At 71.2% G+C, this 110,771-nt stretch carries 106 protein-coding genes, 2 tRNA genes and 3 pseudogenes (1 of these 111 running past the window's edge); 50 read left to right on the top strand and 61 right to left on the bottom strand.

What is annotated here, in order from left to right:
- The first annotated feature begins 21 nt into the window (after positions 1-21).
- Entirely contained in the window at positions 22-261 is a 240-nt protein-coding gene (locus tag ACZ4E1_RS12345; RefSeq protein ID WP_188338254.1) for a DUF397 domain-containing protein, read from the top strand.
- A 14-nt stretch (positions 262-275) separates the two neighbouring features.
- On the opposite strand, the gene ACZ4E1_RS12340 is transcribed toward ACZ4E1_RS12345, so the two are convergent.
- Positions 276-773 carry an ATP-binding protein gene (locus ACZ4E1_RS12340; protein ID WP_467538398.1) on the bottom strand — a complete coding sequence of 166 codons (498 nt, stop codon included), beginning with the start codon at positions 771-773 and terminating at the stop codon, positions 276-278.
- 268 nt (positions 774-1,041) lie between these two features.
- Here ACZ4E1_RS12340 and ACZ4E1_RS12335 point away from each other — a divergent pair, with 268 nt between their 5' ends.
- Positions 1,042-1,938, top strand: a complete 897-nt coding sequence (locus ACZ4E1_RS12335; RefSeq protein WP_467538396.1) for a helix-turn-helix domain-containing protein — start codon at positions 1,042-1,044, stop codon at positions 1,936-1,938.
- 98 nt (positions 1,939-2,036) lie between these two features.
- On the top strand, positions 2,037-3,512 hold the full coding sequence (locus ACZ4E1_RS12330; protein WP_467538394.1) for an aldehyde dehydrogenase family protein: 1,476 nt from the start codon (positions 2,037-2,039) through the stop codon (positions 3,510-3,512).
- 94 nt (positions 3,513-3,606) lie between these two features.
- Here the strand turns inward: ACZ4E1_RS12330 and ACZ4E1_RS12325 are convergent, their stop codons facing one another.
- Positions 3,607-3,864 carry a type B 50S ribosomal protein L31 gene (locus tag ACZ4E1_RS12325; RefSeq protein ID WP_188338250.1) on the bottom strand — a complete coding sequence of 86 codons (258 nt, stop codon included), beginning with the start codon at positions 3,862-3,864 and terminating at the stop codon, positions 3,607-3,609.
- A 5-nt stretch (positions 3,865-3,869) separates the two neighbouring features.
- Positions 3,870-4,034 carry a 50S ribosomal protein L33 gene (gene rpmG, locus ACZ4E1_RS12320; protein ID WP_467538391.1) on the bottom strand — a complete coding sequence of 55 codons (165 nt, stop codon included), beginning with the start codon at positions 4,032-4,034 and terminating at the stop codon, positions 3,870-3,872.
- A gap of 147 nt (positions 4,035-4,181) precedes the next feature.
- Between rpmG and ACZ4E1_RS12315 the strand changes: the two genes are divergently transcribed.
- Positions 4,182-4,670 (top strand): hypothetical protein, encoded by a 489-nt coding sequence (locus ACZ4E1_RS12315; protein ID WP_467538389.1) that lies wholly within the window; start codon positions 4,182-4,184, stop codon positions 4,668-4,670.
- A gap of 231 nt (positions 4,671-4,901) precedes the next feature.
- Here ACZ4E1_RS12315 and ACZ4E1_RS12310 read toward each other — a convergent pair whose 3' ends face one another.
- Together ACZ4E1_RS12310 and ACZ4E1_RS12305 are read right to left on the bottom strand one after the other, a co-directional pair.
- Positions 4,902-7,022, bottom strand: coding sequence for an FUSC family protein (locus ACZ4E1_RS12310; protein ID WP_467538387.1), 2,121 nt, complete (start codon positions 7,020-7,022; stop codon positions 4,902-4,904).
- An 18-nt stretch (positions 7,023-7,040) separates the two neighbouring features.
- Positions 7,041-8,177 carry a DUF2786 domain-containing protein gene (locus ACZ4E1_RS12305; protein ID WP_467538385.1) on the bottom strand — a complete coding sequence of 379 codons (1,137 nt, stop codon included), beginning with the start codon at positions 8,175-8,177 and terminating at the stop codon, positions 7,041-7,043.
- A 147-nt stretch (positions 8,178-8,324) separates the two neighbouring features.
- Between ACZ4E1_RS12305 and ACZ4E1_RS12300 the strand changes: the two are divergent.
- Positions 8,325-8,441, top strand: a pseudogene (locus ACZ4E1_RS12300) (nitrilase-related carbon-nitrogen hydrolase); the annotation flags it as partial.
- 60 nt (positions 8,442-8,501) lie between these two features.
- On the top strand, positions 8,502-10,175 hold the full coding sequence (locus tag ACZ4E1_RS12295) for a bifunctional 3'-5' exonuclease/DNA polymerase (protein ID WP_467538383.1): 1,674 nt from the start codon (positions 8,502-8,504) through the stop codon (positions 10,173-10,175).
- Positions 10,176-10,182: 7 nt separating this feature from the next.
- Here the strand turns inward: ACZ4E1_RS12295 and ACZ4E1_RS12290 are convergent, their stop codons facing one another.
- Positions 10,183-10,968 (bottom strand): MBL fold metallo-hydrolase, encoded by a 786-nt coding sequence (locus ACZ4E1_RS12290; protein ID WP_467538381.1) that lies wholly within the window; start codon positions 10,966-10,968, stop codon positions 10,183-10,185.
- Between the two features lie 54 nt (positions 10,969-11,022).
- On the opposite strand from ACZ4E1_RS12290, the gene ACZ4E1_RS12285 reads away from it, so the two are divergent.
- Entirely contained in the window at positions 11,023-11,484 is a 462-nt protein-coding gene (locus ACZ4E1_RS12285) for a GNAT family N-acetyltransferase (protein WP_467538379.1), read from the top strand.
- Between the two features lie 14 nt (positions 11,485-11,498).
- On the opposite strand, the gene ACZ4E1_RS12280 is transcribed toward ACZ4E1_RS12285, so the two are convergent.
- A complete protein-coding gene (locus ACZ4E1_RS12280; RefSeq protein WP_467538377.1) occupies positions 11,499-12,443 on the bottom strand; it encodes a LysR substrate-binding domain-containing protein in 945 nt (314 codons plus the stop codon).
- Positions 12,444-12,534: 91 nt separating this feature from the next.
- Here ACZ4E1_RS12280 and ACZ4E1_RS12275 point away from each other — a divergent pair, with 91 nt between their 5' ends.
- A complete protein-coding gene (locus ACZ4E1_RS12275) occupies positions 12,535-13,608 on the top strand; it encodes a YeiH family protein (protein ID WP_467538374.1) in 1,074 nt (357 codons plus the stop codon).
- Between the two features lie 141 nt (positions 13,609-13,749).
- On the opposite strand, the gene ACZ4E1_RS12270 is transcribed toward ACZ4E1_RS12275, so the two are convergent.
- The 10 genes from ACZ4E1_RS12270 to ACZ4E1_RS12225 all read right to left on the bottom strand — a co-directional run bounded on the left by ACZ4E1_RS12270 (position 13,750) and on the right by ACZ4E1_RS12225 (position 23,678).
- Positions 13,750-14,187, bottom strand: coding sequence for a hypothetical protein (locus ACZ4E1_RS12270; RefSeq protein ID WP_467538372.1), 438 nt, complete (start codon positions 14,185-14,187; stop codon positions 13,750-13,752).
- An 11-nt stretch (positions 14,188-14,198) separates the two neighbouring features.
- Complete coding sequence (locus ACZ4E1_RS12265; protein ID WP_467538370.1) at positions 14,199-14,765, bottom strand: Pycsar system effector family protein; 567 nt, start codon at positions 14,763-14,765, stop codon at positions 14,199-14,201.
- Between the two features lie 62 nt (positions 14,766-14,827).
- Positions 14,828-15,211, bottom strand: a complete 384-nt coding sequence (locus ACZ4E1_RS12260; protein WP_467538367.1) for a hypothetical protein — start codon at positions 15,209-15,211, stop codon at positions 14,828-14,830.
- Positions 15,208-16,170, bottom strand: a complete 963-nt coding sequence (locus tag ACZ4E1_RS12255; protein ID WP_467538365.1) for a hypothetical protein — start codon at positions 16,168-16,170, stop codon at positions 15,208-15,210. Before ACZ4E1_RS12255 ends, ACZ4E1_RS12260 begins: the two co-directional genes overlap by 4 nt.
- A gap of 37 nt (positions 16,171-16,207) precedes the next feature.
- The gene (locus ACZ4E1_RS12250; protein WP_467538363.1) at positions 16,208-18,274 is read right to left on the bottom strand and encodes a hypothetical protein; all 2,067 of its coding nucleotides are present in this window, start codon (positions 18,272-18,274) and stop codon (positions 16,208-16,210) included.
- Positions 18,275-18,459: 185 nt separating this feature from the next.
- The gene (locus tag ACZ4E1_RS12245) at positions 18,460-19,266 is read right to left on the bottom strand and encodes a nucleotidyl cyclase domain-containing protein (RefSeq protein WP_467538361.1); all 807 of its coding nucleotides are present in this window, start codon (positions 19,264-19,266) and stop codon (positions 18,460-18,462) included.
- Positions 19,267-19,445: 179 nt separating this feature from the next.
- Positions 19,446-20,186: a Crp/Fnr family transcriptional regulator gene (locus ACZ4E1_RS12240; protein ID WP_467538359.1), complete on the bottom strand. Its 741-nt coding sequence runs from the start codon at positions 20,184-20,186 to the stop codon at positions 19,446-19,448.
- Positions 20,187-20,443: 257 nt separating this feature from the next.
- Positions 20,444-20,517, bottom strand: a tRNA-Thr gene (locus ACZ4E1_RS12235).
- Between the two features lie 97 nt (positions 20,518-20,614).
- Positions 20,615-22,192: an alpha/beta hydrolase gene (locus tag ACZ4E1_RS12230; protein ID WP_467538357.1), complete on the bottom strand. Its 1,578-nt coding sequence runs from the start codon at positions 22,190-22,192 to the stop codon at positions 20,615-20,617.
- Positions 22,193-22,472: 280 nt separating this feature from the next.
- On the bottom strand, positions 22,473-23,678 hold the full coding sequence (locus tag ACZ4E1_RS12225; RefSeq protein WP_467538354.1) for a DNA polymerase III subunit delta': 1,206 nt from the start codon (positions 23,676-23,678) through the stop codon (positions 22,473-22,475).
- Positions 23,679-23,782: 104 nt separating this feature from the next.
- On the opposite strand from ACZ4E1_RS12225, the gene ACZ4E1_RS12220 reads away from it, so the two are divergent.
- Positions 23,783-24,277, top strand: coding sequence for a GNAT family N-acetyltransferase (locus ACZ4E1_RS12220; RefSeq protein WP_467538352.1), 495 nt, complete (start codon positions 23,783-23,785; stop codon positions 24,275-24,277).
- 27 nt (positions 24,278-24,304) lie between these two features.
- On the opposite strand, the gene tmk is transcribed toward ACZ4E1_RS12220, so the two are convergent.
- Together tmk and topA are read right to left on the bottom strand one after the other, a co-directional pair.
- Positions 24,305-27,436 (bottom strand): dTMP kinase, encoded by a 3,132-nt coding sequence (gene tmk, locus ACZ4E1_RS12215; protein WP_467538350.1) that lies wholly within the window; start codon positions 27,434-27,436, stop codon positions 24,305-24,307.
- A 138-nt stretch (positions 27,437-27,574) separates the two neighbouring features.
- The gene (gene topA / locus ACZ4E1_RS12210) at positions 27,575-30,388 is read right to left on the bottom strand and encodes a type I DNA topoisomerase (protein ID WP_467538348.1); all 2,814 of its coding nucleotides are present in this window, start codon (positions 30,386-30,388) and stop codon (positions 27,575-27,577) included.
- Between the two features lie 434 nt (positions 30,389-30,822).
- On the opposite strand from topA, the gene ACZ4E1_RS12205 reads away from it, so the two are divergent.
- The 3 genes from ACZ4E1_RS12205 (at position 30,823) to ACZ4E1_RS12195 (ending at position 32,161) form a co-directional block, all read left to right on the top strand.
- Positions 30,823-31,275 (top strand): TM2 domain-containing protein, encoded by a 453-nt coding sequence (locus tag ACZ4E1_RS12205; RefSeq protein WP_467538345.1) that lies wholly within the window; start codon positions 30,823-30,825, stop codon positions 31,273-31,275.
- A gap of 3 nt (positions 31,276-31,278) precedes the next feature.
- On the top strand, positions 31,279-31,677 hold the full coding sequence (locus ACZ4E1_RS12200) for a DUF2752 domain-containing protein (protein ID WP_467538343.1): 399 nt from the start codon (positions 31,279-31,281) through the stop codon (positions 31,675-31,677).
- A gap of 199 nt (positions 31,678-31,876) precedes the next feature.
- Entirely contained in the window at positions 31,877-32,161 is a 285-nt protein-coding gene (locus tag ACZ4E1_RS12195; RefSeq protein WP_399124714.1) for a TM2 domain-containing protein, read from the top strand.
- A gap of 82 nt (positions 32,162-32,243) precedes the next feature.
- Here ACZ4E1_RS12195 and ACZ4E1_RS12190 read toward each other — a convergent pair whose 3' ends face one another.
- From ACZ4E1_RS12190 to bldG, 6 genes are all read right to left on the bottom strand, one after another.
- A complete protein-coding gene (locus ACZ4E1_RS12190; protein ID WP_467538340.1) occupies positions 32,244-32,441 on the bottom strand; it encodes a hypothetical protein in 198 nt (65 codons plus the stop codon).
- Between the two features lie 111 nt (positions 32,442-32,552).
- The gene (locus ACZ4E1_RS12185; RefSeq protein ID WP_467538337.1) at positions 32,553-34,085 is read right to left on the bottom strand and encodes a DUF7059 domain-containing protein; all 1,533 of its coding nucleotides are present in this window, start codon (positions 34,083-34,085) and stop codon (positions 32,553-32,555) included.
- A 145-nt stretch (positions 34,086-34,230) separates the two neighbouring features.
- Entirely contained in the window at positions 34,231-34,824 is a 594-nt protein-coding gene (locus ACZ4E1_RS12180) for a small secreted protein (protein ID WP_467538333.1), read from the bottom strand.
- A 227-nt stretch (positions 34,825-35,051) separates the two neighbouring features.
- A complete protein-coding gene (locus tag ACZ4E1_RS12175; protein ID WP_467538331.1) occupies positions 35,052-37,442 on the bottom strand; it encodes a sodium-translocating pyrophosphatase in 2,391 nt (796 codons plus the stop codon).
- 319 nt (positions 37,443-37,761) lie between these two features.
- Positions 37,762-38,190: an ATP-binding protein gene (locus tag ACZ4E1_RS12170; RefSeq protein WP_467538329.1), complete on the bottom strand. Its 429-nt coding sequence runs from the start codon at positions 38,188-38,190 to the stop codon at positions 37,762-37,764.
- Positions 38,191-38,270: 80 nt separating this feature from the next.
- Positions 38,271-38,612, bottom strand: coding sequence for an anti-sigma factor antagonist BldG (gene bldG / locus ACZ4E1_RS12165; protein ID WP_003975386.1), 342 nt, complete (start codon positions 38,610-38,612; stop codon positions 38,271-38,273).
- Positions 38,613-38,901: 289 nt separating this feature from the next.
- On the opposite strand from bldG, the gene ACZ4E1_RS12160 reads away from it, so the two are divergent.
- Positions 38,902-41,184 (top strand): DEAD/DEAH box helicase, encoded by a 2,283-nt coding sequence (locus ACZ4E1_RS12160; RefSeq protein WP_467538326.1) that lies wholly within the window; start codon positions 38,902-38,904, stop codon positions 41,182-41,184.
- A gap of 196 nt (positions 41,185-41,380) precedes the next feature.
- Here the strand turns inward: ACZ4E1_RS12160 and ACZ4E1_RS12155 are convergent, their stop codons facing one another.
- The 7 genes from ACZ4E1_RS12155 to ssd form a co-directional block, all read right to left on the bottom strand.
- Entirely contained in the window at positions 41,381-41,944 is a 564-nt protein-coding gene (locus ACZ4E1_RS12155; protein WP_467538324.1) for an Rv3654c family TadE-like protein, read from the bottom strand.
- Positions 41,941-42,291, bottom strand: a complete 351-nt coding sequence (locus ACZ4E1_RS12150) for a TadE family type IV pilus minor pilin (protein ID WP_467538322.1) — start codon at positions 42,289-42,291, stop codon at positions 41,941-41,943. Before ACZ4E1_RS12150 ends, ACZ4E1_RS12155 begins: the two co-directional genes overlap by 4 nt.
- Positions 42,278-42,415 (bottom strand): DUF4244 domain-containing protein, encoded by a 138-nt coding sequence (locus ACZ4E1_RS12145; protein ID WP_399124704.1) that lies wholly within the window; start codon positions 42,413-42,415, stop codon positions 42,278-42,280. Before ACZ4E1_RS12145 ends, ACZ4E1_RS12150 begins: the two co-directional genes overlap by 14 nt.
- 191 nt (positions 42,416-42,606) lie before the next feature.
- A complete protein-coding gene (locus ACZ4E1_RS12140; RefSeq protein ID WP_467538560.1) occupies positions 42,607-43,257 on the bottom strand; it encodes a type II secretion system F family protein in 651 nt (216 codons plus the stop codon).
- A 241-nt stretch (positions 43,258-43,498) separates the two neighbouring features.
- A complete protein-coding gene (locus ACZ4E1_RS12135; protein ID WP_467538320.1) occupies positions 43,499-44,350 on the bottom strand; it encodes a type II secretion system F family protein in 852 nt (283 codons plus the stop codon).
- Positions 44,347-45,516 (bottom strand): TadA family conjugal transfer-associated ATPase, encoded by a 1,170-nt coding sequence (locus ACZ4E1_RS12130; protein ID WP_467538317.1) that lies wholly within the window; start codon positions 45,514-45,516, stop codon positions 44,347-44,349. Before ACZ4E1_RS12130 ends, ACZ4E1_RS12135 begins: the two co-directional genes overlap by 4 nt.
- Positions 45,513-46,610, bottom strand: a complete 1,098-nt coding sequence (ssd, locus tag ACZ4E1_RS12125) for a septum site-determining protein Ssd (RefSeq protein ID WP_467538314.1) — start codon at positions 46,608-46,610, stop codon at positions 45,513-45,515. The genes ACZ4E1_RS12130 and ssd overlap by 4 nt, the downstream gene beginning before the upstream one ends.
- A gap of 565 nt (positions 46,611-47,175) precedes the next feature.
- Between ssd and ACZ4E1_RS12120 the strand changes: the two genes are divergently transcribed.
- Positions 47,176-48,027 carry an HAD family hydrolase gene (locus ACZ4E1_RS12120; protein WP_467538312.1) on the top strand — a complete coding sequence of 284 codons (852 nt, stop codon included), beginning with the start codon at positions 47,176-47,178 and terminating at the stop codon, positions 48,025-48,027.
- Between the two features lie 327 nt (positions 48,028-48,354).
- On the opposite strand, the gene ACZ4E1_RS12115 is transcribed toward ACZ4E1_RS12120, so the two are convergent.
- Positions 48,355-49,179, bottom strand: coding sequence for a Fic family protein (locus ACZ4E1_RS12115; RefSeq protein WP_467538310.1), 825 nt, complete (start codon positions 49,177-49,179; stop codon positions 48,355-48,357).
- A 101-nt stretch (positions 49,180-49,280) separates the two neighbouring features.
- On the opposite strand from ACZ4E1_RS12115, the gene ACZ4E1_RS12110 reads away from it, so the two are divergent.
- Positions 49,281-50,270, top strand: a complete 990-nt coding sequence (locus ACZ4E1_RS12110; protein ID WP_467538308.1) for an ATP-binding protein — start codon at positions 49,281-49,283, stop codon at positions 50,268-50,270.
- Positions 50,271-50,283: 13 nt separating this feature from the next.
- Here ACZ4E1_RS12110 and ACZ4E1_RS12105 read toward each other — a convergent pair whose 3' ends face one another.
- The gene (locus tag ACZ4E1_RS12105) at positions 50,284-51,582 is read right to left on the bottom strand and encodes a polysaccharide deacetylase family protein (protein WP_467538305.1); all 1,299 of its coding nucleotides are present in this window, start codon (positions 51,580-51,582) and stop codon (positions 50,284-50,286) included.
- Between the two features lie 425 nt (positions 51,583-52,007).
- Here ACZ4E1_RS12105 and ACZ4E1_RS12100 point away from each other — a divergent pair, with 425 nt between their 5' ends.
- The 6 genes from ACZ4E1_RS12100 (at position 52,008) to ACZ4E1_RS12075 (ending at position 60,144) form a co-directional block, all read left to right on the top strand.
- Entirely contained in the window at positions 52,008-54,446 is a 2,439-nt protein-coding gene (locus tag ACZ4E1_RS12100) for a bifunctional SulP family inorganic anion transporter/carbonic anhydrase (protein WP_467538303.1), read from the top strand.
- A gap of 210 nt (positions 54,447-54,656) precedes the next feature.
- A complete protein-coding gene (acs, locus tag ACZ4E1_RS12095) occupies positions 54,657-56,666 on the top strand; it encodes an acetate--CoA ligase (RefSeq protein ID WP_467538301.1) in 2,010 nt (669 codons plus the stop codon).
- Positions 56,667-56,867: 201 nt separating this feature from the next.
- Positions 56,868-58,292, top strand: a complete 1,425-nt coding sequence (gene nhaA / locus ACZ4E1_RS12090) for a Na+/H+ antiporter NhaA (RefSeq protein WP_467538299.1) — start codon at positions 56,868-56,870, stop codon at positions 58,290-58,292.
- A 60-nt stretch (positions 58,293-58,352) separates the two neighbouring features.
- The gene (locus tag ACZ4E1_RS12085; RefSeq protein ID WP_467538297.1) at positions 58,353-58,862 is read left to right on the top strand and encodes a phage holin family protein; all 510 of its coding nucleotides are present in this window, start codon (positions 58,353-58,355) and stop codon (positions 58,860-58,862) included.
- On the top strand, positions 58,859-59,812 hold the full coding sequence (locus tag ACZ4E1_RS12080; protein ID WP_399124690.1) for an alpha/beta fold hydrolase: 954 nt from the start codon (positions 58,859-58,861) through the stop codon (positions 59,810-59,812). The genes ACZ4E1_RS12085 and ACZ4E1_RS12080 overlap by 4 nt, the downstream gene beginning before the upstream one ends.
- Positions 59,813-59,958: 146 nt before the next feature.
- A complete protein-coding gene (locus tag ACZ4E1_RS12075; protein WP_223206079.1) occupies positions 59,959-60,144 on the top strand; it encodes a hypothetical protein in 186 nt (61 codons plus the stop codon).
- Positions 60,145-60,175: 31 nt separating this feature from the next.
- Here the strand turns inward: ACZ4E1_RS12075 and ACZ4E1_RS12070 are convergent, their stop codons facing one another.
- The 3 genes from ACZ4E1_RS12070 to nth all read right to left on the bottom strand — a co-directional run bounded on the left by ACZ4E1_RS12070 (position 60,176) and on the right by nth (position 63,118).
- A complete protein-coding gene (locus ACZ4E1_RS12070; protein ID WP_467538293.1) occupies positions 60,176-61,375 on the bottom strand; it encodes a MarP family serine protease in 1,200 nt (399 codons plus the stop codon).
- 13 nt (positions 61,376-61,388) lie between these two features.
- On the bottom strand, positions 61,389-62,138 hold the full coding sequence (locus ACZ4E1_RS12065) for an NUDIX hydrolase (protein WP_467538292.1): 750 nt from the start codon (positions 62,136-62,138) through the stop codon (positions 61,389-61,391).
- Between the two features lie 89 nt (positions 62,139-62,227).
- A complete protein-coding gene (nth, locus tag ACZ4E1_RS12060; RefSeq protein ID WP_467538291.1) occupies positions 62,228-63,118 on the bottom strand; it encodes an endonuclease III in 891 nt (296 codons plus the stop codon).
- A 326-nt stretch (positions 63,119-63,444) separates the two neighbouring features.
- On the opposite strand from nth, the gene ACZ4E1_RS12055 reads away from it, so the two are divergent.
- Both ACZ4E1_RS12055 and ACZ4E1_RS12050 read left to right on the top strand, forming a co-directional pair.
- Positions 63,445-64,119 (top strand): Crp/Fnr family transcriptional regulator, encoded by a 675-nt coding sequence (locus tag ACZ4E1_RS12055; RefSeq protein WP_016642758.1) that lies wholly within the window; start codon positions 63,445-63,447, stop codon positions 64,117-64,119.
- 122 nt (positions 64,120-64,241) lie between these two features.
- Complete coding sequence (locus tag ACZ4E1_RS12050) at positions 64,242-65,138, top strand: sigma-70 family RNA polymerase sigma factor (RefSeq protein WP_467538290.1); 897 nt, start codon at positions 64,242-64,244, stop codon at positions 65,136-65,138.
- Between the two features lie 627 nt (positions 65,139-65,765).
- Here the strand turns inward: ACZ4E1_RS12050 and ACZ4E1_RS12045 are convergent.
- The 4 genes from ACZ4E1_RS12045 to ACZ4E1_RS12030 all read right to left on the bottom strand — a co-directional run bounded on the left by ACZ4E1_RS12045 (position 65,766) and on the right by ACZ4E1_RS12030 (position 68,182).
- Positions 65,766-66,599, bottom strand: coding sequence for an MBL fold metallo-hydrolase (locus ACZ4E1_RS12045; protein ID WP_467538289.1), 834 nt, complete (start codon positions 66,597-66,599; stop codon positions 65,766-65,768).
- 2 nt (positions 66,600-66,601) lie between these two features.
- A complete protein-coding gene (locus ACZ4E1_RS12040) occupies positions 66,602-67,462 on the bottom strand; it encodes an NUDIX hydrolase (protein WP_467538287.1) in 861 nt (286 codons plus the stop codon).
- 91 nt (positions 67,463-67,553) lie between these two features.
- Entirely contained in the window at positions 67,554-68,021 is a 468-nt protein-coding gene (locus ACZ4E1_RS12035; RefSeq protein WP_384622072.1) for a RidA family protein, read from the bottom strand.
- Complete coding sequence (locus tag ACZ4E1_RS12030; protein WP_073494871.1) at positions 68,018-68,182, bottom strand: DUF4177 domain-containing protein; 165 nt, start codon at positions 68,180-68,182, stop codon at positions 68,018-68,020. Before ACZ4E1_RS12030 ends, ACZ4E1_RS12035 begins: the two co-directional genes overlap by 4 nt.
- 85 nt (positions 68,183-68,267) lie before the next feature.
- Between ACZ4E1_RS12030 and bagA the strand changes: the two genes are divergently transcribed.
- Together bagA and bagB are read left to right on the top strand one after the other, a co-directional pair.
- Positions 68,268-69,242 carry an ATPase BagA gene (bagA, locus tag ACZ4E1_RS12025; protein ID WP_467538284.1) on the top strand — a complete coding sequence of 325 codons (975 nt, stop codon included), beginning with the start codon at positions 68,268-68,270 and terminating at the stop codon, positions 69,240-69,242.
- Positions 69,239-70,537, top strand: a complete 1,299-nt coding sequence (bagB, locus tag ACZ4E1_RS12020; protein WP_467538283.1) for an ATPase BagB — start codon at positions 69,239-69,241, stop codon at positions 70,535-70,537. The genes bagA and bagB overlap by 4 nt, the downstream gene beginning before the upstream one ends.
- 68 nt (positions 70,538-70,605) lie before the next feature.
- Here bagB and ACZ4E1_RS12015 read toward each other — a convergent pair whose 3' ends face one another.
- A complete protein-coding gene (locus tag ACZ4E1_RS12015) occupies positions 70,606-70,974 on the bottom strand; it encodes a WhiB family transcriptional regulator (RefSeq protein WP_188338204.1) in 369 nt (122 codons plus the stop codon).
- 451 nt (positions 70,975-71,425) lie between these two features.
- On the opposite strand from ACZ4E1_RS12015, the gene ACZ4E1_RS12010 reads away from it, so the two are divergent.
- Positions 71,426-73,675, top strand: coding sequence for a transglycosylase domain-containing protein (locus tag ACZ4E1_RS12010; RefSeq protein ID WP_467538280.1), 2,250 nt, complete (start codon positions 71,426-71,428; stop codon positions 73,673-73,675).
- Between the two features lie 84 nt (positions 73,676-73,759).
- Here the strand turns inward: ACZ4E1_RS12010 and ACZ4E1_RS12005 are convergent, their stop codons facing one another.
- On the bottom strand, positions 73,760-74,224 hold the full coding sequence (locus ACZ4E1_RS12005; protein ID WP_467538278.1) for a GatB/YqeY domain-containing protein: 465 nt from the start codon (positions 74,222-74,224) through the stop codon (positions 73,760-73,762).
- Positions 74,225-74,319: 95 nt separating this feature from the next.
- On the opposite strand from ACZ4E1_RS12005, the gene ACZ4E1_RS12000 reads away from it, so the two are divergent.
- The 3 genes from ACZ4E1_RS12000 (at position 74,320) to ACZ4E1_RS11990 (ending at position 76,189) form a co-directional block, all read left to right on the top strand.
- Positions 74,320-75,261, top strand: coding sequence for a metallophosphoesterase (locus ACZ4E1_RS12000; RefSeq protein ID WP_467538275.1), 942 nt, complete (start codon positions 74,320-74,322; stop codon positions 75,259-75,261).
- Positions 75,262-75,305: 44 nt separating this feature from the next.
- On the top strand, positions 75,306-76,067 hold the full coding sequence (locus tag ACZ4E1_RS11995) for a Pr6Pr family membrane protein (RefSeq protein ID WP_467538274.1): 762 nt from the start codon (positions 75,306-75,308) through the stop codon (positions 76,065-76,067).
- A 48-nt stretch (positions 76,068-76,115) separates the two neighbouring features.
- Positions 76,116-76,189 (top strand) — tRNA-Pro (locus tag ACZ4E1_RS11990).
- Positions 76,190-76,548: 359 nt separating this feature from the next.
- Here ACZ4E1_RS11990 and ACZ4E1_RS11985 read toward each other — a convergent pair.
- The 5 genes from ACZ4E1_RS11985 to ACZ4E1_RS11965 form a co-directional block, all read right to left on the bottom strand.
- A complete protein-coding gene (locus tag ACZ4E1_RS11985) occupies positions 76,549-77,748 on the bottom strand; it encodes a PP2C family protein-serine/threonine phosphatase (protein WP_467538272.1) in 1,200 nt (399 codons plus the stop codon).
- Between the two features lie 235 nt (positions 77,749-77,983).
- Positions 77,984-78,256, bottom strand: a complete 273-nt coding sequence (locus ACZ4E1_RS11980) for a hypothetical protein (RefSeq protein ID WP_467538270.1) — start codon at positions 78,254-78,256, stop codon at positions 77,984-77,986.
- Positions 78,257-78,299: 43 nt separating this feature from the next.
- Positions 78,300-78,566: a hypothetical protein gene (locus ACZ4E1_RS11975; protein WP_467538558.1), complete on the bottom strand. Its 267-nt coding sequence runs from the start codon at positions 78,564-78,566 to the stop codon at positions 78,300-78,302.
- A gap of 103 nt (positions 78,567-78,669) precedes the next feature.
- The gene (locus tag ACZ4E1_RS11970) at positions 78,670-78,879 is read right to left on the bottom strand and encodes a hypothetical protein (RefSeq protein WP_467538268.1); all 210 of its coding nucleotides are present in this window, start codon (positions 78,877-78,879) and stop codon (positions 78,670-78,672) included.
- A 4-nt stretch (positions 78,880-78,883) separates the two neighbouring features.
- Positions 78,884-79,474 carry a DUF5994 family protein gene (locus ACZ4E1_RS11965; protein WP_467538266.1) on the bottom strand — a complete coding sequence of 197 codons (591 nt, stop codon included), beginning with the start codon at positions 79,472-79,474 and terminating at the stop codon, positions 78,884-78,886.
- Between the two features lie 308 nt (positions 79,475-79,782).
- Here ACZ4E1_RS11965 and ACZ4E1_RS11960 point away from each other — a divergent pair, with 308 nt between their 5' ends.
- From ACZ4E1_RS11960 to ACZ4E1_RS11930, 7 genes and pseudogenes are all read left to right on the top strand, one after another.
- The gene (locus ACZ4E1_RS11960; protein ID WP_467538263.1) at positions 79,783-80,268 is read left to right on the top strand and encodes a DUF5994 family protein; all 486 of its coding nucleotides are present in this window, start codon (positions 79,783-79,785) and stop codon (positions 80,266-80,268) included.
- A complete protein-coding gene (locus tag ACZ4E1_RS11955) occupies positions 80,265-80,621 on the top strand; it encodes a PRC-barrel domain-containing protein (protein WP_467538261.1) in 357 nt (118 codons plus the stop codon). The genes ACZ4E1_RS11960 and ACZ4E1_RS11955 overlap by 4 nt, the downstream gene beginning before the upstream one ends.
- 28 nt (positions 80,622-80,649) lie before the next feature.
- Positions 80,650-80,820 (top strand): hypothetical protein, encoded by a 171-nt coding sequence (locus ACZ4E1_RS11950; protein ID WP_467538259.1) that lies wholly within the window; start codon positions 80,650-80,652, stop codon positions 80,818-80,820.
- A 287-nt stretch (positions 80,821-81,107) separates the two neighbouring features.
- Positions 81,108-81,776, top strand: coding sequence for a hypothetical protein (locus tag ACZ4E1_RS11945; protein WP_467538257.1), 669 nt, complete (start codon positions 81,108-81,110; stop codon positions 81,774-81,776).
- Positions 81,773-82,156, top strand: a complete 384-nt coding sequence (locus ACZ4E1_RS11940; protein WP_467538255.1) for a hypothetical protein — start codon at positions 81,773-81,775, stop codon at positions 82,154-82,156. The genes ACZ4E1_RS11945 and ACZ4E1_RS11940 overlap by 4 nt, the downstream gene beginning before the upstream one ends.
- A gap of 317 nt (positions 82,157-82,473) precedes the next feature.
- Positions 82,474-83,595, top strand: a complete 1,122-nt coding sequence (locus ACZ4E1_RS11935) for a glycosyltransferase family 4 protein (RefSeq protein ID WP_467538254.1) — start codon at positions 82,474-82,476, stop codon at positions 83,593-83,595.
- A 98-nt stretch (positions 83,596-83,693) separates the two neighbouring features.
- A pseudogene (locus ACZ4E1_RS11930) lies at positions 83,694-84,731 on the top strand (serine hydrolase domain-containing protein).
- Between the two features lie 20 nt (positions 84,732-84,751).
- Here ACZ4E1_RS11930 and ACZ4E1_RS11925 read toward each other — a convergent pair.
- Together ACZ4E1_RS11925 and ACZ4E1_RS11920 are read right to left on the bottom strand one after the other, a co-directional pair.
- On the bottom strand, positions 84,752-85,945 hold the full coding sequence (locus tag ACZ4E1_RS11925; protein ID WP_467538253.1) for a hypothetical protein: 1,194 nt from the start codon (positions 85,943-85,945) through the stop codon (positions 84,752-84,754).
- A 73-nt stretch (positions 85,946-86,018) separates the two neighbouring features.
- A complete protein-coding gene (locus ACZ4E1_RS11920; protein ID WP_467538251.1) occupies positions 86,019-87,881 on the bottom strand; it encodes a toll/interleukin-1 receptor domain-containing protein in 1,863 nt (620 codons plus the stop codon).
- Between the two features lie 38 nt (positions 87,882-87,919).
- On the opposite strand from ACZ4E1_RS11920, the gene ACZ4E1_RS11915 reads away from it, so the two are divergent.
- On the top strand, positions 87,920-88,546 hold the full coding sequence (locus ACZ4E1_RS11915; protein WP_467538250.1) for a hypothetical protein: 627 nt from the start codon (positions 87,920-87,922) through the stop codon (positions 88,544-88,546).
- Between the two features lie 136 nt (positions 88,547-88,682).
- Here the strand turns inward: ACZ4E1_RS11915 and ACZ4E1_RS11910 are convergent, their stop codons facing one another.
- A complete protein-coding gene (locus ACZ4E1_RS11910) occupies positions 88,683-90,197 on the bottom strand; it encodes a hypothetical protein (protein WP_467538248.1) in 1,515 nt (504 codons plus the stop codon).
- Between the two features lie 353 nt (positions 90,198-90,550).
- Between ACZ4E1_RS11910 and ACZ4E1_RS11905 the strand changes: the two genes are divergently transcribed.
- Together ACZ4E1_RS11905 and ACZ4E1_RS11900 are read left to right on the top strand one after the other, a co-directional pair.
- Positions 90,551-92,659 (top strand): hypothetical protein, encoded by a 2,109-nt coding sequence (locus tag ACZ4E1_RS11905; RefSeq protein ID WP_467538246.1) that lies wholly within the window; start codon positions 90,551-90,553, stop codon positions 92,657-92,659.
- 41 nt (positions 92,660-92,700) lie between these two features.
- A complete protein-coding gene (locus tag ACZ4E1_RS11900) occupies positions 92,701-93,051 on the top strand; it encodes a hypothetical protein (RefSeq protein WP_467538244.1) in 351 nt (116 codons plus the stop codon).
- A gap of 332 nt (positions 93,052-93,383) precedes the next feature.
- On the opposite strand, the gene ACZ4E1_RS11895 is transcribed toward ACZ4E1_RS11900, so the two are convergent.
- On the bottom strand, positions 93,384-93,890 hold the full coding sequence (locus ACZ4E1_RS11895) for a DUF5994 family protein (RefSeq protein ID WP_467538242.1): 507 nt from the start codon (positions 93,888-93,890) through the stop codon (positions 93,384-93,386).
- 249 nt (positions 93,891-94,139) lie between these two features.
- Here ACZ4E1_RS11895 and ACZ4E1_RS11890 point away from each other — a divergent pair, with 249 nt between their 5' ends.
- The 5 genes and pseudogenes from ACZ4E1_RS11890 (at position 94,140) to ACZ4E1_RS11870 (ending at position 97,207) form a co-directional block, all read left to right on the top strand.
- Positions 94,140-94,415, top strand: coding sequence for a hypothetical protein (locus ACZ4E1_RS11890; protein WP_467538240.1), 276 nt, complete (start codon positions 94,140-94,142; stop codon positions 94,413-94,415).
- Between the two features lie 92 nt (positions 94,416-94,507).
- Positions 94,508-95,733 (top strand): annotated as a pseudogene (locus ACZ4E1_RS11885) (PP2C family protein-serine/threonine phosphatase).
- Between the two features lie 106 nt (positions 95,734-95,839).
- The gene (locus ACZ4E1_RS11880) at positions 95,840-96,382 is read left to right on the top strand and encodes a DUF5994 family protein (RefSeq protein WP_467538239.1); all 543 of its coding nucleotides are present in this window, start codon (positions 95,840-95,842) and stop codon (positions 96,380-96,382) included.
- 4 nt (positions 96,383-96,386) lie between these two features.
- The gene (locus tag ACZ4E1_RS11875) at positions 96,387-96,575 is read left to right on the top strand and encodes a hypothetical protein (protein ID WP_467538237.1); all 189 of its coding nucleotides are present in this window, start codon (positions 96,387-96,389) and stop codon (positions 96,573-96,575) included.
- A 113-nt stretch (positions 96,576-96,688) separates the two neighbouring features.
- On the top strand, positions 96,689-97,207 hold the full coding sequence (locus tag ACZ4E1_RS11870) for a DUF5994 family protein (protein ID WP_467538235.1): 519 nt from the start codon (positions 96,689-96,691) through the stop codon (positions 97,205-97,207).
- A gap of 1,053 nt (positions 97,208-98,260) precedes the next feature.
- Here the strand turns inward: ACZ4E1_RS11870 and ACZ4E1_RS11865 are convergent.
- Positions 98,261-98,719, bottom strand: a complete 459-nt coding sequence (locus tag ACZ4E1_RS11865) for a hypothetical protein (RefSeq protein ID WP_467538233.1) — start codon at positions 98,717-98,719, stop codon at positions 98,261-98,263.
- A 51-nt stretch (positions 98,720-98,770) separates the two neighbouring features.
- Between ACZ4E1_RS11865 and ACZ4E1_RS11860 the strand changes: the two genes are divergently transcribed.
- A complete protein-coding gene (locus ACZ4E1_RS11860; protein WP_467538232.1) occupies positions 98,771-98,974 on the top strand; it encodes a hypothetical protein in 204 nt (67 codons plus the stop codon).
- Positions 98,975-99,005: 31 nt separating this feature from the next.
- Here ACZ4E1_RS11860 and ACZ4E1_RS11855 read toward each other — a convergent pair whose 3' ends face one another.
- Complete coding sequence (locus ACZ4E1_RS11855; RefSeq protein ID WP_467538231.1) at positions 99,006-99,359, bottom strand: hypothetical protein; 354 nt, start codon at positions 99,357-99,359, stop codon at positions 99,006-99,008.
- Positions 99,360-100,079: 720 nt separating this feature from the next.
- On the opposite strand from ACZ4E1_RS11855, the gene ACZ4E1_RS11850 reads away from it, so the two are divergent.
- Positions 100,080-100,622 carry a GNAT family N-acetyltransferase gene (locus ACZ4E1_RS11850; RefSeq protein WP_467538230.1) on the top strand — a complete coding sequence of 181 codons (543 nt, stop codon included), beginning with the start codon at positions 100,080-100,082 and terminating at the stop codon, positions 100,620-100,622.
- A gap of 476 nt (positions 100,623-101,098) precedes the next feature.
- Here the strand turns inward: ACZ4E1_RS11850 and ACZ4E1_RS11845 are convergent, their stop codons facing one another.
- Positions 101,099-101,902: a hypothetical protein gene (locus tag ACZ4E1_RS11845; RefSeq protein WP_467538227.1), complete on the bottom strand. Its 804-nt coding sequence runs from the start codon at positions 101,900-101,902 to the stop codon at positions 101,099-101,101.
- A 77-nt stretch (positions 101,903-101,979) separates the two neighbouring features.
- The gene (locus ACZ4E1_RS11840; RefSeq protein ID WP_467538225.1) at positions 101,980-102,639 is read right to left on the bottom strand and encodes an RNA polymerase sigma factor; all 660 of its coding nucleotides are present in this window, start codon (positions 102,637-102,639) and stop codon (positions 101,980-101,982) included.
- Positions 102,640-102,795: 156 nt separating this feature from the next.
- Here ACZ4E1_RS11840 and ACZ4E1_RS11835 point away from each other — a divergent pair, with 156 nt between their 5' ends.
- A complete protein-coding gene (locus tag ACZ4E1_RS11835) occupies positions 102,796-103,239 on the top strand; it encodes a PaaI family thioesterase (protein WP_467538223.1) in 444 nt (147 codons plus the stop codon).
- On the opposite strand, the gene ACZ4E1_RS11830 is transcribed toward ACZ4E1_RS11835, so the two are convergent.
- Together ACZ4E1_RS11830 and ACZ4E1_RS11825 are read right to left on the bottom strand one after the other, a co-directional pair.
- Entirely contained in the window at positions 103,236-103,697 is a 462-nt protein-coding gene (locus tag ACZ4E1_RS11830) for an SRPBCC family protein (RefSeq protein WP_467538222.1), read from the bottom strand. The genes ACZ4E1_RS11835 and ACZ4E1_RS11830 overlap by 4 nt on opposite strands.
- 84 nt (positions 103,698-103,781) lie before the next feature.
- Positions 103,782-104,129, bottom strand: coding sequence for a VOC family protein (locus tag ACZ4E1_RS11825; protein WP_467538220.1), 348 nt, complete (start codon positions 104,127-104,129; stop codon positions 103,782-103,784).
- 60 nt (positions 104,130-104,189) lie between these two features.
- On the opposite strand from ACZ4E1_RS11825, the gene ACZ4E1_RS11820 reads away from it, so the two are divergent.
- Complete coding sequence (locus tag ACZ4E1_RS11820; protein ID WP_467538218.1) at positions 104,190-104,579, top strand: DUF6578 domain-containing protein; 390 nt, start codon at positions 104,190-104,192, stop codon at positions 104,577-104,579.
- A 27-nt stretch (positions 104,580-104,606) separates the two neighbouring features.
- Here ACZ4E1_RS11820 and ACZ4E1_RS11815 read toward each other — a convergent pair whose 3' ends face one another.
- Positions 104,607-105,932 carry a GH1 family beta-glucosidase gene (locus ACZ4E1_RS11815; RefSeq protein ID WP_467538555.1) on the bottom strand — a complete coding sequence of 442 codons (1,326 nt, stop codon included), beginning with the start codon at positions 105,930-105,932 and terminating at the stop codon, positions 104,607-104,609.
- Between the two features lie 73 nt (positions 105,933-106,005).
- On the opposite strand from ACZ4E1_RS11815, the gene ACZ4E1_RS11810 reads away from it, so the two are divergent.
- Complete coding sequence (locus tag ACZ4E1_RS11810; RefSeq protein WP_467538217.1) at positions 106,006-106,641, top strand: TetR/AcrR family transcriptional regulator; 636 nt, start codon at positions 106,006-106,008, stop codon at positions 106,639-106,641.
- Here ACZ4E1_RS11810 and ACZ4E1_RS11805 read toward each other — a convergent pair.
- Positions 106,629-108,650: a galactose-binding domain-containing protein gene (locus ACZ4E1_RS11805; RefSeq protein WP_467538215.1), complete on the bottom strand. Its 2,022-nt coding sequence runs from the start codon at positions 108,648-108,650 to the stop codon at positions 106,629-106,631. The two genes, ACZ4E1_RS11810 and ACZ4E1_RS11805, sit on opposite strands and share 13 nt — an antisense overlap.
- A 177-nt stretch (positions 108,651-108,827) precedes the next feature.
- Positions 108,828-109,202, bottom strand: coding sequence for an ArsR/SmtB family transcription factor (locus ACZ4E1_RS11800; RefSeq protein WP_467538214.1), 375 nt, complete (start codon positions 109,200-109,202; stop codon positions 108,828-108,830).
- A gap of 93 nt (positions 109,203-109,295) precedes the next feature.
- Between ACZ4E1_RS11800 and ACZ4E1_RS11795 the strand changes: the two genes are divergently transcribed.
- On the top strand, positions 109,296-110,771 hold the 5' portion of the coding sequence (locus tag ACZ4E1_RS11795; protein ID WP_467538212.1) for a heavy metal translocating P-type ATPase. 525 nt of this gene lie beyond the right edge of the window; 1,476 of the gene's 2,001 nt are visible here — the first part of the coding sequence; its start codon is at positions 109,296-109,298; its stop codon lies beyond the right edge, outside the window.

Below are 110,771 nucleotides of genomic sequence, written 5' to 3'. Positions count from 1 at the left end.
GAACCACCGGGGGAGCGAACCGTGCACCACGTGTACAACGGCATGGCGGCCACGGAGTTGCACGGAGTGGTCTGGCAGAAGAGCAGGCACAGCAACTCGCAGGGCTCCTGCGTGGAGTTCGCGAAACTGCCCGGCGGCAAGATCGCCGTACGCAACTCGAACTTCCCCGAGGGCCCCGCGCTCGTCTACACGCCCGCGGAGATAGAGGCCATGCTCCTGGGCGTGAAGGACGGGGAGTTCGACCATCTGACGGTCGCCTGAGCGGCGCCCGGCACTCACACCCGGAACAGGGCCCAGACGACTTTGCCGCTCAGCGCGCCGGCCATCGGGTGCCAGCCCCAGCTGTCACTGAAGGACTCGACGAGGAACAGGCCGCGCCCCGACTCGGCCGCGAAGTCATCGCACACGTCGGCCTCACGGGCCACCGGGCTGTCGTTGCTGGGGTCGCGCACCGCGCACACCACGCGTGAGGCCCAGCGCATCAGATGCAGCCGCACCGGCGGGTCCTGGTCGTAGGGCGTGTCGGCGGGCAGCGCGTGGCGCAGCGCGTTGGTGACGAGTTCGGAGACGACCAGGCAGATGTCGTCGAAGCGCTCGGGCACGTCCCAGTCGCCGAGCGTTCTGCGACTGAACTCCCTTGCGCTGCCCACCGCTTCGTAGCGGGCGGGCAGGGCGCAGGAGGCGGCGCTGGACACCGCCGAGGGATCGAGCGGGGGAAGACTCTGCCTCAACGCGTCGAAAGGCTCGAGCATGGTCGATCCGTTCGTCCCCATGCGAGGCACTCCCCATTTTCGCAGTACGTAGCGAGCGGTGGTGACGACCATGGTTCCGAATGCGCAGAACGGATGCAAGGGCAGATGCACGTGCACGCGCCGGACTTGACCATTCCCGTACCGCTTCTTGCTCATTTCTTCCCGCGACTTCTTCCAAGTTCTCACGCATCGCTTTCGCCTCTTCTCCCTTTCCGTAACCGTGCGAGTACGGGCCGGAGCGTTTTAGTGGCAGACTTCGGCCCCTGATGGATCAGGGAGGTTGGACGACGTGACCGCTGGGGAGTCCTGGGCGTCGCCCCAGGCGCTGGGGCCGGGAGGCGGCTCGGTGGTGCGGCGCATCCTGCTGGGCTCGCAACTGCGGCGCCTGCGGGAGTCGCACGGCATCACACGCGAGGCCGCCGGTTACTCGATCCGCGCCTCCGAGTCGAAGATCAGCCGCCTGGAGCTGGGCCGCGTGAGCTTCAAGGCACGCGACGTGGAGGACCTGCTGACCCTGTACGGGGTCACGGACGGCGCCGAGCGCGAGGCCCTCCTCTCCCTGGTCAAGGAGGCCAACTCCACGGGCTGGTGGCACAGTTACACCGATGTGCTGCCCGGCTGGTTCCAGACCTACGTGGGCCTGGAAGCCGCCGCCTCGCACATCCGCGGCTACGAGGCCCAGTTCGTGCACGGCCTGCTGCAGACCGAGGCGTACGCCCACGCGGTCGTCGAGCAGGGCATGCGCGGCGCCGCCCCCGAGGACGTCGACCGGCGCGTGGCGCTGCGCCTGGAGCGGCAGAAGCTGCTGGTCGCCGAGCAGGCCCCGGAGCTGCACGTGGTGCTCGACGAGGCCGCGCTGCGCCGGGTGCACGGCGGGCCCGAGGTGATGCGCGGACAACTGCGCCACCTGATCGAGCTGGCCGAGCGGCCCCGGATCACCCTCCAGGTCATGCCGTTCGACCGCGGCTGGCACGCGGGCGAGTCGGGCAGCTTCACCCTCCTCACGTTCCCCGAGTCGGACCTCTCCGACGTCGTCTTCCTCGAACAGCTCACCAGCGCCCTGTACTTGGACAAGCGCGAGGACGTCACCCAATACGAGAAGGCGATGACGCTCCTGGCCGAGCAGTGCCCGGATCCGGCGGAGAGCATCGGACTGCTCCAGCGACTACTGACCGAATTCGCCTGAATGCAAAGCGAGTTGGCTCATCTCTTGCCATAACTGACCGGTGCCGGACGTACGATGACGTCCCATCAGCCGTCCGGCGCTTCAGCAAGGGATTTGCCATGACGTCACAGTCCTCGCACACGTACTTCACCGATCTGGACCGGCAGTACATCGACGGCACGTGGCGCGAGGGTCGCGGGTCGTGGGACATCATCGACTTCAACCCGTACAACGGGGACAAGCTGGCGTCGATCACCGTCGCGTCCGTCGAGGAGATCGACGAGGCGTACCGGGCGGCCGAGCGGGCGCAGAAGGAGTGGGCGAAGACCAACGCGTACGCGCGCCGGATGGTCTTCGAGCGGGCGCTGCGCCTGGTCGAGGAGCGCGAGGCGGAGATAGCCGAGGCGATCATCGACGAGCTCGGCGGCACCCGCGTCAAGGCCGGTTTCGAGCTGCATCTGGCCAAGGAGTTCCTGCGCGAGGCGATCCAGCTGGCGCTGCGCCCGCAGGGCCGGGTCATCCCCTCCCCCGTGGACGGCAAGGAGAACCGGGTCTACCGGGTGCCGGTCGGCGTCGTCGGCGTCATCTCCCCCTTCAACTTCCCGTTCCTGCTCTCCCTGAAGTCGGTCGCGCCCGCGCTGGCGCTCGGCAACGCGGTCGTGCTGAAGCCGCACCAGAACACTCCGATCGTGGGCGGCTCGCTCGTTGCGAAGATCTTCGAGGACGCGGGCCTGCCGGCCGGTCTGCTCAACGTCGTGATCACCGACATCGCCGAGATCGGCGACGCCCTGCTCACCCACCCCGTGCCGAAGGTCATCTCCTTCACCGGCTCGGACAAGGTCGGCCAGCACGTGGCGACGGTCTGCGCCTCCCAGTTCAAGCAGGCGGTCCTGGAGCTCGGCGGCAACAGCGCGCTGACCGTCCTCGACGACGCCGACATCGACTACGCGGTCGACGCGGCCGTCTTCAGCCGCTACGTGCACCAGGGCCAGGTCTGCATGGCCGCGAACCGCATCCTGGTCGACCGCAAGGTCGAGAAGGAGTTCACGGAGAAGTTCGTCGCCAAGGTGAAGACGCTGAAGGCGGGCGACCCGCGCGACCCGTCGACCGTGATCGGCCCGGTCATCAACTCCACGCAGGCGGACGCCCTTTCGGCGGTCGTCGAGCAGGCGGTCACGGAGGGCGCCACGGCGCTCGTGCGCGGCGCGGTCGACGGCAACCTGGTCGAGCCGGTCGTCCTGGCCGGCCTGCCCGCCGACTCGCCCGTCCTGCGGCAGGAGATCTTCGGCCCGGTCGCGCTCCTCATCCCCTTCGACGGCGACGAGGAGGCGGTGCGGATCGCGAACGACACCCCGTACGGGCTGAGCGGTGCCGTGCACACGGGCGACGTCGAGCGGGGCGTGGCCTTCGCCCAGCAGATCGACACCGGCATGATCCACGTCAACGACGGCACCGTGCACGACGAGCCGCTGGTCGCCTTCGGCGGCGAGAAGCGCTCGGGCATCGGCCGGCTGAACGGCGAGGCGACCGTCGAGGCGTTCACCACGCAGAAGTGGATCTCGGTCCAGCACGGGCGCTCGCAGTTCCCGTTCTGACCTCACCTCGATCACGGAACGACAGCAGGCCCGGCCCCGGAAGGGGTCGGGCCTGCTGTCTTTGCCGGAATCAGCCGCGGAGTCGGCCGCGGGGTCAGCCGCCGTAGCGGCGCCGGAAGGCCTCGACGCGGCCCTCGGTGTCCAGGACCCGCTGCTGGCCGGTGTAGAAGGGGTGGCTCGCGTCGGAGATCTCGACGTCGAACACGGGATACGTGTTGCCGTCCGACCACTCGATCGTCCGGTCCCCGAGCTTGTCGGAGGCAGTGATCGTCGAGCGGGTCAGGAAGGCGCTGCCCGCCGCGCGGTCGCGGAACACGACCGGGGCGTACTCGGGGTGGATGCCGTTCTTCATGAAAGTCAGCGCTCCTCTCGGAAGTCGACGTGCCGGCCCGCCACGGGGTCGAACTTGCGCAGGGTCAGGCGGTCGGGGTCGTTCCGCCGGTTCTTGCGGGAGACGTAGGTGAAGCCGGTCCCGGCGGTGGACCTGAGCTTGATCACCGGTCGGAGTTCGTTGCGTGCCATGGACCCCAGTATATGGAAATGACTTCCGTTTTCAATAGCTGGCCGGGAGAGGTACGTCACCATGGCGGGGCGTGACGGCTGGTAACTTGCTGCGGCGGTCGCACGACGGGAGCGACCGCTGTGACAGCCGTGAAACAGGGGGAAGTTGTGCGCATCAGGAACGTACGGATCGTCGCGGGTGCCGTGGCCGTCGTGGCGGCGCTGGCCGTGACCGGCTGCAGCAGCGACAGCGGCGGCGGCAAGAAGGACCGGGGCTCGGACAGCGGCTCGTCCTCGTCGACCGACGGCGGCTCGACCGGCGGCGCGTCCGGTTCCACGGGCTCCGTGAAGGACACGGAGGGCATCTGGAGCGCCACGAGCGGCGGGCAGCCCGTCGTGCTCGTGGTCGGCGGCAAGCAGGCCTCGCTCAGCACGGGTGACGGGCACCTGTGCTCCGGCACGGTGTCCGACGGGGCCGCGCCGACGTTCGTCCTCAAGTGCGCGGACGGCAGCACGGACCGGACGACCGGCAAGGTCGAGTCCAACGACGGCAAGTCCATGCAGGTCAGCTGGGACGGCGGCAAGACCGACGCCTTCACCAAGTCCGAGGACGGCAAGCTCCCGGGCGGCCTCCCGACGGGCCTCCCCACGGGCTGACCTCCGGTCGAACCCGGTCCGGCCCGTCTCGTAGTCGACTTCCGGCCGGTGGGGGCTGGTCGCGCCCCGCGGCGGAGCCGCAGATCGATACAGCCCCGCGCCCCTGAAATGCAGACCCTTCGGGTCGCATTTCCCCGATGCCCAAGCCCCTGAGATGGCGCACGAAGTGCGCATCTCAGGGGCGCGGGGAACTGCGCGACCAGCCACGACGTACCGGTCACCCGGCGACGCTCAAGACGTGGCAGCCCGCTCCCCCGAATCCTTCACCCCCATCGGCGAAGCCTCCGTGTCCAGCGCGTCGGACAGGTCCCCCAGCGTCTCCAGCAACAACCCGGCGCCCCGGCGAACGACCCGGTCCGGAACCCCGTCCCCGTCCCAAGCGGCCAGCGCCTCCCGCACGGGATCCCAGCGCGGCACCCGCCGCTCACGGATCGCCCGCGCCCCGTCACGCGTCGCCTTGAGCAGCGCGTCGGCGAGGACGGACGCGGCCGGCACCGGCGTGGCCCCGCGCTCCGGCAGATGCGCCTCCATCAGCATCGCCACCCGCCCGAGATGATGCAGCGCCTCGGCCGCGTCGTCGGCCGCGGCCCGTGTGAGACCGCGGCTGCGCACCGGTTCGGTCTTGGCCCGGGCCAGCGCCTGTTCCCACGCGATGTGCGCGTCCCGCGCCTTGAGCAGCGCCTCCCGCACGTCCGGGCAGGCCTTGCCCTCGGGCCGGGCGTAGTGCCCGACGACGGCCGCCGCGTACTCGCCGAGCGCGACGAGCCGGTCGGCGAGCCGGGTGCGCAGGCGCGGGGTCTCCCAGGCCGGGTAGAGCGCGTAGGCCAGCATGGCGAGCAGTCCGCCGACCAGGGTGAGCACGACCCGTTCGACGACGGTCTGGTCCCAGCTCTCGCCGCCCATGCCGAGCAGGAAGACGACGTACGCGGCGATGCAGGCCTGCGCGGCGAGCTGCCCCGTGCGCATCAGCAGGTACATCAGTCCCGCGCACCCCACGGCGAGGGCCGCCGCCGTGTACGTGCCCGGGTGGGCGATCCGCACGATGCCGGTGGCCACCGCGACCCCGACGAGCGTGCCGGCGAAGCGGGCGACCGCGCGCGAGTACGTCTGCGAGAAGTCGGGCCGCATGATCATGACGGCGGACATGGGCGCCCAGTAGCCGTGCCCGAAGGGCAGCGCGTTGCCGAGGAGGTAGCCGGCGAGGGCGACCGCGGTGACCCGGGTCGCGTGCCGCAGGATCGGCGAGCCCGGCCGGGCCTCGCGGCGCACGGCCCGCGCGGCGGCGGGCAGCAGCCGGAAGAGGGACGGGCGGCGCAGGGAGGCGGCCGGGTCGGCGGGGCGGCGGCGGACGTCGTCGTCCTCGGTCCGGGTGCCGCCGGCCGTCTCCACGACGTCCCGCAGCAGCGAGCCGAGCCGTTTCGCCGCGCGCTGGGCGGGCCCGGTGAGGATCGCGCCGGTGTCGGGGCTGCGGAACGCGGCGACCGCGCCGCCCGGGATCGTCACCGGTTGCCCCTGGCGGATGGCGCGCGCGGCGGCGTCGAGGATCGAGCCGGAGCCGGCGAGCAGTTCCCGCACCCGGTCCCGCTCGGGGCCCTCCGCGGGCGCCCCGACGGCCGGATCGGCGAGCGAGGCGAGGACGGGCCTGATCCGCTCGGCGAGCCCGCGCGTGCCGCGCAGCTGGGCGGGCCGGGTGCGGGCCTGGCGCGGCGTGAGCGCGGCGGCGCTGCGGGCCAGCATGAGCGGCTCGGGGTCGAAGGGGGCGACCGGGTCGTGGCGCAACCGGCGCGCGTAGTCGGCCTCGGCGGCGAGCGCGTCGGCCAGCGCGTCCCGCTGGGCGCCCCAGCGCCGTACGGGGAAGAGGATCACCAGGGCCGCCTGGACCAGGCCGCCGACGATCATCATGGCGGCGTGCGCGGCGGCGCCCGCGACGGAGGTCGGCAGGGTGATCGTGACGAGCATCATCGCGACGTTCGACGAGGCGATCAGGCCGATGGTCGGGCCCGCCGCCCAGGCCAGTCCGGCGAGGAAGGTCCACAGCGCGAGCAGCGGCAGGAACAGGGCCAGGTGCGAGCCGGTGAGGTAGCCGACGAAGGTGGAGACGCCAAGGCTCGCGCCGGAGGCGAAGGCCAGCTCGGGACGCGGGCGCCAGCTCCGCTGGAACGTGGCGATGGCCGCCTGGAACGCGCCGAAGGCCGATCCGGCCGCCACCTCCGGCCCGAACAGCCACAGGCTCATCGCGATGACGAGGGCGAGTCCGGCGGCGCCGCGCACCGCGATCAGCGGTTCGAGCCGCTTGCGCTCGACGCTCAGCCCCGAGCGCGTGGTGTCCTTCAGCGCCCGGAACCAGCTCACCCGGCCAGAATACGGGGACTAAGCGGGATCAATCTCCTCGGAGGATGACGAACCGGACAGCCGGGTGCGGTCCGCCGCCGAGCGGCCCTCGTGCCAGCCCGCCTCGTCCGAGACGCCCCGCATCCGCGTCGTCACCGTCTCCGGGAACATCTCCTCCGTGCGGCCCGTCACCGCCACGTCCCGCGCGGCCAGCACCGGCAGCAGCTCCCCGCGCTCCTCCGTGACCTCGTCCGCGACCGCCGCCAGCCGGTCACCGATCCGCTGCGCGTACGCGGCCAGGAACGACTGCCGGAACGTCTTCGTACGCTTGCGGCCACCCGCCCGCTGCTCCGCCTCGGCCCGCGTCATCGCGGCCGTGGCCTGCACCAGGAGCGAGGTGTACAGCAGCTCCACCGCCTCCAGGTCCGGTGCGAAACCGACGACCGTGGAGAAGCCGAACGCGCTGTTCCACACCGCCTGGCAGCGGTTCGCCCCCGCGACCGCGGCGAGCAGCACCGCCTTCGCCGTCTCGTAGGGCGCGTCGACGCCGATCCGGCAGGCCGCGGGCGCGTCCTGCGCGTGCGTACGGGACGCGAGCAGCGCCTCGTCCACCGAGTGCCGGGCCATCAGCTCCTGCGCCTTCGCGGACAGCGCCTCGGCCTCCGGCGGGTAGCCGGTCGCCTCCGCCTTGGCGAGCAGCGCGCGGATCCGGGCCAGGGTGCGCGGCTCACCGGCCACGGGCACGCTCAGCGCCTCGCCGGGCACCGGGCCGACCGGCTCGATCGCGGGCAGCCGCAGCAGCAGCCGGTACAGCTCCAGGGTCGTCGTCGCCGCCGAGAAGCGGTCCGTGCGGGGGGCCTCGCCGGCGGGCAGGGCGTCGAGCTGCGCCGTCCAGCGCGGGGGCAGGACGTCGTAGCGGCCCGTCTCGGCGCGGATCAGGCGGGCCGCGAGGCGGGTGTGCGCGGTGTCGGGGCCCAGGTCCCGGACGACCATGCGGTGCAGATCGGCGGGCTGCCAGCCGCGCTCCCAGGCACGGCGCACGAGCTCGCGTCCGCGCCGGGCGAGCTCGGTGTCGGACGCGGGGTCGGCCGCGAGGAGGGAGGCGGCGGTGTCCACGTCGCCATCGGATCCGTACAGAGCCTCGGCGAAGGCGCGATCGACGGTGCCTTCGCTCATGTCCCTGTCTCCCTCTCGGTCTCCCGGTCGTCTCCCCGGCTTCGATGATCTCAGGGCCGCGGGGCGCCCGGGATGCCGGGCGGGGCGGGGCTGGGACGCTCGGGACATGAGAGTGGCACCGGCCCAGACGGACTGCGTGCTCGGGGCGTCGAGGTGCACGAGGCGCGGCGTCAGCGGCGCTCGGTGCCGCTGGTCGCGGAGGCGCGGCTCGGGCTCGTCGACCGGGAGGTCAGACGGCTGATCGACGAGGGCGGCGACAGCTGACCCCGGTGCCCGGACGCGGCCTGCCCGGGGATTGTCAGTGGCCGGTGTGAGACTCGCTGCATGACCGGACGATGGGTGCTCGCCCCGACCGAGTCCGGCGGCGCGGAGCTCGCGCCGCTGGGCGACGACGGGCTGCCCGCGGGCCCCGTCGTGCGCGAGCCGGACCTCGCCGAGGCGGTCCGCTCCCGGCCCGACGTGACCCGCTGGGTCTGGCGCGACACCCACACCGTGTACCCGAGACTGCTCGCCGCCGGCGTCCGCGTCGAGCGCTGCTACGACATCGAGGCGGCGGAGAACCTGCTGCTGGGCCACGAAGGGCGGCACGGCGAACCCCGCTCGGCGGCCGCCGCCCTGGCCCGCCTGCGCCAGGCCCCCGTGCCCGCCGATCCGCCGCCGCGCACGGCCGCCCCCGGCTCCCAGTCCTCCCTCTTCGAGCCCCGCCCGCCCGTCGACGTGCCGCTGCCCGACCTGGTCGAGGTGTATGCGGAGCAGCAGCGCAGACACGCGGCGGCCGAGTGGCCGGAGCGGATGCGGCTGCTCACCGCGTCGGAGTCGGCCGGGATGCTGGTCGCGGCGGAGATGCGCGCGGCGGGCCTGCCGTGGCGGGCCGATGTGCACCGGGCGGTGCTCGCGGAGCTGCTCGGCGAGCGGTACGCGGGCGGCGGCGAGCCGCGCCGGCTCGCGGAGCTGGCGGACGAGGTGTCGGCCGCGTTCGGCAGACGGGTGCGGCCCGAGCTGCCGGCGGACGTCGTGAAGGCGTTCGCCCAGGCCGGCATCAAGGTCGCCTCGACGCGCCGCTGGGAGCTGGAGTCCGTCGACCATCCGGCGGTCGCGCCCCTGATCGCCTACAAGAAGCTGTACCGCATCTACACGGCCCACGGCTGGTCCTGGCTCCAGGACTGGGTGCGGGACGGACGCTTCCGCCCCGAGTACCTGCCGGGCGGCACGGTCTCGGGCCGCTGGACGACGAACGGGGGCGGGGCGCTGCAGATCCCCAAGGTGATCCGCCGCGCGGTCGTCGCCGACCCGGGCTGGCGGCTCGTCGTGGCCGACGCGGCGCAGATGGAGCCCCGGGTGCTCGCGGCGATCTCGCGCGACCCGGCGTTCATGGAGGTCGCGGCCCAGTCCGGCGACCTGTACCAGTCGGTCTCGGACCGCGCCTTCTCCGGCGACCGCGACCAGGCGAAACTCGCCGTCCTCGGCGCGATATACGGGCAGACCTCGGGCGACGGCCTGAAGAACCTGGCGCTGCTGCGCCGCCGCTTCCCGCGCGCGGTCGCGTACGTCGACGAGGCGGCGCGGGCCGGCGAGGAAGGGCGGCTCGTGCGCACCTGGCTGGGCCGCACCTGTCCCCCGGCGGCGGGCGCCTCCGGGGCGGAGGAGGCGGGCCTCCCCCAGGACGAGGCCGCCCCCGACTCCCCGTACGGCTACGCCTCGACGAACTCCCGTGCCCGGGGCCGCTTCACCCGCAACTTCGTCGTCCAGGGCAGCGCCGCCGACTGGGCCCTCCTCCTGCTCGCCGCCCTGCGCTCCACCCTGGCCCCGCTCGCCGCCGAGCTGGTCTTCTTCCAGCACGACGAGGTCATCGTCCACTGCCCCGAGCACGAGGTCCCGGAGGTGACGGAGGCGATCGAGCGGGCGGCGGCGACGGCGGGGCGGTTCACTTTCGGCCAGACGCCGGTGCGGTTCCCGTTCTCGGTGGCGGGGGTGGAGTGTTACGCGGACGCGAAGTGAGCAGTCTTCAGCGGCGCCGGATCGCGAACTCGGCGCCGGGCGCGGCGTGTTCGACGGGGCCGTCGAAGCGCGTGGCCGCCCGGTCCACCGCCTCGCGCGGGGTGAGCGAGCGCCCCACGTGCGTGACGATCAGCCGTCCGGCGCCGGCCTTCGCGGCGGTCTCCCCCGCGTCCTCGGGCGTGTGGTGGACCCGTTCGGACTCCGGCACCTCCGCCGGGTGCCGGTCGCTGTCGGCCTCGCAGAGCAACACATCGCATCCGGCGGCCAGTTCGGTCAGGCTCGCGCAGGGGGCCGTGTCGCCGGAATACGCCAGGGAGCCGCCCGCGCCGTCGACCCGCAGCCCGAAGGCGGGCATGCCGTGGGCGACGGCCCGGCCGGTCAGGCGGAGGGGGCCGACGTCCACCTGGTGCCCGTCGTACAACTCCGTGATGGCGAAGGCTGATTCGACCGGGCTTCGGTCCGCGCCGTTCGTCAGGAACCCGGCGAGGCGGTCGGCGATGCCGGGCGGCCCGTACAGCGGGATCGGGGCGGTGAGGGTGAGGTCGGCGTAGAGCGCGCCGTAGTAGGCGGTGAGCAGGTCCGCGCTGTGGTCGGCGTGCAGGTGCGAGATCCAGATGGCGTCGAGTGCGTCGAGGCGCGTGTACCGCTGGAGCGGGCCGAGCGTGCCGCTGCCCGCGTCGACCCAGATACGGGCGCCGCCGCCCGTCACCAGATAGCCGGAGCAGGGATTGTCCGCGCTCGGATAGGGCGTCGCGGAGCCCAGGACCGTGAGGTGCAGCGTCTGATCAGCCATTGCGCGACCCTAGTGGCGGCGACGCTCTCCCGCCGCCCGTTAAGGTCGGGCCCCATGCACCCCGACGATCACGCCCTGCGCCCCGCGACCCGAGCCGACCTGCCGGTGGTCCTGGCCCTGCTCGCCGACGAGGACCGCGTCGTGGCCCCGGCGACCGTGGTCGTGACGGAGGCCCACGAGCGGGCCTTCGCGGCGATCGACGCCGATCCGCGCAACGAGATGCTGGTGCTCGTGGAGCCGGGCGGCACGATCGTGGGCTGCCTCCAGGCCACGTACATCCCGGGGCTCGGCAAGGGCGGCGCCGAACGGGCGCTGATCGAGGCGGTGCGGGTCCGCGCCGATCGGCGGGGGTCGGGCCTCGGCCGGGCCCTGATGTCCCGGGCGATCGAGCGGGCCCGCGAGCGCGGCTGCGCCCTCGTCCAGCTGACCAGCAACAAACAGCGGTCCGACGCCCATCGGTTCTACGCGGGGCTGGGGTTCGCGCGCAGCCACGAAGGCTTCAAGCTCCCCCTGTAGCCGAGCGCGGCGCCTCACACCGCCTGGGCCACGCCGAGCAGACGCACGGCCGCCTCCGGGAGTTCGCGACCCTTCAGCCACACCGCGTGCAGCAGACGGCGCAGCGGGACCGCCGGATCGACCTCGATCTCGCGCAACCGGCCGTGATCCACGTCCTCCTGGACGGCCAGCGCGGACAGCACCGCGGGGGCCAGGCCCTGGACGGCCGCGCTGCGCAGGGGCGCGGTGGAGCCCAGTTCGAGTATCGGCACGGCCACGCCGTCGTACGGACGCAGCGCCTTCTCCAGGGTCTCGCGGGAACCGGAGCCCGGCTCCCTCAACAGCAGGGGCGTGTCGGCGAGTTCGCGGCCCGAGAGCGGGCGGCGGCGCCGGGTCCAGGGATGGCCCGGGGCCACGACCACGGCGAGACGGTCGCGGCCGACGACCGTGCGGTGCAGGTCGTCCGGCACCCAGGGCCCCTCGACGAAGCCCAGGTCGCAACTGCCGCGGCGCAGCGCCTCGATCACCCCGGAGCTGTTGGTGACGGTGAGCCCGACGTGCGTGTCGGGCGACTCCTCGCGCAGCCCGACCAGCCAGCCCGGCAGCAGTTCCTCGGCGATGGTCAGGCTCGCGGTCACCAGGAGCCGCTGGTCCTGCCGGGACCGCAGTGCGGCGGCGCCCGCGACGAGCGCCTCCGCCTGCTCCAGCAGGGACCGCGCCCAGTCGCCGACCACCGCGCCGGCGGGCGTGAGCCGCGAGCCCGAGGTCGAACGGTCCAGCAGCTTCAGCCCCAGTCGCCGCTCCAGCGTCCGCATCCGGGCGCTCGCGGACGGCTGACTGATCCGCAGCCGCGCGGCGGCCCGGCCCAGACTCCCGGTCTCGGCGACGCAGACGAGCAGTTGCAGGGCGTGCAGATCGGGAAGCGGGCGCGGGGTGCCTTCGCCGGCTCGGTCAGCGGCGCGGTCGAACTCCGAGGTCATCGGCAGGCTCGTACGGTCATAGCCGAACCCTATGACCTGCCCCGGAGATCGCGTCTAGTGGGTACCACCGGCCCGGCGCACGCTGAGATCCATGGTTCTCACCGGTCCGTCACGCCAACGCCGCACGTCGGCGCCGCCCGCCGCCCCTCGCGCGGAGCGCCTCGCCCCGGGCCTCGCGCTCGCCGCGGCGGGCGTGGCGGTGGCGTACGGGATCCACCGGCTGCTGCCCGCCGTACCGATGCTCACCGCGGCCGTGGTGCTCGGCATCGCCGCGGCCCATCTGCCGGTGGCCGCTCCCCTCGTACGGGGTGCCGCGCGGCCCGGGCTGTCCCTGGCGGGCAAGCGGCTGATGCGGCTCGGCATCGTGCTGCTCGGCCTGAAACTGAGCCTCGGCGACGTGGCCGGGCTCGGCTGGCCGGCGCTGGTCATGGTGGCCGGCGTCGTCCTGGTCACGTTCTTCGGCACCCAGTGGCTGGGCCGCCGGATCGGCCTCTCCGCCGATCAGTCCCTGCTGGTCGCCACGGGTTACTCGATCTGCGGCGCGTCCGCGATCGGCGCGGTCAGCGGCGTGCTCGGCAGCAAGCCTGGGAATGCCGAGCGACACGAGGCGGAGGTCGCCTCCTCGGTCGCCCTGGTCACGCTCTGCGGCACGCTCGCCATCGCCGTGCTGCCCCTGCTGCGGACCCCGCTCGGCCTGGACCCCACGGAGTTCGGTCGCTGGGTCGGCGCGAGCGTCCACGACGTCGGTCAGGTCGTCGCCACCGCCCAGACGGCGGGCCCCGAGGCACTGACCGAGGGCGTCCTGGTCAAACTGATCCGGGTCGCGATGCTGGCCCCCCTCGTCGCGGGCGTCGCCCTGAGCCGCCGCCGCACCCACACCGACCCCACCACCTCCGCCGCCCGCCCCGCACTGCTCCCCCTCTTCGTGCTGGGCTTCCTCGCGATGGTCGCCCTGCGCACCACGGGCCTCCTCACCGCCCCACTCCTCGACGCGGCCGCCACCGCCCAGGAACTCCTCCTGGCCACCGCCCTGTTCGGCCTCGGCACCGCCGTCCACCTCCCGACCCTGGCCCGCACGGGCGGCACCCGCACGGCCCTGCTCGGCCTGGCGTCCTGGGTGCTGGTGGCGGGGGTGTCGTATGCGGGGGTGCTGCTGACGGGGTGACCGTTCCGACCCTGACCTCCGACCTTGTCGAGCCGACACCACTCGATCCGGACCCCGGTGAACACCGAAGCCCTGAAAGCGACCGCGGCAGGGAACCGTCTCGCACACGGGGGCCTTCAGCGGACAGCACCGACTCTGTCGTCAGCCGCCGCCGACGACCCGGAGGTGCTGCATGAGCTCATCCGCGACCCGCTCGTGGTCTCCGCCGGCCGGGATGCTCCAGTCGGTGTCGATGTCCCGCTCATAGGCGAGCTCGGAGGTGAAGCGGATGAGGTCGGGAGCCGGCAGGTACACGTCGCGTAGCCACAGCACGAACGTGGCGGCTTCACCGGCAGTGGCCGACCCCAGAGCGACCGTGTCTCGCGCCTCGCAGTCGGCAAACCCGTCGAACTCCTCACCGTCAGCAGCCACGGCCCAGAACGACAGCCGTGCCGCGTGCGCCGCCTCGGTCCGGCAACGCACTTCGGGGAAAGAACCACTGAGCGCCCGACCGAACGCGGCCAGATCCAGCCTCCAGCCCTGCGGATCCCCCAACGGGGTATAGAAGAGATAGGCGGTCCTGCGCATGCCGTCGTCCATGCGTTCCGTCCTCACCCCTGCCCCACCATCAGGGCCACCATGACCGCCACCACACCGACCGCGAAGCAAGCGAGTCCCACCCGGATCCAGCGATGCTTGGCGGCAACAATGCCACTCGTGTCGCGCAGCGCTGTCAGGAGCCCGGCCAGAGGATCTGTGTCGGTACCTCGAACGGCTTCAGCCAGTAGTCCTGACCGGGCGGCCAGCCGAATGTCGAGGAAATACGTCAGAGGAAGGCCCGGCCGCCACCGACTCGCCCGGTAGCGGGGAGCAGTGGCGAAGAGCAGAAATCCCACCGACAGGATCCAGGCGAGCGCACCGGCCCCGCCCAGTACCCGGCCTGTCCCGTGGAGCAGCACATTGCTCCATCCTCCGCTCAGCACCGCGCCCGCGCATACTCCGATCGCCCCGATGAGAACGGACGCCTTGGTGTCCGCACGGCCGATCTCGGCCCGTAGGTCGGCCAGTAAGTGTTCGGCGGCCCGCACCCCCACAGCTTCCTGCTGCCTTCCCTGCGCCCTGAGCACATCAACGGCACCGTCCAGGGGAGCGGGTGCCGCCGCCGTCGCATCAGTCATGTCGGTCACTCCTGCCGGTCACAGCGGACCCGAGTCGTGCGTGCTTGGATCACCTGTCGCTCCTACAGCACAGGGAAGACCGTCCAGGCGGCAGCTCCCAGACCGCTGAGCCACAGCGACCCCCGGTGCCCCAGCCGTGTGACCGCCTCGTGGACAGCCGTCAGCAGCGTGGCCATGCATCTGTGTCCCCCGCAGGCGAGCGTGCACACCGCGTCCCCGTACGCGTAGGCGAATGCCGGCGCATGACCCGAGATCCGGCGCTGGGCCCGAGTCCAGCAGTACTCCGGCAGCAGCAGCCCGGTCACCAGGACGTTCAACACGTATTCGATGGCCACGCCCACATGCCTGACCAAGGGGGCCGACGCCCACCTCAGCGCCACGTAGAGGCAGCCACCGATGGCCACGAAGGAAACGAGGGTGTGCAGCACCTCCGGCGGTGTGTTCACTCGCTCTCCTGCTGCAGGTCGGGGTCCTTCGCCCGCTCCAACTGCTCTCGGTAGAGGGGCTGCTTACGGGTACGGCCCTGGCCGGCGTCGATGAGCCGGGCCTTCACGCTCTCCAGGGCAGCCCGTGCGGTCTCCTCCACCATGTGGTCTTCGACCACTCCGCTGTCCAGCAGCCTCTCGATGATCCGGATCTGGTTGCCGCTCGCCTCCCGCTCATCGTCGCGGATGGAGGAGATCGCCAGCGGGATGTCACCCGGGTTCTTCGCCAGGTGTGCGCCCCATCGGGTCATCTCGCCTTGGGACAGCAACGTGGCATAGAAGTGGCTGCGACTCTCCAGCATTTCTTGGTCGTTGCCGTCCTGAAGCCGGGTCAGTTCGTGTGCGGAGCGCGTGCGCACCTTCGTGTAGTCGATGCTGCGCAGCTGGCTCAGTTGACTCATTGCCTCTTCATCGAGACCGAGCCGGACCTCACAGTGAATTTCCAGTCCTTCGGCAGTGGCCACCGGTTCGGCCATCAAGGCATCCATCACCGCCGCCTCGGCGGCGGCGCTCTTCTCGATGGCGTACTGGCGGCTTGCCCTGCGCATACGAGTGAGCAGGCGCGGTTCGACGAGCGCGCGAACATCGCGGATCTGCTTCTCGACGATCACGAGGGGATCGGTCACCCGCCAGGTCAGATCGATTTCCGCGGAGAAGAAGGCGGCATCGCCGTCACTGGGCAGGCGGTGTTCGAGGGCCATGTGCTGGATGCCCATCTCCACCTCATACAGGGTCCGAAAGTTCTTGCTCACCAGTTCTCCCCGAGTGGGCTGCTGATGAGGCAGATAGGTCTGCGGCCGCCCTCCGGCGGTGAGAAACACGAGAGCACGCTCGGCATAGGAGGGCGGGCTGTTACGAATGAACTCGAAGCGGTGCAAGGGTCGTACGCTGCGCACCGGATCGTTGAAGGTCGGCGTCATGTGTCTTCCTGCTCTCGGTCTAGGTGCGCCCGGGATGTCAAAGGGCCGCGGGCAACAGGTGCGGGCCGGGGCCCTCGGACAGTGCGGACCGCAGCCGTACGGCGGCCGGGCACGGCTGTCCCTCCGCCCGGCGGAGTCGACGCAGCAGATAGTCCAGCCGTTCTCGGTCGTTCGCGTTCCCTACCAGCTCAGGCAGCAGCCGGCGAAGCGCCGTTTCGACGTCGGACACCTCTTCGGGGTCCGCGGACGCCTCGGTACCCGGCGCGCCGAGCGTGGCCGGGACCTTGTCGAGCACCTTGGTGGCGGCCATCATCCGGCTGGACGCCTGGTCGGCGGCAAGGACCCAGCGGGAGAGAACCACCCGTGCGTCGTCACGCGCGGCACGATCCCCGAGCGTCCCTCTCCACAGGGTGACGATGTGGCGCCGGGCCAAGGCATCCTGGTCCGCCAACCACAGCAGCCGAGGCCAGGTTGCGCCGAGACCCGGCTCGAGCCGGCGCCGCCGTGCGCCCTGCAAGAACCCACTCGTTGCCAGCTTCCGAAGCGTCCCCTGGCTCTCCAGCCACGGGGCCATTCGTTCCAGAACGGAGGTGGCCGTGGGCCCCTGAAGCAGGGCGTCCAGCGTCTGTTCCAGCGCGAGCTGGAGGGCCGCGTCAGGAGCGGGATCCGCCGAGGCCATCCTCTCGATGTCCCGCAATGCGGTCGTGACGGCGGTGCCGCCCAGCAGGGCATAGGTCCGGGCTACCGTCCACCGCCGCCCCTGATCGCTGAGCCGGCTCCAGTCCCCGAGCAGTCGTCTGACCACCGTGCTCATTCCGTGCTCCGCAGCGGTATACAGGGCCCAGGCGGCCAGCTGCCGCTCCACGAGTGCTGCGGAAGAGGCCCAGCGACCCAGAAACCGATCGAAGCCGTACTCGAAGTCGCAGGCCGCCAGCACACCCGCCGTCACCGCGCCCCGCAGGCGTACGAGCGTCCGCTGGTCGACGACCAACTCGTCGAGCCAAGACAGCAGCGGCAACCTTGCCGCAGGGTGACTGGTCCAGACGTGACGCAGAACGGCGTCCCAGAGATGGCCGTTCTCGAAGGCGACGACGCGTTCAGGCAACCGACCCCACGGCGAGTCGGCTTCGTCGTCGTACTCCCGCGCACGGGCCAGGGCCAGGCGGTCCGCCCTGGAAGCCCCGAACACGGAGTATCCCGGGGCTCGTTCGGGTTCCTCCGCTGCGAGCAGCCGGACGTAGAGCCGATCCCCGAGATCGGCGACCAACGGGTACGGGGATCCGTCGAGAACCGCGAGCGAGATCAAGAAGCCTTTGTCGCGCAGCGTGATGGTGTCACCGCCGAACCAGGAGTCGACGATCGCATCCGCCGAGGCACGGCCGTAACCGGACAGTTCCTCGTCGTTGCACTGCCCTTGGGCGTACTCGATGAGCTTCCGTGCGAATCCCGCGGCCTCCCCAGGTGAGGGCCCCGCGCTCACGAACCGGCGGGTCTCCTCCATTTCGAGGAGTTCGCTCATCCTGATCTGGTCTTCCGATGTGGGCGGACCAGCCGGGCTGATCAGCTCCTTCAGATGTGCGTGGACGATGTCGGCCGGCCTCGGTGGCGTCCAGCGCTTGACGTCCACCCCGTCCAGATCGGTGTCGGTGCTCACCACGACGACGAACAGCCCGTCTGCCCCCAGTCGGCTACGGACGGCGTGCAGATGGACATCCCTCAGCGGAGCGTTCCTCCTGGTGACGGGGTCCATCACGAAGTGGGCCCTGCCCGGCCTGACATGCTCAGCCAGATCAGCGGGATCCGTCCCGGGATCCAGCGCAAGCACTTCGCCCGAAGCGTTGCCCACCTGCTTCAGCATGCGCAGCGCCGCAGTCCTGCGACCGGTGCCCGGGCGTCCTTGGACAACGAGGACGCGTTCCCCGGACAGGAGGTCACAGAGCTCGTCGTACCGACGGTTCGGGGCGAAGGTACGCTCCACACTCTCCAGCACCGCGGCGGGCACCGGACCGCTCGGCCGGAGCCGGGACAGCTGTTCCCCGTGCAGGTGCAGCCCGACGATCTTGTCGCCTGCGACGGCATCGCCGGACACCTGGGTGTCACTCATGACGTTCGCGCGACCAACCCGCAAGTGCGGGACGAGAGCGAAAAGTTGCTCGACTGCCTCCCACGCTCCGGGCGCATCGCTTCCTTGCTTGCCCGGCTCACCTGCTTCCGGTGCGTCTCCGGAGTCCACCGCCTGCCCATCCCCTTCGGGGGTGCCCTTGTTTCCGCGGTCGTCGTCCCGGAGATTCACGCGCTCGCCTCTCCGGATCGCCCACGCCGACCCCGCTCGGCCGGTACGTCCCCGACGTACTTGTCACCGGCCACGGCGTCCCCCTCGATGCGCGTTTGCCCCAGGAAGAAGTTCCCGGTGTGAGCCTGAATGGCGGGTACAGCACCACGGCCTGCCGGCGGGCCCTGGTCGGGAACAGTCGCGTTCGCCTCGGCACCGGCGGGCGAGGCGGCATCGGCGGGACCGCTGGTCCGGGCCCCGGCATCGTGGTACCAACCCACCAGTGTCACGCCTTCTTTGCTCTCGGTGGTCAGCTGATGGAAGTACTCCGGCCTCATGCCGTGGTGGCCCTGGAGCACCACGCTCCGGTGGACCGCCTCCGACACACACAGAACACTGGGCTCCGGCGTCGTCTTCAGCGCGGCCTTCAGTTCCTCCGAGTCCAGCAGCCGGAAGGCGTGGACAAGATCGCCGCCCACTGCCCCGTACTCGTCCAGCGCCACCTCCCCGGTGTGGACGACGAGGCGCAGCCGGACCTGAGCACCCGCTGCGGCCAGTCGGTTGTTGCTGATCAGTCGCATCGGGGTGGTGGTCAGCAGAGCCCTGATCACCGCGGGTTTGGGCACCGTGGGATCGATCAGGACAAAGACCCCGTCGCCCCGGTCCTCACTGCGATATTCGGTCGGCTCGACCCCGGCAGCCGCCATGGTCTCCGTCAGAACCGCGTACAGCATGCGGCGGATCACGGCCTGCTCACTGTCGAGACGGCCTCCCGATCCTTCGATGTCCATGAGCAGGATGGTCTTGTTGCTCGGTTCCGCCAAGGCACGTCTCCTCGGTGCGCGGTCGCCGGACCGTACGGCCTGGCGTCAGATGGACGGCAGTCGGATATGCGGCCGAAGCCGGTCCGGGCGATGGTGCCCCTACCGACCGTGCCGTCATCCAGGCTTCAGCAGCGCAGCTCGTGCTACTAGGACCATTGCCGCACTCGGAAGGTGACGGATTACCCAGAACCACCGATGCGCCGGAGCACCTCCGGCCTCACCACCACCAGAGATCGGCGGTGCGTCGTCACGATTCCGCGCTCCCGCAGATCACGCAGGAGCCGGGTGACCGCCTCCCTCGAAGAGCCCACCGACCCGGCGAGCTCCTGCTGGGTGAGGGGTACACGAACCCGAATGCCCTCCGGGACTCGCTCGCCATGCCACTCCGCGAGTTCAAGCAGAAGCCGTGCCAGCCTTTCCTTGACCCCCAGGGCCCCGAGTTCGAGGCGTTTGCGGTCACCGGCGCGCATCCGGTCGGTGATCACAGCCATGAGTCGGTGCGCTGCCGAGGGATGCTCCTCAAGGAAGGCCTTGAAGCGATCCGCTGCCACGACCACAGCCTGGACCGGCTCCAAGGCAGTCACGAAGGCGGATCTGGACGCATCGCTCAATGCCGCGCTTTCCCCCACGATGTCCCCTGGCCCACGCAAGGCAAGCAGCGCTTCATGTCCGCTGGGTGAGCCGTCTGTCACCTTCAGCCAGCCGTCAAGCACCATCAGCACGTGCGAGGAGGGCTCACCCTTGTTCAGCAGGACCGTGCGAGCGGGGTAGCGGAGCTCCACTCCTGACGCCAGCAGAGCCTTCCGGCATCTCTCGTCGAGCCGGGCGAGATAGGGGACGCGATCACCGGCCAGAACTGGGTCGCCCACGCGCGCCCTCTCCAGAGCCCCTGGCACCGCACGGCCAGCAGCACTCTCCATCGCGTACGTCCTCCCCGCAGCGGCAACTGCGCCGGGCGCCGCTGTCTCACCCGCCGAACGGGCGCCCGAGCCCTGGCCATTCTGGCTCAGGCCCACGCCAGAGGGCTGAGTTCCAGCCATCCCAGGCACGCCCGCTGTGAGGTAGGGGTCCGCCGGCCATCAGCGACCGCCGGCCTGTCGCCAAAGACCTGAAGCGCGCTGCGCCGCCGGAAATGACAGAACCCCCGCTGACCAGCGTCAGCGAGGGTTCTGAACTGAGCCGCCTTCGGGATTCGAACCCGAGACCTACGCATTACGAGTGCGTTGCTCTGGCCATCTGAGCTAAGGCGGCGCCGCCGCGCGCACCGGAGTGCGTCAGCAACGTCGCCAATCCTACACGGTCCCCGGGCGTGCTCCGCGCACCCTTTTTCGGGGGGCCGGGGCGGTCGCTAGCAGCGCTTTCCGTCCTTCGGCGGGGTGCCGGTCAGAAGGTAGTGGTCGATCGCTCCGTCGATGCAGGCGCTGCCGCGGCCGTACGCGGTGTGGCCGTCGCCGTCGTAGGTGAGGAGGCGGCCCGAGGAGAGCTGGGCGGCGAGGGACTTGGCCCACGGGTAGGGGGTCGCGGGGTCGCGGGTGGTGCCGACCACGACGATCGGGGCGGCGCCCTCGGCGGTGATGCGCTGCGGGGTGCCGGTCGGCTTCACCGGCCAGTACGAGCAGTTCAGCGACGCCCAGGCGAGGCCCGCGCCGAACACCGGGGACGCCTTCTCGAAGTCGGGCAGGGACTTCTCCACCTCGGCGGGCGAGGCGAACGCCGGGGGTGCGTCCAGGCAGTTCACGGCGGCGTTCGCGAACATCAGGTTCGTGTACGAGCCGTCCGGGTCGCGCTCGTAGTAGCTGTCGGAGAGGGCGAGGAGGCCCGCGCCGTCCTTCTTGGAGAGGGCCGCGGTGAGCGCGTCGCGCAGCTGGGGCCAGGCGCCCTCGTCGTACATCGCGGCGATCACGCCCGTCGTGGCGAGGGACTCGCCGAGCTTGCGCCCGTCGGGGTCGCCCGCGTCCAGCGGCTTCGCGTCGAGGTCCGTGAAGAACTTCTTCAGGCGTTCGCCGGCCTGCGCCGGGGTTCCCTTGCCGAGCGGGCAGTCGGAGCGGCCGACGCAGTCCTTCGCGAAGGACTGGAACGCGGTCTCGAAGCCGGCGGTCTGCTGCATGTTCAGCTCGCGCGCCGACAGCGACGGGTCCATCGCGCCGTCGAGCACCAGGCGGCCCACCCGCTCCGGGTAGAGCCCCGCGTAGGTCGCGCCGAGGAACGTGCCGTAGGAGGCGCCCACGTAGTTCAGCTTCTCGTCGCCGACGGCCGCCCGTACGAGGTCCATGTCGCGCGCCGCCTCGACGGTCGACACGTGCGGCAGCACCTCCCGCGAGGTCCGGTCGTGCGTCTCGCAGCCCTGCGCGAAGTCCTCGAACGACTTGCTCAGATCCGTCCGCTCGGCCGCGTCGTCCGGCGTGATGTCGGTCTGCGTGTACCGGTCCATGGCGCGCCCGGAAAGGCAGGTCACCGGCTCGCTGCGGGCGACTCCGCGCGGGTCGACGGCGACCATGTCGTAGCGGGCGCGGATCTGCTCGGGGTAGCCGATGCCCGCGTACGACTGGAGGTAGCCGACGGCCGAGCCGCCCGGGCCGCCCGGGTTGACCAGCAGGGAGCCGAGGCGCTTGCCGGGGCCGGTGGCCTTCTTGCGGGAGACCGCGAGGTCGATGTCCCCGGCGGCCGGCTTGTCGTAGTCGAGCGGCGCCTTGAGCGTGGCGCACTCGAACCCGGGGGCACCGCACTCGCGCCACTTCAGGGTCTGGTCGTAGTACCTGGTCAGGTTCTGCGGAGTGGACCGGGGCAGGGCGGTGAGCGCGGCGTCGGCGGAGTCCGCGGGCTGCGTCGAACAGGCCGTGACGCCCGTCAGCAGCAGGCCCGCGGCGGCGGCCAGCAGGGCGGATCGTCGACGGCGGGCGGGTCGGGTCAGGCGCCTGGAGTGCATCCGGCGAGCGTAACGCTCCGCGCGTCGGCCGTCACTTTACGTACCCGGCGGTCCTGAGCGGGCCTGCCCGATTTCGGCCGCGGCTCCGGCGGGGGCTGATCGCGCAGTTCCCCGCGCCCCTGAAGGCCTGCGGCTTCGCCGCGCCTTCCCCGACACAGGCACCCCGCACCTTTCTCGGGGAAATGCGACCCGAAGGGCTGCATTTCAGGGGCGCGGGGAACTGCGCGAGAAGCCCCACCGGCCCGCACCCGCCAACCGACCCCAGCCCCCCCCGACCCGATCAGCCCGAGCGCAGGGCCATCGTCATCGCCTCTACCGCCAGCAGCGGAGCGACATTGCGGTCGAGGGCCTCGCGGCAGGCCGCGATCGCCTCGATGCGCCGCAGCGTCGACTCCGGCGAGGTCTCGCGCGCGAGCCGCTCCAGGGTGTCCTGGACGTCCACGTTCGCCAGCGCCACCCGCGAGCCGAGCTGCAGCGCGAGCACGTCCCGGTACACCCCGGTCAGCTCGGTGAGGGCCAGGTCCAGACTGTCCCGCTGGGAACGCGTCCGGCGGCGCTTCTGCTTGTCCTCCAGGTCCTTCATCACACCGGCCGTGCCGCGCGGCATACGGCCGCCGCTCTGCGCGCCGAGCGCCGCCTTCAGCTCCTCGGTCTCCTTCGTGTCGACCTCCTCGGCCAACTGCTTGGAGTCCTCGGCCGCCGCGTCGACCAGTTCCTGCGCCGCCTTGAGACAGCCGCCCACGTCGGCGACGCGCAGCGGCACCTTCAGGACGGCGGCCCTGCGCTCCCGCGCGCGCGGGTCCGTGGCCAGCCGCCGGGCCCGGTCGATGTGGCCCTGGGTGGCGCGCGCGACCGTGGCGGCGACCTCGGGCTCGATGCCGTCGCGCCGTACGAGCATGTCGGCGACGGCGTCGACCGCCGGGGTCGACAGCGTGAGCAGACGGCAGCGGGAACGGATCGTGGGCAGCACGTCCTCCACGGAGGGCGCGCACAGCAGCCAGACCGTACGGGGAGCGGGCTCCTCGACGGCCTTCAGCACCGCGTTCGCCGACTTCTCGTTCAACCGCTCGGCATCTTCGACGAGGATCACCTGCCAGCGGCCGCCGGCCGGCGACGTGTACGACTTGCGGACCGTGTCGCGCATGTCGTCGGCGAGGATCTGCGTGCCGACCGCGGCCACCGTCGACACGTCCGCGTGCGTGCCGAGCAGCGCCGTGTGGCAGCCGTCGCAGAATCCGCAGCCCGGCGCCCCGCCCAGCGCCCGGTCGGGGCTCACGCACTGCAGCGCCGCGGCGAACGCCCGCGCCGCCGTGACCCGCCCGGCGCCCGGCGGCCCCGTGAACAGCCACGCGTGGGTCATCTTCGACGCGGCGGGCGGCGCGGTGCCCTGCGCCACCGCCGTCACCAGGGCGTCCGCGTCCCGCGCGGCCGCGTCCAGCGACCCCGCCACGCGCTCCTGACCGACCAGGTCGTCCCACACGGTCATGCGCCACCGCCCTTTCTTCGCCCTCCCCGCCATTGTGCCGGGCGCGACTGACAGCCCCCGAATTCCGGCTGACAACCCGGCCCTCCGCGCGATGGGATGAGGCCATGAGCGATCTACGGAACGGGCCGCCTGGTCCGCACGGCCCGCGCCATCTGCGGGTCGAGACCCTCGGCCCCGACGACACCCAGGCGCTGGCCGACTGGCGTCACATCCACAACACCGTCGTGCCCGTCGCCTCGGCGCTGCTCTCCCTGGACGACGTCCGCGAACGGGCCGGGCGCAACGTCCTGGAGCTCGCGTACGCCCCCGACGGCACCCCCGTCGGCTGCTCGACCGTCCGGCCGCCGCGCGACGGCGGCGCCGCGACCGTGATCTCGCGCGTGCTGCCCGAGCACCGCGGCCAGGGCTTCGGCACGGTGCTCTACGAGCGGGGGCTCGCCGCCGCGCGGGCGCTGGGCGCCGAGGCGGTCGAGACCGTCGTGCTGACGTCGAACACGGCGGGGCTGCGCTTCGCCGAACGGACCGGCTTCACGATCGAGGTCGACCGCTACCGGCTGGACGGCGACACCGTGGACTGGGTGGAACTCAGGCGGACCTGAGCCCCACCCCTCACACGAAGCGCCGTCTCAGCGACGGCGGCGCCGCCCGCGCTCGTCCTCGGGCTCGTCGTCCAGGCCCCCGAGCAGCTCGTCCGCGAGGGACGGCAGGTCGTCCAGCGGCGTCTCCTCCGCCCAGTCCGGGCGGGGGCGGCGCGGCCGGCCCTGCTCGTCGACCTGCGGCAGCTCGGCCGTGCGCTCGTTCTCCCGCTCCGGCGCGGCGGGCCGCTCGTCACGGAAGTAGCCCGGCGGGACCCGGTCGGAGGTCTCCTGGACCTGCGGCAGCACGGCCGTCTCGTCGGCCGCGGGGCGCGGCAGCTGCGCCGTCTCCTCGGCCTCTCGCACGGGCGGCTTCGGCATGACCGTGGTCTCCTCGGCGTCCGGTCCGGCCGCCTCGGGCCGCACGATCGGCGTCGGGACGGTCGTCTCGTTGTCCGGAACATCAGGAACGTCAGGAACATCCGGCGCGGCAGGCGCGGCAGGCGACTGGGAAGCGGCCGGGGCCGCCTTGGGGCCGGACTCCGGAAGCTCGACCTTGCGCAGGTTCGTCGTCGGCGTGTGCGCACTGCGCTGGGCCGCCTGGGCGGCCTGCGCGGCGAGCCGGCGGGCCTCCTCCGCGCGCAGCAGCGCCTCCTCGGCCTTGCGCTGCTTCTCCAGGCGGCGCTCCTCGGCCTCGGCCCGGAGGCGTGCCTCCTCCTCGGCCTCCTTGCGGCGGCGCTCCTCCTCGGCCTTGCGTGCCTTCTCCTCGGCGAGCAGGCGGGCCTGCTCCTCCTCGGCCTTGCGGCGGGCCTCCTCGGCGCGCTGCCGGGCCGCCTCCGCCTGGCGCTCGGCCTCGACGCGCTGCGCCTCCTCCAGCTCGCGGCGCTGGCGCTCCTCCTCCTCGGCGCGCAGCTTGGCGAGCTGCTCCTGGCGCTCGCGCTCCAGGCGCTCCTCCTCGGCCTTGCGCGCGGCCTCTTCCTCGGCCTTGCGGCGCGCCTCTTCCTCGGCGGCCCTGCGGGCCTCTTCCTGGGCCTTGATCTCGGCCTCGGAGAGGGGCAGCAGCTGGTCGAGGCGGTGCCGGATGACGGTGGTGACGCCCTCGGGCTCCTGGCCCGCGTCGACCACCAGGTAGCGCCCGGGGTCGGCGGCGGCCAGCGTGAGGAAGCCGGAGCGCACGCGCGCGTGGAACTCCATCGGCTCCGACTCGAGCCGGTCCGGCGCCTCGGTGAACCGCTCGCGCGCGGCCTCCGGGTCGACGTCGAGGAGCACGGTCAGGTGCGGGACGAGTCCGCTGGTGGCCCAGCGGTTGATCCGGGCGACCTCCACGGGCGACAGGTCACGGCCCGCGCCCTGGTAGGCGACGGACGAGTCGATGTAGCGGTCGGAGATGACGACGGCGCCGCGCTCCAGGGCGGGCCGTACGACGGTGTCGACGTGCTCGGCGCGGTCGGCCGCGTACAGGAGGGCCTCGGCGCGGTGGGACAGGCCGGCGCTGGAGACGTCGAGCAGGATCGAGCGCAGCCGCTTGCCGACCGGGGTCGCGCCGGGCTCGCGCGTGACGACGACCTCGTGGCCCTTGTCGCGGATCCACTCGGCGAGCGCCTCGGCCTGGGTGGACTTGCCGGCGCCGTCGCCGCCCTCCAGGGCGATGAAGAAGCCGGTCGCGGCGGGAGCCTGCGCCGGATCGTTCCCCCCGAGGAGGGCGTCGCGCAGGTCGTGGCGGAGCGGGACGCCGCTGCGGTCGTCGGTCTTGGCGAGGACGAGCGCGGCGACGGGCAGCAGCAGCGCGCCGACCAGCATCAGCGTGAACGCGGCGCCGCCGTGCGCGAAGACGAACTTGCCGTTCTCCAGGCGGTGCGGGCCGATGAGCGCGGCGAGGACCGGGGCGAACAGCACGCCGAGCGCGACGGAGACCCGTACGACGGCCTGGAGGTGCTCGGTGGTGCGGGACCTGCGGTACTCCTCGGTCTCCTGGTCGAGCAGGGTGTGGCCGGTGTGGGCCGCGACGCCCGCGGTGACGCCGGCGAGGGCGACGACGAGGAGGACGGTGGTGACGTCCGGGATGAGGCCGGCGGCGAGCAGGGCGATCCCGGTCAGCGCGATGACGAGGGCGAGCAGCCGGCGCCGGGACAGGGCCGGGAGCACGGCGGGCGCGCTGCGGATGCCGATGGCGGTGCCGCCGGTCAGGCCGAGCACGAGCAGCCCGAAGGTGACGGGGCCGCCGCCCAGGTCCTTGGCGTGCAGCACGGAGACGGCGACGGCGGCGGAGATCGCGCCGGCGATCGCGGCGCAGGCGAGGACGAGCAGCGGGATGGCGCCGGTGCGGCCCTTGTCGACGCCGGCCGCGGTCTTGGGCCGGCGCAGGCCTTCGAGCGGCGAGCGGGCGCGCGGGGTCTGGGTGTCCGGCAGCTCCAGGAAGAAGACGACGGACAGGGAGGCGGCGAACAGGCCCGCGCCCACGTAGGAGGAGAGCGCGGCCTGGTGCAGCGAGAACCAGTCGACGCCGGCGCCGATCAGGTTCTGCACGAGCGAGACGAGGACGAGGGCGGCGGCCGCGAGCGGCACCGCGAGGAACGTGGTGCGCAGCGAGAGGCGGCGCAGGGCGTCCAGGTGGTCGGGCAGCGGCCGGATCGCGGCGCCCTCCGGGGGCGGCGCGGGCAGCAGGGCGGGCGCCGCGCTCTCCTTGGCGACGGTCCAGAACCGCTCGGCGACGCCCGCGACGAAGGCCGTCACGAGGAGCAGCGCCAGCGCGTTGTCCGGCGTCCAGTCGATCCACAGAGGGGCGACGATCAGCAGGGCGGCGCGCAGTCCGTCGGCGCCGACCATGGTCCAGCGCCGGTCGAGCGGGCCGCCGGGCGTGGTCAGCGCGGTGAGCGGGCCGAGGAGCACGGCGCCGAACAGCAGCGTCGACAGGATCCGCGCCCCGAACACGGTGGCGACGGCGAGGGCCACGCCCCGGTATCCGCCGCCGAAGGACTCCTGGGCGATGGCCGCCTGCAGGGCGAGCACCACGAGCACGAGCAGCCCGAGTACGTCACCGACCCCGCCGACGAGCTGGGCGGACCACAGCCTCTTCAGCTGCGGTACGCGGAGCAGAGCGCGCACGGCACGCTCGCGGGAATCCGCCACCAGGGCGTCGTCGGGGGCCGTGTGGGGGGCCGTTGGCTGCTCGGCACGGGTCATTCGTCCAGCCTATCGGGACGCGCCGACAGCCATGGCCCCTGCCCGAACAAATGCCCGGGAGCAGGTACGACACGGGTGGGAACGCGAAAAGGGGCGCCTCAGGGCACCCCTTTTCGCGATGACTCGCCCTACGGAGACCTACTCCGCGGGCGCCGCCTTCTTCGCCGCGGTCGCCTTCTTGGCGGTGGTGGTCTTCTTCGCCGCCGTCGTCTTCTTCGCCGCCGTCTTCTTGGCGGCGGTCTTCTTGGCCGGTGCCTTCTTGGCGGCGGCCTTCTTCGCCGTCTTCTTGGCGGGGCCCTTGGCACGCTTCTCGGCGAGCAGCTCGTAGCCGCGCTCCGGCGTGATGTCCTCGACGGAGTCGGCCGCGCGCAGCGTCGCGTTGGTCTCGCCGTCGGTGACGTACGGCCCGAAGCGGCCGTCCTTCACGACGACGGGCTTGCCGCTGACCGGGTCCTCGCCGAGCTCCTTGAGCGGGGGCTTGGCGGCGGCGCGGCCACGCTGCTTGGGCTGGGCGTAGATCGCCAGGGCCTCTTCGAGCGTGATGGCGAAGAGCTGGTCCTCGGTCTCCAGGGAGCGCGAGTCCGTGCCCTTCTTCAGGTACGGCCCGTACCGCCCGTTCTGCGCGGTGATCTCGACGCCCTCGGCGTCGGTGCCGACGACGCGGGGCAGCGACATCAGCTTGAGCGCCTCGTCGAGGGTGACCGTGTCGATGGACATCGACTTGAAGAGGGAGGCCGTGCGCGGCTTGACCGCGTTCTTCCCCGTCTTCGGGGTGCCCTCGGGGAGCACCTCGGTGACGTAGGGGCCGTAGCGGCCGTCCCGGGCGATGATCTGGTGGCCGGAGACGGGGTCGGTGCCGAGCTCGAAGTCGCCGCTCGGCTTGGCGAGCAGCTCCTCCGCGTACTCGACGGAGAGCTCGTCGGGCGCGAGGTCGTCGGAGACGTCGGCCTTCTGGTAGCCCTCCTGGTCGCGCTCGCCGCGCTCGATGTACGGGCCGTAGCGGCCGACGCGCAGCACGATCCCGCTGCCCACCGGGAAGGAGGAGACCTCGCGGGCGTCGATGGCGCCCAGGTCCGTCACGAGCTCCTTGAGGCCGCCGAGGTGGTCGCCGTCCCCGTTGCCCGCGTCGGACGCGGAGCCGGAGTCGTCGCCCTCGCCGAAGTAGAAGCGCTTGAGCCACGGCACGGACTGGGCCTCGCCCCGCGCGATGCGGTCGAGGTCGTCCTCCATCCGGGCGGTGAAGTCGTAGTCGACGAGCCGACCGAAGTGCTTCTCCAGCAGGTTGACCACGGCGAAGGACAGGAAGGACGGGACGAGCGCCGTGCCCTTCTTGAACACGTAGCCGCGGTCGAGGATCGTGCCGATGATCGACGCGTACGTCGACGGGCGGCCGATCTCGCGCTCTTCCAGCTCCTTGACCAGCGAGGCCTCGGTGTAGCGGGCCGGCGGCTTGGTCGCGTGGCCGTCGACCGTGAGCTCCTCGGCGGACAGCGCGTCGCCCTCGGTGACCTGCGGCAGGCGCCGCTCGCGGTCGTCCAGCTCCGCGTTCGGGTCGTCGGCGCCCTCGACGTAGGCCTTGAGGAAGCCGTGGAAGGTGATCGTCTTGCCGGACGCGCTGAACTCGGCGTCGCGGCCGTCGGCGGAGGTGCCGGCGATCTTCACCGTCACGCTGTTGCCGACCGCGTCCTTCATCTGGGAGGCGACGGTCCGCTTCCAGATGAGCTCGTACAGCTTGAACTGGTCGCCGGTCAGACCCGTCTCGGCGGGCGTGCGGAAGCGGTCGCCGGAGGGGCGGATCGCCTCGTGCGCCTCCTGCGCGTTCTTGACCTTGCCGGCGTAGGTGCGCGGCTTGTCCGGCAGGTAGTCGGCCCCGTACAGCTGCGTGACCTGGGCGCGGGCCGCGGTCACCGCCGTGTCGGACAGCGTCGTGGAGTCCGTACGCATGTAGGTGATGAAGCCGTTCTCGTACAGCTTCTGGGCCACCTGCATGGTCGCCTTGGCGCCGAAGCCCAGCTTGCGCGAGGCCTCCTGCTGCATCGTCGTGGTGCGGAACGGCGCGTACGGCGAGCGGCGGTACGGCTTGGACTCGACGGAGCGGACCGCGAACGACGTGTTCTCCAGGGCGGCGGCGAGCGCTCGCGCGTTCGCCTCGTCCAGGTGCAGCGTGTTCGCCGAGCCGGCCTTGAGCTGACCGAGGGAGTCGAAGTCGCGGCCCTGGGCGATGCGCTTGCCGTCGACCGCGCTCAGGCGGGCGACCAGCGACGACGGGTCGGACGGGTCACCGGCGCGGCCGGTCGCGAAGGTGCCGGTCAGGTCCCAGTACTCGGCGGAGCGGAAGGCGATGCGCTCGCGCTCCCGCTCGACGACGAGCCGGGTGGCCACGGACTGGACACGGCCGGCCGACAGGCGCGGCATGACCTTCTTCCACAGGACCGGCGAGACCTCGTAGCCGTAGAGGCGGTCTAGGATGCGGCGGGTCTCCTGGGCGTCGACCATGCGCTTGTTGAGCTCGCGCGGGTTGGCGACGGCGGAGCGGATCGCGTCCTTGGTGATCTCGTGGAAGACCATCCGGTGGACGGGAACCTTGGGCTTCAGGACCTCCAGGAGGTGCCACGCGATGGCCTCGCCCTCGCGGTCCTCATCGGTGGCGAGGAAGAGCTCGTCGGAGTCCTTCAGGAGATCCTTGAGCTTCTTGACCTGCGCCTTCTTGTCGCTGTTCACGACATAGACGGGCTGGAAGTCGTGCTCCACGTCGACGCCGAGGCGGCGGACCTCGCCCGTGTACTTCTCGGGGACCTCCGCCGCGCCGTTGGGCAGGTCGCGGATGTGCCCGACGCTCGCTTCGACGACGTATCCAGGGCCCAGGTAGCCCTTGATCGTCTTCGCCTTGGCGGGCGACTCGACGATGACGAGTCGGCGGCCGCCCTGTGCGGTCTCGCTGGTCGGGGACAACTTCGCTCTTCTCTCCGGTCGGCGGTTCGGGCCGTTCTGGTCGGTCGGGTCCGGTGTGCGGCGCACTGCTTCTGCGGCACTGCTGCGGAGTGTGACGGTACCTCCCGCCGGTGTGTCAAACGGGAAAAGCACGCAGCAGCCACTCGGAACGGTAACCCGACTCTTCTTGATCCTGCCCCCGGACCGGCGAGCGGACGCCCGGCCTCCGGGTGAGCGGAAGATCACTGTGCGTGCCACGTTCCGGTCACGAGCGTCCCCATTGCGCTGCATTACGCCCCGGTCCGGCGCCCGTGCTCCACACCTTTATCTCCTCCTGACAGGATGGGGGGTGGCTGGGGGAGCCCGGGAGTCTGTCGACAGAGCCGCGGGGGCCTCCGGCTCGTCCCCGACGGCCCGAAGGCCGCACAGGCACATCCCGACCGCAGGAGCCCCTGATGTCCGACAGCAACCCGTACGGCCAGCAGCCCCCGCAGGACCCGAACAACCCGTACGGCTACCCGCAGCAGGGCGCGCAGCCCGGCTACGGCGCCGCCCAGGGCCAGCCCGGCTACGGCTACCCGTACGCCGGCTCCGCCCCGGCCGGCGGCTACGCCCAGCCGCAGCCCGGCGTCCCGGCGGCGTACGACCCGACCGCCCCGTACGGCTACGACCCGTACGGCCGCCCGTACTCGGACAAGCAGAAGCTCACCGCCGGCCTGCTGGGCATCTTCCTCGGCACCTTCGGCGTCGGCCGCTTCTACACGGGGCACACCGGGCTCGCCGTCGGCCAGCTGATCGTCGGCGTCCTCAGCTGCGGCATCGGCGGCCTGTGGGGCTTCGTCGACGGCATCGTCATGCTGGCCAGCAGCAACACGACGGACGCCCAGGGCCGCCCGCTGCGGCCGTAGTCCATGGCCTCCCCCCGTACGTCTCCAAGGATCCCGGCCGTCGCGGCACCGCTCACGGTGCTCGCCGCCGGGGTCGCGGGAGCCGTCTACCTGTACGGCACCGATCCGCACGAGCCGGGTCATCTGCTGCCGGTCTGCCCGTTCCGGGCGCTCACCGGGCTGCTCTGCCCGGGCTGCGGCGGCACGCGCATGGCGTACGACGTCCTGCACGGCCGCCTCGCGACCGCCTGGCACGACAACGCGCTCCTGCTGGTGGCCACCCCCTTCGCCCTGGCGCTGCTGGGGAGTTGGCTCTACGCGGGCCTGCGCGGACGCCGCCGTCCGCCGCTCCCCGGCACCCGCACCCAGTTCGCCCTGCTCGGCCTGGCCCTCACCTGGGGCGTGCTGCGCAACCTGATGTGACAGCACATCACATCAGGCTGCGCAAGGTCACGAACCCGCCACAATAGAGGGCTTGGGCGCTCGCGAGGCCCCCCGCTGCCCCTAGGCTCGGTCCGTCCGAGGTGCCGCCGTGTCCCCACCGGTGCGTTCTCTCTCGGCCATCCGCTCAGGCAGCCCGGTACAGCCGGGTCTGTTCAGTCTGTCCCTAGGAGCAACTCCCATGTCCCAGCCCTTCCCCGGCGCCACGCCCGAGGCCCCCTTCGGCGTCGACCCGCAGGGCCGCCCGTACTCCGACAAGCAGAAGCTCGTCGCGGGTCTGCTCGGCATCTTCCTGGGCTCGTTCGGCGTCGGCCGCTTCTACGTGGGCGACACGAAGATCGGTGTCTGGCAGCTCGTCGTCTCGATCCTGACCTGCGGCGCCGGCGGCCTGTGGGGCTTCATCGACGGCATCCTCTTCCTCACGAGCAACGACCGTACGGACGCCCAGGGCCGCGTCCTGCGCTGACGCGTCGTCCACACGACGAAGCCCGCCCCGGTCGGAACCGGGGCGGGCTTCGTCGTGACCGAGGGTCCGTGTCGCGCCGGCGTCAGAGCCGGCCGAAGCACCACACCGCGGCCAGCACGGCGAGCATCCCGACGCTGCCGGTGAGCACCGCCGCGGCGACCGGACGCACCCCTTCCGCGACCGGCTCGCGCTGCGCCGACCGCACCCCTGTCCAGAGCAGCAGCCCCGCCCCGAACAGCGCGAACACGGCACCCGCGAACACCGCAGGCGTACTCTCCATCGCCTTTGCCTCCCCCGGCAGTCGGCACCGCTGCGGGTGCTCAGGGCCGCGAGGCTCGCACGGGCGGGGAAACCCCGGGTGAACTCCCGTACAGCGCGGGGCGAAGTCCCGTCAGCCGACGAGTGCCACCGGCTCCAGGAAGCCCTGCTCGACGAGGGTGCGGATCTGCGCGGGCGTCCGGTCGCGCAGCAACACGGGCTCCTCGCCCATCAGTTGAGCGATGGCGTCCAGGATCCGGCCCGCGCTCAGCGTCCCGTCGCACACGCCCGCGAACCCGGCGCCGACGGTGTCCACCTTCGTGGCCCGGCGCATCCCGCGTCCCTGGCGCAGCACGACGTGCTCCGGGTCCTCGGCGCCCGGCAGTCCGACCTGCTCCTGGACGACCTCGCCGGACAGCTTGAACGCCGACTCCAGCAGCGCCGCGTCGTCGTTCGCCCGCAGCCAGTCGACCCGCGCGAAGTGGGCGCGCACGGTGTCGCCGAGCGGCTGCTCGACGGGGTGCGGCCACTCCTCGACGGTGATCGACGGCTCCTCGGCGGCGGACGCGCTCTTCCTGAGCGTGATCCAGCCGAAGCCGACGGCCTTCACCCCGGCGTCCTCGAACGCGTCGAGCCACGCGTCGTAGCGCGCCGCGTACTCGGCCGGGTCGGTGCGGTGGTCACCGGCGTCGCGCAGCCACAGCTCGGCGTACTGCGTGATGTCCTGCACCTCGCGCTGCACCACCCAGGCGTCACAGCCCCGCGGCACCCACGAGCGCAGCCGCTCCTGCCACTCCTCGCCGTCCACGTGCTGCCAGTTGGCCAGGAACTGGGCGTACCCCCCTTCGTTCAGTCGCTCCCCCGCCTGCTGAACGAGCGTGCGGCACAGATCGTCCCCGCTCATCCCGCCGTCCCGGTACGTGAGCCGGGCGCCGGGCGAGATCACGAAGGGCGGATTGGACACGATCAGGTCGTACGTCGCCTCGCCGACCGGCTCGTACAAGGAGCCCTCGGCGAGTTCGGCGGCCGGGACCCCGCTCAGGGCGAGGGTGAGCGCGGTGATGTGCAGCGCTCGGGAGTTGAGGTCGGTGGCGGTGACCCGGGTGGCGTGCCGGGACGCGTGCAGCGCCTGGATGCCGGAACCGGTGCCGAGGTCCAGGGCGGACGCGACGGGCGTGCGCACGGTGATCCCGGCGAGCGTGGTGGACGCGCCGCCGACGCCGAGCACGACGCCCTCCTCGCGGCTGCCGATGCCGCCGGCGCCGCCGACCGCGCAGCCGAGGTCGGACACGATGAACCAGTCCTCGCCGTCCGGGCCTCCATAAGGGCGCACGTCGACGGTCGCCGCGACCTCGGCGCCGTCGGTCTCGCGCAGCCAACCGCTCGCCACACACGCGTCGAGGGGCAGCACGTCCGCCAGGCGGGCGCGCGGCACGGGCTGCTGGAGCAGGAAGAGGCGGACGAGTGCCTCCAGGGGGCTCTCGCCGCGGGTCGCCCGCAGCGCGGGCACGGTCTCGCTGCGCGCGAGCGCCGCGTACGCGGGCGCCCCGAGCAGGTCGAGCAGCCCGTCGGCGGTGAACTCGGCTTTGAGCAGCGCGTCGCGCAGGGCGAGCGCGACGTCGGAACGGTCGGCGGCGGGCAGGTTGTCCAGGCTGGTACGACTCACCGTCCCATTGTGACCCGGGAACGGCCACGCCCCCGGCGCGCGGGGGCACCGGGGGCGTCGTGAGGCGTGTGGGGCCGGTGGGGCGGGCCCAGCGCTCAGGAACTCAGGAACTCACGGTCCCTTGGAACTCGGGAGCTCTTGGAACTCAGGAGTTCTTGGAGGCGGACGGCGTCGCGGCCGTGCTCTTGCAGCCTTCCTGCTTCTCCATGGCCTTGCCGACCTCGCCCGCCTGGAGCTCGGCGACGGCGTTGTCGCCGTTCTGGCTGAGCTTCGTCAGGCCCTCGCCGATGCCCTCCAGGCCCTTGGCGAACGCGGCCTGGTCGCCCGTGTCGAGCGCGTCGACCTTCTTCTTCAGGTCGGCGTAGCCCGTGGAGAGGGCGTCGAGCTCCTTGACGGCGTTCTGCTGCTTCTTCTTGCCGTCGTCGACCGGCGGCGGGCCGGCCTTCTCGACCGCGTCGGCGATGTCGCCGTACGCGTCGGAGAGGTCCTGGAACGCCTTGGAGTCGGCCTTCTGCACCTCCTCCGGCTTGCTGTTCTCCGAGCTCACCTTCTGGATCGAGTCATTGGCGGACTGGATCTTCTTCGCCGGTGCCACCCGGGCGTCACAGACCTGCTTGGCCCAGGAGTTCAGCTTCTCGTTGCTGTCGTCGCCGCTGCAGCCCGACAGCGCCAGTACCAGTACCGCACCGCCGGACAGTGCGGCCGCGAGCTTCTTGTTCACCGGATTGGTCCCTTCCATGGCTCTCGGCCCCGGAACTTACACGCCAAGTACACGACCATCCCACGCGAGGCGTTAGATATGACCAGTTTCTTCCCCTTTAGGGGCCATTTGCATCAAGGGAGAGAAGGCTCACGGGACACGAACCGGCAAACCCGGGACACGCGTGAGGCGGACGGCCCGTCAATCCGGGCCGCCCGCCTCCGTGTTGACCGCTGACACGCGGTCCTCGGCACGCTTCTAGACCATTACGGCACCACCGCCTGGTCGGCCGGATCCGTCTGCTTCGCGGCCGGTCCGGCGTCGTCCCCGTCCTCGTCGTCGACCGCGATGCCGCGCCGCTTGGAGACGTAGACCGCGCCGATGATGACGGCGAGGGCCAGCACCGCGATCACGACCCGCACGCCGACGCTCGCGTCGACCCCGAAGCTGAACTTGACGATCGCGGGCGCGATGAGCAGCGAGACGAGGTTCATGACCTTCAGGAGCGGGTTGATCGCAGGGCCCGCCGTGTCCTTGAACGGGTCGCCGACCGTGTCGCCGATGACCGTGGCGGCGTGGGCCTCGCTGCCCTTGCCGCCGTGGTGGCCGTCCTCGACGAGCTTCTTCGCGTTGTCCCAGGCGCCGCCCGAGTTGGCCAGGAAGACGGCCATCAGCGTGCCCGTCCCGATGGCGCCCGCGAGATACGCGCCGAGCGCGCCGACGCCGAGCGTGAAGCCGACCGCGATCGGCGCCATGACGGCGAGCAGCCCGGGCGTGGCGAGTTCGCGCAGGGCGTCCTTGGTGCAGATGTCGACGACCCGCCCGTACTCCGGCGTCTCCGTGTAATCCATGATCCCGGGGTGCTCGCGGAACTGCCGCCGCACCTCGTAGACGACGGAACCGGCCGAGCGCGACACCGCGTTGATCGCGAGCCCCGAGAACAGGAACACGACGGCGGCGCCGATGATGAGCCCGACGAGGTTGTTGGGCTGCGAGATGTCCATGTTCAGGTTCATCGGCCCGGCGTCGCCGACCTTCTCGCCGACGTCGTGGGCCGCCGAGAGGATCGCGTCCCGGTACGAGCCGAACAGCGCGGCTGCGGCGAGCACGGCCGTGGCGATCGCGATGCCCTTGGTGATCGCCTTGGTCGTGTTGCCGACGGCGTCGAGGTCGGTGAGCACCTGCGCGCCCGTGCCCTCGACGTCGCCGGACATCTCGGCGATGCCCTGCGCGTTGTCGGAGACCGGCCCGAAGGTGTCCATGGCGACGATGACGCCGACCGTGGTCAGCAGCCCCGTCCCGGCCAGCGCCACGGCGAACAGCGCCAGCATGATCGACGTGCCACCGAGCAGGAACGCGCCGTAGACGCCGAGTCCGATCAGCACCGCCGTGTAGACGGCCGACTCGAGCCCGATGGAGATGCCGGCGAGCACCACGGTCGCGGGTCCGGTCAGCGAGGTCTTCCCGATGTCCCGCACGGGCCGCCGGGTCGTCTCGGTGAAGTACCCGGTGAGCTGCTGGATCAGCGCGGCGAGCACGATGCCGATGGCCACGGCGACGATCGCGAGGATCCGCGGATCGCCGGACTTGCCGGTGACCTCCCCGATCGCCCCGTCGAGATCCGCGTACGAGCCCGGCAGGTACGCGTAGACGGCCACGGCGACGAGGACCAGCGAGATGACGGCCGAGACGAAGAAGCCCCGGTTGATGGCGCTCATCCCGGACCGGTCGTTCGCGCGGGGCGCCACGGCGAAGATGCCGATCATGGCCGTGACGACGCCGATCGCGGGCACGATCAGCGGGAAGGCGAGCCCCGCATCACCGAAGGCCGCTTTTCCGAGGATCAGTGCCGCCACCAGAGTGACGGCGTACGACTCGAAGAGGTCGGCGGCCATCCCGGCGCAGTCTCCGACGTTGTCGCCCACGTTGTCGGCGATGGTCGCGGCATTGCGCGGATCGTCCTCCGGAATGCCCTTCTCGACCTTGCCGACCAGGTCGGCGCCGACGTCGGCGGCCTTGGTGAAGATGCCGCCGCCGACACGCATGAACATGGCGATCAGCGCGGCCCCGAGCCCGAATCCCTCCAGCACCTTCGGCGCGTCGGCCGCGTAGACCAGCACGACGCAGGAGGCACCGAGCAGGCCGAGCCCCACGGTGAACATGCCGACGACGCCACCCGTACGGAAAGCGATCTTCATGGCTTTGTGCGAGGCGACACTAGGATCCTTTTCGGAATCCCCCGCGGCTGCTTCCCGGGCCGCGGCGGCGACGCGCACATTGCTGCGCACGGCGAGCCACATTCCGATATAGCCGGTGGTCGCGGAGAACAGGGCGCCGATCAAGAAGAAGACCGAACGGCCGGCGCGCTGATTCCAGTCGTCCGCCGGAAGCAGCATGAGCAGGAAGAAGACGACGACCGCGAACACGCCCAGGGTGCGCAGCTGCCGGCCCAGATAGGCGTTCGCGCCTTCCTGGACCGCACCGGCGATCTTCTTCATGGAATCCGTGCCCTCGCCCGCCGAGAGCACCTGGCGCACCAGGACTCCGGCCAGGGCGAGCGCCGCGAGCGCGACGACGGCGATGACGATCACGATCAGACGATTGCCGTCCGTCAGGTCCGCGGCCGCGAGATGTGAGGGGATGGAAGGCTCCGCCATTCGTCCTCCTTGACGCTTGGACTGAGCTCAAGACGTGGACGGATTGTAGGGAGAGGAACCTGATCAAAACAGTACGCGGGAAAAGATGAGATCGTCGACCCGGAGAGAAGCCGATAATGCCTCCAAGGCATTATCGGCCTCATTTCACGATCATCAAAGAATTCGACCCGGAAAGAGTTCGACAGGAAAGACCGCCGGCAAAGATCGACGGAAAGATCGACGAAGGGCCGATGGAAGGATCGACGGAAAGATCCAGAAACGAAAGAAAGCCCTGCTCACCGCGCGGGTGAACAGGGCTCGCTGTCTTCGTCGCCGCCCGTCAGACGGGGGGCTCCTCCGTGTCCGGCGTGGTCGGCCAGCTCATACGGATGAGGCCGCCGCTCTCGTCGGCGGTGACCTCCACGTCGTCCACGAGGCCGCTGATGACCGCGAGGCCCATGTCGTCCTCGCCGTCCGCCTCCGGCTCGCCCGCGGACGCCTGCGCGACCGCCGCGGCCCGCGGCGCCTCGTCGCCCACCTCGATGGAGAACTGCTTCTCCTCCTCGATCAGGGCCACGCGCACCGGCGCCGTCAGGCCGCTGCTCTGGTGCAGCCCCACGGCGCGGCTGCACGCCTCACCGACGGCGAGCCTGACCTCGTCGAGCACCGCCTCGTCCACGCCCGCCCTGCGCGCCACCGCGGCCGCCACGAGGCGGGCGGTCCTGACGTGCTCGGGAAGAGGACTGAAGCGAAGTTCGACGGTGGCCATGCATCCCCCTCGAAGTACGGGCGTGCTCGGGGAGACCGGGACGGCCTGGGCCGCCCGGTCCCCTGACTCTCTCGACCGGCTCAGTCGGTCGCCGCTACGGCTTCCTCGACCGAGGTGTGGATCGGGAACACCTTGGTCAGACCCGTGATCCGGAAGATCTTGAGAATGCGCTCCTGGTTGCAGACCAGGCGCAGCGAGCCCTCATGGGCCCGCACACGCTTGAGACCGCCGACCAGCACGCCGAGCCCGGTGGAGTCGAGGAAGTCCACGCCCTCCATGTCGACGACAAGGTGGAAACTGCCGTCGTTCACCAGCTCGACCAGCTGCTCGCGCAGCTTGGGCGCGGTATACACATCGATTTCGCCACCGACCTCGACGACCGTACGATCGCCGACGGTACGGGTCGACAGGGACAGGTCCACGGATCCTCCAGCACCTTGCTAATCGAGCGGTCGCCCCTCGGGGACACCTCGGCATGATCCCCCGGGACGGTTCGCCAGCCGCGATGGCATTCAATCACTTACCGGCAGGCGTGCACGACGCCTTGGAACATTGTCCGTCACGCCAGTGACACACTCGGAGCCGATGGCCAAGAATCACCGACCCGAACGACCTGCGGCGTCCACGGGCTCCCGACCCTCTCCCGGGGCGGTCCTGGAGCGGCTCGCCTCGGGTCCGAGCAGGGCTGCGCGCATCACCCATACGGAGCACTTGCCCCCTCGTGCGGGCCGTCATGCCGTGTGGCCGGACCGGATCCGCGCCGAGGTCGTCGCCGCCGTGCAGAAGGCCGGAATCGATCATCCGTGGGCCCACCAGGCGCTCGCCGCGGAGCACGCCCTCGACGGCGAGTCGGTGGTCGTCGCCACCGGAACCGCCTCCGGCAAGTCCCTGGCATACCTGGTTCCGGTCCTCTCCGGGCTGCTCGACGGCTCCGAGGCGCCGAACGGCCGCGGGGCCACCACGCTGTACCTCGCCCCCACCAAGGCGCTCGCGGCGGACCAGTGCCGGTCGGTGAAGGAACTTTCACAACCGCTGGGCAACGCGATCCGTCCCGCGGTCTACGACGGCGACACCCCCTTCGAGGAACGCGAGTGGGTCCGCCAGTACGCCAACTACGTCCTCACCAACCCCGACATGCTGCACCGCGGCATATTGCCCTCCCACGCCCGCTGGTCCTCCTTCCTCAAGGCCCTGAAGTACGTCGTCGTCGACGAGTGCCACACCTATCGCGGGGTGTTCGGCTCACACGTCGCCCAGGTGCTGCGCCGGCTGCGCCGCCTGTGCGCCCGCTACGGCTCCGAACCCGTCTTCCTGCTCGCCTCCGCCACCTCGGCCGAACCCGCCGCCTCAGCGGGCCGTCTGACGGGCCTGCCGGTCGTCGAGGTCGCCGACGACGCCTCGCCCCGCGGCGAGCTCGTCTTCGCCCTCTGGGAGCCGCCGCTCACCGAGATGCAGGGCGAGAAGGGCGCTCCGGTGCGGCGCACCGCCACCGCCGAGACGGCCGACCTGCTGACCGACCTGACCGTCCAGGGCGTCCGCTCCGTCGCCTTCGTACGGTCCCGGCGCGGCGCCGAGCTGATCTCGGTCATCGCGCAGGAACGACTCGCCGAGGTCGACCGCTCGCTCGTGCGGCGTGTCGCCGCCTACCGGGGCGGCTACCTCCCCGAGGAGCGCCGCGCCCTCGAAGCGGCCCTGCACTCCGGCGAACTCCTCGGCCTGTCCGCCACCACCGCCCTCGAACTCGGCATCGACGTCTCCGGGTTGGACGCCGTCGTCATCGCCGGCTACCCCGGCACCCGCGCCTCCCTGTGGCAGCAGGCCGGCCGTGCCGGACGCTCCGGGCAGGGCGCCCTCGCCGTCCTCGTCGCCCGCGACGACCCGCTGGACACTTATCTCGTCCACCACCCCGAGGCCCTCTTCGACCAGCCCGTCGAGTCCACGGTCCTCGACCCCGACAACCCGTACGTGCTCGCCCCGCACCTGTGCGCCGCGGCGGCCGAACTCCCGCTCACCGCACCGGACCTGGACCTCTTCGGCCCCGCCACCGCCGATCTGCTCCCGCAGCTGGAGGCCGCGAAGCTGCTGCGGCGGCGCACGAAGGCCTGGCACTGGACGCGCCGCGAGTCCGCCGCCGACCTCGCCGACATCCGCGGCGGGGGCGGCAACCCGGTGCAGATCGTCGAGGCGAGCACCGGCCGGCTCCTCGGCACCGTCGACGCGGCCTCTTCGCACACCACCGTCCACGACGGCGCCGTCCACCTCCACCAGGGCCGCACGTACGTCGTCCAGCACCTCGACCTCGACGACAACGTCGCCCTGGTCGAGCCCGCCAGCCCCACGTACTCCACCACCGCCCGCGACACCACGGCCATCTCCGTCCTGGAGACGGACGTCGAAGTCCCGTGGGGCGACGGCCGGTTGTGCTACGGCTCGGTCGAGGTCACCAACCAGGTCGTCGGCTACCTCCGCCGCCGCCTCATCACCGGCGAGGTCCTCGGCGAGACCAAACTCGACCTCCCTCCCCGCACCCTGCGCACCCGCGCGGTGTGGTGGACGGTCACCGAGGACCAGCTCGACGCCGCCCGCATCAACCCCGAGATCCTCGGCGGCGCCCTGCACGCCGCCGAACACGCTTCCATCGGCCTCCTCCCCCTCTTCGCCACCTGCGACCGCTGGGACATCGGCGGCGTCTCGGTCCCGCTCCACCCCGACACGCTGCTCCCGACGGTCTTCGTCTACGACGGCCACCCCGGCGGGGCGGGCTTCGCCGAGCGGGCCTTCCACACGGCCCGGGAATGGCTCGCCGCCACACGCGAGGCGATCGCCGCCTGCGAGTGCGAGGCCGGCTGCCCGTCCTGCATCCAGTCCCCCAAGTGCGGCAACGGCAACGACCCCCTGCACAAGCGCGGCGCGGTCCGCCTCCTCTCCGTCCTCCTCCAGGGCGCGCCCGCCCCGTCGGACCCGCCCCAGCCCGCAGTTCCTACGGGGGACTAGCCGACCCGGGTCCCGGCGGTACGGGCTCCGCCGATGCGGCCCCGCCGGGGAGCGGGCCGGCCGTCGAGCCCCGATCCGGGTCCAGTTCCGGTGACGGAGGAGGCTCCGGCCGCGAGCCCGGCTCCGAAACCGGCTGCGAAACCGGCTGCGAAACCGGCTGCGAATCCGGTGCCGAGGGTCCCTCGGGGCGCGAGCCCTATTCCGGGACCGGCTCCGGTGCCGAAGGTGTGTCCAGGTCCGAGACCAGCTCCGAGGCCGGAGGGACGTCCGGTTCCGAACCCGGCTCCGGTGCCGGAGGGACGTCCGGTTCCGAGCCCGGCTCCGAAACCGGACCTGGCGCCGGACCCGGCACCGGAGGGGTCTCGGGGTGAGGTCCGGAGGGGCCGGCACTGGAACGGAACTCCGCCGCGAACGGGCCCCGCCCCGCCGCCGCGACCACCTCCGCCACCTCCCCGCGCACCGCACAGCTCACGACTCTGGCTCCCTGCGCCCCGGCCACCCGCCCGGCCAGGGCACACGCATCGGTACCGCCCTCCATCCAGTGCCCCGCCGCCGCCAGTGCCGCCAAGTCAGCGGCGCCGCCCGCCCGGTGGCGGGCCTGCACCGCCTGGCCCAGGGCGAGCACCACCCCGAACACGGCCCCGACCGCGGCCATCGCCACGACGACCCACACCGTCGCCGACCCCCGATCGGCCCGCAGCCGCGAGCCCGTCCGGCTCCTCCACAGTCCTGCCCGGCCCCGCCCCGTCCTCCTCCTCACGTCGCCCCCGCCGTCTCCTCGGCCGCCGCGACCGCCTCCGCCCTCAGGTCCGCGGCGAGCGGCCCCGGCCCCGCCGACCGGGCCGACACCGTCACCCGCACCAGATCCCCTTCCCGGCTCACCACCACGCGCGCCCCGGGCGGCGCCGCCTCCAGTGCTGCCGCCCGTGCCTCGCTCGCCGGCTCCTCCCGGGCCACGGCGCGGGCACCGGCCCGCGCCGCGTCCACACACCGGATCTGCCCGGAGACCGCGAGCAGCCCCCAGACCAGCGCCAGCGTGAACCCCACGAGCACGGGCAGCACCACCGCCGCCTCCGCGGTCACGAAGCCCCGGTCAGAACGACCCATTGAGCGCCTTCCCCACCAGCTCCTCCAGGGCCGACATCACGGCCCCGCTCGTCATCACCTTGTAGAGCAGCCCGGCGAAGCCCACGGCCGCGAGAATCCCCACCGCGTACTCGGCACTGACCATCCCGGCGTCCCGCCGCGCGGACCGCACAGCCCGGACCCAACGCCGCACCCGCACGCCGACACCGCGACCCGTTCCCCGCCTGCCACGAACCTCACTGCCTCCGCCGCACGCACCGCATCCACTGCACTCACCGCATCCACGGCTCATCACAACCCCCTTGAACACCACGTTCGTTCACCTCTCGACACCCTTCACCGACCGACTCCTCCGCCCAGCACACCTCCCGTCAGTCCGATCACCACGGGCAGTACGCCGATCGCCAGGAACGCGGGCAGGAAGCACAGCCCCACCGGCGCCGTGACGATCACCCCCGCCCGTCTCGCCACCGCCGTCGCACGCCTGCCCCGCTCGGCTCTGCACTCCGCGGCGAACCGGGCCACGGGCACCGCCGCCGGCGCCCCTGACTCGCCGGCCCGCTCCAGGAGCCGCACGAGGCCTGCCGCGCCGGGCAGGAACGCCAACTCCCGCCACGCCGACGCCGCTTCACTGCCGAGGCGCACCTGCGCCGCACCCCGCGCAAGCCCTCGCCCCACGGGCCCGCCCAACGACTCCCCGACCGCCCGAGCGGCCCCGACCGGATCCGCCCCGGCCGCCAGGCAGGCCGCCAACAGCTCAGCCGCAAGAGGCAGTTGCCGGGCCACCCCCGCCCGCACATCCGCGCCGAGCGCCTCCGCCGAGGCAGCCGACGGACCCGCGCCCCTCCCCCGCGAACTCCACCACCCCAAAACCGACGCCACGACCAGCCCGACCAACACCCCGGCCCCGCCGCCGACCAGCGCGTACCCGGCACACCCCGCTCCGGCCACCGGTGCCCACCGCCGCACCCCCGCCGGCACCCGCATCCGACGCCGCCGCCGCGACTCGACCAGGGCCGCCTCCAGAACCGCCCGCACCCGGCGCCGTGCCGCCCGCGCCCTCAACCATCCCCACACCCCGTACGCCAACCAGGCACCCAGCCCGGCGACACACAGCACCACCCCCAGCCTGTGGACAACTCCAGCCATCGACTCAGCTCCGCCGAACACCATGGACACCCCAGACACCCCAGACACCCCGAACACGTCGATCACCCCGACCATCCCGTCACCCCCGCTCCGCCCCGCGCACGATCCGCACCGACCACCACAGCCCCGCCGCCTCCAACAGCCCGCCCACGACCAGGCACCCGAGCCCCGGCCCCGTGTGCAGCAGCACCCGCAGCGGGCGGGCCCCCAGCAGCGAGCCGAGCACCAGGCCGAACACGGGCAGCCCGGCGAGCATCACCGCCGTCGACCACGGACCCGCCAACTGCGCTCTCAGATCGGCCCGTTGATCCCGCTCGACCCGCAGCGCGTCCGCGAGCCGGTCGACCCCGACGGCGAGGCCCGCGCCCCGGTCCACCGCCACCCGCCAGCACGCGGCGAGCCCGTGCAGCCCCTCGGCTCCCGGCTCCCCGGCCGCCGCCCCGAGCGCCCCGGGGACATCACCGCCGAACCGCGCCGCGGCCACCACCGCGGCCCCGCCCGGTGCCCCCGACTCCCGTACCGCGACCGTGAGAGCCGGACCGGGCTGCCGCCCCGCGCGCACCTCGCCGGCCAGCAGCTCGCACAGCCGGATCACCGCGTCGCCCCGCCGATCCGCCGCCCGCAGCGCGTCCCGCGCCCTGCGTGCCCGCGCCACCCCGGGCACCGCGGCGGCCCCGAGCACCAGGGGCAGCGGCGACGCCCCGAGCACCCCGACAACCAGCCCGGTCGCCGCGCACGCCCACTCGGGACGCGCCCGCAGCCAGGCCCAGAACCGCCCCGGCCCCGGCCACAGAGCCACCGACGCGGCGCCACGCGCCTCGAAGGCCTGCCCCAACACCGCTCGCACTCTGCGCAGTTCGCCTCCCCGCACCCGCACGGCCCAGACCACGCTCAGCACGCCGAGCAGCGCCACCGCCACGACCCCGCTCACGTCGGATCACCGCGCATCCCCAGCAGTTCGCGCAGCCGCGCCCAGCCGGGCCCCGGCACAAAACCGCGCTCGCCCCACTCCAGCGCGGAGACGGTCCGCACCCAGCCCTGCGGATCCCGCTCCAGTACGTGGACCTGCGCGACCCGTCGCCGCCCGCCGCGGTCCCGTACGAGGTGGAGGATCACCGAGACGGCCGCCGCGAGTTGGCTGTGCAGCGCAGCGCGGTCGAGGCCCGCCGCCGTGCCGAGCGCTTCGAGGCGGACGGGGACGTCGCTCGCCGCGTTGGCGTGGAGCGTGCCCGAGCCTCCTTCGTGTCCTGTGTTGAGAGCGGCCAGGAGGGAGACGACCTCGGGGCCGCGCACCTCGCCGACCACGAGGCGGTCGGGGCGCATCCGCAGGGCCTGGCGGACCAGGTCGTCGAGGCCGACGGCGCCCGCGCCCTCCTGGTTGGCCGGCCGGGCCTCCAGGCGCACCACGTGCGGATGGTCGGGCCGCAGCTCGGCCGAGTCCTCCGCGAGGACGATCCTCTCCTGCGGCCCGACGAGGCCCAGGAGCGCGCTGAGCAGCGTCGTCTTGCCGCTGCCGGTGCCGCCGCTGATCAGGAACGAGAGGCGGGCGTCGAGCAGGGCCCGCACCACGCGGTCTCCGCCCGGCGGCACGGTGCCCGCCGTCACCAGCTCGTCCACGGTGAAGGCCCGCGGCCGTACGACGCGCAGCGACAGGCAGGTGCAGCCGACGGCGATCGGCGGCAGCACGGCGTGCAGGCGGGTCCCGTCGGGCAGGCGCGCGTCCACCCAGGGGCGGGCGTCGTCGAGGCGGCGGCCGACGACCGCGGCGAGCCGCTGGGCCAGTCGGCGCACCTCCGCCGCGCTCTCGAAGCGCACGCCCGCGGGCTCCAGGCCGCCGCCCCGGTCGACCCAGACCCGGTCGGGCGCCGACACCAGGACGTCGGTCACCGCGGGGTCGCCGAGGAGCGGCTCCAGCGGGCCCGCGCCCACCAGCTCGGAGCGGAGCCGGCCGGCCGCGCCGAGCACTTCGGCGTCGCCCAGGATCCGGCCCTGCGCCCGGAGCGCCTCGGCCACGCGCGCGGGGGTGGCCTCCGCCCCGTTCTCCGCGAGCCACTGGCGGACCCCGTCGAGCATGCGGGCCCCGACCACGGCGGTCATCCGACGCCCCCGGCGTCCGAACCGACGGCCGCGCGGTCCCAGAACTGCGCCGTGAACCGCCCGAGCGGGCCGCCCACTCCCGGCGGCTTTCCCGCGAGGACCCCGTTGTCCAGGGGCAGTTCACCCGCGAGCGGCAGGCCGAGCAGCCGGGCCGTCTCGTCGGCGCCGAGCGCGGCCGTGCCCCGGGCGGGCGCGGTGACGAGCCTCAGGTCGCGCAGCACCATGCCGACGGCGCCCGCCGTCCGCCGGGCGGCGGCGACCGCGCGCAGCTCGGGCGGGACCACGAGCAGGCCCACGTCGAGCTGGGCCAACGCCTCCACGGAGCCCGCGTCGATGCGTCGCGGCAGGTCCACGACGACGGTGCCTCCCCTGCGGCGCGCCGCGGCGAGCACCGCGCGCACGGCCTCCGGGGGCACCGCCGCCAGATCGCCCCGGTCCCAGCTGAGCAGCCGCAGGCCGTGCAGCGCGGGCAGGGACTCCTCCAGAGCGGTGGCACCGACGCGGCCTCGGGACTGGGCGAAGGCCGGCCAGCGCAGTCCGTCCGCGGCCTCGCCGCCGAGCAGCACGTCGAGCCCGCCGCCCAGCGGGTCCGCGTCGACGAGCAGCGTGCGCCGCCCGGCCCGCGCGGACGCCACGGCGAGCGCGCAGGCCAGCGTGGAGGCACCGGCGCCACCCCGGCCGCCGAGGACGCCGACCGTGAGGGCGGGCCGGCCGACGCCCTCCGCGACGTCCGCGATCCGGTCCATCAGCCACTGCTCGCCGTCCGGCAGCATCAGGACGTGGTCGGCGCCGATCTCGACGGCGCGCCGCCACACCCCGGGGTCGTCCTGGTCCCGGCCCACGAGCACCACTCCGTGCCGGCGGGGCGCGCCGCGCAGCCGGTCGGCCGCGTCGTCCCCGACCAGGACGAGCGGCGCGCCCTCCCATCCCCCGCGCCCGCCCGGCGCTCCGTGTCCGACCTCGGGCCGCACCCCGGCGGCCGCGCACAGCCGCAGCAGGTCGTCCAGGAGCCGTACGTCCTCCGTCACGATGAGCGGCGCCCGCCCCCGTGTCCCGGTGTCCCGCACCGGGTCCTGCGCACTCGTTCCCGTCATGATCCGATCCCCCTCTCACCGCGCCGCCCGCGTCCGCGAGCGATCCGCACCGCCGCGAAGGCCGGCGGGCGCAGCGCCGAACACCGGTCGCTCCGCACAGCTCGGCAATGCCGGACCGGCCCTCGGACCGCACCGGAACTTCGCGTGCGGAATCACCGTGCGGCGATCTCGGAAATCATGTGGATCTTGGACAATTCCTGTGGACGGCAGAACGCTTGTGGATATCTCGCTCACTCCAACAGGTGAACGCCGCGAGATCTGGCCCGAACCTCCCGCACAGCAGCCCAGAGGTCACACAGCGTGACGGAATGACGAAGTGCCGCTCGCGGCGTCGAAGCCGGGCGGCACGGTTGAACGGAGAAGGAAGAGGGCCCAAAAACGGGTCCGGACATGCGACGACCCCCGCCGGGGGGGAGAGCGGGGGTCGTCCCCACGGTCCGACTCGGGGGGGGAGGAGCCAGACCGGGTTAGCACGGTCGCGAACGATCCGTGACTTCCATGGTGTACCCGAGAGCCTTCTCAGGCAAACCCACGCGCCCGAGCTTACGCCGAATGGTGGGCGCCTATGCTCGAGCTCGTGGAAAACCCCTCCTTGACCCACTCCATGCCTCGCGCGGCGGCGTTCTTCGACCTGGACAAAACGGTCATTGCGAAGTCGAGCACGCTCACATTCAGCAAGTCGTTCTATCAAGGCGGGCTGATCAACCGGAGGGCCGTGCTGCGGACCGCGTACACGCAGTTCGTGTTTCTCGCCGGCGGCGCCGACCACGACCAGATGGAGCGGATGCGCGAGTACCTCTCGGCGCTGTGCCGCGGGTGGAACGTGCAGCAGGTGAAGGAGCTCGTCGCCGAGACGCTGCACGATCTGATCGACCCGATCATCTACGACGAGGCCGCGTCCCTCATCGAGGAGCACCACACCGCGGGCCGCGACGTCGTCATCGTCTCGACATCGGGGGCCGAGGTCGTCGAGCCGATCGGCGAGCTGCTCGGCGCGGACCGGGTGGTGGCCACGCGCATGGTCGTCGGCGACGACGGCTGTTTCACGGGCGAGGTCGAGTACTACGCCTACGGCCCCACGAAGGCGGAGGCCGTCGAGGAGCTCGCCCGCTCCGAGGGGTACGACCTGTCGCGCTGCTACGCGTACAGCGACTCGGCGACGGACGTGCCCATGCTGAGCACCGTCGGGCACCCCTACGCGGTGAACCCGGACCGCGCGCTGCGCCGCGAGGCGATCGCGCGCGAGTGGCCGATCCTCGACTTCCACAAGCCGGTTCGGCTCAAGCAGCGTCTGCCGCACCTGTCCGCGCCGTCCCGCCCGGCACTGGCCGCGGCGGTCGCGATCGGCGCGGCGGCGGCCACCGCGGGCCTGGTCTGGTACGCCAGTCAGCGCCGCGCCCGAATGCGTCCTATTTGAACCTAAAAGTAAAGAAGTGCGGCCAGGACTACCGCTCTCTTCAGGGGTGGAGTACAAAGGAGTCAACGGCCCGCGAGACCAAGGACATCCGAGAGGATCACCTTCAAACGCAACCAAGGCCCCACGGACCGAAGCATGAACGCAGGGCACCCACGCGACGTCGACCCGTCGATTACGGGCCAGCCGCACCAGGTGACGGGCAGAAGTTCCCGACCTGATGGGCAAGATATCGAGGACGCTTGGTAACCCGGCGGACATGCCAGCGGCGGTACGAGGACTCGTACCGCCGCAACCCTTTTCCGGGGCCTTTCCCGCCGGGAATTCCCGTCAGGCGGCGCCGCGCTGGAGCGCTTCGCAGACCGCCGTCGACTCCCTGACCCCGAACTCAACAGCCTTGCCGCAGTGGGCGATCCACGCCGCCATGCCCTCCGGAGTGCCGGAGACGTAGCCGTCGAGCGCCGCCGCGTACTGCGCCCGCCCGAGCTCCGCGTGGCCCACCTCCGCGGGACAGATCGACTTCGGGTCGAGACCGCTGCCCACCAGGACGATGCGCTCGGCGGCGCGCGCCACCAGCCCGTTGTACGAGGTGAAGGGGCGCAGCGCCTGGAGCTCGCCGTGCACCACGGCCGCCGTCACCAGGGCGGGCGCCTCGCTGCCCGCGATGATCAGCCGGGCGAGTCCGTCGAGCCGGCCCGCCACCTCGTCGGCGTCCGGCAGCGGCAGCTCCACGAGCGGCTCGTCGACCGGCTCGCCCGCCTGCCGGGGCCGGCCCACCGCGTCGCCCTGGTCGGCCGCCGCGACCAGGTGCAGCCGCGCGAGGACGCGCAGCGGCGACTGCCGCCAGATGGACAGGAGTTGGCCCGCCTCCGCGGTCAGCCGCAGGGCCGCGCCGACGACGGGTGCCTCCTTGTCGCCGTCGCCCCCGCTGAAGTCGGTGCGCCGGCGCACCTCCTCGAGCGCCCAGTCGGCGCCCGAGAGCGCCGCGCTGCCCCGCGCGCCGCGCAGCGCGGCCTCGGAGGTGACCTCGTTGCTGCGGCGGCGCATGACCCGGTGTCCGTAGACCCGGTCCACGGCCTTGCGCACGGAGGCCACGGAGTCGGCCACGCCCGGCAGGTCGGCCAGTGCGGCGAGGGGGTCGGCTGTCGTACTCATGCGTACGACCCTACGGGCCAGGGGGCGCCGCCCCACGAAGGAGTGGTCTTCTTCACGCCGGGTCGACACGGAGTGCGACACCCACACTACGCTTGGTGAACATGAAGATCGCTTTCGTGGGGAAGGGCGGCAGCGGCAAGACGACGCTGTCCTCGCTCTTCATCCGTCACCTCGCCACCACCGGATCGCCGGTCGTCGCCGTCGACGCCGACATCAACCAGCACCTGGGCGCCGCGCTCGGCCTCGACGAGGACGTCGCCGCCGAACTGCCGGCGATGGGCGCGCGGCTGCCCCTCATCAAGGACTACCTGCGCGGTTCGAACGCCCGGATCGCGTCCGCCGACACCATGATCAAGACGACGCCGCCGGGCGAGGGTTCACGGCTGCTGCGGGTGGGCGAGAACAATCCGGTGTACGACGCCTGCGCCCGGCGGGTGGAACTCGACGGCGGGTCCGTCCGTTTGATGGTCACCGGCCCGTTCACCGAAGCCGACCTCGGTGTCGCGTGCTACCACTCCAAAACCGGAGCGGTGGAGCTGTGCCTGAACCACCTCGTCGACGGCCAGGGCGAGTACGTGGTGGTCGACATGACCGCGGGCTCCGACTCCTTCGCCTCGGGTCTGTTCACCCGCTTCGACATGACGTTCCTCGTCGCCGAGCCGACGCGGAAGGGGGTCTCGGTCTACCGCCAGTACAAGCAGTACGCACGGGACTTCGGCATCGCCCTGAAGGTCGTGGGGAACAAGGTGCAGGGCGAGGACGACCTCGACTTCCTGCGCGCGGAGGTCGGGGACGACCTGCTGGTCACCGTCGGGCACTCGGACTGGGTGCGCGCGATGGAGAAGGGCCGCCCGCCCCGCTTCGAGCTCCTGGAGGAGACGAACGCGACGGCGCTCGCCACTCTGCGGGCCGCCGCCGACGCCACGTACGAGGCGCGGGACTGGGAGCGGTACACCCAGCAGATGGTCCACTTCCATCTGAAGAACGCGCAGAGCTGGGGCAACGAGAAGACGGGGGCCGACCTGGCGGCGCAGGTCGACCCCGGCTTCGTGCTGCGGGAGAGCCGGCCGAGCGTGGGCGTCACGGCCTGACGGTTCGGGTCGGTCAGGATCTGGCGGCCGGCGCCCCGGGCACTCCCTTGGGTGCGGGCGCGGGCCTGCCGGTCAGGAACGACGCCCAGCCCTGCTTCGGCGCCTGGCCGACGCCGAGGGTCGTGAGCTTCTTCAGGGTCTGCGGGTCCTGGGCGTCGAGCCAGTCGGCGAGCTGCCGGAAGCTGACGCAGCGCACGTCGGGCTTGGTGCAGACGGTCTCGACGGTCTCCTCGACGGCGCGCATGTAGACGCCGCCGTTCCAGGACTCGAAGTGGTTGCCGATGACCAGGGGCGCGCGGTTGCCCTCGTAGGCGCGGTCGAAGCCGGCGATCAGGCTGTCGCGCATCTGGTCGCCCCAGAACTCACGCTGGTCGGGGTCGCCCTGGGTGCTGGTGCCCGACTGGTTGACCATGAAGTTGTAGTCCATGGTCAGCTGCTCGTACTTGTGCCCGATGAAGGGGACGAGCTGCATGGACAGGTCCCACAGGCCGTTCTTCTTCTTGGGCCACAGCTGGTCGTTGACGCCGCTGGTGTCGTAGCGGAAGCCGAGGTCCTTCGCCGCCCGCGTGAAGTTCTTCTGCCCCTCCAGGCAGGGGGTGCGGGCGCCGATGAGCTCCTTGTCGTAGTCGAAGGGCAGCGGCGGCATGTTCTTCAGGCCGGCGTTCGTCTTCCACGACTTCACGAAGGTCTTGGCCTGCCGGATCTCGCTCTTCCACTCGGCGACCGACCACTCGCCGACGCCGCCGCCCTTGCCGCAGAAGTGGCCGTTGAAGTGGGTTCCGATCTCGTTGCCCTCGAGCCAGGCGCCGCGTACCTGCTCGGCGGTGTCGCGGATGCCCTGGACGTCGTTGAAGCCGATGTCCGAGCGGCCCGCCGAGTGCTGCGGCGCGTGGTACTGGCCGGCCTTGCTCTCCGGAAGCATGTACACGCCGCTGAGGAAGTACGTCATGGTCGCGTTGTTGGCCCGGGCGACCTTGCGGAAGTGGGAGAACAGCTTCTGGCTGTCCTCGCCCGCTCCGTCCCAGGAGAAGACGACGAACTGCGGGGGCTTCTGACCCGGTCTCAGCCGCTCGGGGCGGGGCAGATGCGGCTGCTGCCCGGTGTACGCGGTCGAGCCGTCGCCGATCGGGCGCATCACACTGCCCGGGGCGGGCGCGGCCGGGGCGGCCTTCTTGGGGCCGGGGGCGCCCTTGTGCGGCGGCGTGGACGTGGTGTCGCCGGTCGCGCAACCGGAGAGGACGGCGGCGCACGCCGCGGCGGCGGTGACGCCCGCGACGATCCTCCTGGTGGCGATCCGCTGGGTGGCGGCCATCTTCCGCCCACCTTCTTCCTGGGAGTCGGCTTGCGAGAACTGGCACGAGAAAGACCGTGCGAAATGCCCGAAATGCCCGGGTGCGCCGCCAAGGTCGCACGGGGCTCGCGTCGAATTTGTCCGACAAGCCGACCAGAAATCTTATTCACTCTCCGGGGTGAAGCAATGGACCATTTGCCCGATTAATCCTTCCCTGGCCTTTACTCTGCATTACGATCCGTTTACCGAGCGTTGATTCCTCTCGTTGCATTCACGCAATTCAGTGCGCACCGCACTGCTTCATCGCCTGCCACACCCCTGCCGCATCGCATTGCTTCATCCCGCCGCTGCACGCCGTGAACCACGGCCGCGATTTCCGACCCCTCACACCCATGGGGGTCCCCCACAATTCCGCGACCGCGCTGCACCCCGGAGGAGACGGGAACATGTCAGCCTGCGTACCCACCCGAGCCAGTGACCCCGACCGGACGGACGAGCCCACAGCCGCTCTCCGGACCGCCCACAGCCCACCGCCCGCACCACCCCGCCGATTCCGCGTCGCGGGCGCCGACCTGTCCGCGTCCGTCTCCGTCTTCCTGATCGCCCTGCCGCTGTCCCTCGGCATCGCCCTGGCCACCGGCGCACCCCTGGAGTCCGGGCTCGTCGCCGCCGCCGTCGGCGGACTGGTCGGCGGCCTCGTCGGCGGCTCCCCGCTCCAGGTCAGCGGCCCCGCCGCCGGTCTGACCGTGGTCACCGCCGAGCTCATCCAGCGCTACGGATGGCGCACCACCTGCGCCGTCACCGTCCTCGCCGGCGTCGCCCAGCTCGGGCTCGGCTGCCTGCGGGTGGCCCGCACGGCGCTCGCCGTCAGCCCCGCCGTCGTGCACGGCATGCTCGCCGGCATCGGCGTGACCATCGCCGTCGCCCAGCTGCACATCGTCCTCGGCGGCACCCCGGACAGCTCGGTCCTGGCCAACGTGGCGGCGCTGCCGCACCAGTTGGCCGTCGCACAGCCCGCCGCCGTCGCCATGAGCGTGCTCACCCTCGGGCTGCTCGTCCTGTGGCCCCGGCTGCCCGGCAGAATCGGCCGCGTCGCCCGCAAGGTGCCCGCCGCACTCGTCGCGGTGACCGCCGCGGCCACCGCCACCGCCCTGTTCGGCCTCACGCTGCCCGAGGTCGACCTGCCGTCCTGGAGCAGCCACGCGCTGGCCGGGCTGCCGGACGGGCCGGTGCTCGGCATCCTCGCCGCCGTCCTGACGACGACCCTGGTGTGCAGCGTGCAGTCGCTGCTCGGCGCCGTCGCCGTCGACAAGCTCGCCACGGCCAGGACCGATCTGCCGCCCGCGGTCCGCCGCTCGCACCTGGACCGCGAACTGCTCGGCCAGGGCGCGGCGAACATCGTGTCCGGAAGCCTCGGCGGCCTGCCCGTCGCCGGCGTGGCCGTCCGCTCCACGGCGAACGTGAACGCGGGAGCGGTGAGCCGGAACTCCACGATGCTGCACGGCGTTTGGGTGATAGCGGCCACGCTGCTCCTGGTCCCCGCCCTGGAGCTGATCCCGCTCGCCTCGCTCGCCGCCCTGGTGATGGCCGTCGGGATCCGGATGGTGTCCCTGCACCACATCCGCACGGTCACCCGCCACCGCGAGGTGCTCGTCTACGTCGTCACCACCGTCGGCGTCGTCGCCCTCGGTGTGCTCGAAGGCGTCGGTCTCGGCGTCGCGGTCGCCGTCGGTGTCGCCCTGCACCGGCTCGCCCGCACCCGCATCACGCACGAGGAGGACACGCACGGGGTCCACCATGTGCGGGTACGGGGGCAGTTGACCTTCCTCGCCGTGCCCCGGCTGAGCCGCGCCCTGCACCAGGTGCCGCACGGGGCGAGCTGCGTCGTCGAGCTGGACGGGTCGTTCATGGACCACGCCGCGTTCGAGGCCCTGCAGGACTGGCAGAAGTCGCACGTCGCCGAGGGCGGCGCCGTAGAGGTCGCCGGCCGGGCCGGGGCGCGGATCGCCGAGCCCGCGAGCGCGGCGCACTCGTGCTGCCGCCCGTGGACGCCGTGGCGCAACCACCACTGCGACGGCCACCGGCCCCAGGACGCCGCCACCGGCACCGCCGCGGGAGCCGCCCCCGAGGCAGAACGGCCGCGGCGCGGTGGGCATCAACTGGCCAGCGGCATCAGCGCGTTCCAGCGGAACACGGCGCCGCTGGTGCGCGGAGAGCTGGCCCGGCTGGCCCGCGAGGGGCAGCAGCCCACCCAGCTGTTCCTCACCTGCGCCGACTCCCGGGTCGTCACCTCGATGATCACGTCGAGCGGCCCGGGCGACCTGTTCGTCGTACGGAACGTGGGCAATCTGGTGCCGCTGCCCGGCGAGGAGAGCGGGGACGACTCGGTGGCCGCCGCCATCGAGTACGCCGTCGACGTGCTGAAGGTGCAGTCGATCACCGTGTGCGGGCACTCCGGATGCGGGGCCATGCAGGCCCTGCTCAGCAGCCCGCCCGACGGGGAGGCGCGGACGCCGCTCGGGCGCTGGCTGCGGCACGGGCTGCCCAGCCTGGCGCGGGCAGCAGACGCGGGGCGGCCCGGGGCGCGGCTCTCGGGGCGGGCGCCGGCGGACGCGGCCGAGCAGTTGTGCCTGACCAACGTCGTGCAGCAGTTGGAGCATCTGCGGGCGCATCCCTCGGTGGCCCGCGCGCTGGAGCGGGGAGCGCTCGACCTGCACGGGATGTACTTCCACGTCGGTGAGGCGCAGGCCTATCTGCTCACCGAGGGCGAGCCGGGCGGCGCCGCCCCGGACGACCCGGTCTTCGGCCATGTGGACGGGACCGAGGACACAGTGCGGGACACCGTCGGGGAGGGGCGTCCGCTGCCGCAGCGCAGCCTCGCGTAGGAGGTCGTACGGGCAGGGAGGGCGTGGCCGGAAACAGCGGCCACGCCCTCGGCATGCCGGGGAAAGCGTGACCGACTGAACCCGCCGGGCGTTCCGGACGTGGAGACGGGTGCGGAGCGGGCACCGGAACGGGGCCCGCACAAGATCCACAACAGGTCTAAACCAATTTCAGGGATGCCCTTGTCAGCAGGGGGCGCCGTCTGATGAGCTGTGGCCTGGGACACAACGGCCGCCCCGGCTGAGCACCGTAAGGGAGATGTCGTGAGCAACGAAAGCCTGGCCAATCTTCTTAAAGAAGAGCGACGCTTCGCGCCGCCGGCTGACCTGGCCGCACGAGCCAACGTCACGGCCGAGGCGTACGAGCAGGCCAAGGCTGACCGGCTCGGCTTCTGGGCCGAGCAGGCCCGCCGCCTCAGCTGGGCCACCGAACCGACCGAGACCCTCGACTGGTCGAACCCGCCGTTCGCGAAGTGGTTCGCCGACGGCAAGCTCAACGTCGCGTACAACTGCGTCGACCGGCACGTCGAGGCCGGGAACGGCGACCGCGTCGCCATCCACTTCGAGGGCGAGCCGGGCGACAGCCGGGCCATCACCTACGCCGAGCTCAAGGACGAGGTGAGCCGCGCGGCGAACGCGCTGACCGAACTGGGCGTCGAGGCCGGCGATCGCGTCGCCGTCTACCTGCCGATGATCCCCGAGGCGGTCATCTCGATGCTGGCCTGCGCGCGCATCGGCGCCGCGCACTCCGTCGTCTTCGGCGGCTTCTCCGCCGACGCCATCGCCAAGCGCATCGAGGACGCCGACGCCAAGGTCGTCATCACGGCCGACGGCGGATACCGCCGCGGCAAGCCGTCCGCGCTCAAGCCGGCCGTCGACGAGGCACTGACCCGTGCGGCCGGTGTCACCAACGTGCTGGTCGTCCGGCGCACCGGACAGGACGTCGCCTGGACCGAGGGCCGCGACCTGTGGTGGCACGAGACGGTCGGCCGCCAGTCCGCCGAGCACACCCCCGAGGCGTTCGACGCCGAGCAGCCGCTGTTCATCCTGTACACGTCCGGCACGACGGGTAAGCCGAAGGGCATCCTGCACACCTCGGGCGGCTACCTGACGCAGGCAAGCTACACGCACCACGCGGTCTTCGACCTCAAGCCGGAGACCGACGTCTACTGGTGCACCGCCGACATCGGCTGGGTCACCGGCCACTCCTACATCACGTACGGCCCGCTCTCGAACGGTGCGACGCAGGTCATCTACGAGGGCACCCCGGACACCCCGCACCAGGGCCGCTTCTGGGAGATCGTGCAGAAGTACGGCGTCACGATCCTCTACACGGCGCCCACCGCGATCCGTACGTTCATGAAGTGGGGCGACGACATCCCCGCGAAGTTCGACCTGTCCTCGCTGCGGGTCCTCGGTTCGGTCGGCGAGCCGATCAACCCCGAGGCCTGGGTCTGGTACCGGAAGAACATCGGCGCCGACAAGTGCCCCGTCGTGGACACCTGGTGGCAGACCGAGACCGGCGCGATCATGATCTCGCCGCTGCCGGGCGTCACCGAGACCAAGCCGGGCTCCGCCCAGCGCGCCCTGCCGGGCATCTCGGCGACCGTCGTGGACGACGAGGCGAACGAGGTGCCGAACGGCGGCGGTGGCTACCTGGTCCTCACCGAGCCGTGGCCGTCGATGCTGCGCACCATCTGGGGCGACGACCAGCGGTTCATCGACACGTACTGGTCGCGTTTCGAGGGCAAGTACTTCGCCGGTGACGGCGCGAAGAAGGACGAGGACGGCGACATCTGGCTGCTCGGCCGGGTCGACGACGTCATGCTCGTCTCCGGGCACAACATCTCGACGACCGAGGTCGAGTCGGCGCTCGTGTCGCACCCGACCGTCGCCGAGGCCGCCGTCGTCGGCGCCGCCGACGAGACGACCGGTCAGGCGATCGTCGCGTTCGTCATCCTGCGCGGCACCGCGAACGCGGAGGACGACGGGCTCGTCGCCGACCTGCGCAACCACGTGGGCGCCACGCTCGGCCCGATCGCCAAGCCCAAGCGGGTCCTGCCGGTCGCCGAGCTGCCCAAGACGCGCTCCGGCAAGATCATGCGCCGTCTGCTGCGGGACGTCGCGGAGAACCGGGAGCTGGGTGACGTCACCACGCTGACCGACTCCTCGGTGATGGACCTCATCCAGACCAAGCTGCCGGCGGCGCCCAGCGAGGACTGACCCCGCGCACACCTCGGGAACGGGCATCCGGCGAACGCGCCGGGTGCCCGTTTCGTGCGTATCGTGGCGACCACCAGGCACGCCACGCATACACCCGGTAGGGTGAAGGGCGCGTCAAGAACGCGTCATGATGTCCACAGGGTGTGCCGGGAAGTCTGGTCGGCGGTGTCCACAGCCGTACCTGACCGGAGGTCCCCACCCGTGAGCGCGCCGACGAAGAAGCCGACGGACAACCCGTCGAACAACCCCCGCAAGGTCCTGGGCCGGCTCTCCCTGCCCGAGCGCACCTTCGTCGCCGACGCGCTGCGCACCGAGACCGTCGGCGGTGTCCTGCTCCTGATCGCGGCGATCTCCGCGCTCGTCTGGGCGAACGTCCCGGCCCTGAGCCACAGCTACGAGACGGTCAGCCACTTCCACCTCGGACCCAGCGCCATCGGACTCGACCTGTCGGTGGCGCACTGGGCGGCCGACGGCCTCCTCGCCGTGTTCTTCTTCGTCGCCGGTATCGAGCTCAAGCGCGAACTCGTCGCCGGAGACCTGCGCGACCCCAAGGCCGCCGCGCTGCCGGTCGTCGCCGCGCTGTGCGGCATGGCCGTGCCCGCGCTCGTCTACGCACTGGTCAACACGGTCGGCGGCGGCTCGCTCGACGGCTGGGCCGTGCCGACGGCCACCGACATCGCGTTCGCCCTCGCGGTGCTCGCCGTCATCGGCACCTCGCTGCCCAGCGCCCTGCGCGCCTTCCTGCTCACCCTCGCCGTCGTCGACGACCTCTTCGCGATCCTGATCATCGCGATCTTCTTCACCAGCGAACTGAACTTCGCCGCGCTCGGCGGCGCCGTCCTCGGCCTCCTCGTCTTCTGGTTCCTGCTCAAGAAGGGCGTGCGCGGCTGGTACGTCTACGTGCCGCTCGCGCTGGTCATCTGGGCGCTCATGTACAACAGCGGCATCCACGCCACCATCGCCGGTGTCGCCATGGGCCTGATGCTGCGCTGCCACCGGCACGAGGGCGAGGAGCAGTCGCCCGGCGAGCACATCGAGCACCTGGTGCGGCCCCTGTCCGCCGGGCTCGCGGTGCCGCTGTTCGCCCTGTTCAGCGCCGGGGTCGTCGTGTCGGGCGGCGCGCTCGGCGATGTCTTCACCCGGCCGGAGACACTCGGCGTCGTGCTCGGCCTCGTCGTCGGCAAGGCCGTCGGCATCTTCGGCGGCACCTGGCTGACGGCCCGCTTCACCAAGGCGTCCCTCTCCGACGAGCTGGCCTGGCCGGACGTCTTCGCGGTCGCCACGCTCGCCGGCATCGGCTTCACCGTCTCGCTGCTCATCGACGAACTCGCCTTCACCGACGACCCCGTACTCACCGACGAGGTCAAGGCCGCGGTGCTGGCGGGCTCACTGATCGCCGCCGTGCTCGCGGGCGTCCTGCTCAAGATCCGCAACGCCAAGTACCGCGCCCTGTGCGAGGTGGAGGAGCGCGACGAGGACGCGGACGGCGTCCCCGACATCTACGAAGAGGACAACCCGGCCTACCACCTCCGTATGGCCGAGATCCACGAGAAGAAGGCCGCGGAACACCGGAGGCGTGCCGAAGTGGCGGGCGGGGCAGGCGATGACGACGGGCGTCCGGCATGATCTGAGGCCTACGGAAGTTCGCCCCGGAGAAATCCGCTACAGAAGAACAGGGAGTACGTGATGAGCGCACCCGACGGCAGCCCGGTCGGCGCCGAACGCAGCATCGGCCAGCTGTTCGCCTCGGCGACGACCGAGATGTCCGCACTGGTGCACGACGAGATCGCCCTCGCCAAGGTGCAGCTGAAGCAGGACGTGAAGCGCGGGGTCACCAGCGCGGCGCTCATCATCGTCGCCCTGACCATGCTGATCTTCTCGCTGCCCATGCTGAGCTTCGCGCTGGCCTACGGGATCAACGCCTGGACCGGCGGGCACAACGGGGAGGGCGGCTGGAACCTGGCCTGGTGCTTCCTGCTGTCCTTCGCCGGCAGTTTCCTTTTGTTCCTGCTGCTCACCCTGATCGGCGTCAAGATCCTCAAGAAGGCCAAGCAGAGCAAGGGCCCGCAGAAGGTCGCCGCCTCGGTCAAGGAGACGGCGGGCGTACTGCAGAACGCCAAGCCGCACCCCCGTCAGGTGACGCCGGGCGACCGTGTCCCCGAGGCCATCGAGGCTGTGGCACGCTCGACCTCATGACGGACCCCGCCACCCCATCGGCCCAGCCGCCCACCTCGGTCGTACGACTCGACGTCCCCGGGGCCCCGGACGTGCTCCACCGGGACGTCGCGGCGAACGGCGCGCGCTTCCACATCGCCGAGCTGGGTGACGGGCCCCTCGTGCTGCTGCTGCACGGGTTCCCGCAGTTCTGGTGGACGTGGCGGCACCAGCTCGTGGCGCTCGCGGACGCCGGTTTCCGTGCCGTGGCGATGGACCTGCGGGGCGTCGGCGGCAGCGACCGCACGCCGCGCGGCTACGACCCGGCGAACCTGGCGCTCGACATCACCGGCGTCGTGCGCTCCCTGGGCGAGCCGGACGCGGCGCTCGTCGGCCACGACCTCGGCGGCTATCTCGCCTGGACCGCGGCCGTGATGCGCCCCAAGCTCGTGCGCCGGCTCGTGGTGTCGTCGATGCCGCATCCGCGCCGCTGGCGCTCGGCGATGCTCGCCGACCCCAAGCAGACCTCGGCCGGGTCCTACGTGTGGGGATTCCAGCGGCCCTGGATCCCGGAGCGTCAGCTGGTCGCGGACGACGGGGCGTTGGTGGGCCGCCTGATGCGCGACTGGTCGGGGCCGAACCAGCCGGAGGACCAGGCCGTGGAGGCGTACCGGCAGGCCATGCGCATCCCGTCGACGGCGCACTGCTCGGTCGAGCCGTACCGCTGGCTGGTCCGCTCCCTGGCCCGGCCCGACGGCATCCAGTTCTACCGCCGCATGAAGCGCCCGGTCCGCGTCCCGACCCTGCACCTGCACGGCTCGCTCGACCCGGTGATGCGCACCCGCAGCGCGGCCGGCTCCGGCGAGTACGTCGAGGCCCCCTACCGCTGGCGCCTCTTCGACGGCCTCGGCCACTTCCCTCATGAAGAAGACCCCTTGGCCTTCTCGAACGAACTGGTCAACTGGCTGAAGGACCCCGAGCCCGACCGCTGACCCGACCGCTGACCCGACCGGTGATCCGGCCGGTCGGCGGACGGGTGGGAACTGCTGTCCTACGAACAGCCAAATGCCCGGCGCATAAGCCAATTGGGCGCCGCGCGGGCGGTTACCGACCATGAGGCCCGGGCACACGTCGGTGTATGGGCTGGACGCACGACTACAGTGACGCAGCACGCACCCGCCGCCCAGCGATGACGCTGGGCTCTCCCCAGAGGGGGGCGCCGCAGGATCACGCGGCGCACGACCCCCGGCTGGGCATTTCGCGCATCCTGCGCCGCAGGGCCCGGTGGATGTCCGCCCGGCTGCGGCACAGCGCCCGCGACTGACCTCGGCCGCCACCGCAGCACCACCTTCACCTCACAGGGCGCAGGCGTCCGTGTCGACCTCCTGGACCGCGGTGCGGCCCTGCTCGATGTCGCCGCGGATCTCGTCGCCGGTCAGGGCGTACCCCGTGTCCGCGTTGTCCAGGGACTTGGCGAAGACCACGCCGTAGACCTGGCCCTGGGGCGTCAGCAGCGGACCGCCCGAGTTGCCCTGACGGACCGTCGCGTACAGCGAGTACACGTCGCGCCGCACCGTGCCCCGGTGGTAGATGTCCGGGCCGTCGGCCGTGATGCGGCCGCGCAGGCGCGCGGGACGCACGTCGTACGCGCCGTTCTCCGGGAAGCCGGCGACGATCGCGCCGCCGCCGCGCTCGGCGTCGGTCTCCGTGAACCGGAGCGGGGGCGCCTTCAGGTCCGGCACGTCCAGGACCGCGATGTCGCGCTCCCAGTCGTAGAGGACGACCTTCGCGTCGTAGCGGACGCCCTCGCCGCCTATCTGCACGGTGGGCTCGTCGACGCCGCCGACCACGTGCGCGTTCGTCATCACGCGGCGGTCGGCGAAGACGAAGCCGGTGCCTTCCAGGACCTTGCCGCAACTGGGCGCCTGGCCCACGACCTTGACGATGGAACGCTTCGCCGAGGTCGCGACGGCGCTCTTGGCGAGCGCCGGGTCCGGCGGACTGACCTCGGCGATCGGCTCGTTCGCGAACGGGCTGAAGACCTGGGGGAAACCGTTCTGCGCAAGGGTGGAGGAGAAATCGGCGAACCAGGTGTCCGCCTGGGAGGGCAACGCCTGGGAGACCCCGAGCAGCACCTTGGAGCTGCGGACCTCCTTGCCGAGGGTGGGCAGCGTCGTCCCCGCGAGCGCGGAACCTATCAGCCAGGCCACCAGGAGCATCGCGCCCACGTTGACCAGCGCGCCGCCCGTCGCGTCGAGCGCGCGGGCCGGGGACCAGGTGATGTACCGGCGCAGCTTGTTGCCCAGATGCGTCGTGAAGGCCTGGCCGATCGACGCGAAGACGATCACCACGATCACGGCGACGACCGCGGCCGCCGTCGTGACCTCCGCGTCGTCGGTGGCCGCCGACCAGATCACAGGGAGCGTGTAGACCGCGACGAGGCCACCGCCCAGGAATCCGATCACCGACAGGATGCCGACGACGAACCCCTGGCGGTAACCGACGATCGCGAACCACGCGGCGGCGGCGAGCAACAGGATGTCCAGCACATTCACGTGGGCCACCCTGTCACGAGCGCCAGTCGAGCGGGACCGACTTCTCCCGGTCCCAGGGGCGCTCCCAGCCCGCGAAATGCAGCAGTCTGTCGATGACACCGGCCGTAAAACCCCAGACCAGAGCCGATTCGACCAGAAATGCGGGGCCGTGGTGCCCGCTGGGGTGCCTGGCCGTCGCCCTGTTCTCCGGGTCCGTGAGATCGGCCACCGGGACCGTGAAGACCCGGGCCGTCTCGGCGGGGTCGACGGCCGCGACCGGCGAGGGCGTGCGCCACCAGCCGAGCACCGGCGTCACCACGAACCCGCTCACCGGGATGTACAGCTTCGGGAGCACGCCGAAGAGCTGGACCCCGCTCGGGTCCAGGCCCGTCTCCTCCCAGGCCTCCCGCAGCGCGGCCCGCAGCGGCCCCTCGGCGCGCGGGTCCCCGTCCTCCGGGTCGAGGGCGCCGCCGGGGAAGGACGGCTGGCCCGCGTGCGACCTGAGCGAGCCCGCGCGCTCCATCAGCAGCAGCTCGGGGCCCCGCTCTCCCTCGCCGAACAGGATCAGCACCGCGGACTGGCGCCCCGCGCCGTCCGCGGGCGGCAGGAAGCGGCTGAGCTGCTCCCCGCGCACCGTCGCGGCGGCCTCGGCGACCGGGTCCAGCCACGCGGGCAGCCCGGCCGTGCTCAGCGTGACGTCCGGCCCGGCGCCGGGTCCCTCCGACGCCGCACCGCCCCTCGCGCGCTCTCCGTCGATACCGCTGATCTCGCTCACGTTCTTCATCGCCGCCCCCGTGACTCTCGTGATGGGCCCAACGCCCGACCGCCCTCGCTTCGTTCCCCGCTCACCCGTTCGTGGGATTCCCACGGGGCTCAGGAACCTCCCAGCGGCGGGGCCGGCAGACCGCCCGCGTCCAGGTAGGACTGCGGGGGCTTGAGGCGCTGTCCGGGCAGGCCCCCCTTCTCGTACTTCAGCAGCTTCTTCGCCTTCTCCGGGTCCGTCTCGCCTTCCCCGTAGGCCGGGCAGAGATGCGCGATCGGGCAGGCCCCGCAGGCCGGCTTGCGGGCGTGGCAGATGCGGCGGCCGTGGAAGATCACGTGGTGGCTGAGCATCGTCCACTGGCTCTTCGGGAACAGTGCGCCGACGGCCTGCTCGACCTTGTCCGGGTCCGTCTCCTCCGTCCACTTCCAGCGCCGCACGAGGCGGCCGAAGTGGGTGTCGACGGTGATCCCGGGGCGTCCGAACGCGTTGCCGAGCACCACGAACGCCGTCTTGCGGCCGACGCCCGGCAGCTTGACCAGGTCCTCCAGGCGGCCCGGCACCTCACCGCCGAACTCCTCGGTGAGGACCTTCGCCAGGCCCATGATCGACTTCGTCTTCGCGCGGAAGAAACCGGTCGGCCGGATCAGCTCCTCGACCTTCTCCGGGTCGGCCGCGGCGAGGTCCTCGGGTGTCGGGTAGGCGGCGAACAGCGCGGGCGTCGTCTGGTTGACCCTCAGATCCGTCGTCTGGGCGGACAGCACGGTGGCCACGACCAGCTGGAACGGGTTCTCGAAGTCCAGCTCCGGGTGCGCGTACGGGTACGTCTCCGCGAGCTCGCGGTCGATCCTGCGCGCCCGCCGCACGAGCGCGACCCGGCTCTCCGGCTTCGCGACGGCCTTCGCGGGTGCCTTCGCGGGTGCCTTCGCGACGGACTTCGCGGGGGCCTTCGCGACGGTCTTCTTCTTCGCGGGCTTGCCTGGCTCGGCGGGCTTCGCTGGCATCGGCTGGACGGCCTTCCCTGGGGGGACAGAAGGGTGGTCCGACGCCTGTTCGCCCACAGCGGAATCGAGATGGCCGGACACCGTGCCGACCCTCCGGACCTGCGGTCTCACCGGCGTTTTGGACACCCGGCCAGCCTAAAGGCAGCCACCGACATCCGTCCGGGAGCCGTCGGATCGGCCCCCGATTGGCCCCCTCCCCGTCGGGTTGCGGCGCGGGTGCGGCAAACTTGTGTCTGAGTGACTGATCACACTGTTTGGACCGTCCGGCAAAATGGGGACTGGTGAACACCGTGCCCCACGGTGCAGGCGACATAGGAGAGAAACTCGTGGACGACGTTCTGCGGCGCGCCCCGCTCTTCGCGGCGCTCGATGACGAGCAGGCCGCGGAGCTCCGCGCCTCCATGAGTGAGGTGACCCTCGCTCGCGGCGATGCGCTGTTCCACGAGGGAGACCCCGGGGACCGCCTGTACGTGGTCACCGAGGGCAAGGTGAAGCTCCACCGCACCTCCCCCGACGGCCGGGAGAACATGCTGGCCGTGCTCGGCCCCGGCGAGCTGATCGGCGAGCTGTCGCTGTTCGACCCGGGCCCGCGCACCGCGACCGCCAGCGCGCTGACCGAGGTGAAGCTGCTCGGCCTCGGCCACGGCGACCTCCAGCCCTGGCTGAACGCGCGGCCCGAGGTGGCCGCCGCGCTGCTGCGCGCCGTCGCGCGCCGCCTGCGCAAGACCAACGACCAGATGTCCGACCTGGTCTTCTCCGACGTGCCGGGCCGTGTCGCCCGCGCGCTGCTCGACCTGTCGCGCCGCTTCGGCGTGCAGTCCGAGGAGGGCATCCACGTCGTGCACGACCTCACGCAGGAAGAGCTGGCCCAGCTGGTCGGCGCCTCCCGCGAGACGGTCAACAAGGCGCTGGCGGACTTCGCCGGGCGCGGCTGGCTCCGCCTGGAGGCCCGCGCGGTGATCCTCCTGGACGTGGAGCGCCTCGCCAAGCGTTCCCGCTGACACCGGACGCCACAGCCCTACGAGGACGGGTCCCGCCACTTCGGTGTGGCGGGACCCGTCCTCGTAGGGCCCGCAGGGCCCTCCCCACAGCCGCAGACGTGCAGAGACGGAGAGACGCCACCATGACCTCGACCCCGCTGGACCCCGCAGAACTCGCCGCCCGCTTCCAGGCGGAGCGCCCCCGGCTGCGGGCCGTGGCGTACCGGATGCTCGGCTCGTTCAGCGAGGCGGAGGACGCGGTCCAGGAGGCGTGGCCGCGGCTCCAGCGGGACGGCGCGGACGAGGTGCGGAACCTGGCCGGGTGGCTGACCACGGTCGTCGGGCGGATCTGCCTCGACATGCTGCGCGCCCGCACCGCGCGCCGCGAGGACCCGCTGGAGGAGGGCGGCGCCGTCGAGATCCACGTGCCCGACCCGGTGGTCCGGCCGCTGGACCCGGTGCACGAGGCGGAGACGGCCGACTCGGTCGGGCTCGCGCTGCTCGTCGTGCTCGACACGCTGGCGCCCGCCGAGCGGCTCGCGTTCGTGCTGCACGACATGTTCGCCGTGCCGTTCGAGGATCTCGCGCCGATCGTGGAGCGCACCCCCGCGGCGACCCGGCAGCTGGCGAGCCGGGCCCGGCGCCGGGTGCAGGGCCAGGTGCCGCCCACCGACACGGATCTGAGCCGGCAGCGCGAGGTCGTCGCCGCCTGGGTCGCGGCCTCCCGCGCGGGCGACTTCGAGGCGCTGCTCGAACTCCTCGACCCGGACGTCCTGTTGCGGGTCGACGCGGGCCCCGGCACGGCGTCCAAGCTGGTGCGCGGCGCCCTGGAGGTGGCCGGTCAGGCCGCGCTGTACGGCCGGCTCGCGCCCTCCTCGTACGCCGCCTACGTGGGCGACGGCGTCGGGATCGTGGCCGCGCCGAACGGGACGCCGACGGCGGTCCTCGCGCTCACCGTGCGCGGCGGACGGGTCGTGGAGATCGACATCATCGTCGACCCGCCCCGCCTGTCCGGCCTCACCGGCGCCCAGTGGAAGTGACCGCCGGGCGCCGCCGGGCGGTCAGCCGGCGGACCACGGCGCGTCGTCGCCACCCGGAGCCACTCCCGCCGCACCGCACGACGCTGCCCTGACCACACCTCAGGCACACCACCGACGCCCGGGGGAACGCCCGGCCGACCGATCGGCCCGTGCCCACTCAAGGACGGGAGCCGGGTCTCTGCGGACAGCCCGGCCGGCAGGCCACGACGCATGGCCCCCGCCCGGCCGAACCGCCGACGCCCACGGGAGCAACCCGGGCAACCGGCCAACCGATCAACCCCTGCCCGCCCAAGCACCGGAGCCGAGTCTCCACAGACAGCCCCGCCGGCAGGCCACGACAGGTGACCCCGCCCAGCCGAACCATCGGCGCCCGCGGGAGCGACCGGGGCGCCCGGCCGACCGATCAGCCCGTGCCCGCTCAAGGACGGGAGCCGGGTCTCTGCGGACAGCCCGGCCGACAGGCCACGACGCATGGGCCCCCGCCCGGCCGGACCACCGACGCCCACGGGAGCAACCCGGGCAAGCGGATCGCGCTCACCCTGCTCACCCACGCGGCACGCAGGCCACGACGCATGGCCCCCGCCCAGCCGGACCACCGACACCCACGGGAGCGACCAGAGCGGTCGGCTAGCCGATCAGGCCGTGCTCCGACAGGTATTCGAGCTGGGCCCGCACCGAGAGTTCGGCCGCGGGCCACAGGGAGCGGTCGACGTCCGCGTAGACGTGCGCCACGACCTCGGGGGCCGTCCGCAGGCCGTTCTCGACGGCGGTCTCGACCTGGGCGAGGCGGTTGGCGCGGTGGGCGAGGTAGAACTCGACGGCGCCCTGGGCGTCCTCCAGGACCGGGCCGTGGCCGGGCAGCACCGTGTGCACGCCGTCGTCGACGGTCAGGGAGCGCAGCCGGCGCAGCGAGTCGAGGTAGTCGCCGAGGCGGCCGTCGGGGTGCGCGACCATCGTCGTGCCGCGCCCGAGAATCGTGTCTCCGGTCAGCACGGCCCGGTCGGCGGGCAGATGGAAGCAGAGCGAGTCGGAGGTGTGGCCGGGCGTCGGCACGACCCGCAGCTCCAGGCCGCCCGTCGTCACCACGTCTCCGGCGGCCAGCCCCTCGTCGCCGAGCCGCAGCGCCGCGTCGAGCGCCCGCACCTTCGAGCCGGTCAACTCGGCGAAGCGGCCCGCGCCTTCGGCGTGGTCGGGGTGTCCGTGGGTGAGCAGGGTGAGCGCGATCCGCTTGCCCAGCTTCTCCGCCGTGGCGATGACATGCGTGAGGTGCGCGTCGTCGAGCGGGCCCGGGTCGATGACGACGGCCAGGTCGCTGTCCGGCTCGGCGACGATCCAGGTGTTGGTGCCGTCGAGGGTCATCGCGGACGGGTTCGGCGCGAGCACGTTGACCGCGCGGGCGGTCGCGGGGCCCGAGAGCACCCCGCCGCGCGGCTGCCCGGGCAGGGCTGCGGCGTCCGACATGGTCAGTTCCCCCCGTTGGAGATGTGCTTGGTGAACTCGTCGTGTCCCGGCCAGGACAGCACCAGTTCGTCGCCTTCGAGCCGTGCCTGCGCGAGTACGGGCGTCAGATCGCGGCCCGCGGCGCCGGCGAGGGCGTCGGCCGCGGTCCCGTACGCGTCGAGCGTGCGCAGCGTGGCGATCGTCGGGGGCATCATCGACAGCTCGCCCCGGTCGTAGCCGGCGGCGGCCTCGCCGGGCCGGATCCACACCGTGCGGTCCGCCTCGGAGGAGTCGTCGCTGGTGCGCTGGCCGGCCGGGAGCGCGGCCACGAAGAACCAGGTGTCGTAGCGGCGCGGCTCGAACTCGGGGGTGATCCAGCGGGCCCACGCGCCCAGCAGGTCGGAGCGGAGCACGAGCCCGCGGCGCCGCAGGAACTCGGCGAAGGACAGGTCCCGGTCGACCAGGGCCTGCCGGTCGGCGGTCCAGTCGGCGCCGGTGGTGTCCTCCACGACGGTGTCCGGGGTGGGTCCGGCCAGCAGCACACCGGCCTCCTCGAAGGTCTCCCGCACGGCCGCGCACACGACCGCCTGCGCGTCCTGCTCCGGTACCCCGAGGCGCACCGCCCACTCCTTGCGGGAGGGGCCCGCCCAGCGGACCTGCCGGTCGTCGTCGCGCGGGTCGACGCCGCCGCCGGGGTACGCGTAGGCACCCGCCGCGAAGGCCATGGACGTACGCCGCCGCAGCATGTGCACCTCGACACCCCCGGCGTCGCGCAACAGCATGACGGTGGCCGCGCGCCGGGGCGTCGCGGGGGTCATCGTGCCGGCGGCGAGGGCGCGGATCCGCTCCGGCCACTCGGGGGGATACCACTGCCCGTTTGCCATGGCCGGAGGCTATCCGCTGACGGGCGGATGTTCGAGAGGCACCTGGTGCCCGCCCGAAGATCCGCCCGTCACCGGAACCGCCCAGGAGACGTCACGCCTCGGTGAGCTCCACCTGGAACTCGACCTCGACCGGCGCGTCCAGCGGCAGCACCGCGACGCCGACGGCGCTGCGGGCGTGCACGCCCTTCTCGCCGAGGACCTCGCCGAGCAGCTCGCTCGCGCCGTTGATCACGCCGGGCTGGCCGGTGAAGTCCTGCGCGGAGGCGACGAACCCGACGACCTTCACGACGCGCGCGACGCGGTCCAGGTCACCGGCGACCGACTTGATCGCCGCGAGACCGTTCAGCGCGCAGGTGCGGGCCAGGTCCTTGGCCTGCTCGGCGGTGACCTCGGCGCCGACCTTGCCGGTCAGCGGCAGCTTGCCGTCGACCATGGGCAGCTGCCCGGCGGTGAACACGTAGACGCCGGACTGCACGGCCGGCTGGTACGCGGCGACCGGCGGCACGACGGGCGGCAGCGTCAGTCCGAGCTCGGCCAGCCTGGCCTCGACCGCGCTCATGCCTGCTTCTCCCGCTTCAGGTACGCCACCAGCTGCTCCGGGTTGTTCGGTCCCGGCACGACCTGGACGAGCTCCCAGCCGTCCTCGCCCCACGTGTCCAGGATCTGCTTCGTCGCGTGCACGAGGAGCGGCACGGTCGCGTATTCCCACTTCTTAGCCATGGGGCCGACTGTAGCCGCCGAAGAAGAGGGTCACGTTCCGGAGGCTCCTGCGTGATCCGGGCACGTACTGGTTAGGCTCGAATACGTGAGCAGGCTCCAGGTCGTCAGCGGCAAGGGCGGTACCGGAAAGACCACGGTCGCCGCCGCACTCGCGCTCGCCCTCGCGACCGAGGGCAAGCGCACACTTCTGGTGGAGGTGGAGGGCAGGCAGGGCATCGCGCAGCTCTTCGAGACCGAGGCGCTCCCCTACGAGGAGCGGAAGATCGCCGTCGCGCCCGGCGGGGGCGAGGTGTACGCGCTCGCCATCGACCCCGAGCTGGCGCTCCTCGACTACCTCCAGATGTTCTACAAACTGGGCGGCGCCGGCCGCGCCCTCAAGAAGCTCGGCGCGATCGACTTCGCGACGACGATCGCCCCGGGGCTGCGGGACGTCCTGCTGACCGGCAAGGCGTGCGAGGCGGTGCGCCGCAAGGACAAGAAGGGGAACTACGCGTACGACCACGTGGTCATGGACGCGCCCCCGACCGGCCGCATCACCCGCTTCCTGAACGTGAACGACGAGGTCGCCGGGCTCGCCCGGATCGGCCCCATACACAATCAGGCCCAGGCGGTCATGCGCGTCCTCAAGTCCCCCGAGACGGCCGTGCACCTGGTGACGCTCCTGGAGGAGATGCCGGTGCAGGAGACCCTCGACGGGGTCGCCGAGCTGCGCGCCGCGAACCTGCCCGTCGGGCGGTTCATGGTGAACATGGTGCGGCCCGCACTCCTCGGCGAGGACGCCCTCGCCATGGCCCGCGAGAAGTCCGTGCGCCCAGCGGTCGCCGAGGCCCTGGCCGCGGCCGGCGTCGGCAGCGCCAAGCGGCTCGCGGGCCCGCTGATCACCCAGGCGGGCGAGTACGCGGAGCGGTACGCCCTGGAGCGCGCCCAGCGCGAGCTGCTCGCCGACGCGGGCCTCGCCCGGCACGAACTGCCGCTGCTCACCGAGGGCTTGGACCTGTCGGGCCTGTACCGGCTCGCCAAGGAACTGCGACAGCAAGGAATTCAGGGGACTCTTCGATGACGCTGGATCCGCGAGCTCCGCTCGACATCGACCCGCTGCTCGACGACCCCGCCACCCGCATCGTGGTGTGCTGCGGCAGCGGCGGCGTCGGCAAGACCACCACCGCCGCGGCGCTCGGCCTGCGCGCCGCCGAGCGGGGCCGCAAGGTCGTCGTCCTGACCATCGACCCGGCCCGCCGGCTCGCCCAGTCGATGGGCATCGACTCCCTGGACAACACCCCGCGCCGGGTGAAGGGCATCGACGACACCGCGGGCGGCGAGCTGCACGCGATGATGCTCGACATGAAGCGCACCTTCGACGAGATCGTCGAGGCGCACGCGGACGAGGAGCGCGCCCAGGCGATCCTGTCCAACCCCTTCTACCAGTCACTCTCCGCGGGCTTCGCCGGCACGCAGGAGTACATGGCGATGGAGAAGCTCGGCCAGCTCCGCGCCCGCGACGCGTGGGACCTCATCGTCGTCGACACCCCGCCGTCGCGCTCCGCGCTGGACTTCCTGGACGCGCCGAAGCGGCTCGGCTCCTTCCTCGACGGAAAGCTGATCCGGCTGCTGATGGCCCCGGCGAAGGTCGGCGGACGCGCGGGCATGAAATTCCTGAACGTCGGCATGTCGATGATGACCGGCACCCTCGGCAAGCTGCTCGGCGGTCAACTCCTGCGCGACGTCCAGACGTTCGTGGCCGCGATGGACACCACCTTCGGCGGTTTCCGCACCCGCGCGGACGCCACGTACAAACTGCTGCAGGCCCCCGGCACCGCGTTCCTCGTGGTGGCGGCGCCCGAGCGGGACGCGCTGCGCGAGGCCGCGTACTTCGTGGAGCGCCTCGCCGCGGAGAGCATGCCGCTGGCGGGTCTGGTGCTCAACCGGGTGCACGGCAGCGGCGCCGGCCGTCTGTCGGCCGAGCGCGCGCTCGCCGCCGCAGAAAATCTTGACGAGTCCGGCATTGTGGATCAGACGGCCGGGAAGGAAGAGCTTCGTACCTCTCCCGAGGCCCCCGGCACCGCCGAAAGCACCGCTGAAACCCCTGAAGCCGTCGAGACCGACGCAGCCGATGCAGCCGTCGCACCCGAGACTCCCACCGTGGCGCAGCTGACCGCGGGTCTGCTGCGCCTGCACGCCGAGCGCATGCAGGTGGTCGCGCGCGAACAGCGCACGCGTGACCGCTTCACCGCGCTGCACCCCGAGGTCGCCGTGACCCAGGTCGCGGCGCTGCCCGGTGACGTCCACGACCTGTCAGGCCTGCGGGACATCGGTGACCGGCTCGCGGCCGGTGGTACTCCGGCCGGAGCTGCCTGAGCCGTACGGGACCCACGGGTCCCGCGCGGCGCGCGCCGGGCGCTGTCACGCCACCCGGGCCGCGCTCTCTACCCGACGGCCGCGTACCGGTCGTCCTCGCAGTACTCGTGCGAGCCGTCCGCCACGTCCTCCTCGAGCTCGGCGGGCAGCAGCCCCGCACCGCGCTCGTACTCCGTCCGTGCCGTCTCAAGCAGCCGGCGCCACGACGTGACGGTCGGACGCCGGCGCAGCAGCGCGCGTCGCTCCCGTTCGGTCATGCCGCCCCACACTCCGAATTCGACGCGATTGTCCAGCGCGTCGGCGAGGCACTCGGTGCGCACGGGGCATCCCGTGCACACCGCCTTCGCCCGGTTCTGCGCTGCTCCTTGAACGAACAGTTCATCCGGATCGGTAGTGCGGCAGGCCGCCTGCGCACTCCAGTCGACTACCCAGCCCATACCGGCGCCGTCCTCTCCCGAATCGAGGCTCCCCCACGGCGGCAGCGGCATATTCACCGCCGCCAGTTGAGGACGTTACGGAAGGTGGGCACAGCGCAACACCCCCTTCGGGCCCAATCTTGAATGGTCCGAACGGACTATGCGTAAGCGGCAGATCACCCGACGGAGTGACCGAGGGACATGCGTAATAACCCCGGCAAAACGGGGCAGTTCATCTGAGCCAGAACGGGCGTCGGGCGACATATGAGGCGGATTCGGACACGTCCGGAACCCCGGAATCCGCGTGCGCGGGCGGGGACGGAAATGACTACAAGAGGCACGGAAAAAGTGCCGGGAACGATTCGGGGTCGTCCCACGTCTTGATACGAGACCGCACTGCTGTGACAGTTGAGTGCAGCTTAGGCCAAGGCATATACGCCTGTCCGGAGAATCAGAACGTAGGCTGCCCCCCATGGGAAAGAAGCGCTCGGCAGGTGGCGGCGGCGGTCTGTCGCCGGCCCAACAGGCCGCCAAGTTCCTCGGTGTCAGCGTGCTCGCCGGAGCCGTGCTCGCCGGAATCGCGCTGCCCGCGGCGGGCGCGCTCGGCCTCGCGGCCAAGGGATCGGTCGAGGGGTTCGACGAGATCCCGGCCAATCTGAAGACGCCCCCGCTCATGCAGCGCACCACCATCCTGGACAACCAGGGCGGCACGATCGCGACCGTCTACGCGCGCGACCGCACGGTCGTCCCGCTCGACGAGATCTCGCCGTACATGCAGAAGGCGATCGTCGCGATCGAGGACTCGCGCTTCTACGAGCACGGGGCCGTCGACGCGAAGGGCATCCTGCGCGCGATCAACGCGAACGCGCAGAACGGCGGCGTCTCACAGGGCGCGTCCACGCTCACCCAGCAGTACGTGAAGAACGTGTTCATGGAAGAGGCGGGCGACGACCCGACCAAGCTGGCGCAGGCGACTCAGCAGACCATCGGCCGCAAGGTCAAGGAGCTGAAGTACGCGATCCAGGTCGAGGACGAACTGGGCAAGAAGAAGATCCTCGCCAACTACCTGAACATCACGTACTTCGGCCAGCAGGCCTACGGCGTCGAGGCCGCGGCCCAGCGCTACTTCTCCCGGCACGCCAAGGACCTGAGCGTGCAGCAGGCGGCGATGCTCGCCGGCATCGTGCAGTCCCCCAGCCGCTACGACCCCGTCAACGACGAGGAGGAGGCCAAGCGCCGGCGCAACGTCGTGCTGCAGCGCATGGCCGACGTCCGCGACATCTCGCAGGCAGAAGCCGACAAGGCCAAGGCCAGCCCGCTCGGCCTCAAGGTGAAGCGCCCGCAGAACGGCTGCATCACCGCGGTCAAGGGCGCCTCCTTCTTCTGCGACTACGTGCGCGAGGTCTTCCTCAGCGACCCGGTCTTCGGCAAGTCGCAGGAGGCCCGCAGCAAGCTGTGGCAGCGCGGCGGACTGACCATCAGGACCACGCTCGACCCGCAGTCCCAGGAGTCGGTGCAGACCTCGGTCAAGAACCACGTCTACAAGACGGACAAGGTCGCCACGGCCGTCACCCTCGTCGAGCCCGGCACCGGCAAGATCGTCGGCATGGGCCAGTCGAAGCCGTACGGCACCGACAAGGACAAGAACGAGACGGTCCTCAACTACTCGGTCAACGCGGCCTACAACGGCTCGGGGTACGGCTTCCCGACCGGTTCGACGTTCAAGCCGTTCCTCGCCGCCGCCGCCCTGGAGGGCGGCACGCCGGTGACGCAGGAGTACCCGGCCCCGTACGAGATGCCGTACCCGAAGCAGGTGCAGACCTGCAGCGGGAAGCCGTGGGTCAACGACGGCGGCTACCGGGTGGAGAACGAGAACGAGTCGGAGGTCGGCCCCTATCGCCTCAAGGAGGCGATGGAGAAGTCCATCAACACGTACTTCGTGCAGATGCTCGGCGACACCGGCATGTGCCCGGTCGTCCAGATGACCGACAAGCTGGGCGTCGTGCAGGGCAACGGCAAGAAGGTCGACGAGGTGCCGTCCTCGATGACCCTCGGCTCGACCGGCCTGTCGCCGCTGACCATGGCCTCCGCCTACGCGGCGTTCGCCAACCGCGGCACGTACTGCACGCCGGTCGCCATCGACGCGATCACCGGTCCGAACGGCAAGGCGCTCAAGGTCCCGAAGACGAAGTGCTCGCGGGCCATGTCGGAGCAGACCGCCGACAAGATCAACACCCTGCTGAGCGGGGTGACCGACTCCGGTACGGGTCAGAAGGCCGGTCTCCAGAGCCGGGACAACGCCGGTAAGACCGGTACGACGGACGCTCGCAGGAACGCCTGGTTCGTCGGCTACACGCCGAACCTGTCGGGCGCGGTCTGGGTCGGCAGCGCCAGCCAGTCGGTCAAGATGGTGGACATCACGATCGGCGGCGTCTACCAGGCCAAGGTCTTCGGTGGTGAGGTGCCGGGTCCGATCTGGCGGGACGCCATGACGGGCGCGCTCGCCGGCAAGCCGGCGCCGACCTTCAACAAGGTGGACATCCCGGACCCCGACAAGGACAAGCACAAGGACCGGGACAAGGGCCGCGACAAGGGCCACGACGACGCGAAGCCGGGTGACGGCGGCACCGGAGGCGACAGCCCCTTCCCCGACGTCTCGCTCCCGCCGGACCTGATCAGCGGAGGCAACGGGAACGGGGGGAACGGCGGCTGGCGCCACTAGTTCCCCGGTCCACCGGCCAGTGAGTACATGAGAGGGGCGCCCCCGGCGGGGGCGCCCCTCTCACATGTCCGGGTGCGGCTGCTCTCAGCCGAGCAGCAGGCGCTTGACCGTCGCGGCGACCCGGCCGCCCTCGGCGCGGTCCCCCACCTTCGGCTTCACGATCTTCATGACCTGGCCCATGGCCTTGCCGCCCTCGGCACCGGCCGCCTTCGCCTCCTCGACCGCCTGCGTGACGATCTGCTCCAGCTCGGCGTCGGTCAGCTGCTGCGGCAGGTACTCGGCGAGCACCTCGCCCTCCGCCTTCTCGCGCGCGGCGGACTCGTCACGCCCCGCGCCCTCGAAGGCCTCGGCCGCCTCGCGGCGCTTCTTCGCCTCCTTGACGATCACGGCCTGCACCTCGTCGTCGGAGAGCTCGCGCTTCTCCTTGCCCGCGACCTCCTGGGTCGTGATCGCGGCGAGGGTCATCCGGAGCGTCGAGGAGCGCAGCTCGTCACGCCCCTTGATCGCGGCGTTGAGGTCGTCCTGCAGCTTCGACTTGAGCGTGGTCATGACTCGATTGTCGCAGGTGTCACAGCGTCAGCGCCCGCGGATTTCCCCGCCCCTCCCCCGGACGGACCGCGCCGTTCGTCTGACACGATGGACGTATGCGCGCGCGATACGGGATTCCCCTGAAGGTCTCAGCCGGCGTCGCGGCGGTGGGAGCCGCCGGACTCGCCTACTCCGTGGGCTTCGAGGCCCGCTCCTTCCGGCTGCGCCGGGTGACCGTCCCGGTCCTGCCCGCGGGCATGCGACCGCTGCGCCTCCTCCAGGTCTCCGACATCCACATGGTGAGCGGACAGCGCAAGAAGCAGCGCTGGCTGCGCTCGCTCGCCGGTCTGCGCCCCGACTTCGTCATCAACACGGGCGACAACCTCTCGGACCCCGAGGGCGTCCCGGAGGTCCTCGACGCGCTCGGCCCGCTGATGGAGTTCCCCGGCGCGTACGTCTTCGGGTCGAACGACTACTACGGGCCCAAGCCGCGCAACCCCGCCAAGTACCTTTTCGAGAAGGCGCAGGGCCGCTACGGGCTGAACGGGAACCCGCCGGTCGTCGGCGCGATCCACAACCCGTGGGAGGACCTGCGCGACGGCTTCGACGAGGCCGGCTGGCTGAACCTCACCAACACCCGGGGCGTGCTCAAGGTCGCCGGGATCGAGCTCGGCCTCACCGGCGTGGACGACCCGCACATCAAGCGCGACCGGTACGCGGAGGTCGCGGGCGGCCCGCTGTCCGGCCCGGACTTCTCGTTCGGCGTCGTGCACGCCCCGTACCTGCGCTCCCTGGACGCCTTCACCGCCGACGGCTACCCGCTGATCCTCGCCGGGCACACCCACGGCGGACAGGTCTGCATCCCCTTCTACGGCGCCCTGGTCACCAACTGCGACCTCGACACCGACCGCGTGAAGGGGCTGTCCACGCACGAGGCCGGGGGCCACACCTCGTACCTCCACGTCTCGGCCGGCTGCGGCGCCAACCGCTACACCCCCTTCCGCTTCGCCTGCCCGCCCGAGGCGACGCTCCTGACGCTGACCCCGGCGCGCGTCTGACGCTTCGGCTCGCCCGGCGCGGCGGGCCGTTCTAGCGTGGCGGCATGATCACCCCCGATGCCGATGCCGCCGTACCCGTACCGGAGGAGGCCGGAGCCACGCCGCTCCGGCGCCGCTCCGCGTCCCTGGCCGCCGCCTTCCGCGCGCTCGTCGCCCTGGCGGCGGCCACCGGCATCGTCATCGACCTCTCGATCAGCAACAGCGCGCTGCGCGTCCTGAGCTACTTCACGATCCAGTCGAACATCCTGGTCGCGGTCGTCCTCGCCGCCGGCGCGCTCCGGGCCTGGACGGGGCGTCCCGCGCTGCCGCCCCTGGTCACCGGCGGCACGCTCCTGTTCATCGGCATCACCGGGCTCGTCTACCACCTGATCCTGGCCAACGACTCCAGCGGTTTCTCCATGACGGACGACGCCGCCCAGGCCGTCCTGACGGGGCCCCGCCAGGTCTCCAACCAGCTCCTGCACACGGTCACCCCGATCGGCACCGCCCTCGACTGGCTCCTGTTCACCGCCCCCGGCGCCCTGCGCCTGCGGCACGCCGCGCTCTGGCTCACGTATCCGCTGGCCTACCTCGGCTTCGCCCTCGTCCGCGGCGCGATCATGACCCCGGGCACGCCGGCCCGCTACCCGTACCCGTTCCTGGACGTCGACCTGCACGGCTACGCGGGTGTCCTCGGCAACGGTCTGACCTTCGGTCTCGCCTTCTACGGGCTGGCTCTGGCCCTCGTCGGACTGGACCGGATCCGCCCCGCGATCGCCCCCGCCGAAAACCGGATTTCGTCTCAGGCCGCCGGTCCGCTAAAGTAATCGATGTCGCCGCGACCTGCAGAACAGCAGAGAGCGGAGCAACGACATCGGGGTGTAGCGCAGCTTGGCAGCGCGCTTCGTTCGGGACGAAGAGGTCGTGGGTTCAAATCCCGCCACCCCGACAGCTGAAACACCAGGTCAAGGGCCTGATCCTCACTGAGGATCAGGCCCTTCCTGCGTTTCCGGTGATCCTTTGGGAGAAATCTGGGAGACGATCTTGAGGAAGCTTCCCCCGCTGCACTGCTGATGCGGAACGCGAAGGCCGGGAGAGACTGGCCCCAGCCCTGCGCAGCAGCGAATCGCGCCTGCGGCGGCTGGGGTGCCTACAGACTGGGAAAGACTCCCAGGAAGTCGCGTACGCGACGACGATGCCGCGCACAATGGCGAACGACTCACGGAGCGCATGTCGTCGCAGCGACGAGTGCCCCCGAAGCCTGCGAAATCACCCGGCACCCGGGTTCGCGAACGGCACGGCGGCAGATCAGCCGCGCCACTCGACCAGGACGAGAGTGGCGTCGTCCGAGGTGGCTTCGCCGCGTGCTCGCTTGAGCGTGTGGGACAGGTCCCGTGCCACCGCGCGGACCCCTCGGTCCGCCTTCTCCAGCTGGTTCACCCAGTCGATCAGCTGGTCCTCGCCGAACTGTTCCTGCCCGCTCGCGTGCTCCTCGATCAGGCCGTCGGTGAAGCAGAGGATCCGGTCCCCGGGCATGAGGGTCACCTCGCCGACCTGTGGCTCTGCTCCTCCGAAGCCGACGGGGAGGGTGGTGGGACTGTCCAGACGGCCGATGACGCGGTGCTCCCGAATCAGGACGGGGGCGGGGTGCCCCGCATTGACCCACTGGAGACGACCGGTGGTCGTGTCCAGCCGCAGCATCTGCGCCGTGACGAAGTGGTCGGGGGCGAACTGCTCGGCCACGGCCCGGTCCATGAACAGGTAGATCTCGGACAGCTCGACACTGATGCGGCGGGCGTGCCGGTACGCGCCGATGGCGACGGTCGCCATGGTCGCCGCGTCCAGGCCGTGCCCCATGGCGTCGATCATGGCGAGGTGGAGGGTGTCGCCGTTGAGGGCGTAGTCGAAGCTGTCGCCGGCCACGTCGTAGGCGGGTTCCAGGACACCGGCGACGGCGACGCGCGGCATGATCATGACCAGGGGTGGCAGGAGTGACCACTGGATCTCCGCGGCGACACTCATCGGCTCGCTGCGGCGGGCACGGAAGAAGAGGTCGGTGTGGCCGTTCTTGGTCTGCAGAAGGTCGGCGACCAGCCCCGCGATCCTGCGCAGGAGTCGGCGGGCGTCCTCGTCGACCGCGTCCAGGGTGACGGCCAGGACGCCGGCCTGGTCGCCACCGTCGAGGAGCGGCACGTGGACGCGTGCTCCGTCGGCCAGCGCCGTCTCGACCGGGAGCGACGCGAGGAAGCACCGGCCGGCATCCGAGCCGTCGATGGGCACGGGCTCGCCGCCCGTCAGCCCTTCCACGAGCAGAGGAACGAGCCTCTGTTGCCCGTAGTCCTGAAGGAGGATCTGCGGATTCCTGCCGCCCAGCCGGGCCACCGTCTCGGCGACGACCAGCCCGATCCGGTGGGGCGGCAGCGCGTGCGCCCGGTCCAGGATCGTTCCCAGGAGCTCCTCCCCGAAGCTCTCCGAGCGATCGGGTGTCCCGAGCGGTCCGACCGTCATCCCGTTGCCTCCTACCGAGCGGCGATGACCTCGCCCGGCCCTGCCGTACGGGTCGGATGCCGCGCCGCGACCGGATACCGGAGCCGCCCGCATCAGAGATGTGGCCTTCAGGATGCTTCTCGGCGGCAGGTCACGCCACCCGGCCACCTTGTCACCGTGCGGAGGCACGGGCCGCAGGCGGCCGACGACGACCTCCCCGGGCCCTCCGGTCCGCCGGGGCCGGAGGCAAACTCGCTCAGCCGCCCTCTTCCTCCTCCGCTTCCATGAGACGGATGCCCTGGTGGGTGAGCGAGACCATCCCGGGTGTGTTTCCCGGCTCCCAGTCGACGGTGACCAGTCCCTCGCCCGCGAGATAGGAGCAGGCGGCGGCGAGATCCTGCTCCGGGATGCGCAGGTCGTGGTTGAGCGCGGCTCCGGTGATGCCGAGCAGACGGTTTCCTTCGGCGGCCACGTAGAGCGCCTGGAGAATCTCCTGGCGGTACCGCTGCCGCTCGTGGAGTGTCGCCATGGCCGCGTGCTCCTGTCGTCGTGTGGTGGTCGTTCGTGGCCGGTCAGGGTTCCTCGGTGTGGGGTCCGGGGCCGGTCGGCTGTCTGCTGGTGGCGAGCCAGGTGCGGGCGGGGCCTGCGGCGGTCTCGGTGTCGACGGTGAGGTGGAGCCGTGTGCCGCCACCCGGCGCCGGGTAGCTGCGCTGTTCCGCCCCGGCGAAGCACCGGCGGATCACTTCGGCGACCGCGCGGGCGGCCTCGGGGGCGGCGGAGACGATACAAATCTCGGCGTGTCCGCCCTGTGGCAGGGGCTCGTTCTCGGTGGGGTGCAACACGCGGGCTCCGTTCGGGGACAAAGCCGAGAGGCCGGCGGGTGGGTTGTCCCTGGTGTCGGGTGCCCCACCCGCGGCCTTCGGTCAGAGGAGTGGTCCGGGGTCAGGGCCAGGTGCCTGTGGGCCGGCGATCGGTGATGCGTTCGGGCGGCCTGGAGTTGCCGTGGCCAGGGGGACGGCGGAGCGAGGGGTAGGGGTCGCTGAAGTGGTGTGCCGCTATGCGTGCGTCGTGCTGGACGTTGAGCCGGTGGATCAGGCGTGTGCCGAGCGCGATCAGCAGCGCGCCTGCCACGAGCGCGATCAGGGTCTCCATGTCCTCACCTCCCCGTGTGTCCCGGCAGCGGGATCATCCGCGCGCCGACCACGGGGTGCGCCGCTGGGTGCGACCGAGCTGCCGGGGCGGCCCCGCCGTCGGTCTCCCAGGCGTCTTCGCTGCTCCGCGCCTCCCGCGTACGGCGGCCGGCCGCGGCCTCGCCGGACATCAGCGCGCCCGCGGTGAGGACGCTGCCGGGGACGGCGGCGGCGGTCATCAGCCGGGCCGCAGAGGCAGGTTCGGTCTCGGGAGGAATGACGAGCAAGTCGCAGCGGCCGGTCGTGTAGGACAGCAGGATGACCTTGTCCGGGTCCAGCTCGGTGAACCAGCCCACGTGCAGGACGTGGCCGGTGGCGGCGACCTTGCGCGGGATGACGGGCCAGTGGCCCGGGTTCACCATGACGCGCGTGATGCGGCCCCAGCGTCCTTCGAGGGCGTCAGCCAGCGGCGGCAGTTCGGCTGCCAGATCGCGCGAACGGGGCCACCAGGCGCCGTCGAGCTGCCCGGCGAGGGTGGTCTTCGGGGTGAGCGACAAGCGGGCCGGAAGTCCTGGGGTGAGGGCGCGGTTCGCTGTCCTGTCGAGGATGGTGGTCATGGCGGACCTGCCCCCGGGCTGCCCGTTGACAGCCCGGTTTTTCGTGTTCCCCGGAAATGACACCTGCGTGGAAGCGGGTGCTCGAAATACTTCCGGTACTTCCAGCGTACGTCTGCGCAGCCAGTTTTCGGCCTGGTACGGGGAGATATTTCCGGTTCGTACGGGCGAGTATGCGGCGCCGGGCGGACATGCGGGAGCCGGGGTTACCGTGGGAGTACGGCACAGCCCGCCCCCGCCGGCGGCCTGCCGCCCTCTCGGGCGCGGCCGTGACGGGCCGCGGCACCGCACTCGTAAGGAGCGGACCCACCATGGCCGATCCCGACATCCCGCCCCTGCCCCCCAAGCTCCTGCCGGACGAGATCCATCACGCGGTACGCCCCGGTACGGCTCTGCTCCGGCTGGAGACGACGCACTCACGGCAGGGCATGCTCGACGGGGCCTGGTGGCCGCGCACCCGAGACGTGGAACAGGAGGTTCCCGCGCTGGTGTCCGTCCTGACCGAGCACCTCGGGCCCATCACCCGAGTCGGCCTGGACGCCACCGCGTGGGACGAGATTCCGACCCGGCTGATCATCGACGGCCAGGTCGTCCACCTCGACTCCTTCCCCGTCGCCGACGACACCGTCCTGATCACCCGCGGCGACAACGACCACTTCGCACTGATGGTGGTGCCGCCGGACACGGAACCTGATACCGCCCGCACGGCCATGGCCCGCGCGGTCCACGCCGACAACATCACGCCGGCCACCGAGCTCCTCGTCGCCACACCGCCCGAGGGCGGAGGCGCGGCATGATCCTGACGGCAGACATCCGCGAGTGGCGCAACCAGGCCGTGGTGGACCCCGGCGGCCACAAGATCGGCGAACTGGAGTCCGTCTACGTCGACACCAGCACCGACGAACCGGCCATGGCCACGGTCCGCGTTGGCCTGCCCACCCGGCACCGCCTGGTGTTCGTCCCCCTAGAAGGGGCGACGGTGGGGCCCGGATACGTGCGGGTCACCCACGACAGGAAACTGGTGAAACAGAGCCCCTCCATCGGCACGGACAGTGTCCTGCCCTTCGAGGACGAGGAAGCCGTCTTCCACCACTACGGCCTTGCTTACGAACCCGGTGCGAACGGCGAACGGCAACTCGCCCGACGCTGAGCACCCGACCCTTGAGGAGGCGGCCCCCATGACACTCTTCCTCGCCCTGATCATCGTCGCGATCATCCTGGGCCTCATCGGCGCCGTCGCCGACGGACTCCTCTTCCTGCTCTTCATCGGCATCGCGGCACTCGTGGCGGACCTCCTCTACATGACTCTGCGCACCCGCCACGCCGCCCGCCACCGCCCGCTCCGGTGACCTTCGGGGACGGGTCTGGAAGGTCGCGACGAAGCCCCAGGTCTCCGACCCGGGGCCGCTGTCCACCATGCGGACGCGATGCTGCGCGCCGCTGCCGACGTACACGTGGGATCAGGCCAACATCATCGAGCAGCCGCCACGGCGGCATGCCTCTCGATCGCACCTCTCACCTGGGGAATTAAGAACCTCGCCGACGTGCTCATCCCGCCACTGCACGGGCAGACGAGAAGAAGCTCCCAGACACCTCGGAGAAGACCCGCCGGGCTCCTTGGCCAGAAGCAAAGGAGATGATCGCCGAAGCCAGGAGGGCCCCCTCCGGGCATCCCTCCCGTCGATACCTCGCGGCTCAAGTCGTGGACTGGAAGGGCCACATCGTCGTCACGGTCTTCGCCCACGCCGCGCTGGAGGGCAAGACCTTGCACTTCGTTACCCGCCCTCAGGTTCTTGCACCGCTCAAGGGCGAAGCCTGCGCCGAGTCCGCGAAGGGCTGGGAACTGATCGGGAAGGTCCTGCCCGCGCCCGTCCACGCCGCCGGCGACACGATCGCCCTGGCGCACCGGTCGTACGGCATCATCATCCGCGCCCTGGGGACCCTCGTGTTCGGCGCGCTCGCACAAGCCATGCGCCAGCAGGCGGCAACGGCTCTAGACCAGTCGGCGAAGGACGACGACAAACCGGTAAGCCTGCGCGAGTACTGCGCTCACATCGAGCCGGAGGACATGCACCAGACCGAGGACGCGGCCCGGCACATCTCCATCCTCCAGTCGCGGATGTTCAGCGCCGTCACCGCCTTCCTCGACGACCACGACGTCTTCACCGGCGACTTCAGACGTCAGGCGGACCAGGTCGTCACGCATTTCTTCATCAGCGGCGACCACAACCAGGTGAACACCGGAACCGTGCACGGCAACCAGGCGCAGAACAACCAGACCGACGGTGCAAAGGCGAAGGGATGACCATGCGACGACGCGACGCGAGCGGCGGCGGGATGCACATCACCGGCAGCGGCAACCAGATCAACACGGGGAGAGTCGGCGGCGACCAGCGACAGGTCTTGGTCAGCGGGAGCGCCGAGGACACCTCGCTCGTCCTGGCCGCACAGACGAAGCTGGCCGAGCTGAAGGCCGCCCTTGAAGAGCACGCCGCCGAGCTGAGCAACCCAAGTCTCGCCCACCGGACCGCATCCCGGATCGGCGAGGAACTGAACAGCCCATCCCCTGACCGGCGGCGCATCACGGAGAACCTGGAAGACCTTGGACTGGCTGTCGGCGCCGTGTCGTCCGTCATCACCGTCCTCCAGGGGCTCGCAGCCGCGGTGGCCGCATTACACGGCTGAGAGCCGACCAACGAGTGGCATCGCTGGGAGCCGTCTGGGAGCAACCCGCTCCCCGAGCCTCTCGCACACCGCCCGAGACCGCCCCACCTCAATGCCCTGACCAGGCAAAACACCAAGGTCAAGGGCCTGATCCGGAAGCGGATCAGGCCCTTGCTGCGGCTCCGGTGATCGTTTGGGAGGACTCTGGGAAAGCCATCCCGGCATCTTGTTCACCCGGACCCGCAACATCCTTCCCGCAGACGGCACTCAGTGGGATGCCACGTTCGCCGCCGGGCTGACATCTCCCGCCTGTACGAAGAGATCCCTCAAGGAGCCCTGTGAGCCCCACCGTGCACCCCGCCAAGGGCCCTTTGGCCGCGACCTTCCTCGACCTTCCGGCCGGAAGCCCCGGAGGAAGCGTCGAACTCTTCCTCGACCTGTACACCGGACCGGCTCCGCTCATCCCCGCACGGGCGTTCATGCTGGCCCCGGCCGGCCCCAGACCCCCGGTCCCCGCCGGACTCGACCTCCTGACAGCGACCGGCAAGTGCCTGGAAGGCGCCGCCTTCAGTCGCTACGTATCAGCCCTGCGGCAGGCCCTGGTGACCGCGATCAGCCCGGCCCGGATCGGCGTCCTGCACCTCCAGCACCTCACCTTCGGTGCTACCCCGGCCTTGATCCGCGCTCTTCCGTCGCACCCCAGGATCGCGCTGGTCCACGGCACCGACCTGCTCTTCGCGGAGGCCCATCGCGACCAACTCCATGTGCTGCGCGAGACCGTACGCGCCGCCGACGCCATCGTGGTGCCCACCACGGCGATGACCGACCGCCTCCTGAAGCTCGCCCCGCGGACCGACCGCCGCAAGATCGTCCATATCCCCTGGGGCGTCCCCGACCGGCTGCTCAGCGATCCGCCGCCCCGGCCCGCGCACACCTCCTCCGCCGCCTTTCGACTGCTTTACGCCGGGCGGCTGACCTCGGAGAAGGGCGCCGAGCACCTGGTCACGAGCCTGGCGCCCCTCCCCGGTGTCGAACTGAGCATCGCCGCCCCCAGAGCGCAGTTCCATGCCTTGGCCCCGCTCCTCCGGAGAGCTGGCGTGCGCGTCCACTACCTCGGCTGGCTCCGCCGCCCGCAGCCGTGGAAAGCCTTCGCCGAGCACGACCTCCTGGTCATTCCCTCCACGACGCTGGAGGCCATGGGCCTGGTCGCCCTGGAGGCCCAAGCCTGCGGACTCCCCGTCCTGTACCAGCCCGTTCCCGGCCTCAATGAAGCCCTCGCCGCGTCCGGAGCAACCACCGACTTCACCCACTCCGCCTCGCTCGCCCGCGACCTCGAGCGACTCAGAAACACGTCTGGCCTGCTCCCCGCTCTCCAGCAGGCCGGCTACGCGAACGCCGCCCGCCACCCGCTCTCGGCGACCGCCGCAGAACTGACCGGACTCGGCCGGCAGCTCACCTGAACGGGGCTGCGGACCGCGCCCAGACACGCCATTGCCGCACCCTCTCCGCCACGTCACTACGCTGACTCGGCGGGACACCGATCGCGAACAGGGAGACCATGACGTACCGCACCGACCGCATCGAGCAGCTTCTGAGCGAGGGCGTCCGCGACAAGGTCTACCCAGGCGCTGTCTGGGCCGTCGGTGACGCCGACGGAACCCACGCCCAGGGAGTCACCGGAGTCCTCGACCCCGCCGAGCCGGACCGGCCGATGCAGCGGGACACCGTTTTCGATGCCGCCAGCCTGACGAAGATCCTCGCTGTGTGGGCCTCCATCGGGACGCTGTGGGGAGAAGGCAAGCTCGACCTCGATGCCCCGCTCGGCCCCTTCTGGCCCGAGGCCGACGGACACCCGTTGGGAGCCGTGACGGCCCGCAACCTGCTGACCCACACCGCGGGCCTTCCACTGCGGGCCCAGCTGAAGAACCTGTACGGCACCGACCCACAGGACGTCCGCGACGGAGTCCTGCACGAGGCACTGCGCAGGTCGCCGGGCGAGGCGGTCGACTACACCGACCGTGCCGCCCTCATCCTCGGATACCTGGCCTAGCACCTTTCCGGGCAGCCGCTCGACCACCTCTCGACGGATCGGACATGGCAGCCGCTGGGCATGAACGCGACCCGCTTCGGCCCGCTCCCTGCAGAGGTTGCCGCGCGCTGCGCCCCGACCGAGCTCGACCAGGACAGTGGCACCCACCTCAAGGGCATCGCCCACGACTTCTCCGCCCGGCTCCTGGGCGGCGCGTGCGGCATCGCCGGCGTCTTCACCACCCTGGACGACCTCGGCATCTTCCTGCGCCACATGCTCACCGCCACCCCGGGAGGAGCTGGGTTCGGGCCCGACTGGACCACAGAGTCACTGACCGTCCAGACCGGTGGCCTGGAGCCCGTACGCGGCCTGTTCTGGCACCCGGCGCCCGGCACCGACCCCGCCGACGACGTCTGGGTCCACTACGGCTTCACCGGCACCGGCATGTGGATCTCACCGCGCCAGGGCCGATGGGCGGTGCTCCTGACCAACAAGCTCTACTACACCCGCGACCGACAGCACCTGGCGGAAGTCCGCAATGCCTTTCGCTCACTGGCCTTCTCCTGACACAAACCTCGGGCAGGCGCTCACCTGGGGATGACCAGGTCCCGAAGCTGCGACGGGGTAGGTCCCTTGTCGCGATAGATCAGGATGCCAACGGTGATCACCACCAGGGGCAGCAATGCGGTGAGCGCGGCATCGGGCAGACCTGCGAACGCCGCCACCGCCATCGCGGAGATGACGACACCTCCAAGTGCCACCAGGCGCAGCCCCTCACGATGAACGACCTTCGGAGCATCGCCGATCTGCTCCTCGTCGAGCAACTGGCTGACCTTTCCTGCGGCATAGCGCTCGGCAATGGTCAGCAGCATGACCGCCATGTCCTGCAGGGCCTGCTTCGGATCCGAATCCTGCCGGGCTTCAGCTTCCCGCAGGGCACCGACTACGCGGCCGATGTGGTCTGCCGTGGCTCGACGTTGATGCGCTCGTGCCCTGCCTCGCCGTATGCGGGGAGCCTGCCACAGGACCCGTTCAACCGTGCTCAACGAGACCTTGGGGACGTCATCCCCTGCGTCCTCATTGCTCAGTTTCTCGAACTCGCGACCGCACTCGACCGCAGCCAAGACCAATGCGACGACAGGCCAGCACAGCGAGAAGTCAGCACGGCTCCTGTCTCCCCATCTGCGCGACTTGTCCCTTGACCTCCGCTCCCGCTGCGCTGGTCGCTGGGCGACCACCATCAAGACCCTGACGAGCAAGGAGAAGAGGCCCATCATGACCATCACCAGGATGAGATAGCGGAGCCCCGTGAAGGCATCCTCTGGCCAGTTCCACGACCGCACTGAGTCCGCGAGAGCAGTCGCCATCGATCGGAATTCCTCGACTGAAGTCTTGGGGTGGGGGGACTCGTCAGTCGGCGGCGGGCGCCAACTCAGGACTTCCTGCGCATTCCATGCCACATAGATATAGGACGTGAAAAGTGCCCCCGAATCAGGGAGAGAGATCTGCGCCGCGTACCACCACCGCACCACCCACTCAGGAGTGAGTCCCTGCTCCACAGGGACGGGCCTGTCGGCGAGCGTCGACGGCAGGACCTCGTGCGCTTCTCTCAGCAGGGGCTCCGCATGATCGACGGCGACCCTGCGTCGGTGCTGCCGAACAGCCCGGCCCACTGCACGTGCTTGCGCCCGCACCCAGTTCTGAAACGGGACGTACGACCATATGAGGATGGGGATGCCTATGAGGCCGCCAAGATAAAGAAGTGTCAGAAGTACCTTCACGCCCCGCAGTCTTGCCGATCAGGGGAAGGCATACTCCTCTGCCCGCCCGCGGTCGACCCGCTGCACCGGTGCCTCACCCCGCCGCCGAGAGACCGAAATCCGCTCCGGAGATGGCAGCGAGAGCGGCAGTGACGTCTTGGAGGGGCGCCTGCAGCCCGACGAGGGCGGCCCGCATGGCCGGCGCCTGGTCCCAGGCCCGTTCGTGATCGAGCGCACCGGTGTCCGGGCCGCGCCGGGATTCCCAGTCACGGAGTCGCGGATGCCATTCCGTGGTGAAGGGCCGCAGCACGCCGTTGAGCAGGCGGTCCGCCAATGCCTGCACCGAGTCGGGGGCAAGGGCGGGCGTCTGGAGGCCCACGCTGTAGCGGTGCAGAGTGTCGCGGGTGAAGGAGAAGAGGCTGTGCAGGGACGTCAGCGCCTCGCGCAGGCTGCCCCCGTCCGCAGGCAGCGGCTGCACACCGATCCGGCTGACCAGTTCGACCTGCAGGTCGAAGGCAGCCATCCGCTCTGTCTCACTCATGGCCATCGGCGCGGTCTCCCTCCGCCCACCGGGGACTGATACCACGCCCAGCGTAGTGGCGGCGCCCAGGAGAGAGAGCACTGTCCGACGCAAAGCCTCCGCGCGGGCCGGGTCTGGCTCATGGTTGCGCCAGGCGTGGTCCATCACCGGGTGCAGGCGGTGGCCGTCGGGGCTGGGCTCCAGCAGACCACGCGCTGTCAGTTCGGCCAGCCCCGCCGCCGCACGACGGCGCGCGACCGTCGGCTGCAACCCCTCGGCCGTGAACACCGCAGAGGCATCGGCTTCGGTCACCGGAAGCGGGAAGCGCGCACCCGCGCAGCGCAGCACGTCCCTGGCCTCGACCGGAGCGGTCAGCGCATCACGTACGTAGTCCGCGGTGATCTCCTCACCCGCGAGGACGTCGAGCAGCGACCGGCCCGGTTCGTAGAGCCCTGCAACAAGGCTCGCGGCATCCTGCCCCGCGCGAACGGCTCGTCCCAGCAGTGCGAGAGCCCCGGAGTGCCCTCCGACCGCGTACACCACGTCGGATCCGCCGCCGAGCACAGCGGCGGCCTCCTGCGGCAGCGGCTCCAGGTCGAGGTGCTCGCCGAGCCCTCCATAGGCACGGCTGCGGGTGAGCAGCAGGGTACGTACGGCCGGGTGCGGAGAGGCCAGCTCCGCGGCGGCGCGGGGTGGCAGTCCGCACGGCACGTCGTCGACGATGTACAGGCAGGGGCCGTTGTCGAGGAGGTCGCCGGCCGGTGGGCGCGGTGCGTCGGCCCGCGCCCAGTGCACACCACCGGGGAAGGCCGCCCCGAAGCGCATCGCGTACTCCCTGGCGAGCCGGGTCTTGCCGATCCCGGGCATCCCGCGCAGCTGCACGGGCCTGGCCACGGTGCGGCCGGTGACCAGGGGGGCTTCCTGCGCGTGCAACGCACTGTGCAGCCACCACAGTTCGGGGAGTCGGCCGGCGAACTCGCCAACGACTGAAGGCAGCACGCCGTGCAGGCGCGGAGGCTTGATCTCGAGCGGCATGGGGCCCGCCACCTGGCCCAGATGACGGATTACGTCCGCTGCGAGCTCTTCGTCACGGCCGTGCCGAGTGTCGCGGAGCTCCACCGGGTGAATGTGGTCGGTGGAAGGCTCGGGGTTCACGACCAGGACCCGGCGCCGCGGATCACCCTCGCTCAGGCCGGCGAGGAACGCCGCGGTCAACTCCCATTGGCAAGCTGGGCGTTCCGGATAGCCGGTGGAGTAGTACGCGAGCAGAACGCGGGACTCTGCGAGGGCACGGCGGATAGTGGCGCTGATGCCTGCAAAGCCCGCGACGGCGGACTCGTCGGTGAACACCTTCAGTCCGGCCTGGGTCAGCGCTCGATGCAGTGGCCGGACCCGGTCGGCGTCCCTGCGGCTGTAACTGAAGAAGACGTCCCACACGATGCCATACCCTACTGTGGGGATCCGGGGAGGCGATCATGACGCAGTCCGGCGAGGCACCGCGGCGTGGACGCGGGACACCGGCGCAGGTGACAGCGAAGCTGACGATTCCATTCGTCGGCGAGGTGTCCGGCGTGTGGGAGCCTGCGGATGCCGAGCGTACGGCCGCATGGCAGTTGTACTTCCAACTGGCCAGCCGGGTAGCGGTGGTTCCGCTAGAACGCGAACAAGGCGTTCTTCGCGAGGCGCTGAGCTCGCTCTACTCCCTCTACGACGTCACACGCGGAATCTTGCACGAGCACGGCCCGGCGGTCGCGCCTCCCGTACCTCCGGGACGCCTGACGTTCGGCGTACTCGCGATGGTGACCCTCAATCGTGTGCTGCGGCCCCTGCTGACGATTTGGCACCCGAAGCTGGCGGCGTATGAAGCCATGCGACCTGCCGACCAAGACCCGGTGACCTACGAACGAGAGTGGCCGGAGGCCGACGAGTTGCGCCACCAGCTGGCGGCCACGCGTGAGGCCCTGCGCTCCCTGGCCCGGACCCTCCAGCAGGTCGCGGGGGTAGGCGACTTGATCGACCTCCCGGTGCCCCAGCCGCCGCGGCTTCCGTCACCGCCTCGCCCGCGTCCCATCGATGGGCGCTCTGAGGCCCCCCCCCGCTGATTAGAGAGGGCCTTCTGGCGCTCGCGGCTTGACCAGTGTTCCCCGACGGCGGCCCCCACCTTCTTTGATCTTCGGTCCGGCACCCTGATCGCCAAGCGAAGAAGTACGCGTATCCAGGAGAAGCGCAGAAGTGCCCTCACTGCCCACTGCCCCTGGCACAGGACCGGGCGCCGCCAGGCGCCCATGTCGCCACATGCTCTGCCCTTACTCGCAGCGTCGGCAAGGGCCCGTCTGCTGAAGCTTGCCTCTCGGGGTCCCAGAGCCAGAGGTCGTCGCCCGACCGTTCAAAGGCGAGCACAGGATGCCCCGTAGGGAGGGGGCCGTTCTCAACCGCCGGCAGGTCGACGACTGGCCTGACACAGACGAGCGTGCCGTCCAGCCCGAAGTATGGAGCAGGGTCCTTGCCTTCGGCTGCCGCATGAGCCGTACGTGCCGCTGCCGACGTCACAAGATGGAGGCTCGTGGTCGTGATCGTGAGCATGTAGACGACGGCGATGGCCATCACCATGGCCATATTCATCGCCTTGCCCCCACCGATCCAGTAGAAGTACCGAGCCCATCCCATCATCGCAAGGCAGACAAACAGAACGCAGGCGCTAAAGAAGACGGGCTTCACTGCGATCCCGTAGGTCCACACGGGATCGACAGAAACGGCGTCCACCGGGATACCGAAACCATCGTTGAGGTATCCGGCTTGCAGGAAGTGCCCAGCGAACGGCAGAACCCAAGGCAACGGCAACACCAGAACGGGCGCCAGAGCGACCGCATGCCGCGCCAAACGACTCAACCGCCAGGCGTGCCAAATACCGCGACCCACAAGCCAGGTGAGCGCCACCAGAAGGGCACCGCCCAATACGCCGACCGGACCACCGGCGCCAACTCCCGCCTCCACATATCCCGCGGTTGCCATGCCCGTCACCAGCAGGGCCCCTGCGCCGAACCGCACTAGCCCGGGTGCCTGGGCGGCTCCTCCAATCACCCATCGGCCCAATATCCAGGCGACCACCACCAAGGGCAGCGCGAGAAGTCCGCGCCAAGGCCACGGAGCCAAGTGTGCCAACCAGCCGTACGCGAATAGCGCCAGGACCACGACTCCACGAATGGCCAGTCCTGCACGGCCATGCCACCACTCGTCACGGTCCGCGTCCGAAGCATCAACATTCGGACCGTCACCGGGCCGTGCTCCGTGCCTTCCCTCGACGAACGTAACGCCGCACACCGCACGTTCCAACGCCGCCTCGGCTTCTGCCTTACTGCCCGGTCCCACCAGCCGCACCGTGCGGTGAACATCTGCTCGACCCATCGCGACCCACGACTTTGCGAGCCACATTCGCAGAGCGCCTCCGCCCCAATTGGGCTCCCGGTACATGTGCCAGAGGCTGGTGGGCCGTTCCTCCCGCTCCCGAGGAACGAGGCCGGCCTGCTCCACCTCCACATCGGGACGATCTGCGGTCAGCGCCCTCACTTGCCGTTCGGCCTCCGCGCGCGCTCCCCACTCTGCCCCGGCGAACCACACGTCTAACCGATAGCGCACCTCGGCAGGGCGGTCAGCCTCGCTGTCGTCATCCATGTCGTCGAGGCGCCTCACTACCCACTGCGCCTCCTCGAACCGAGCTCGTACCAGTGCCTCCTCCACCGGGTCGCGGCGCATGCGGACGATCACAGTGACGCGACGATCGCCTGCGCGCCGGGGAACGACGCTTCCGGATGACAGGGCAGGAGACGACTCCGGTCCCGCCCCCTCCACCTCGGCGGGAGCCGCATTATCACCCCGCGGCGATCGCGAACGCCGGGGCCTGACAAGGCTGCTCAACAACATCACCACGATCCTCCGATGCAGTCTGAGGGGCGTCGGAAGCTTGTCCAGCCAAGAATCCTTGCATGCGCCGTGCCGGACGGATTCACCCGATCCTGGTGGAGCGACTCCGCAGGCGAAGAGTGGATCCGACCGGGAGGGATCAAGCCAACATCGTCAGGCTCTGGCCCGCCCACAGCAGCCCGACCATGCGCTCCAGTCAGCAGATCTTCACTCCGCTCACTGAACGCATCCGGCCAGACGATGCCCCGCCGACTCCCGCCATCCGCGCCTCCCGGATACCTCTGATCTGTGCGGGCAGGATGTGCCTGCACCAGGCGGAGCTCTCGGGGGAGGTGGCGCATGTCTCTGCTGCCGTGGCGGATGCCGCCGAGGGGCCGTTGTTCTCCACCAGCGTGCAGAGGCAGGGCTCCGCGGACCCACACCCCAGCATTCCCCTGCAGCCTTGCCCGTACGAGGCAAGCGCCGCAGCCAACCGTCGCCCCTGGCGGGACACCTACAGCCAACGCGACGACACCCCGAGCGCAAGTGCAGTCACGCGCCAGCTCGCGTGCATCATGCATGAGCGCGTCGACCGTATCGGCCAGGCTCGTGACCTGGTCGGCCGCTGGCAGGACCGCACACTCGGGCGGCGGGAACGCAAGATACGGCGACTACCCGACATCGTCGGTGAACAACTCGCTGCATGGAGTCTGAACAACGTGCTCAACGCACGTAAGCGACCAGCCCCGTCATTCGGCTTCAGTCTGGCTCCGGTTCTGACGCACGCGGTTGCGGCCCGCCGTCAACAGCGAGTACGTGGGCTGCTTCTCGCGAGCACGGCCGCGCTGGTCACTGCACGTCACCCGTGGGGGGCTGGGGCCCTCGCGGCTATCTCAGTGCTGTACCACGTACTCGTCACCGCCGGCCGCTTCAGTGCTCTGGTCCGCTGGGGTCTCAGTGGCTTGGTGCCCATAGCCGTGACCGGCGCCGGCGCCTTCCTTGTCTGGACCCGGCTAAAGGCGCACTCGTCCGCAGTCGCATTCGCCGTACAGGACGCAGTGTCGGCTGGAGTGTGGCTGACACTTCTCCTCACCGCCATTTACGCCCTCGACGGCTGGGTCGCCCTGGGGTATGCCCACTCCCTGCGCCGGACACGCGAGTACATCGCGCGACGCCCACGGCTGGCCCCTCGTGCCGCTACCAAGATCGCTGGATGCGAGTCGGCGGAGCTCTGGCAGAGCACCCCGTACCTGAAAGAGGGCACCGGACGGCACCGGTTCATTGGCGCCGGTCTCGATCCATGGCCGTCAGGCGGGCCGCGCATCCAGCTCACCCCGGCCCGCCGCGCGAATGACGACGAGGGCGAGGACAGAGAAAAGACCGTACCGGCCAGCGGCGAGAACGGAATTCTCAAGTTCGAGGCCGACGAACTGCTCGACAAGGTACGCGACGAACTTGAACGCCTCAGCGGCACCCTCGTCGAGACTCACGCCCTGCCCCACTGCGATGTCTTCGAGACACTCGCCGTGCCCCAGAGCCGCTGGAAGAGCCTCCCGTGCGTCCCGGATCGCCCTCGGCCGGGACCGGGCAGAGAGAGGTCCAAGGCACCCGAGCGGGCACCCTGGCCCGAGGCCGGCGAGATGATCGCCGAGGGGCGACAAGCCCCCTCCGGACATCTCTCACGGCGCTACCTGGCTGCCCAGGTGGTCGATTGGGAAGGCCAGACCGTCGTGACGGTATTCGCGCACGCGGCGCTGGAAGGCAAGACGCTGCACTTCGTAACCCGCCCGCATGTGCTCGCTCCGCTACGCAAGGAAGTCAGCGCCGAACCCGCCCGGGGCTGGGCACTCCTCCGCAAGATCGTGCTCACACCGGCCCATGCTCTCGGTGACACGATCGCCCTTGCCCACAGCTCGTACCTCGTCCTCCTGCGCGTACTGATCAGTCTCCTACCCGGCGTATTCGGACGTGCATTGCGCCAGCAGGTGGCCAAAGCACTGGACACGGAAGGGAACCCGCGGGACGACGCCAAACCAGTCAGCCTGCGTGAGCACTGTGCCCTGGTCGACCCAGAAGACATGCACCAGGCCGAAGACGCTGCCCGACACATCTCCATCCTCCAGTCGCGCATGTTCAGCACTGTCAGCGCTTTCCTGGACGACCACGGCGTATCCACCGGCGAATTCCGGCGCCAGGCAGAACAGTTCGTCACCAAGGTCTTCATCAGCGGAGACCACAACCAGGTGAACACCGGCACCGTGAACGGCAATCAGACACAGGCTAACCCGGCAGAAAACACGACGGCGAAGGGATGACAATGGGAATCTGGCGAGCGCGGCCTGACGCGGGGGGCGGAGTGCACATCACTGGCAGTGCCAACCAGATCAACACCGGACGTGTCGGCGGAGACCAACGGCAGATCCATATCGGCGGCACGCCTTCGGATACCGCCCAGCATCTGGCAACGGCCCGAGCGAAGCTGGCCGAGCTGGCTGCCGCACTGGAGGAACACACGGCGGAGCTCAACAACTCCGATCTAGCCCACCGGACAGCCACACGCATTGCTGAAGAACTCGACAGCCCGACCCCTGACCAGCGCCGTCTGACGGAGAATCTCGAAGATCTCAGCCTTGCCGTCGGCGCCGTGGCATCCGTCGTCACTATCGTGCAGGCCCTCACCACTGCGGTGACCGCCTTGTACAGCTGACTGTCCGATCCTGCGGACGAGCTGGGAGACATTGGGGAGCCGACCTGCTCTTTGAGCCCTTCTCATTCCGCGCGACACCGACTGAGCCCACCTATCTGACCTGCGGAAACGCCATCGATGCTGGCAGAGTTAGCAACCGAACCTCATTCGGGACGAAGAGGTCGTGGGTTCAAATCCCGCCACCCCGACAGCTGAAACACCAGGTCAAGGGCCTGATCCTCTCTGAGGATCAGGCCCTTCCTGCGTCTTTGGTGATCCTTTGGGAGAAATCTGGGAGACGATCTTGGTCGAGGTCTCCCGGACCGGTGACCTGCGCTCCCTCAAAGGCCCCGTCAGATCCCTTCCTCGACATCGCGGGTGGCACGGGGCAGCTCGGCTACGAGGATCTGGGCCGCCTCGGTGACGTTGTCGGTGCGGACGGCGCGGGCCATGGCCGCGCGGGCGGCGTCGGGGTCCGCGCCGGGCGGGACGACCATGAGGGCGAAGTGGTCCTCGTCGCCCCGGGTGATCAGCGCGGTGTCGTCGCCGACGGGAAAGGAATCGAGGTGCACGACCCTGCCCTCGACGGTCAGGCGGGTCGGCACGCCGTCCCAGGCAGTGGCGTCCAGACCGACACGGGTGATGGGGCCGAGGTGTTGGGTCAGCGCGGTGACGAGCGGGGGGACCTCCTGCTCGACATCCCGTGTGCGAGGCCACCACGCCCCGTCGAGGATTCCCGTGCGGGAAGGCGTGGTCTCCAGCCGCAGCAACGCCGTACCCGGCCCGACGGACTCGTGGATGGCGTCCGGCAGCAGGCGCTCGGGGGCGGAGGGATTACCGGGATTACCTGCGTCTGTCATGGCTGAACCACCTGTTCGCGAGGGTGCGTCGCACTGTGCCGGATCGGCGCCGCGGCAGGTGGTGGGCGCCCGCCGACGAGCCCCCGCCCCTTCACCGTACTCCGGGCGCCAGTGCGTCCGCGCTGTTCAGGCGCGCGGTCGGCGGGACGTACGGTGGGGGTACGACGAGCGAGTCTGCCGAGCAGTACTCCCCGTTCGACATCGCTTCCGCCCGGCGGGAGTGCCCCGGGGTGAAAGGAGGGTGCCGCTGTGGCCCCCAACGATTCAGAGCCCGCAGAGCCCCTGCCGACGCCGGGACACGCCGAGGTCCGCATCGTCGCCGCCACCCCCGATGCCGCCCGGGCGGTGGCTGAGGTGCTGCGGCGCTGCTTCGCCGGCGGGGAGCAGCGCAGTTACCCCGCTCCCGGCGGGGGCACCCGGCTCCACCTCACGGTCGACACCACGCACACGGCTGAGCCGGCCCGTTCCTGGCTGGCCACCAGCAGGCCGTCCCGCGGGACCGGCCCGCACTCCGAGGAACCCTGACACGGGAGGTCCGGGCGCGCCGGTTTGGTGTGGCCGGGCGGGCCGCCGGGGGCATTCTGGGAAGGGCTCCGCAGTCCGTTGGGAGGCCCCGGATGACCATCGGACGGCATGCGCACCGCGAGGACGACCGCTCGGAGAGCTTGGGGGAAGGGCTGCTGGGCGCGTTCCTCGACCGTGCGCACGAACTGCACCCTGACCAGGTCGGGCCAGTGGTCGCCGAGGCGGTGACGCGGCTGGGCGGCCGTGACATCCAGGTGCTGCTCCAGGACTACGGGCAGAGAACGCTGGTCCCGCTTCCCGGCGAGGGCCTGGCGGACGGCGGGCCGCTGCCCATCGACCGCTCCGAGGCCGGCCGGTGCTTCCTCACCGCCCGCGTCATCGAGGCGGCGCTGCCCAAGGGCGTACGCGTGTATCTGCCGCTGCTCGACGGTGGCGCGCAGGCCGGCGTCCTGGCGCTCACGCTGGACCGCGTCACCGACGACGACCGCCGCATCCTGCCCAGGCTCGCGGGACTCGTCGCCGGCCTGGTGAGGACCAAGAACCGCTACACCGATCACTTCTTCCGCACCCGCCGCAGCGAACCGATGAGCGTCGCCGCCGAGATCCAGTGGGCGCTGCTGCCGCCCCTGTCCATGACCATGCCGCAGGTGGCCGTCGCCGGAGTGCTGGAGCCAGCCTACGACGTGGCCGGCGACAGCTTCGACTACACGCTGAACGGCTCGGTCCTGCACTCGCCATGCTCGACGCCATGGGTCACGGCCTGGACGCGGCCACCATGGCCACGGTCGCCATCGGCGCCTACCGGCACGCCCGCCGGATCAGCGTCGAGCTGGAGAACATCTATCACTTCATGGACGAGGCCATCGCCGCACAGTTCGCCCCTGACCACTTCGTCACCGCCCAGATGATGCGCCTGGACACCGACACGGGCCGCCTCCAGTGGGTCAACGCCGGACACCCCGCCCCCTTGCTGATCCGCGACCATCACGTCATCGGCCGCATCGAGGGTCCCACCACCCTCCCTGTCGGATTCGGCGGAGCACAGCCCAAAGTCAGCGAGCTGCTTCTCGAACGCGGGGACCGCATCCTCTGCTTCACCGACGGGCTGGTCGAGGAACACGCCGGCGGGCAGGAGCAGTTCGGCGAGGAGCAGCTGATCACCTGGATCCACCGGCTGGACCGGGCCGACCGAGGCGTCCGCGAAGTCGCCCGAGACCTGTCCCACATGCTCATGCGGGCCCGGGGGGACACCACCTCCGACGACGCCACCCTCGTCCTCGTCGAATGGCGTGGCCCTTTCCCTGGCGGTGTGAAGTAGTCGGGCCCGAAACGCCCGGGCGGCCCCGCGCCGGAGTACGGTGAAGACACCGGGAGCAATTCGCGCACCCGCGTCCGTGCGGACGCCGTTCTCGGCGCTCACAACGATGGGCGCCTCACCGGCACCCAGGGACCAGGTCGACCTCATGACCACTCCCGCCCCTCTCCGTCCGGCGCGCCTCACGCTCACACGGATACGTCCTCTGCCCGGATCGCTGGACGGTGCGTGGTGGCCGTACTCGCGTGACCTCAGCACGGAACTGCCGTCTCTGGTGGATGCCGTGACGGAACGCTGCGGGCCGGTCACGCTCATCACCGTCGGCCCCTCACGCTGGGACGCGAGTCCTCGCGAGGCCCTCGTCAACGGTCACGTCGTTCACGTCGAACGGTTCATCGGACAGCACCCCGACCTCTTGATCCTGCGCTCCTACGGGCTCGGCCGCTGCGACCTCGTCGTGGTCCCGCCCGAGACCGCGCCCGCCTCCGCCGCCCGGATGATGGCCGCGGTCCCCGGCACCGGTGCCACCGGCCAGGCGGACCAGCGGGGCACCGGGGCAGCTGACGCAGGACGGGGGCTCACGCCTTCTCCGCCGCCCAGCCCTGTCGTCGGGGCACGCATGCTTCCGCTGCCGCGCAGCATGTGGAGGTGACCCCGTGGAAACCTTCGTCGCCGTCGCGGTGATCGCCGCCATGATCATCATCGGCGTGCTCCTGATCCACCTGCTGAACACCCAGAACGGCATCCGGATCGCCTCGTACCGCTTCAGCGCTCCACTGCCCGGAGTCATCCGTCGCAGGCGCCACCGGCACAGGGCAACGAAAGGCCCGGGGCACATCGCGTGAACCGAGCGTAAATTGGTGGATACCTGAAGTATTCGGCCAGACCGCACGCGCGGCCCGGCCTCGATGATTGACAGATGCGGGCAGCCGGGAGCCGTCCGGGACAGGATCGCGACATGGATGGCAGCACAACATCCGGCCGGGCCGCGCCGCGCGGCGACGCCGGCGTGTACGAGATGCCCCTGCCCCGGCTGAAGCTCACGCCGGCGTCCAGCCACGGGCCGCTGGACGGGGCCTGGTGGCCGCGCTGCGACGCGCTGGAGCTCGAACTGCCCGCACTGATCGGGATGTTGAACCCGGCTGCGGGAGCCGTCACCGGCGTCACCGTGGACAGCGCGTGCTGGCCGGACGCCCCGCGGACGGTCATGACACCCAGCCAGGTGATCCGGGTGACGGAGACGCTCCTCGCCTCGGAAGAGCACGCGGTCACCCTGGACTGCGGCACCCTGGGGCGCTGGGAACTCCTGGTGATCCCACCCGATGAGCCACGCGGAACGGCCACTGTGCTGATGAACGGCGCCGCGGACCCCGAGAACCTGCTGTCCGCCCCGCGCCTCCTGGCGCTCGCCGAGGGCGGTGTCGGCGGAGAAGCCGCCTGGGAGTCGGAAGGGGGGCCCGCGGCCAGCCGAGCCTGACATTCGGGGGAAGCCACCCGCGGCCAGACCATCGGCGCCCGTGCCCGCCCGCCTCATGGACCATGGCATGGGAGCCGACGGAAGCACCGAACCCAACGGCCGCGCCAGCGCGCCTCCTTGAGAACGCGCCGCGCGCTGGGGGCCGGCCCGCTGATCACCGCTGGACAGGACATGGACCGAACGGTGACCGGGAGCGCCCGGTCACCGTTCGGAGTCGGCATCGTCTGCGCATGCCCGCGTTCAGCGCCCATCGCCGCCCGCCGACTAGACCTGAGTGCGCAGCAGCGCGTCGAGAACACGCACCGGTGAACGGCGAGACGTCACCAGCCGGGCATCGAGCGCCGTCTCCCACTGCTCAGTCAGACCAGCCATGAGACGGCTTCACCAACCTGCGCGGAGGCGAACCGCAAACAGACGCCGCTCCAGCGGAACTGCCTGGGCTGCGGGCAGGAGTTCACCACCACCTCCAGCGCCCGCAGGTCATACTGCTCGACCGAGTGCCGCCTCACGGCCCGCACCGGCGCCGACGCACTCGATGACCGTGTCTGTCCGGTTTGCGAGACGACTTTCCAGGCGCCCAGGACCACCCGCCAGCACTACTGTTCCCCGGCCTGCCGTCGAGACGCGGACCGCAAACGCGGACAGAAACGCGATGAGGAACGGGCCCGCCGACTGGGCGAGACACCACCGCAGGCACCTCGTCCCACTCTTCCGCCACCACCCAGGCCCGTCACTCGGACCAGCGGAAGCCGTCACGTCGCGGCCGAGCGCGACCCGTTGGAACCGACCGCGACGCGGAGTTGTCCGCACTGTCAACAGCCCATCACCATCGTCGCACTGCTGGCCACCCCAGAAGCCGCCCGGCCCGCAATCCCTGGACCCGGCGTCGTTCCGCTTCGGAGAACTCCCTGATCAACTCCGGCTGACCCGCCACTGATCTCCAGGGCCCGGCGACCTGACGGTCGCCGGGCCCTCACACGTGCTCTTGCTCGCCAGTTCCCCCACATCGTTGAACCTCCAAACAAGTGACGGGAAGAGCGACTCTGAAGAATTTCAAAGAGCCCTATCAACCCCATCGAGGCCACCGATGAGTGGCCCGGCCAGCCCTGGACCGCCCGCGCCCCGGGCCGGGAAGCCGCCGTCCTCACCCACCTCGGCGCCGAACACATCCAGTCCGGCGACTGGGAACGAGGCACCTGGAACATCCAGCCCTGGCACGAGGGCCCCGACCTCCAGCACCTGTGGGCCCACACCCGCAGCGACGGCACCGCCCCCGACGTCCAGACCGCCCTCGAGTGCGCAAGCGCGCTGGCCGACCTGCACGAGGCCGGCTGGGCCCACGGCGACATCCAGCCCGCCCACTTCCTCATCGGCCCCGACCGCACCCACCTCATCGACCTGGCCCTCGCCAAGGGAAAACCCCTCCCCGACGCTGTCGACTTCCCCTTCCGAGGCTGCCTCGTCCACTACGAAGCACCGGAAATCTCCGCCGCCGTCCTCGCCGAAGGCCACGCCATCCCCTCACAGGCCGCTGACATCTACGCACTCGGAGCGACCCTGCTCATGGCAGCGACCGGCAAGCGAGCGGTGATCTACCCGGACGACGCCCCCAGGCCGGTTCAGCGCGCCGCGATCGTGGCGGGCTACCGCCGGGCGGTGACCATGCCCGGACCGATGGGGCCGATCGTCGTCGAGATGCTGCGGCACTCCCCGGCGGAACGGCCGTCCATTGCGGAGGCGATGAGCGCCCTTGCCGACACTGCCTGACGTCCACCGGTCAGCCCCACCCATCCGGCGCTCATAGCTCGACCCCGGCGTCTCGCATGCGGCGAGGAATCCCTTGCCAGTCCTCCATCGCTCCGTACAGCAGCTTCTGCAGACGTTCCTTACCCTCGGCCGTCAGGACGTCTTGCAGACATGCGCACGCGGCCAGGTCCCTGCTGTTGATGAGGCAGACGTAGACGCCGGCGATCTGCAGGCCACGCGCAGCTGCTGAGAGCTTCGCATCAATGGGAAGGGGGATCCGCCGGGCCAGCTCCTGGGCGAAGACCCGCTCAATCCTGGGTCGTCCCAGGAGGCCGAAGAGCCCGCCCGCCGCCCGGCCGACAGCTTCGTGCAACCGATCCTTTCCATTGAGGATGTTGCGTGCCAAGCGGGCGAGGTCTTCACAGCCTCTGCGGCGGTGGCGCTTCGTGAGGGCCTTCCACGTCTCATCCGAGACGTAGGTGGGTGCCCGCTCCGCAATGACCGCGGTACCTCCCTGCCCGATGACGTCCAGGCACAACCGCGCAGCTTCCTCGGCTCTTTGGCGATCGCGGACATGCGGTAGGGGCGTCTGCCGGGGTTGCGGCCGAGCCCGGGCAGCCGTGTTCCGCGGCGCGGCGGGTCGCTGGGGTGTTCGGCGCGGGGGTTGGGCACGCCTCGCGGGGCTCTTGCGGGGAGTGGGAACGTGCCCAGCCGGACGGCCACGATGGAGGTGGCATCGCACGTCCGGTCCAGTCACACGCTTCTTGCATAACGTCCGGTCGTTGGTCTGTGCACGACACCGATACACCATGCCGGGAGTGTGCGGTCCCGCCGGGAACCCGAGCAAGAATGCCCATTCGGCCAGGGCTGCGCCCGGGATCCGCTGCGTCCCCCGACCGATGCGGGCTGCGCGGGGCGGCCAAGTCCCGCTCCGCGGCAGGTAGTCGGCAGTGCCGATGCCCCATAAAACCGGCCTCCGGTAGAATGCGGAAGGCGGAAGCAGCCTCGGGTGGATCCCCTCCCAGGCCATCGCCCGGGCGGCGGGAAACCCCCGCACAGCGATCTTGTTCGATGCTCCGTGCGAGGCCGACTGCAACGGGTGATCCCGAGGCAGAATGAGGTCGCTATGGACCCGAATGCCTTCCAGCTCGCCGCTCACGGCCTCATACTTCGGCAATGGACGAGTGACGATCTCGATGTCATGCAAGAGCTGTTCGACGACCCCGATGTCGCTTATCGGACGCCCTTGGAGTCGCCGTTCGACCAGGCCGCCGCGCTGCGATACCTGCACAGCGCGCAACAAGCCCGACGCGGGAACGAGCGGATCCACCTGGCCATCACCACCGACGGGCAACAGGCTCTGGGAGAAGCCCTGCTCAACCAGGACACCGGCAGCATCGGCTACATCGTGGGCGCCGCTCACCGGGGACAGCGGCTGGCCCTTCGGGCACTTCGAGCAGTGACCGAGTACGCGCACACCAACATCGCCCTGTCGCGAGTGATCCTGGAGATCGAACCCGGCAACCACGCCAGCATCGCCGTCGCGCGCTCCGCCGGCTTCCACCCCACCCGCTCGGCACCTGAGACCGTCACCGACAAAGGCCGGACCTACGAACTGCTCACTTGGGAAAACCGCCTGACCAGTGGTCGAGGTCAAAAGACAAGCTGAGGCCGTGCGCCCCGATCAGCGCCACCTGCAAACGCGCACCAGCAACCGCTTCCCAGGCGCCTACGCGGCGCGGCACCCCACCGCCGTTGGGAGAAATCTGGGAGATGAACTCCCTCGGAACACCCACCGAGACCCATCGAGACCAAGCTCCACCAAGCCTCTGACCTGCACGAATGCCTTCCGGCCTGGTGGCAGCCTCACTCGAACCTCATTCGGGACGAAGAGGTCGTGGGTTCAAATCCCGCCACCCCGACAGCCGTAAGACCAGGTCAAGGGCCTGTTCCGCGAAAGCGGGTCAGGCCCTTCCTGTGTTTGCGGTGACCGTTGAGCACCGTCGACAATCGTCAACACCGCCGTCGGCGGCGACTGGCCGGGCAACCCCGACAGTTCGACGTGGGCCACCGACGACGGCGCGAGGTACCTGAAGGTCTCCTCGATCACGTACACCCCGTACTACCCCTGAGGGTCCGCCGGGCCTACTCCTCGCCGCCGACCTTCGGGTCCTTCGCCTGGTCGTAGATCTCCTTGCCCGAGGCGTCGTAGGCATGGATGTAGGTGCGCGGCCCCGCGTCGTCGCGCGGGTCGGCGGGGGCCTCGGCGGTGCCGACGGCCGCGTAGGCGAACGCCCCGTCCGCCATGGTCGCCGGGTACTCCTTCGGGTCGTCGTCATAGCTGACGGTGACCTTGGCGACGTCTGCCGAGTAGTGCCCGGCGCCCAGTGCGAGGTACCGGTGGCGGTCGACGCGGGTGCCGGTGGAGTCGAAGTACTCGATCATGCGGCCGGTGCCCCACAGCCGGTCGTTGATGAAGGTGGGCGGGTGATCGATGCTGCTTCCCTTGTCGCCGTTCGACTCGCACTGCACGTACTGGCCCGCGGAGTTCACGGCGAGGAGCACGCCGTCCCAGCTCTTCGCGGCGACGGGAGTGCGGACCGCGAGCACGACCCGGTACCGGGGGGCCTCCGCCCCCATGCAGGAGGAGAGGATTCTGGCGGCGGTCGCGGCCGGGATCGCGGGTGTCGCCGTGTCGGTGGCGGTGAAGGAACCCGGGGCGGGCCTCGCGGACCGGTGATGGCCCTTGGTGCCCGGGCTCGGGGACGCGGTGCTCTTCGGGTTCCCGCCGGGGAGCGCGCTGCCGGTGGTCCCCCGCTCGGCGCCTCCTGTCCCGCCGAGGACGGCGACGGCCGCGACGCTCACTGCCGCGACACCCGTGGCCACGCTCAGCGGCACACCCCATCCGCGGCGAAACGAAGGACGCTTGTCCTCGGGACCGATCTTCATGAGCAGCTCCTCTCGCATCCGCCGGTGGTCCGGCAGATCACGATCGGAAGGAGCCGCGGGAACGCCCTGCGCGTCCTTCATCGTGCGACCTCCTTCGCGTTGACGGGATTCCTCGGACTGAACGACCCCACGGACGTGCCTGCGCCGGCGAGGTCGGCCCCCAACTTGCGCCGGGCCCGGTGCAGTCGGGACTTCACCGTTCCGACCGGCACGTCCAGCACGGTCGCGGCCGCCTGCTGGTCCAGGCCCGACCACACGCACAGCTCGATGACCTCGCGCTCGTGACGCGGCAGCCGGGCCAGCGCTCGGTGGATCTCCGACATGCGACGTTCGTCGTCGACCCGGCCCGCGACGCGGTCCGCGTGATCGCCCACCGCCGCGCCGACCGACTTGTCGTGCGAGACGAGCCGGCGCAGCAACGCCTCGGCCCGCCGCAGCCGCCGCCTCGTGTTCGACAGCAGGCCGTCGGCGATGCCGAGCAGCCACGGCAGAGCCGAGTCCCGGTCGAGCACCGTCCGTGACCTGCGCCGCCAGGCGTGCAGGAACACCGTCGACGTAAGGTCCTCGGCCTCGGACCAGTCGGCCGTCCGCCGGAACAGGTAGTTGTAGACGGCCTTCCCGTGACGGTCGAAGATCCGGCCGAACGCCTCTCGGTCGCCGTCGGCAGCTCTCGCCCACAGCTCCCGGTCGGACATCCCTCCGCCCGGTGCGGAACGATCAGCGTCGTTCAGTTCCATGCCCTGTATGTGTCCGGCACCGGGCCGAAGGTTCCCGCGACATCGATTCTCCTTCGCCTGCGACAGCGGGATCGCCCGGCCTTGTGGGGCCACTGCCCCGCTCGTAGCATGACCTGAACGTTGATTCAGCTCATCGGACGCGACGGGACACCGGCAATGACGCGGGATCTGACCGACCTGACCGCCTTCGCTCGCACCGTCTTCGAGGCGCAGCCCTTCAGCGGCTTCCTCGGGGCCGAACTGGCCGCCGTCGGGAGTGACTCGGCGGAGATCCGGATCGCGAACCGGCCCGAGCTCCGGCAGCAGCACGGGTTCGTGCACGGCGGGGTGCTGAGCTATCTCGCCGACAACGCGCTCACCTTCGCCGGTGGCCTCGCGCTCGGGGGTGACGCCCTCACCGCCGAGTACAAGATCAATTACTGCCGGCCGGCCGTCGGTGATGTCATCGTGGCCCGGGCGACGTCGCTGGTGACCACGCGGCGGCAGGCGGTGTGCCAGTGCCTGATCTTCATGGAGCAGGACGGCGAGGAGCGGCTCGTCGCGGTGGCGCAGGGAACGATCGTCGCGGCGGGGGCGGGCGCCACGGGCTCCGGCGACTAGACGCCGGACAGGCGGGCCGTGAGGACGCGGGCCCGGTTCTGCTGGACCGCGCCCGCCTGGGAGGCCGCGAAGCGCAGCAGGCCCGGGGGTGTCCTCAGGTGGAGGGTGTCGGTGACGACGCTGCCGGACGCGTGGCGGTCGATGGTGAAGCGGTAGCTCATGCGGACGCGGGCGGGGCTGCGGACCTCGCCGGAGATCTCTGCGGAGTCCGGGAGCCGGTCCGGGGCGGCGACGAGGGTGACGTCGATGATGTTGTCGTGCGTGAGGGCGCCGAGGAAGCGGAAGCGTTCCACGGCCGTGTAGTGCACGGTCCCGGTCTCCTCCGCGCGGCGCACGTCCCGGACGGCGACCAGGAGCGGGGACAGGCCTATGTAGTTCGACGGTTCGGCCAGGTGCGCGAAGACCGCCTCGGGCGGCGCGGTGATCTCGAACCGGTGCGTGAGCTCGGTGGACGGCACCTCGGGCCCCCTCGGGTACGGCGCGGCAGGGCGGTGATCATCCCATCGCGGGGGCGGAGTTCCCAGCCCTGGGCGCCGGTCCGTTCAGAGGTCGTGGGCCGTCGCGTGGCGGGGCTGGTAGAGGCCCAGCTCGCCGCCGCCGGGGAGGCGCAGGGCGGTCTTCACGCCCCAGCCGGCGTCGGTGACGGGTTCGGTGAACTCCACGCCCTTCGCGGTGAGTTCGTCGACCGTCGCCGTGATGTCGTCGCACATCAGGTACAGCTCGTGCGCGGGCCGGTCGGCGGGGTGGACCGCGGCCTCGGCGGGCGGCAGCCGGAACACGAGCCAGCCGTCGCCCGCGTCGACGTACGCGTACCCGAGGACGTCACGCAGGAAGGCACGGTCCGCCGCGGCGTCGCGGCTGCAGAGGATGACGTGGGCGCCGTTGATCATGCGGGCGACGCTACCGGGGCACCCCGGCGATCGGGGGCACGCCGGGCGGACACTGGCTCCATGACGGTGACGATCTGGGTCGACGACTGGCAGATGCAGTGCTGCGGCGACAGCTTCGGGCCGGGAGACGTCGTCTCCTGGCGCCTGGAGGAGGCCGATCCCGCGGACTACGCCGATCTCCTCGGTCAGGAGCGGGCCGGCCAGATCGGCTTCCGCGAGGAGCATCACGGGCCGGAGGAGGACCTGGCGCCCAGCCGGCTGCGGGTGCTGACCGTCGCGGAGGTGCACTGCCGGTACGAGATTCCCTCCGACGGCCCGACGAACAGGTACCGGCCCGTCCCGGGCACGGCCGAGCTGGTGCCGGTGGACGGGGAGGCGGACGGGTGGGCGAAGGCGCGGCCGGGGGTCGACTTCGTCGGGTATCTCGTCACCGCCGAGCGGTGCGGGTGACCTCGGCGGTGCCTCCCGGCGGAAGACTCAGCCCTGTTGCCGCGCCCTGATCAGGTCCCGGTACCAGGTGAAGGAGGATCTCGGGGTGCGGACCTGGGTCTCGTGGTCCACGTGGACGAGGCCGAAGCGCTGGTGGTAGCCCTCCGCCCATTCGAAGTTGTCCAGCAGGGTCCAGGTGAAGTAGCCGCGTACGTCCACGCCCTCGGCGACCGCCGCGTCGACCGCGCGGAGGTGGGTCGCGAGGTAGTCGATGCGGTCCGGGTCGTGGATCGCGCCGTCGGTGGAGCAGCCGTTCTCCGTGATGTGGATCGGCGGGAGGGTCGTGGGGTAGCGGTCCTTGAGGGTCAGCAGCAGCTCGCGCAGGCCGTCGGGGACGACGGGCCAGCCGAAGGCCGTACGGCGGTAGCCCTCGATCGGGGCTTCCTCGAAGGGCAGGGCGTCGGGGGACGCCGGGGCCTGGATGCGGGTCGGGTTGTAGTAGTTGATGCCCAGGGCGTCCAGGGGGGCCGAGATCAGGGTCAGGTCGCCGTCCTTCACCGAGCCGCCGAGGGTGGGATCGGCTCCGTAGGCGGACAGGTCGGGGTAGGTGCCCTTGAGGAGCGGGTCGTTGAAGAGGCGGTTGTGCAGGGTGTCGTAGGCGTCGGCGGCGGCGATGTCGGCGGCCGTGTCCGAGGCGGGCCAGACCGGGGTGCAGTTGTTCGCGATCATCACCTCCAGGCCGCGCGAGCTCAGTTCCCGTGACGCGAGTCCGTGGGCGAGGAGTTGGTGGTGGGCGACCGGGAGGCAGTCCAGGAACAGGGCGCGGCCGGGGGCGTGCACGCCCAGTCCGTAGCCCCAGACCATGTGGATGAACGGCTCGTTGAGAGTGATCCAGCGGCGGACGCGGTCGCCGAGGCGGTCGGCGACGATCGCGGTGTACTCGGCGAAGCGGTGGGCCGTGTCACGGTTCATCCAGCCGCCCTCGTCCTCCAGGGCCTGCGGGAGGTCCCAGTGGAACAGGGTCGGCACCGGTTCGATGCCGCGGGCGAGCAGGCCGTCGACGAGGCGGTCGTAGAAGTCCAGGCCCCGGGGATTGACCTGGCCGGCGCCGGTCGGCAGGACGCGGGACCAGGCGATGGAGAAGCGGTAGCCGGTGAGGCCTGCCTCGGCCATCAGCGCGAGGTCCTCCTCGTACCGGTGGTAGTGGTCGCAGGCCGTCGCGCCGGTGTGCCCGTCGCGGACGGTGCCGGGGCGGGCGGTGAAGGTGTCCCACACCGACGGGCCGCGGCCGTCCTCCTCGACGGCGCCCTCGATCTGGTACGACGCGGTGGACGCGCCCCAGACGAAGTCCTTCGGCAGATGGTCCAGATCCAGATGCACGGCCGACCCCCAAGCTGGAAAACATGAGCAGCCCTCACGTTAATCGCCTCGGTGGGATGATGGAAGCGTGAATCAAGACCGCACTGCAGGGACGTTGCGCCGGCTGCCGGTCCAGAAGCGCAGCGTCGAGCGCTTCGAACGGCTGCTGGACGCCTGTGCCGAGATCCTCGACGAGGTCGGGTACGCCGCGCTGACCACCAAGGAGGTGGCCCGCCGGGCCGAGGTGCCGATCGGCACGCTCTACCAGTTCTTCTCCGACCGGGAGGGGCTGATCGGCGCGCTCGCCGCCCGCAACCTGGAGCTGTTCCTGGCCCGGGTCACCGACCGGCTGGAGCGCGAGGCGCCCGACGGCATCGCCGGGATCGTGGACGTGACCGTGGACGAGTTCGTCGCGATGCGCCGGACGATCACCGGGTTCGGTGTCGTCGACTTCGGCGCGGTGGGCGAGGACCACGTCCTGGAGCCGACGCGGGACAACAACACCGCGGTCGCCGGGCGGTTGCGCGCGCTGACCGGCGCGCTGACGGGCGTCCCGGACGACGACGAGCTGGACCTCGCCGTGCGGGTCGCCCTGGAGTGCGCGGACGGCGTGCTGCAACTGGCCTTCCGCACCGACCCGCAGGGCGACCCCCGGCTGATCGCCGAGTGCAAGCGTGTCCTCAACTGCTATCTCGGCGACCGCATCGTGCCTCAGCCGGCGTAGACGCCGACCTCCTTCAGCGAGTAGCCCCACTGCGTGCCGCGTTCGAGGCCCTTGATCCGGACGTAGCGGGCCTCGGTCTTGTCGAACCGTGCCGTGTCCAGGCCGCCGTCACCGGTGGTCGTGGACCAGGCCGTCGTCCAGTTCTCGCGGTCCGTGGACAGCTCGATCCGGTACGACTTCCCGTACGCCTTCTCCCAGTCGAGGGTGACGCGGCCGACCTGCTGCGGGGACCCGAGGTCGATCCGCAGCCACTGGTCGTCGTTCCACTCGCTGGCCCAGCGGGTGGAGTTGTCGCCGTCCACCGCCCGGCCGGGCTGGAAGCTCTCGAAGGGGTTCCACCACTCCGACGAGGACGCCCAGGCGCCGACGCCGGCCGTCGCGAGGTTCTTCCCGGGCGCGTACTTCTCGGTGTTCGCCCAGGTGCGCAGATAGGACTCGGCGCCCGTGAAGAGGTCCTTCACGACGTCCTCGCCGCCGACGTTGCGGATGTCCTGGATCCAGTCCGGGACCATGCCGTAGTGCGCGCCGCCGTCGGTGTTGAAGTCCCAGGTGCGCTCGCCGGTGGTCTGCTTGTCGATCACCGAGCCGCCGTCGAAGCTGCGGAAGGGGTACGTCACCGGGTTCGGGGCGTCCTTGCCGCGCGGGGCCGGCCAGCCGCCGACGCCGTTCATGTCGGTGCCGTAGCCGTAGCCGACGTTGTACTTCTCGCGCAGGTCCTTGGTGCGGGCCGCCTCACCGACGAAGCCCTTGGACTGACCCATGTACTGAGCGGCGAACCCGCCGAGCTTGTAGAGGCGTTCGGTCCAGCCGAGGTCCATCCAGCTGTGCGAGGAGATGACGCCCGGGTACTTCTCGGACTCGAGGATGTCGAGGGACTGGCCCACGGCCTTGACGCTCATGTGGTCGAGTTCGAGCATCATGTTGCGCTTCATCATGCCGCGCACCGCGTACGCGCCCAGGTCGGTCAGACCGCGGGTGTTGCACTGTGCGCCCGACGCGTAGGTCGGGACCTCCTCACCCTCCGGCAGTCGCTTCTCCGCCTCCGGGGCCGGTGCGTTGCCGATGGGGTTGTCGTGCTGCGGGCCCTTGCAGTCCTCCGTCTTCCAGTAGGTGCCGGTCGACAGGAACTGGCCCACGTTGATGGCCGTGCCGAGCGCGCCGGAGTCGTAGCGCACGCCGCACAGGGCGTTGTCGAACTTGTGGCACAGGAACATGCTGCTGACGCCGAGCTTCTTCAGCTCGTCCAGGCCGCGGTCGATGTCGTCCTTGCCGCACTGCGCGATGTCGAGAACCTGCTTGCAGCCGAACGGCTCCGAGGTCTCGACGCCCAGGACGACGGCCAGCTTGCCCTGCTCGACGACCTCGCGGGCCTGCGAGCTGTTCGTGACGATCCGGAACCAGCCCTTGCCCGGGCCGCCGTACTGCTTGTCGATGAAGTCCTGCATCTCGTAGGTCTTCTTCGCCTCCAGCCGGATGGCGTCCATCTCGTCGCAGCCGCGGTCCTTGAAGAAGTAGACCGAGCAGATCACGCCGTTGGTGACGAGGTCGTTGACCAGGACGCGCTGACCGCCGCGCCAGGCGCGCTCGATCCAGGCGTAGTAGTTCTGCTGGTGGGTCAGCGAGTCGTGGGCGGGCCAGTCCTTGAACGTCGGCCAGCCGACGGGGTCGTGCTTGCCGTCACCGCCCTTCGTGATCATGTCGAAGATCGCGAGGCTGCCGTCGGGGTAGTGCTCGGGGCAGTCCTTGAGCGCGTCGGCGACGCCCTGCTCGGAGAACGGCTTGCCGCAGATCAGGCGGCCACCGAACCCCTCGTTGGACATGATGTGGTCGTGGGCGTCGACGAAGCCCCTGACCCGGCCCTGGGCGTCGGTGCCCTTGAAGGGCTCGCCCGTCACGTCGATCTGCGAGTCGGGAGCCGGCCGCGCGGTCGGCTCCCACCAGTGGGGCTCCGCCGCGGAGCCGGGCGCCGGAGCGAGCACCAGCGCCAGCACGGCGAGAAGCAGCGACATCACGCTGAGGGATCTGAGTCTGTGCCGCGAAGGCTGAACGTTGACCATGGGGGAGATCCTTAAAGATGAGCCGGGCTCACATTCCGTTCTCAAGGTAGGGATCCCGGGCCGCAACGCCAAGACCCGGTACCGAGGAATCGGCACCGGGTCGTGAAATCAGGGCGGAAAACGGCGAGTTCAGGCCTCGCGGGCGTCGGCCGGCTCGTCGTGCTTGCCCAGGCGCAGGTGCTCCACGTGGTACAGCGCCTGGTCGAGAAGCTCGGAGACGTGGTTGTCGTAGAGGGCGTAGACGATGGAGCGGCCCCGGCGCTCGCCCGCGACCAGGCCCAGGTTGCGCAGCAGGCGGAGCTGATGGGAGCAGGCCGAGGGCTCCATGTCGACGGCCGCGGCCAGGTCGCCGACCGCGCAGGGGCTCTCCTGGAGGCGGGCCAGGATGCGCAGGCGGGACGGGGTCGCGAGGGCCTGGAGGGTGGCGGCCACATCGGCGACGCCGACGGTGTCGAGGCGCTCGCGCGTGGTGGCGCTGGTGGTCGTGCCGGCTCCGTGACCCATACGGGCATCCTACCTACGACACCTGAAGACCTGTTCACATGAACCTGTATGGTGATGACCTCAGCCGTCAGCCGACCTTGAGGGGTCTTCGTCATGCCGCCGTACGTGCTTGAGCAGGAACCGGTCGCCGACCGGGCCGCCACCGGTGCGCCGAGCGTCCCGCCACGCGGGCGCACCCGCCTGCTCGCGCTGCCCGAGGTGCGCTGGGCGCTGGCCGCGCTCGTCCTGTTCCTCGGCGCGCTCGCGCTGGATCTGGGCGGGGCGCCGGGCTGGCTGTGGGGCCCGCTGTACGCGGCCGTGTACGTGACCGGCGGCTGGGAGCCGGGCTGGGAAGGGCTCAAGGCCCTGCGCGAGAAGACCCTGGACGTGGATCTGCTGATGGTCGTCGCGGCGCTGGGTGCCGCGGCCATCGGGCAGGTGCTCGACGGGGCCCTGCTGATCGTCATCTTCGCCACCTCGGGCGCGCTGGAGGCGGTCGCGACGGCCCGTACGGCGGACTCGGTGCGGGGGCTGCTCGATCTGGCGCCGACCACGGCGACCCGGGTCGCGGCCGACGGAACCGAGGAGAGCGTCCCGGCGGCGCACCTCGCCGTCGGGGACCTCGTCCTCGTCCGGCCCGGCGAGCGGATCGGCGGCGACGGGCAGGTCGTGGACGGGGCGAGCGAGGTCGACCAGGCGACGATCACGGGCGAGCCGCTGCCCGTCGCGAAGCACGCCGGGGACGAGGTCTTCGCCGGGACGCTCAACGGCACGGGCGTGCTCCGGGTGCGGGTCACCCGCGATCCCGCCGACTCCGTGCTGGCCCGGATCGTGCGGATGGTCGAGGAGGCCGCCGAGACCAAGGCGCCGACGCAGCTGTTCATCGAGAAGATCGAGCAGCGCTACAGCCTGGGCATGGTCGCCGCGACCGTGCTGGTCTTCGCGGTGCCGCTGCTGTTCGGCGCCGCGGTGCAGGACGCGCTGCTGCGGGCCATGACGTTCATGATCGTGGCCTCGCCCTGCGCGGTCGTCCTGGCGACGATGCCGCCGCTGCTGTCCGCGATGGCGAACGCGGGGCGGCACGGTGTGCTGATCAAGTCCGCTGTCGTCATGGAGCGGTTGGGGCAGGTCGACGCGGTCGCGCTGGACAAGACGGGGACGCTGACCGAGGGCACGCCGCGCGTCGTCGAGGTCCGTACGGTCCCCGGGTCCGGGCTCGACGAGGAGGCGGTGCTGCGTCGGGCAGCAGCCGCCGAGCACCCGAGCGAACACCCGCTGGCTCGCGCGGTCGTGGAGGCCGCCGCCGCCCGCGGTCTCACCCCGCTCCCCGCCGCGACGGACTTCACGGCCCACCCCGGCACGGGCGTGGCGGCCACGGTCGACGGCGTACGCGTCACGGTGGGCGCACCGCACCGCGCCGACGGCGACACCGCGGCCCCCGACGCCGTCCTCGACGCAGTCGGCCGGATCGAGGAGCACGGGCGGACCGCCGTGCTGGTCGGGGTCGACGGGCAGGTCGTCGGGGTGCTCGGGATCGCCGACCGGGTGCGGGCGGACGCCGCCGGGGCGGTGCGCGGGCTCGGCCTCCTG

The sequence above is a fragment of the Streptomyces sp. NPDC025806 genome, assembly GCF_055558275.1.
Note: the sequence above shows the minus strand (reverse complement) of the source record. Positions and strands in the feature narration are given on the sequence as shown.

Bases quoted from the DNA above. Each gene is read 5' to 3' on its own strand.
- ACZ4E1_RS12295 (WP_467538383.1), top strand. From the start codon at position 8,502: ATGACCGGACGATGGGTGCTCGCCCCGACCGAGTCCGGCGGCGCGGAG.
- ACZ4E1_RS12075 (WP_223206079.1), top strand. From the start codon at position 59,959: ATGGGCTGGACGCACGACTACAGTGACGCAGCACGCACCCGCCGCCCA.
- ACZ4E1_RS11880 (WP_467538239.1), top strand. From the start codon at position 95,840: ATGGGCGCCTCACCGGCACCCAGGGACCAGGTCGACCTCATGACCACT.
- tmk (WP_467538350.1), bottom strand. From the start codon at position 27,436: ATGACCCGTGCCGAGCAGCCAACGGCCCCCCACACGGCCCCCGACGAC.
- ACZ4E1_RS11915 (WP_467538250.1), top strand. From the start codon at position 87,920: ATGACGCAGTCCGGCGAGGCACCGCGGCGTGGACGCGGGACACCGGCG.
- ACZ4E1_RS12190 (WP_467538340.1), bottom strand. From the start codon at position 32,441: ATGGAGAGTACGCCTGCGGTGTTCGCGGGTGCCGTGTTCGCGCTGTTC.
- ACZ4E1_RS11820 (WP_467538218.1), top strand. From the start codon at position 104,190: ATGACGGTGACGATCTGGGTCGACGACTGGCAGATGCAGTGCTGCGGC.
- ACZ4E1_RS12205 (WP_467538345.1), top strand. From the start codon at position 30,823: ATGTCCGACAGCAACCCGTACGGCCAGCAGCCCCCGCAGGACCCGAAC.
- ACZ4E1_RS12265 (WP_467538370.1), bottom strand. From the start codon at position 14,765: ATGACTGATGCGACGGCGGCGGCACCCGCTCCCCTGGACGGTGCCGTT.
- ACZ4E1_RS12040 (WP_467538287.1), bottom strand. From the start codon at position 67,462: ATGGCAAACGGGCAGTGGTATCCCCCCGAGTGGCCGGAGCGGATCCGC.
- ACZ4E1_RS12115 (WP_467538310.1), bottom strand. From the start codon at position 49,179: ATGAGTACGACAGCCGACCCCCTCGCCGCACTGGCCGACCTGCCGGGC.
- ACZ4E1_RS12325 (WP_188338250.1), bottom strand. From the start codon at position 3,864: ATGAAGAACGGCATCCACCCCGAGTACGCCCCGGTCGTGTTCCGCGAC.
- ACZ4E1_RS12005 (WP_467538278.1), bottom strand. From the start codon at position 74,224: ATGACCACGCTCAAGTCGAAGCTGCAGGACGACCTCAACGCCGCGATC.
- ACZ4E1_RS11895 (WP_467538242.1), bottom strand. From the start codon at position 93,890: ATGACAGACGCAGGTAATCCCGGTAATCCCTCCGCCCCCGAGCGCCTG.
- ACZ4E1_RS11910 (WP_467538248.1), bottom strand. From the start codon at position 90,197: ATGCGCCGCGACCCGGTGGAGGAGGCACTGGTACGAGCTCGGTTCGAG.
- ACZ4E1_RS11950 (WP_467538259.1), top strand. From the start codon at position 80,650: ATGACACTCTTCCTCGCCCTGATCATCGTCGCGATCATCCTGGGCCTC.
- ACZ4E1_RS12105 (WP_467538305.1), bottom strand. From the start codon at position 51,582: ATGGCCGCCACCCAGCGGATCGCCACCAGGAGGATCGTCGCGGGCGTC.
- ACZ4E1_RS11905 (WP_467538246.1), top strand. From the start codon at position 90,551: ATGCGCTCCAGTCAGCAGATCTTCACTCCGCTCACTGAACGCATCCGG.
- ACZ4E1_RS11850 (WP_467538230.1), top strand. From the start codon at position 100,080: ATGGACCCGAATGCCTTCCAGCTCGCCGCTCACGGCCTCATACTTCGG.
- ACZ4E1_RS11860 (WP_467538232.1), top strand. From the start codon at position 98,771: ATGGCAGCGACCGGCAAGCGAGCGGTGATCTACCCGGACGACGCCCCC.
- ACZ4E1_RS12280 (WP_467538377.1), bottom strand. From the start codon at position 12,443: ATGACCTCGGAGTTCGACCGCGCCGCTGACCGAGCCGGCGAAGGCACC.
- ACZ4E1_RS11960 (WP_467538263.1), top strand. From the start codon at position 79,783: ATGGCCGATCCCGACATCCCGCCCCTGCCCCCCAAGCTCCTGCCGGAC.
- ACZ4E1_RS12065 (WP_467538292.1), bottom strand. From the start codon at position 62,138: ATGAAGAACGTGAGCGAGATCAGCGGTATCGACGGAGAGCGCGCGAGG.
- ACZ4E1_RS12110 (WP_467538308.1), top strand. From the start codon at position 49,281: ATGAAGATCGCTTTCGTGGGGAAGGGCGGCAGCGGCAAGACGACGCTG.
- ACZ4E1_RS12015 (WP_188338204.1), bottom strand. From the start codon at position 70,974: ATGGGCTGGGTAGTCGACTGGAGTGCGCAGGCGGCCTGCCGCACTACC.
- ACZ4E1_RS12140 (WP_467538560.1), bottom strand. From the start codon at position 43,257: ATGCGGGTGCCGGCGGGGGTGCGGCGGTGGGCACCGGTGGCCGGAGCG.
- ACZ4E1_RS11980 (WP_467538270.1), bottom strand. From the start codon at position 78,256: ATGGCGACACTCCACGAGCGGCAGCGGTACCGCCAGGAGATTCTCCAG.
- ssd (WP_467538314.1), bottom strand. From the start codon at position 46,610: ATGACGGGAACGAGTGCGCAGGACCCGGTGCGGGACACCGGGACACGG.
- ACZ4E1_RS12080 (WP_399124690.1), top strand. From the start codon at position 58,859: ATGACGGACCCCGCCACCCCATCGGCCCAGCCGCCCACCTCGGTCGTA.
- ACZ4E1_RS12305 (WP_467538385.1), bottom strand. From the start codon at position 8,177: ATGAGCGAAGGCACCGTCGATCGCGCCTTCGCCGAGGCTCTGTACGGA.
- ACZ4E1_RS11805 (WP_467538215.1), bottom strand. From the start codon at position 108,650: ATGTCGCTGCTTCTCGCCGTGCTGGCGCTGGTGCTCGCTCCGGCGCCC.
- ACZ4E1_RS12170 (WP_467538329.1), bottom strand. From the start codon at position 38,190: ATGGCCACCGTCGAACTTCGCTTCAGTCCTCTTCCCGAGCACGTCAGG.
- ACZ4E1_RS12045 (WP_467538289.1), bottom strand. From the start codon at position 66,599: ATGTCGGACGCCGCAGCCCTGCCCGGGCAGCCGCGCGGCGGGGTGCTC.
- ACZ4E1_RS11985 (WP_467538272.1), bottom strand. From the start codon at position 77,748: ATGACGGTCGGACCGCTCGGGACACCCGATCGCTCGGAGAGCTTCGGG.
- ACZ4E1_RS12285 (WP_467538379.1), top strand. From the start codon at position 11,023: ATGCACCCCGACGATCACGCCCTGCGCCCCGCGACCCGAGCCGACCTG.
- ACZ4E1_RS12035 (WP_384622072.1), bottom strand. From the start codon at position 68,021: ATGAGCGCGGTCGAGGCCAGGCTGGCCGAGCTCGGACTGACGCTGCCG.
- ACZ4E1_RS11835 (WP_467538223.1), top strand. From the start codon at position 102,796: ATGACGCGGGATCTGACCGACCTGACCGCCTTCGCTCGCACCGTCTTC.
- ACZ4E1_RS11800 (WP_467538214.1), bottom strand. From the start codon at position 109,202: ATGGGTCACGGAGCCGGCACGACCACCAGCGCCACCACGCGCGAGCGC.
- ACZ4E1_RS12180 (WP_467538333.1), bottom strand. From the start codon at position 34,824: ATGGAAGGGACCAATCCGGTGAACAAGAAGCTCGCGGCCGCACTGTCC.
- ACZ4E1_RS12050 (WP_467538290.1), top strand. From the start codon at position 64,242: ATGACCTCGACCCCGCTGGACCCCGCAGAACTCGCCGCCCGCTTCCAG.
- ACZ4E1_RS12130 (WP_467538317.1), bottom strand. From the start codon at position 45,516: ATGACCGCCGTGGTCGGGGCCCGCATGCTCGACGGGGTCCGCCAGTGG.
- ACZ4E1_RS11940 (WP_467538255.1), top strand. From the start codon at position 81,773: ATGACCATGCGACGACGCGACGCGAGCGGCGGCGGGATGCACATCACC.
- ACZ4E1_RS12290 (WP_467538381.1), bottom strand. From the start codon at position 10,968: ATGGCTGATCAGACGCTGCACCTCACGGTCCTGGGCTCCGCGACGCCC.
- ACZ4E1_RS11945 (WP_467538257.1), top strand. From the start codon at position 81,108: ATGATCGCCGAAGCCAGGAGGGCCCCCTCCGGGCATCCCTCCCGTCGA.
- ACZ4E1_RS12240 (WP_467538359.1), bottom strand. From the start codon at position 20,186: ATGGAGAGTGCTGCTGGCCGTGCGGTGCCAGGGGCTCTGGAGAGGGCG.
- ACZ4E1_RS12340 (WP_467538398.1), bottom strand. From the start codon at position 773: ATGGGGACGAACGGATCGACCATGCTCGAGCCTTTCGACGCGTTGAGG.
- ACZ4E1_RS11845 (WP_467538227.1), bottom strand. From the start codon at position 101,902: ATGAAGATCGGTCCCGAGGACAAGCGTCCTTCGTTTCGCCGCGGATGG.
- ACZ4E1_RS12000 (WP_467538275.1), top strand. From the start codon at position 74,320: ATGCGCGCGCGATACGGGATTCCCCTGAAGGTCTCAGCCGGCGTCGCG.
- ACZ4E1_RS12030 (WP_073494871.1), bottom strand. From the start codon at position 68,182: ATGGCTAAGAAGTGGGAATACGCGACCGTGCCGCTCCTCGTGCACGCG.
- ACZ4E1_RS12195 (WP_399124714.1), top strand. From the start codon at position 31,877: ATGTCCCAGCCCTTCCCCGGCGCCACGCCCGAGGCCCCCTTCGGCGTC.
- ACZ4E1_RS12175 (WP_467538331.1), bottom strand. From the start codon at position 37,442: ATGGCGGAGCCTTCCATCCCCTCACATCTCGCGGCCGCGGACCTGACG.
- ACZ4E1_RS12255 (WP_467538365.1), bottom strand. From the start codon at position 16,170: ATGACGCCGACCTTCAACGATCCGGTGCGCAGCGTACGACCCTTGCAC.
- ACZ4E1_RS12220 (WP_467538352.1), top strand. From the start codon at position 23,783: ATGAGCGATCTACGGAACGGGCCGCCTGGTCCGCACGGCCCGCGCCAT.
- ACZ4E1_RS11965 (WP_467538266.1), bottom strand. From the start codon at position 79,474: ATGACCACCATCCTCGACAGGACAGCGAACCGCGCCCTCACCCCAGGA.
- ACZ4E1_RS12330 (WP_467538394.1), top strand. From the start codon at position 2,037: ATGACGTCACAGTCCTCGCACACGTACTTCACCGATCTGGACCGGCAG.
- ACZ4E1_RS11970 (WP_467538268.1), bottom strand. From the start codon at position 78,879: ATGGAGACCCTGATCGCGCTCGTGGCAGGCGCGCTGCTGATCGCGCTC.
- ACZ4E1_RS12230 (WP_467538357.1), bottom strand. From the start codon at position 22,192: ATGCACTCCAGGCGCCTGACCCGACCCGCCCGCCGTCGACGATCCGCC.
- rpmG (WP_467538391.1), bottom strand. From the start codon at position 4,034: ATGGCACGCAACGAACTCCGACCGGTGATCAAGCTCAGGTCCACCGCC.
- ACZ4E1_RS12010 (WP_467538280.1), top strand. From the start codon at position 71,426: ATGGGAAAGAAGCGCTCGGCAGGTGGCGGCGGCGGTCTGTCGCCGGCC.
- ACZ4E1_RS12100 (WP_467538303.1), top strand. From the start codon at position 52,008: ATGTCAGCCTGCGTACCCACCCGAGCCAGTGACCCCGACCGGACGGAC.
- ACZ4E1_RS12275 (WP_467538374.1), top strand. From the start codon at position 12,535: ATGGTTCTCACCGGTCCGTCACGCCAACGCCGCACGTCGGCGCCGCCC.
- ACZ4E1_RS12250 (WP_467538363.1), bottom strand. From the start codon at position 18,274: ATGAGTGACACCCAGGTGTCCGGCGATGCCGTCGCAGGCGACAAGATC.
- ACZ4E1_RS12150 (WP_467538322.1), bottom strand. From the start codon at position 42,291: ATGGGTCGTTCTGACCGGGGCTTCGTGACCGCGGAGGCGGCGGTGGTG.
- ACZ4E1_RS11995 (WP_467538274.1), top strand. From the start codon at position 75,306: ATGATCACCCCCGATGCCGATGCCGCCGTACCCGTACCGGAGGAGGCC.
- ACZ4E1_RS12270 (WP_467538372.1), bottom strand. From the start codon at position 14,187: ATGGACGACGGCATGCGCAGGACCGCCTATCTCTTCTATACCCCGTTG.
- ACZ4E1_RS12225 (WP_467538354.1), bottom strand. From the start codon at position 23,678: ATGACCGTGTGGGACGACCTGGTCGGTCAGGAGCGCGTGGCGGGGTCG.
- ACZ4E1_RS12145 (WP_399124704.1), bottom strand. From the start codon at position 42,415: ATGGTCAGTGCCGAGTACGCGGTGGGGATTCTCGCGGCCGTGGGCTTC.
- ACZ4E1_RS11840 (WP_467538225.1), bottom strand. From the start codon at position 102,639: ATGGAACTGAACGACGCTGATCGTTCCGCACCGGGCGGAGGGATGTCC.
- bagB (WP_467538283.1), top strand. From the start codon at position 69,239: ATGACGCTGGATCCGCGAGCTCCGCTCGACATCGACCCGCTGCTCGAC.
- ACZ4E1_RS11955 (WP_467538261.1), top strand. From the start codon at position 80,265: ATGATCCTGACGGCAGACATCCGCGAGTGGCGCAACCAGGCCGTGGTG.
- nth (WP_467538291.1), bottom strand. From the start codon at position 63,118: ATGCCAGCGAAGCCCGCCGAGCCAGGCAAGCCCGCGAAGAAGAAGACC.
- ACZ4E1_RS12085 (WP_467538297.1), top strand. From the start codon at position 58,353: ATGAGCGCACCCGACGGCAGCCCGGTCGGCGCCGAACGCAGCATCGGC.
- ACZ4E1_RS12200 (WP_467538343.1), top strand. From the start codon at position 31,279: ATGGCCTCCCCCCGTACGTCTCCAAGGATCCCGGCCGTCGCGGCACCG.
- ACZ4E1_RS12120 (WP_467538312.1), top strand. From the start codon at position 47,176: ATGCTCGAGCTCGTGGAAAACCCCTCCTTGACCCACTCCATGCCTCGC.
- ACZ4E1_RS11825 (WP_467538220.1), bottom strand. From the start codon at position 104,129: ATGATCAACGGCGCCCACGTCATCCTCTGCAGCCGCGACGCCGCGGCG.
- ACZ4E1_RS11870 (WP_467538235.1), top strand. From the start codon at position 96,689: ATGGATGGCAGCACAACATCCGGCCGGGCCGCGCCGCGCGGCGACGCC.